The sequence below is a fragment of the Anoxybacillus sp. FSL W8-0104 genome, from assembly GCF_038004465.1.
In the GTDB taxonomy this organism is placed as follows: Bacteria; Bacillota; Bacilli; order Bacillales; family Anoxybacillaceae; genus Anoxybacillus; species Anoxybacillus flavithermus_G.
Genome location: NZ_JBBOQU010000001.1, coordinates 275172 through 390514, shown reverse-complemented (window position 1 = coordinate 390514; position 115343 = coordinate 275172). Strand labels below are relative to the sequence as shown.

The following is a 115343-nucleotide window of genomic DNA, read 5'->3' as shown; positions in this document are numbered from 1 at the left end:
GAACCATTTTTAAAAAGTGGCCGCTGCCTGCTTTTCCTGCATATAAATATCCATTTTCTACAGCCGTATCCCGGAAAAGAGGCTCGACAATGCTCCAAGCTTCAGGATCTCCTCCAACCATGTAGCATGCTCCGTTCCGAGCACCTTCCACCCCGCCAGAAGTCCCGGCATCCATAAAACGAATCCCAGCTTCTTTTAGCTCATTATAACGATGAATCGATTCCTTATAGTGAGAATTGCCGCCATCAATCACGATGTCTCCTTTGTTTAAAAATGGGGTAATCTCACGAATAACCGAATCAACAACATTGTGCGGAACCATGAGCCAAACAATTCTTGGATTTTCTAATGATAAAACGAGTTCCTCTAAGCTTGATACACCTTTAGCGCCGTATTTTTTTATTTCTTCAACCGCATTTGCATTTACATCGAACGCCACTACTTCATGTTTATGGTCAATGAGATTTTTACCTAAGTTTAATCCCATTTTCCCTAAACCGATTAACCCGACTTTCATGTTCATTGCCCTCCTCGAACTGTTTTAACCTTTCGACATTATTCACATTTTATACGTATATATGCACAGCTAATCTATAGTTCCATTTAGAAATGATATTTTCTAATGTCAAGGCCGATTATTTTTTCCCCAAAATCGTCGGTTTAAAATTCCCCAGAAGGATCTCATCAATCCTTCCGTTTTTCTTCTTGGAGTCTCTTATCCCGTAATCGGTAGCTTTCCCCCTTTAGGTTGAAAATGATGGAATGATGCAATAATCGATCTAACATCGCTGTCGCCAACACCGAGTCTCCCACGATTTCTCCCCATTCCCCAAAGCTTTTGTTGGAGGTGAGGATAATCGGGGCATGTTCATATCGCCGGGCGATCACTTGAAATAAGTAATGAGCGCTGTTTGGGTCCAGTTTTAAGTATCCCATTTCATCAATAATCAGAATTGTTGGCTTTACAAAGACACGAAGCTTTTTTTCCAACTTTCCTTCCTGGTCGGCTCTTCTTAACTGAGTCACCAAATCATGGGCGGTAATAAAATACGTTTTATACCCTCTTGCGATCGCCTCCATTCCAATCGAAATGGCCAAGTGCGTCTTTCCAATCCCCGGTGGGCCGAGAAAAAGGATATTCTCTTTTCGATCAATAAAGGATAACGTAAGCAACTCTCGAATTCGACGCTCATCCACTGAAGGTAGTGCGGTAAAATCAAACGTATCAATGGTCTTGCGATACGGAAGCTTGGACAGTTTGATGAGCGTTTGGATCGATCGTTCCTGTTTTTCGATGATTTCTGCCTCTAATAAACGGAATAAAAACTCCGAATATGGTATATTATGAGTAGCTGCGTATTCTGCCATGGCGGGCCATCGCTCCGCCATGACAGGCAATTGAAGACGGTGGCAATACTCGTGTATTTGTTCTTTCATGAGCTTTCCCCTCGCAGGAACGCGTCATAAACGGACAATGGGCGAGTAGCCACTTCCACCGAAACAGGCGAAATGGTGGCCGCCATTTTCGTCTGTTTCTTTTTTATTTTTTCCGCGAATGAAATTGCTTTTTTCTGTTGGTCCAAGTAAGAAATCTCCTCCCCTCGATAGAACAAGTGAATATCCCCATTCAATCGCTCTTTCACCAGAATTTCTTTCCCCGCATACTCCACTGATAGGAGCCATTGTTCCCCTTTATAAGAGAAACTGCCATCCCAATGCACTTTTCGATAGGAAAGATAGCTCGTATCGTAATCTTTCACTGGGAGAGGTTTGAGCTGTTCCTCTGCCCAACGTTCTTGCGGGGGAATACCGGTAGTGGCGTTTGGCTTCCGATTCGCCACTTGATCAAGCCAGCGAAGAAGCAGGGAATTGAGCTCTTCCACACTTTCAAATGCGGTTCCCACGTAAAAGTGGTCCATGATATACTGAATGGCTCGTTCCACTTTTCCTTTTGTCTGGGCCCGGTAAGGCCGGCACGCTTTGGGAATAAATCCGTAATAACCCGCAAATTCAGAGAAACGTTGATTCCATTTCACCACTCCTTGTTCCCGTCCGTCCGTAACGGTTTTCATATTGTCAAATAACACCTTCTTCGGAACCCCGCCAAAGTACTTAAAACTTTGAATCAGGCATTCCATTAAGTGCTCCTGATCTTGGCTGGTCGTAAATACCGCGTATTTCATCCGTGAATAGCCTAATGTGGCCACAAATAGCGATAACTTGACTTTTCTCCCTTCGATCACGACCTCCCCGACTTCTTTCCAATCGACTTGCATTTGTTCGCCAGGGAGTGTTTCATAGCGAACGGTGTATTTCTTTTTCGCCGTCTCCCGGAAAGGTTTTATATAGTCCTTTAAAATTGTTTTTCCTCCTGTGTAACCTTGTTGTCGAATTTCGAAAAACAATTTTTCGCTGTTAAACACCCCATCCTCTAACATTCTTTTTTGAAGGTAGTCTTTAAATGGATCTAACTTGCTTTTTCTCTGTTTCCGCTTAGATTTGGAAGGAGGATTGGGGGAGTGAATATATTTTCGAACGGTTTTCCGATCGATCCCCAATTCCCTCGCAATATCGGAAATATTCATTCCCCTTTCATACATCTCTTTGATCATAAAAAATTCCCCTCTCGTGATCATGAACCATAGCTCCTCTCTTTGACACTATGGTTCTATTGTAAGTGGGGAATTTTATTCCGTCTATATTGGGGATTTTATCATCGGCTTTAACACTAATGATGAGAATGAAGTTCGACAAGATCATTCGTAACTACCACCAATTGAATCCGTCCTCTTCCAGTAACCGATGAGAAGCCTCTGGCCCCATTGAACCTGAACGATACGAATGAAGGGGAAGGAGATTTCCCTCAAATGCCTCTAAAACAGGCTGTACCCACTTCCAAGAGAGTTCAACTTCTTTCCAATGAGCAAAGAAAGTCGAATCGCCTCGCAAAGCATCAAAAATTAACAATTCATAGGCTTCAGGTACATTTTTCTCATTAGTTGAAAAATGCATATGAATAGGCTCGATTTTTCCATTGTTTAATATATTTTTACTATTTAACTGTAGATGAGCAAATTCGCTAACATAAATTTACAACCAAACAAAAAAGGAGACATGAACCCGATTCCTTGGTTAAAATAGATGTGCCACAACTATCCACAAGGAGGTTCATGTCTCATGAATAGATTAGCACATCATCAAGGAATCCACAAGTTTTTCATAACGTTAGGGTTGGCGCTTTATTTCTCGAAACCTGTGATGAAGCATCTCGTTCATATCGTGGATGCGATGATTACAAAGGGCTTTTCGGGAACACTGACCGATCTACATCACGGGAGTTTTCATCCGAACCATCGCACGACACTGAGCCATTTTTTCACGAAAAGCCCATGGGAGGAAGAGACGCTGCTTCGCAAACTCCAGCAGTGGGTGCTTCATCGTGTCGAACGCAGCTCGAAACGAGAGAATCAACCCATTTTTGTTTCGATCGATGATACGATTTGCCAAAAAACGAAGCCCTCGTCACGGGCAACACACGCCATTCAAGGGTGTGATTGGCACTATTGTCACGCAGAGAAAAAATCGATTTGGGGACATTCTCTCGTTTGGCTCATGGTTCATACGATGACTCAAGCGTTTCCTTTTGCCTTTCGCCTCTACGACAAGACGGCGGGGAAAAGCAAAGGGGAACTCGCGATCGAGATGCTTTCTTCGTTGGATGTGAGTCGCCCCGTTTATGTGCTCATGGACTCTTGGTATCCATCGAAAACCCTCGTGGGAGCCTGCTTGAAAAAAGGGTTCCACGTCATCGCGATGCTGAAGACGAATCGGATTCTCTATCCAAAAGGGACGGCCATTCAAGCAAAAGAATTTGCCAAATCTATGGAGCCACGGGATACCCGCCTCGTCACGGTGGGAAAAGAGCGTTATCGGGTGTATCGCTACGAAGGCGCTCTGAACGGTCTCAAGGATGCCGTGGTGCTGCTCGCATGGAAAGCCGATCAGCCGATGACGCCGAAACATCTTCATTGCGTCTTGAGCACCGATCGCGAGCTAAGCGATGAAGAGATCTTGCGCTACTATGCTGCACGTTGGTCGATCGAATGTTTTTTCCGTCAAGCGAAAGACCAGCTGAAACTCGATGGATACCGCGTTCGCGGGCGTCGGGCGGTGAAACGGTATTGGATCTTGGTGCAACTTGCGTATATGTACAGCATGTTCGAGTCGAACAGTGATTTTTCGGATGGGCTCGATCTCCTGCGCAAGAGAAAAGGACATAGCCTCGTGGAGTTCATTTACCGTGCAGCGAAACAAAATATTCCCATTGATACCGTGAAAAAACAGCTCCACGTGGCATAAGGGGTACCCTGTTTGTCTCTTTTTAAATGGTAATTATTGTAACGAAAATTGCTCAACTACAGTAATTGATATAAACGCAATCATCACTGGCGCTAAAACAAGTACCCATTTACGTTTTGGCTTTTTTAATTCTAATTTAGCTTTTTGTATTCCCAACTTACTTCTAGTGTGAACTTCCTTCGGGACTTCAATCTTATTTATTTCCTGTGTAATTTTATTGCTCACATACATCATCTCCTTTCCATTCTTTTTGAAGTTTTTTTAACGCTCTATATAAAATTGTTTTTGCTGTTCCTAAAGGAATATCAAGTATGTCCGCAACTTCTTGAATAGTGCAACTATTATAGAATCTTAAGATAATGACATTCTTCTCATCTAATGATAATTTTTCAATCAAATCCTTTATTGTAACAGAATTTGGAATATTGTCATCTATATCTTGTTTACTTACCTGAGATTCGACTACATCGTAATTTTCGATTAACGTAATTTTCTTTTGAGAGCGAATAATATCTAAAGCACATCTTATTGCAATGCTAATTGACCAAGTTTTAAAGTATTTTGGTTCTCTAAGACTGATTATCGATTTGAATGCTCGATATGCAGTTTCTTGAACTACATCCAGTGCATCATCTTTGTTTTTTAGATAAATAAATGCAATTCTATAAATTTCTCCTTCATACGGCTGAAATATTTTCAAAAATGCTTCTCTATCGCCTTTCTGGGCTCTTTTAATCAATCTTATAATTGAAAACACCTCCAATAATTGCTTTATCAATTATTAGACGTAAAGAGTTATAATTTAGCTTTTAGTTTTCGGAAATTTTTTCAACTATATAAAAACAAGGATGTCTCAAAAGCGTTCGTATATTGTTCACTTTTGGGGAATTTTTTTGGCAAAAAAGAAGAAAACCGTTCCTTTTTTGGTATCATAAGGTCACCACAACCCAACCAAGAAAGGACGGTTTTCTAATGTACATTCATTATAACCGAAATCAACTCATTTTGCCAATGAATCTTGATAATGTCCATTCCAGAACATCATCTTTGCCAGATTGTGTATCTAGCCGTAAAATATCGAACAGTGCCAGGCACTGTTCGCCAAATATCTGAAGGTAAAAACAATACCATCAGACTTAAAAATGTTGATTTAGAAAAGATAAGACGAAAAGAATTATTTTCAGAGGCTGCTAAAAATGATTATCAAAACTTATACTTATCTTATTTTGAAGAAAGTGACTTCTATAACAAAGATAAAGGATATGAATATTTTATTATTCCTAGTGATTATGAAGGTTTTATTTATGTGAGTAATACCAATACTAATCTTTACTATATGTATTTATATCCAGAAATGATGGGTCCTACAAGACCTTATTGGATTAAAAACTGTAGATGAGCAAATTTACTAACATAAATTTACAACCAAACAAAAAAGAAGACATGAACCCGATTCCTTGGTTAGAATAGATGTGCCAACAAACCATTCACAAGGAGGTTCATGTCTCATGAATAGATTAGCACATCACCAAGGAATCCACAAGTTTTTGACGATGTTGGGGTTGGCCCTTTATTTCTCGAAACCTGTCATGAAGCATCTCGTTCATATCGTGGATGCGATGATTACAAAGGGCTTTTCGGGAACGCTGACCGATCTACATCATGGGAGTTTTCATCCGAACCATCGCACGACACTGAGCCATTTTTTCACGAAAAGCCCATGGGAGGAAGAGACGCTGCTTCGCAAACTCCAACAGTGGGTGCTTCATCGTGTCGAACGCAGCTCGAAACGAGAGAATCAACCCATTTTTGTTTCGATCGATGATACGATTTGCCAAAAAACGAAGCCCTCGTCACGGGCAACACACGCCATTCAAGGGTGTGATTGGCACTATTCTCACGCAGAGAAAAAGTCGATCTGGGGACATTCTCTCGTTTGGCTCATGGTTCATACGATGACCCAAGCGTTTCCTTTTGCCTTTCGCCTCTACGACAAGACGGTGGGGAAAAGCAAAGGGGAACTCGCGATCGAGATGCTTTCTTCGTTGGATGTGAGTCGACCCGTTTATGTGCTCATGGACTCTTGGTATCCATCGAAAACCCTCGTGGGAGCCTGCTTAAAAAAAGGGTTCCACGTCATCGCGATGCTGAAGACGAATCGGATTCTCTATCCAAAAGGGACGGCCATTCAAGCAAAAGAATTTGCCAAATCTATGGAGCCACGGGATACCCGCCTCGTCACGGTGGGAAAAGAGCGTTATCGGGTGTATCGCTACGAAGGCGCTCTGAACGGTCTCAAGGATGCCGTGGTGCTGCTCGCATGGAAAGCCGATCAGCCGATGACGCCGAAACATCTTCATTGCGTCTTGAGCACCGATCGCGAGCTAAGCGATGAAGAGATCTTGCGCTACTATGCTGCACGTTGGTCGATCGAATGTTTTTTCCGTCAAGCGAAAGACCAGCTGAAACTCGATGGATACCGCGTTCGCGGGCGTCGGGCGGTGAAACGGTATTGGATCTTGGTGCAACTTGCGTATGTGTACAGCATGTTCGAGTCTAACAGTGATTTTTCGGATGGGCTCGATCTCCTGCGCAAGAGAAAAGGACATAGCCTCGTGGAGTTCATTTATCGTGCAGCAAAACAAAATATTCCCATTGATACCGTGAAAAAACAGCTCCACGTGGCATAAGGGGTACCCTGTTTGTCTCTTTTTAAATGGTAATTATTGTAACGAAAATTGCTCAACTACAGTTAAAAAGTTAAATTAAAAACGTTAGATCTCACATTTCGCACCCTCTCGACAAAAATCGGGAGGATTTTTTTATCTTCCTGTCGAATAAAACCTTGGAATACAAGGAAAGCAAAGGAGTTTGCTCATCATGGACGTTCAAATTCGGGCCATTTATGAAAGTTCTTATTTGAATATAATAAGCGCCCTGTTCAAAGATCTTGACCTTCCTCAGTTGATTGATCGTCTCGTTCCCGTGGATCCGCAATGCCAAACTCGAGCCAGCGATATCGTCAAACTAATCGTTCTGGATATCTTGAGCGGCCGGCAAGCGCTCGTTCATTTGGAACAATGGGCGCATGACATCGATTTGCCGAAGCTGATTCGGCCAGGGCTGGAGCCGTCTTGGTTCAACGACGATGCCATCGCGCGTCATTTGGATCGCCTGTATGAGGCGAATATCCATCAAGTCCTTTCGTCTTGCCTCGTGCAGATCTACAAGAAAGAAGGCCTCTCTCTTCGCGTCTTCCACGCCGATACGACGGACAAGACCGTTTATGGCGCGTATGAATCGGCCTCGCCGGATGCCTTGCAGATTACGCATGGCTACAACCGGCATCATCGTTGGCAAAAGCAGATCGGATTTGGGCTGATTGGCAACGAGGATGGCATCCCGTTTTATGGCGATGTACACGACGGCAACCTGCCGGATAAGACGTGGAATCCCGAGGTGTTGTCCCGTGTGCAGAAACAGCTGAAGCAGGCGAAGATCGAAGATGAATGGATTTATGTTGCCGATTCTGCCGCCATGACGAAAGACACACTGGCGCAAACGAAGGCCGCCAACGCCTTTTTGATCACAAGAGGCCCTTCTTCGCTCCGGATCGTCAAAACCGCGCTGGCTAAAGCTGATGCCCAAGACACGCCGTGGAGCGATCCGTTCTCCTTAGCGGAGAAAAACGGAGCCACCTACCGGGTGTGGGAAACGACATCGACGTACGAAGGTCATTCGGTCCGGTTGATCGTCGTTGAATCCAGCGCGCTCGACCAACGAAAAGGAAAGACGCTCGAAAAAGAGCGAAACCAAGAAGCAGAGCTTCTTCGGCAGAAACAAACCCAGTGGGAAAGCCGTCTGTTTTCGTGCCGGGAAGACGCCGAACAAGCCCTAGCGTCTCTAAAGACGTCCCTTCGTCTCCGGTTCCATCGCGTCGAGGCGTCGGTCGAAGCGATCGTGCGTCCGAAAAAACGGCGCGGACGTCCGAAAAAAGGGGCGGAACCGGACATGGAAACGCTGTACGCCCTTCGCTTGAACGTGGAATTCGACCAAGATGCGTGGGAACAGGCGAGACGGAAAGCGTCCCGGTTTGTCCTTGTCACGACAGTTCCGGAGGAATGGAAAGGTCAACCGATGGATGCGAAAGAGATCTTGAAGTTGTATAAAGGCCAAATCTCGGTGGAAATGAACTTCTCTTTCTTGAAAGACCCGTTCTTTACGGATGAGATTTACGTAAAAAAACCGGAACGGGTCGCGGTATTGGGCTATTTGTTTCTGTTGGCCTTGGCGATTTACCGCGTCTTCCAGCGCCGGGTGCGTCAGTTCATCACCCCGGAACACCCATTAAAGGGCGCGGGAGGCCGGAAACTGACCCGACCGACCGGACAAGCGATTTTTCAATTGTTTTGGTATGTCAGAGTCGTCCTGTTGGAACTGCCGGATGGACGAATTCAACGCGCGTTAGGTCAACCGCTCACGTACGAGCAGCGAAGGATTCTGCAAGGATTAGGGATGGACGAGAGCATTTACGTCTAATGGGATAAAGAACGACCAACGATGGTAAAAAAAGGATACCATCGCTTTTGGTGTTGGTTTAAAAGTTATTCTAAAAAACTGAATAAAAAATCCTTTTGTTCCGCCCTACCAAGGTGCGAAATATGAGTTAGATCACTAGTGTTGTATTAATTTAATTTTAATATTAAAAAGACTCACAATCTTCACTTATTTTATTTTGTGAAAAGAAAAAGTCCTTTATAATGGATAAGTCAGGTGGTAACCCGTCCAAATCCACTAAAAAGGACCAAACTCATGGACAAGATTACACGAAAAACTTCATTTGGACAATGGTTTTCGCCAATAAATCTTCAATTATTTGAAGAACAGGTGAAAACGATGAAATTAGATTACTATACGAAAAAATTAACGACAGAGTCATTTCTAAAATTACTGCTTTTTGCGCAATTGGAAGAAATCGAAAGTCTCCATGCGCTAAGCGATTGCCTTTTTGATGACCAGCTTCAAAAAGGGGTCGGCCTTAATTCTATCAGTATTTCACAGTTGTCACGGCGATTAAATGGTATAAACCCAGATCTATTTCAAAAGCTTTTTCTTGATTTAGTCGCAAAAATTCATGCCAAAACACAACACACAAAACGGGTCATGCCTTTAAAAATCATTGATTCAAGCACATTGCCACTTAATTTGACCAACCATAAATGGGCGAAGTTTCGCAAAACAAAGGCGGGTGTAAAGCTACATTTGCGCCTTGTGTTTATGGAAAAGGGGATATCCTATCCTGAAAAAGCTTTGATGACAACGGCAAGAGAACATGACCGTGGACAGCTTGAAATCATGGTGGATGACAAGGAATGCATGTATGTGTTTGACCGTGGCTACCTAGACTATGAGCGCTTTGATCGTATGACGGATGACGGCTACTTCTTTCTTTCCAGACTACGGAAAAACGCTGTTATACGGGAAGTTTATGATTTTAAACTACCCGAAGATACGAGTGTTTTGTCAGATCAAATGGTATTGATTGGAACAACTCAAAACCGTGCTGAAAATTACTTTCGCCTTCTAAAAGTGATGGATTCAAAAGGAAATGAACTCCATTTAATCACAAATCGTTTTGATTTAAGCGCCGAAGAAATTTCCGAGATGTACAAATCACGATGGGCTATTGAACTGTTTTTTAAATGGATCAAACAACATCTCAGCATCAAAAAATTCTATGGTCAAAGTGAATGGGCGATTCAAAATCAAGTATTTATCGCACTTATTGTTTTTTGCCTACATGTTCTGGCACAAACTGAAACAAATAGTACGCGAAAAACCTTACAAATTAGCCGTTATTTAAGGGCTGCATTGTGGAAACCAGCGCATATCTGGCTTCGAAAAATTGAAGGAAAAGCCATCCCTTAATAAGTAAATTGTCGTCGTCGCACAGGTCTAATTGTCAATAAATTTCCAAATGGATGGGGTCACCTTTAATTGGGTATTCACCTTTTTGGCCCTAAACAGGAAAAATAATAAAACTGAAAATTACGACAATATTTATGCAACACTAGTGATTTTCCGTTGGCATCGACTTTTGTTTCTTTTGCCTTTGCTTGAAGTGCTCTGAAATTCATTTTTTCTACTTGGATATGATGACCTAATGCGATGATCCAATTGGCAAGCCGTTGATGATCTTGTTTCCGTTTATCTGCTATTTTTCTTTGTAATTCTGCTAACTGATTTCTCGTTTTGAGATAATTTTTACTCCAAACCCATTTTTCCTTGTTGTCTTTTTTTATTGTCCCATCTTCATTGTATTTGTGCGGATTATTCGCCCGTCTTTGACGATCCAATTTTCGTCGAAGAACTCGCTTTTGCTTTTCTATGTTTTCGATGCTCGGCGCAAGAATGAGCAACTTGACATTATTCATCGAGCAAATAGCGACGGTTTGTGTTCCTATGTCGATACCAACATCGCCTCGCCCTATTGGATGTTTTATTTCTCCTGTTTGGCGGTTTATTTTCTTTGGTGGCACACCTCCAAGAGTGAGTTGAAGAAAATACTTGATTTTTCCTCTAATTCGTCTACGGACGATGCGACAATATTTTATACGGTCTTGTAGAGCCAGATGTGCATATATGTCGTTTGGGTGAATTATAACAGGAATAGATAAACCATTCCAAAGCAAATGTTTGTTTTTGAAACGGATGCCTGTGCTATTTGTTTTTCCTTCTAATGAATCCATATCGTTGTATTTCTTAAAAGACACTTTTTTTGCATTACCAAAGATGAGTTTTTCCATTGCTATCCATGCTCTCGTAGCGATTTTTTGTGCGGTGTGTGAGTCGATGTGTTTCTTGAAATGGTGTTGCATTGGCTTAACAAAATCGTGCATAGCGTATTCATTGATTCCGTACTGACGATATAACTCATTTAGCAAGTTGTTTCTTTCTTTTGATTTTGGTTGTTGGGCTAGATGACGATACTGCTTATCATGTTGTAATTTTTTATGCCGTTTCAGCAATTCGCCCAAACAAGCGTTGTATATTTTTCTGCCAATTTCAAAACGTTTCTCTAATATGTACGCCTGCCATAGTTCTGTTTTGAGTTTCAACGTCAGCACATAACTTTTGGTTTTTGTTTTCGCCAACGACACCACTTCCTTTATACGTTCTTTTGATTTTCGATGTATTGTTTAACCGCTTCTTCTGAAATATAGCCGACAGTACAACAAAAATAACTTCGTGTCCATAGCGACGGTAGTCTGCTTTTTAACGAAGGATATTTCTCCCTTAATATTCGACTGCTTTTCCCTTTAAACGCTTGTATAATTTTGTGCAAATGTTGACGAGGGTCAAAAGAAATGAACAAATGAACATGATCAGGCATAATTTCCATTGCTTTGATTTGTACATCATGTTCTTTGGCAACTTCTTCAAAAATTCTTTTTAAATCTCGTTCAATATCTCCAACTAACACTTTTCTACGGTATTTTGGACAAAACACAATATGATATTGATTGAGATAAACAATCCCTTTTTTATGGGTGTATTTTTCGTTTTCCAAAAACAATCACCTCTATACTAAATATACCATAAACAATAGATAAAATAAACACATCTAATAAATTTATCAAAAAAAATACGCAATTCATCCCCTTGTCTAAAGACAGGGACTTTCTTGCGCCTCCCCCGTAATCGCCATACAAATATTAATATTTACGTTCAAATGCATACTCTTTGATGGTTGCAACAATTTGCTCGAAGGAATATCGATGATTCACTACATCAACAACAAATTCAATGGCATCATCTTGCGGCATCGTAAAATAGTATCCATTGTATTTTAAAAATTGAACAAGTGCTACAAAGGCAGTTCTTTTGTTTGCATTATGAAAACAATGGTTCTTAGCCAAAGACTCAAATAATGCTGCCGCTTTTTCAAAAATAGTAGGATAAGCATCTTTACCAAACACACTTTGTTGTGAACGGTAGACAGCCGATTCTAACAATGCAGGTTCTTTTATCCCTTTCAGCTCATTTGGAGAATATTTTCCAATAATGAAAAAATTAATCGCAACGACTTCTTCTACGGTTAGATATCTCATCGATCAATAAGCCCCTTGATGGTCTCATCATATTCTTCAAGAGTTTCGTTTAATACTTCAAAAAAATCTTGGGAGATTCCTTTTGGCAAATCAACTTTTTTACTTTTCTTTATAACAATTTTATCCTCTTCAAGCTCCATTTGTATTTCATCTCCTTGATGAATACCAAGCTTATTTAGAAACTCCATTGGAAAGGTAACCCCAAGTGAATTGCCAACTTTTAATACTTTTCGTTCTGCGCTTAACATTTATCTCACCTCTTTGTTATAATTGTTATAACTGTTATAACAATTATAACACGAATTAGATTTATAGAACAGTGCCAGGCACTGTTCGCTAATTCCTCAGCTATAGATGCTTTAGATTCTCCTTGAAGGTCCTACTTTTTTTGTTATGGCAAAGCTTTATACATCATTTCGCAATTCAACGTTTGTAACTATACTTGTTGATATATGCTTTTGAGTCTAAAAAATGCATTTTTAATTAATCGATTCAAATGATTGCTTTTGCGACGAGAATAGTATTTGTCGAAAAATCATTGGTATCATTTTTTGCAAATATGTATATACTATGTATATACATATTAGGTTGGGGGTGATATAATGTATTCAAAAGAATATTTAGAAAACAAAATAAACCAGGGTAAAGGGGTTGACTACATGTCTACAGTTATTGTTCAAAAATGGGGAAACAGTTTGGGCATTCGAATCCCAAAAGATGCTGCTGATAAAATAGGGATTAAACAAGGTTCCGAAATAGAATTAAATGTGATTGGAAATGAAGGTATCATCACATTAAAGCCAAAAAGAACACGGAAGAAATACACACTGGAAGAACTAATATCACAGATTACACCTGAAAATCGACACGAGGAAATTGATTTCGGGATAGAAGGGCGTGAATTGATTTAATGCCAGCAGACGTACCAGAGAGAGGCGATTTCGTTGTTTTAAACTTCAATCCACAAACTGGTCATGAGCAGGCTGGGAGAAGGAATGCTATTGTTTTATCGCCTAAAGAATTCAATCAAGCAACAGGATTTATAGCTGTTTGTCCGATTACCAATCAAAAGAAGGGTTACCCTTTCGAAGTGGATTTACCAAAAGAAGGAATATCCCTTGATGGCGATGGCTATCCAATAACAGGGGTAGTTTTAACTGATCAAATTAAATCATTGGATTGGAGAGCTCGTAATCTAAAAATTTTAAAGAAGTATAATCCAGAAGATGCACAAATTGAAGAAATAGATAAAATCATTGATGAATGCCTAGCGAAAATAGAAACATATCTGACTTGACAAGATCCTTTCTCTTTCAGAAAGGGATTATCGAAACTGTTCCTTGGAGAGAAAATTCTCCAATAGCGAACAGTGCCAGGCACTGTTCGCTATGAATCTTATAAAACTTATTTATTATCTCTAAATCCCTGTAAAAGAAAATATATACCACAGAAAAATGGAAATATAGCCAAAAAGTTTCTATCTAAGATTTGAGCTGCTGCAACAAACATAAAAATAACTGCCATTATAAATGAGGCTTTTTTTCCACGAATCATTTATTTAACTCTCCCCTCGTAAAGCAACGTTAGGTTCATGATTTATTTTATTTTTTGTTCTTCTGTCGGTTCTTTCATAATTAAATTTTAAAAATCTTTGTTTGTAAAAATATGTGCTGTTAAAACGTAAGAGACTAAAGTAACACTAATTGCAATAATAGAAAAGGAAATAATCGGTTGATCTATTATGATAGAGATCATGCCCTTAGCCTTATTAGATGATAAAATCTTTCCCACTCCACTTGTCACAAGAAAAAATACTGCAATTCCAATTGGGCTTGCAACACGAAATCCAAACTTGTAATTGAGTGGATAGAAAATAGACATTAAAAGATAGGTAAAACACAATGAAAGCAACAATACTTTCATATCAAGCAATTGATTAAAAGTCATACTGGTATCAACCACATTCATTAAAATAAATATCAAAATATGAGAAGTATATGAAAATAACCACCATACACTAATCATTATGTATTTTGCATTGATAACAGAACGTCTCGTAACGGGTAAACTAAGAATAAGCCTATTTTGATTTATTTCACTTTCTCCTGTATTAAAATTGGTATACATTGCCATAAAATAAGCAATAAATGCAATACATAAGCTGTATATTACGATCGTAATAAAATTTGAACCAGAGATATTTTTACCCATTGAAAGAAAATATGGTAATGATAATAGAGGTGAAAAATAAACAATTTTTTTTGTGTATATAAATCTTTTAAAATTAAACGAAGCAAAGCATTTCCCCTCCTTCTTTCAACCTTTGAAATTATAAATCCAAGAGGAATTCCTATTTATTATTATTATTAGATTTCACTAAATAATACATTATTTCTTCTAAGGAAGGTTTTTTAAAGCTTAAATTATACTTTGAAATTATTTCTGTTGCCCTACTCGTTTCAAAAAATGCCTCAAATCCAAGCGATGTTTCTTTGAATGATATGGGTTGGGAGGCTTGGACTACCTCTTTAAGATTCAATGGCCCCGTTATTATTACATACTGTTTGAGTAATTCTTCCGTTTGTTTACAAAAAAGAATTTTCCCATCAAGTATGAATGTAATGAAATCAGCAATCTGTTCTAAATCGGTTGTAATATGTGTCGAGAAAAAAATCGCCTTATCTTTATCTTTAATAATATCCTTTAAGATATCCAATAATTCTTTTCGGAAAACCGGATCAAGCCCTGTAGTCGGTTCATCCATAATAATTAGTTCTGCATGATGAGAAAGAGCTATGGCTAAGGCAAACTTCATTTTTGTTCCCTTTGACAAATGTTTTACTGGCTTTGTTAAAGGAATGTTAAACTCGTTGGCATATCGGTAAAAAATATCATCATCCCACGTGTTATAGAATAACGAGATAATTTGTAACTATTCAGCCACATCATAAAGTGAGCTGAATATTTTCTTCTTTCCTTGTCTATGATGTGAATATTGATAGACAAGGAGGTGAATCGCATGTTGACGGTACAACAAGCTGTATTTACAGTTGAAAGCTTAATCAGCAAAGTTCAACAACAAAAACAGCTCATTCATCAACTCGTTCAAGAAAATGAACATTTGCGTCACGAAATCAAACAGCTGCGCAAAGAAAATGAACAACTGAAGTATCGCGTTCAAGAGCTGGAAGCACGCACGAAAAAAAACAGCTCCAATAGCCATTTGCCCCCATCTTCTGACCGTTTTGCCAACACACGTTCTTCTCGTCAACCATCTGGCAACAAGCCAGGCGGACAAGAAGGACATCAAGGAACGACGCTCCGTCAAGTGGAACATCCACATCATCGTGTCGTCCACCGTGTGCATACGTGTCAAGGATGTGGGGTTTCTTTGCGTGACGTCAAACCGTTCAAAGTCGATATCCGTCAAGTGTTTGATGTCCCTCCTGTGGCGATCGAGGTGACACAACATGAACGTGAAGTGAAATCGTGTCCGCATTGTCGATGCGTGCAACAAGCCGAATTCCCATCCCATGTCACGAATCATGTGCAATACGGTCCACGCCTTACTGCGCTCGTTGTTTATTTACATCATATCCAATTGATCCCGTACAAGCGTTTAAGTGATACAATCGAAGCGTTATATCAACACTCGATTAGTACAGGAACCCTTGCCAATATGGTGAAACGAGGACGCGAAGCGCTGGAATCAAATATGGACATCATCGAAGACGCCTTACTTGAATCCAACATCCTGCATGTCGATGAAACGAGTTTGCGCATCAATGGGAAACTCGCATGGGTGCATGTCGCGTGTACATCGAGATATACATACTTGGCTTCTCACGCTTCTCGTGGAAAGAAAGCAACGGATGAGATCGGGATTCTTCCACAATACAAAGGGACGATGATGCACGATGGGTTCGGTACGTATCCGAAATACACACATGCCACCCATGCCCTTTGTCATGCCCACCATTTGCGTGAGTTAAAAGGATTCATCGAACAAGGGCATACGTGGGCGATGCGCATGACCACGTTTCTGTTAGCCGCCAAGCAAGCCGTCGAAGCCCATCACGGTGCACTTTCCGAAGAAGAAGCGAGACGGTGGGAACGAGTGTATGATCGCATCCTAGAAAGAGCACAACATCGATTGGAAACGATGACACCTCTTCCGAAAAAAGCACTCGCTTTTGTTCGACGGCTTCAGAAACGAAAGGAAGAAGCGTTGCGTTTCTTACGTGAAGTACATGTTCCCTTTGACAACAACCAAGCCGAACGCGATCTTCGCATGGTTAAAGTCAAAGAGAACATTTCGGGTACGTTTCGCGAAGAAACATTCGCGCAGTCGTTTTGCATCGCAAGAAGCATCGTTTCCACACTGACGAAACACGAAAAAAACGTGTGGGATTCGTTATGTCTTCTGTTGACGGGTGACACGCTCGATCGTGTTCTTTCTACCACTTAGGGCATTTTCTATTACGGGGATGTCCTATTTGTGTTGCGCTTCTTTACATACTACTATCGGGATGAATAGTTACGATAATTTTTTTATTTTTTTCCACACTTAAATCCTCAAAAAAGACATCTTGATCATAGACAAACCCAACGCGCTGCTTTAATGCTTTCAAATTTTTATGATAATCTACACCAAACAGCTTAATATTACCACTGTCAATATGTACGAGATCCATAATACAGCGGATCGTAGTACTTTTCCCAGCACCGTTTGGGCCAATAAATCCCATAATATAGCCCTTTTTGAGAGAAAAACTAACATTTTGTAAAGCAAAGCCATTAAAAACTTTACACACATTGTCCAATTCCAAAATGTTCTCCAATTTTCGTTCCTCCCTTTATTATCAAAAGTGAAAAGGTTATAGAAATTGGTCTGGTTTATCATTTTTTAAGCCATTCCTCTCATTGCCTCATGTTCAATAACACATTCCGTTTTTTCTAAAGAAGGTTTATTGTGTTGTAACTGTATTATTTTATTTATAAATTGTGGCCCTTCCTCCTCATGTGAAATTATTATTAAAATATTACAAAGATCACTTTCTTTGAGTATTTCCAAAATAAGTTTTTTAGTGTCAGCATCCAAATTAGATGTTGCTTCATCTAGAATAATTAAATCTCTTTTTTTAATAATAGCTCGTAGAAAGGCAATTATTTGCGCTTGCCCACCGGAAATCCCCGAACCATTTTGTAAAAGTCTATCAAACACAATTTGATAATTTTGTCGTAATTTGTCGAATATTATTAAATATCAATAAATTTTCAAATTTATAAAAAAACAAAACTCAATATTATGTAAGCGAAAACAACCACTTCCTACTCAATTCTGTATTCCCCTTCCTTGACCCGCTTTTCCCTTCTTTTCCAATTATTCATCATAACGTCTAGAAAATACTTTCACTTATCATCCTATAAATCGAAAACATCAAGATTGTTAGCATCATTAGCTGCTTCTTTGTTGCCGTAGCCATTATTCTGTTTAGAATACTCTCACTACAAGTATAGATACAAATCATTTCAGTTAGAGCGTGTATCTCAGGTGGTGCCAGGCACGCACTCAATGGAACCGACGTATACCGAACGGTACGTACAGTCGTGTGAGGGATCGGGGGTTAGCTACCATAGCCATCAAGTTAAGAATTTGGGCCTTTGTACACCGTTAAAAACATGGTATCCTTTCTAGCGAATACTCTTCGTTAGAAAGGATTTTTTCTATGGAAAATCAAATGCAAGCATGGATGAAAACCATCCGCCAACTTTTCTCGCCTGAGACATTGACTCATCTTGCTCAAGAAACAGGATTTATCCAACGAAAACGAGCATTAACGGCAGAAGCATTTTTGACTCTTTGTGCATGGGGAGATGGCTCACTGGCACAACAATCACTCCAACGGTTATGTACGTCTCTCACGCTCCGCCATGACTGTTCCCTGTCCAGCGAAGGATTGAATCAGCGCTTTACCGAGCGAGCCGTGGCGTTTTTGCGAGAAGTGTTTTTCCTTCTCCTCCAACGACAACGCCCATTGCTTTGGTCCACCATCCAAACCTACCGGACGTGTTTTACTCGCTTGCGGATTTTGGATTCGACCAGTTTTTTGGTTCCTGCCGACTACGGGGAGGACTACCGAGGTTCCGTCTCATCAGGAGCGAAAATTCAGTTTGAATATGACTTGTTGTCTGGTGCCTGTCTTCAACTATGCGTTCAATCGGCCAATGACTCGGACGCCCGTTTTGCCTATCATGCCCAGCACACGATTTTGCCGAATGACCTATGTATTCGGGATTTGGGCTTTTTCTCCGTTGCCGCACTAACCGAGATCGACGCCCGAGGAGCGTATTATATTACTCGGCTCCGTTCCGATATGAAAGTGTATATCAAAGAGAATAGCCAGTGGAAGGAATGGGATTGGGAATCTCTTGGGAATCAATTAAAGGAAGGGGAATCAGTAGAAATGGAACATGTATACATCGGGCATGAGCGTTTGTATATCCCACGCTTGATTTTTCGACGTTTGACGGAAGAAGAATGGCAAAAACGGATGGCGTATGTGCGAAAAAGGGAAAAAAGAAAAGGGAAGGCGCTGACACGCCAAACCCTCGAACAAAAGAAATACCACATCTTACTGACTAATTTACCACAAGAGTCGTTTGATGGGCAACAGGTTTATGAGCTTTATTCTTTGCGGTGGCAAATTGAATTGCTGTTTAAAGCGTGGAAGTCCGTTTTTGATTTGGAGAAAGTGAAAAAGATGAAGAAAGAACGGTTCGAATGCCATGTATATGGGACGTTGATTGCCATTTTGGTGACTCAGACCTTTCTGTTTCAAGCCCGAACGTATTGGCAACAAACAGAAGGGATTCAAATCAGCGAACGGAAAGCACTAGATGTTCTCCAATTCTATTGGCAACAACTGCTTTTGCGCCTATCCAAGGAAGAAATCAGCCTTTCTTCTCTCCTCCTTCTATTGAAAAAACATGGAAGAAAGGATCGAAGGAAAGGAAAAGAAACGGCATCGGATCTCTTGGTTAAATTGGGTATTTATTGATTAGATTCATAAAAACGCCAAATAACCCTCTCCAAGAGGGTTATTTGGCATGCCTAAAACATGTGGTATTCTTTTTCTTCAGCTAATGATCACAAACATTGCGTATGGACACAACGACCCTTAACACTAAACTTGACGGGTATGGGGTTAGCTACTCCCTCCTGTTTTATTTTTCTATTATTGAATTTATTATGAATTTTTTTATTATAAAGTGGAACTAATATCAGGCGTGTTGATTAACCAATAATATCCATAAAAAACATAGAAAAAAGAGCACCTTTCCTGTAGAATGTAAGTAACAACACAAACAAACCTAGGAGGTGCTCTCTATGCACAAGCATACCACACTCCCAAATTTGATGCAAAAAATTGTTTCTGATGAAGATCTCCAGTCGATTACCGAAGCCGTTGGCTACCATGACACTTCGCGGACGTTTACGGTGCGCACGTTGGTTGATTTTTTTCTGCTGGCGGCACTTCACGAATGGAAAAGTTTCCGTCATGGTGCCGATGTGGCGAAAATGTACGGATTGCCGACGTTTCATTACTCGACGGTTTCTAAGAAAGCGAAAGAAGTTCCGTACGAGGTGATGAAGCGCTTATTTGCTTTGGTTGTTTCTAAGTGCAATCGCCAAACCCGCCGTTCGCTTCGCTTTCCAAAAGCATTGCGTATAGTAGACTCCACGACCGTCACCGTGGGGAAAAACCGCCTGACATGGGCACCCTATCATGGGGAACGATCCGGAGTGAAAATGCACGTCGCGTATTCCCCTGAGCAACAAATGCCGAGCGACATCGTAGAAACCGTAGGGTTGCGCCACGATGGACCGGTGGGAGAGCGGCTCACAGACGTACAAACGGTTCTTGTCGAAGATCGAGCGTACTTTAAAATTGAACGCCTCGATCGGTTTGTCGAACAGAAGCAACCGTTTGTGATTCGGATGAAAGACAATGTCGAGATCCATCAAAAAAAGAGCCTAAAGCGCCTTTCTTCCTCCTCTTCTTCTATTGTGGCGGATTTTACTTGCCAGTTAGGAACGAAACAATGTCGTTCCAAAAAGCGCCATCGCGTCGTGATCTTTCAGGATGCGAACGGGCATGAAATCCGTGTGGTCACGAACGTCTTAGAGGCATCGGCGGAAAAGATTGCCGAGATGTATCAAGAACGTTGGACAGTGGAAGTGTTTTTCCGATGGATCAAGCAATATCTAAACGTTCCGACCTTATTTGGCACCAACGAGCATGCGGTATACAACCAACTTTTTGCGGCATTTATCGCTTATGTGTTACTGAGATGGCTATATCATCGAACGGAAAAACGGACAACCTCGTCCCTTACCTTTCTTTCGTTTGTCCGTCGTTTTTTCTCTGGGCAACTTCCTCTCGAATGGAAATCCGAGATGGCAGCTGTCTTATTTGAGTATGCCCGAATATATGGGAGGAGTATGCCTAATTTTGGATAATCAACAGCCGTGAACTAATATTTTAATAGTGATACAATTTTTTATGGGAAGATAATTTCTTAGGAGGGGATTAAATGGCTAGAATTATTAATTCACCAGCAAAATATATACAAGGAAAAGGAGAGCTTCAAAATCTTGGTAAATACATTAACAGTTTAGGGAACTCTTTTTTAGTCATTGCAGATGAATTTGTATTAAGTTTTACTCAGGAAACCATTGAACAAAGTTTTTCCGGTCAAGAAGTCACTTTAATTTTCGAAACATTCCGCGGCGAATGTTCTAAACAAGAAGTAAATCGTCTTCAAACGATTGCCAAGGAAAAGCAAATAGATGTAATCGTTGGAGTCGGCGGCGGAAAGACACTGGATACTGCTAAGGCTGTCGCTTTCTATTCCAAGGTTCCGGTTGTTATAGTTCCAACTATTGCTTCCACAGATGCTCCATGTAGTGCTTTATCCGTTCTTTACACAGAAGATGGAGTTTTTGACGAATATTTAATCTTGCCAAAAAACCCTGATATTGTCCTCGTAGATACACAAATTGTTGCCAATGCACCGGCAAGACTTCTTGCAGCTGGTATTGGTGATGCCCTTGCAACATATGTTGAAGCAAGAGCTTGTTACGAAGCAAATGCCACTCCAATGGCAGGCGGTACAATCACAAAGGCAGCGATCACTCTTGCTGAACTTTGTCAAAAAATCCTTTTTGAAGACGGATTAAAAGCATTCCTTGCTGTTGAACAAAACCTAGTTACGAAAGCTGTCGAAAATATCGTGGAAGCCAACACGTACTTGAGTGGTATCGGTTTTGAAAGTGGCGGCCTCGCAGCGGCTCATGCAATTCACAATGGATTTACAGTCATCGACGACCCTCATCACCTTTATCACGGCGAAAAAGTTGCTTTCGGTACAATTACGCAACTCGTCTTAGAAAATCGAAGCACAGAAGAAATTCAAAAATACATTGCTTTCTGTGCAGAGTTAGGACTGCCAGTTACGCTTGAAGACATGGGAATTACCGAAGATATTGAATCAAAAATCCGAAAAGTTGCTGAAGCTTCTTGTCAAGAAGGTGAAACAATTCACAACATGCCTTTCCCTGTCACTCCTGACGATGTTTACGCAGCAATTCTGGCAGCTGATGAACTTGGAAGAAAATTAAAGTAACCCACAACCAAGGCTGTCTCATAAGGATCTGACCTCACACGAACTTCACAATATATAGTCCATTTATCTAATGTTACACCCTATATATTGTGTTGTTATGGGGTCTGACCCTGTGGCTTTATATTTGATAAATCATCTTTGATTAAATCAAAATAATCTCTCAAATATAACATATCGATCTGGTCGCTAGATAAACCCGCAACTACACGTCCTAAACAATACACTTTATCAGAAATATTTACTTTTCCTAATGTTGCCCTTACAGAAACGATAAGGTCTCCCGAGTTTGATAGTTTTGTTGGTTGTGTAGTATACCGAAGTAACTATTCAGCCACATCATAAAGTGAGCTGAATATTTTCTTCTTTCCTTGTCTATGATGTGAATATTGATAGACAAGGAGGTGAATCGCTTGTTGACGGTACAACAAGCTGTATTTACAGTTGAGAGCTTAATCGGCAAAGTCCAACAACAAAAACAGCTCATTCATCAACTCATTCAAGAAAATGAACATTTGCGTCACGAAAACAAACAGCTACGCAAAGAAAATGAACAACTCAAGCATCGCGTTCAAGAGCTGGAAGCACGCACGAAAAAAAACAGCTCCAATAGCCATTTGCCCCCATCTTCTGACCGTTTTGAGAAAAAGCGTTCCTCCCGCGAGCCGTCTGGCAAAAAGCCTGGTGGGCAAGAGGGACATGAGGGGACGACGCTCCGTCAAGTGGAACATCCACATCATCGTGTCGTCCACCGTGTGCATACGTGTCAAGGATGTGGGTCTTCTTTGCGTGAAGTCAAACCGTTCAAAGTCGATATCCGTCAAGTGTTTGATGTCCCTCCTGTGGCGATCGAGGTGACACAACATGAACGTGAAGTGAAATCGTGTCCGCATTGTCGATGTGTTCAACAAGCCGAATTCCCATCCCATGTCACGAATCATGTGCAATACGGTCCACGGCTCACGGCGCTCGTTGTTTATTTGCATCATATCCATAAAAGGATTCATCGAACAAGGGCATACGTGGGCGATGCGCATGACCACGTTTCTGTTAGCCGCCAAGCAAGCCGTCGAAGCCCATCACGGTGCACTTTCCGAAGAAGAAGCGAAACGATGGGAACGAGTGTATGATCGCATCCTAGAAAGAGCACAACACCGATTGGAAGCGAAGACGCCTCTTCCGAAAAAAGCACTCGCTTTTGTTCGACGCCTTCAAAAACGAAAGGAAGAAGCGCTGCGTTTCTTACATGAAGCTCATGTTCCCTTTGACAACAACCAAGCCGAACGCGATCTTCGCATGGTCAAAGTGAAAGAGAACATCTCGGGTACGTTTCGCGAAGAAACGTTCGCGCAGTCTTTTTGCATCACAAGAAGCATCGTTTCCACACTGACGAAACACGAAAAAAACGTGTGGGATTCGTTATGTCTTCTGTTGACAGGCGAAACGCTCGATCGTGTTCTTTCTACCACTTAGGGCATTTTCTATTACGGGGATGCCCTATTTGTGTTGCGCTTCTTTACATACTACTATCGGAGTGAATAGTTACTCATCATCCACGTCTTCAATAACATCACCTATTCGTAAAAAATAACTTTTAGCTATGACATAAAATTTGTATAAAAATTAGCTTAAAGAGAATTATATTTACATAAAAATTAATTTGGTTGACTTTTCTTAATTAAAAATGTAAAATTGTATCATCTTTAGAATAGAGGTGATACTATGTCCAGTTACTATATTCCAGTGGATAACAATGTTAAACATCAGATTGTTAGTCTGTTATCAGATGCTGTTCAAAACGATGTAAAAGAAATAATGGCAACTCATTATTTGGGGTTCTTTAACAGTGTACATTTTTTAACTTGGGATTTTATATATACGAGAGTCTATAAGCGATTAAATAATGAAAATATTATCTGCATCAAGTGTAGAAGAGGGCCATGGTCTTTCGTTCTTGTCTATGATCTTCAGAGTAAATATTTGTATTCATTTATGAAAGACAAAAGGTTAGATCAACTCATTGAGGAAAGAAAAAATCGGTCCACTATTCACTATCTTGATGCATTAGTCACTTTAAATACAGGCATCAACGAATTAAACTTCAATATGACTAATGTTGAACAGCAACTAGAACTACTACCACTGGAAGAAGATAGTGACTGGTTAAAAGCAGTTGAGAAAATTTTAAGGGACATGTTAGGTATATATTATGGCAAAATTGAAAAGTATGTGACTATAACATTTAATCAGTTTAAAGGTGAAGTTCAGTCAGTTAAGGCAACGTTATTGTCGCCGAATATGGATATTATTTATCAAGAGGACTGGAGCGAATTCATTAATGTTGACTACGACAAATCTGATTATAGCAACTTTAATGATTGGAACTTTGATGACGATGAAAATGAGGAAGACGATCTTGTTAAACTTAAACCTGATGTTGAGGAAGAATTTATTAATAAAGATGGCTCTGAAGAAATAGTTGGCCTAAAAACAGAGGACAAAGAACAACAAGAGAAGGAAGAGGGTTAAACTGAAAACTTCTCTTAGGAGGAGTAAAAATGCTAAAAAATAATAATTTTAATGGAGAGAGATTAAAATTTGCACGTATTTATCGAGGATTAACTATTTCGGAATTGGCAGAGAAAATTGGTGTAAGTAAGCAAATGATTTCAAAATACGAAAATAATAAGTCTGTACCGACATTTGAGACACTATTATGCATAGTCGATGTGCTTGATTTTCCAAAGGATTATTTTTTTGAAGAAGATCTAATAAAACCTAAGGTAGGTAATACTTATTTTAGGTCTCTTTTTTCCACGAGCAAAAAAGATCAGTTGATGCAGACTTATCGGATTAAACTTCTCTTTTCCATTCGACATCTTTTAGAAAAATATGTCGATTTCCCTGAGCTAGATATACCTGAAATTGAGGAATCCCACTTAAACGACATTGAATATGTGAGCAGACAACTGAGGGAATACTGGGGTCTTTCCGATGAACCCATTCCAAATATGGTCAGGTTATTAGAGAAAAAGGGGTTTATTGTTATAACATCAATGACAAACACTCCTGGTATTGATGCTTTTAGTCAAAAACAGGAATTTGATGGTAAAGATTATTATTTCATTATTCTTGGAGACGATAAAGGCTCGGCTGTTAGAAGACAATTTGATGCTGCACATGAATTAGGACATATTATTCTTCATGACCCTTATTTAGATCTTTCAGAAGTGGATAAAGACCATTTTCGTGAGATAGAACGTGAGGCAAATGAGTTTGCAGCAGCATTTTTACTTCCAAAGGATGCATTTGCAAAGGACATTATTGACCATCCGGTTGATTTAGAAAACTACCTATATCTAAAGCGAAAGTGGAAAGTATCTGTTTCAGCTATGACTGTTAGAGCATATAAAATTGGAGCAATAACTCAAAGCCAGTATCAATATCTTCAACGTAAAATCAGTCAACAAAACTGGAGAAAAAAAGAGCCATTAGATGATACAATAAAATCGGCTTCTCCAGTGGCAATGAAAAAAGCGATTGAGTTACTTATTGATAATAATATCCTGTCAGGATATGACATAATTAAAAAACTAAAAAAGGAATATAAGATATCTTTGCAACCTAAAGAAGTAGAAATCTTATTAAACCTTAAACCTGGTTTGTTGGCTCCAGTAAAAGTTGAAACAGATAACATCGTAAATATTAAAGATTATTTAAATAAAGGCTAATTAAAGGGAATCTTATAATTGGAAGTTAAATTTACAGTAAACAAGCGGACTGAGTTAAGCCCGCTTGTTTGCTAATAATTATTGCCATCCACTCGTGAGATACTTTTTCGTTTCAGTATTATCTAAAACGGTTGCACAACTTTCCCAATCGACTTTTCCAATTCCTTTTTCGTAGCGCAGTTCAAACGGATGATGTTTAGGTACCTCATCAATGATACGTTTTGCTTTTTCAATATCATCGAGCGCAACTTGAATCCATACATCTTCCAAAACATCCGGTATTTGTCCGAATAGCGTATGGATATTTTCTAATCGCTCAGAAAGAATAGCGTGAACTTTGTCCTCAACAGAATTTTTATATCTCATATTGTAAATATAAACCTTATCATTTATCTGACCAATCCGTTGAATTCTTCCTTTTCTTTGTTCAAGCCTTGTCGGATTCCAAGGTAAGTCAAGATTAATTAACGTACCAAGTGTTTGCAGGTTTAAACCTTCAGAAGCGGCATCTGTTCCAACCAAGACCTTCAGTTCCCTATTTTTGACCATCAGCTTTAATTGTTCTTTTGTCTTTTTGTAAAAGATGCCATCTAACAAAATACCAGACTTATCTCCACCTGCGTATATTCCAATCATTGTATTTTTTAAATCCTTAGATAAGTTTTCTGCGACCCAAAATGCAGAATCGTAATATTGTGAAAAAATGATACAACCTTTTTCTAACCAATTATTTTCAACTAATAAATCATACGTCAATTGATATTTTGGATCATTTTCTTTATTCGATTGAATTGTTTGTAAAAAATTATGTAAACATTGCCGTTCTTCATCTGTTAAGTTTTTGATACTGTTCTCATCAAATTTCTCTAGTTCTTCGCCTTCCTCGAAATCCTCTAAAATATTTCCCCAGTTCAACATTTTTATTGCCGTTTGTTCTCCTGCATAAATCGTACTACCAACACGTTTTAATAATAATGTTTTAATAAAACCGCCGCCCTTAATACGTTTTCCTAATAGTTTAGAAAACTCTTCCGCATAGTTATATGCTTCTTGTAAATAAGGAGGCAACACTAACGCTTCATCATCTTTCTCTCCTAGCAACTCAACCTCCACTTTTTTTAAGTAAGGCTCACCCGTTTCAGGATTTATAGTGTTTTCTAAAAAATCCCTTGTTCTACGAACGATATGCCGAATAAACGGATTATGGTTTTGCATAAAACCATCCTCTATAATCCTTCCTATTCTCCTTTGATCAGGACGGCTTAATTCATAATATGCTTCCGGTTTAATGACAAATTCATCATCTTTCATTTCTAAACGCTTTCTGATTGAACCAAAGAGTCGCTCATCTTCCCTAGCTGGCGGAAACGGATTACGAATCCAGTCCCAGTTTTCAAAGCTAAAGCTTTCTAATTTTTCCTTTCCCATAATTAAATTTAATGCGCGCTTAGGATATTTCCTCCACATACTAAATTCATTGCCTAATACACTATCATTTTTCTGTGATAAAATGTAAAGAAGATCCCAAGCTTCTATAGGATATAGCTGTACTGGAGTTGCAGTAGCTAACAACATACTTTTAGTCTTTTTTGAAATTTTTAATAAAAAGTCCATTAAATTATTTGGTTGAGGCTTATCATTTTCTTTTCCTTCCCCTAAATTCTTTCTTCTTGCCCTGTGCGCTTCATCCACAATAACACATTCAAATTCCATATTTAACAAATGATCCACAACATCGGAGTTGGCTGTTATTAATCCTTGAGAAATAATGCCGACTCTACGCGGACATTTTTTTATCCCTTTACTCCCGATAGCTGGATGTTTAATACCATTCTCATCTACCCATTCTCTACCTGTCCAAACAGCCGATGGCATGTCTAGTAAAGAATGAATTTCCTCTTGCCATTGCCAAAGTAACGTTTTAGGAGCAATTACTAATATTGGTTTATCCCCGTATAGCGCCATTAATTTAGCTGAGAGGGCCAGTTGTACCGTTTTTCCTAAACCAACCATATCAGCTAAAACATATCGTGCTCCATGTGACTTTTTATGATCATTAAACACTAAATTAACAAAATACTTCTGATGTTCCCAAAGCCCGTACTCTTTGCGATATACAGGTGATTCAATCACAGTCGCTGCCGGTTCGGGGTTTTTTCGCCATTCATTTACATCGTGTATGACTTTTCTATTGGCAATCCGATGAATATCTTCAATAACAAAATCCGATAACGGAACAGCATAAGGGCTATTCCAAAAATAATCGAATTCTTCTTGTACCCAGCGAACAGCTTCTTCAGAGTCGTCTTCCCAAAGGATTTCATAATTCAACTTCCATGCCGAATATGTTTCATTAACACTACCAATAAACGAAGTTTTGCTTCCATCTGCTAAAGTAATGACCCCAGCTTTGCCATGAATTAATCCGAAAACATCATTCGGTACGACTTTAATTTGCATTTTTCCACTTTTAAGCAAACGATACAGCTTATTTAATCTATCAGACGCAAATTGGAAAAATTCCTCTGGATGAGAGTTACACCACTCTTTTCGTTGAGCGTTTTTAGCCGCTGTGGCCGTTAATACATCTTCTTTTTTCATCTCTGAATTACAAATAATTCTAATGTTCCCCTCAATCGTTTCAATTGCTTCACCGGCAATTTCAAGAATAGAGGAGCTAAAATAGCCCGCTATTCGATCATAGGCTTTAGCTCCTACTAGCTTTTTGTTTAAAAAAGATTCATCTAATTTTTTTCTTCTTGAGGAATATCGATATATCATAGTATACACCTCGAAAATTAAATACCATCATTGCTAATCAGCTCTTTTAACATTGAAGCTACATAAGCATCTTCTTTCCAATGCTCCATATTCTCGATATATTGTAGCGATGAAATATAGGATAATATTTCAACAATTGTTGTGCGCACATTCCAATAGTCGACTAACTCTGTTTTTAGCCAGTTTCTTCCCTTCATCGTATCCTCTTCTTTCACGGACAGATAAATGGCTACTAAAACATTGCGTAGAAGAGAAGAACCAAACTTAGAATTATCATTTAATCCGCGCATCGCAAATTCACTAGCTGTTTTTAATCTAGCGTTGTTTGCTCGTGTACTTCCCAGTAAATCTCGATATTCCCGCACGCCAAATCCTCTAGCTAATTCTTGATAGCCAGACAATTGATAGATATTTTGTTTTTCTAATTCCAATCCTTTAATATAGAAACGCTCTTCTTGGGTAAGCATTTTCCAAATATAATGGTCAAAACCTGACGGAATTAAATAATCATGAGCAATTTTTACGGCATCTCGAATAATTTTTTCAATAGGTGATTCCTCATTGGACGTTCTTAGCTTAGCTAATTCATATTTAACATCAATATCTTCAATTTTCTTATAAGATGTTAACACCTTTAGCGAAGCAGCATAAGCGGCCAATAAATAATCGGGGTCACTAAAGTTAGGGTCTTCTTTATCATCTAGTTCTCTCATACTATCAATTTGTGCTTTTACTTCCGCTTCAATATCAGGATACAATTCGTCTAAATAAGCAGTCTCATCAGATGTTTGTTTTCTAAGTGTAAGCAATACTGTCCCTTTCACATAATTCCCTTGTCTAAGTCCATTTGCATCCGTTTCAGTGACAATATTCCATGCTGAAGTAACTTGTAACCCTGCTGACCATAAAATCATGGATAACTCGGCCCAAACTCTGACATCCTGATGCGTAAACATGACGATTTGCATACCATTATCAGGCATATGATTAGCTAAATTAGAATAAATCTCCACCATACTGGTATTAAATGATTCTCCCGTTCCTCGAACAGCTAAAATACGTTTGCTGTCTGTATACCAATCTGGAAAAATGTTAGTGAGCATATTTTTATCCCAAGCCAAAAAAAATTCCGATAACTCATGATAGTTTACAGCATCTGCATATGGTGGGTCTGTAATCCAAAGATCAGAATATTCATTTATATTGCGTGCATCTTTAACTTTAATAGATTGTTTAGAATGCAATTGATAATTATTTATATTAAAGAACCATGTAGTATCTAATGAAAGCATTGTTCTCGAAATGTAGTTATATAGTGTATTAAGTGCTTGATTGCTGAATACTTCTTGCCCTTTTTCGTTTGCACTGTCTGAGTTCCACCTTGATAATTTTGAATTCCAATTACAAAGTTTATTTACTCCTAATAACCCTATTACCTTTTCTTGTTTGGTTACTGCTATTTTATCAATTGTTTGTAAGAATAATCCTTGAATCAATAATTGCCTTGGATTAAATAACTGATGCCAATAAGCCCAACCTCTTTCCCTTTGAAGTCTTGTTGTTTCATCTCCTTCTTCAGTCATAGAACTAGGTATAAATCCCCTATTTTGCCATTCAGTAAATCGTTCTTGAAGAAGTTCAACTACTTTTTTCTCCCTTTCTAAATCTTCTTTTGATGGGGCTACATAATATCGTTTCGTTTTTAGATTTCCATTTTCATCAAAGTATTCATGCACATAGCGAATGCAATATAGTCTTTCTTGAAATACATCATTTTCTTGAGGGATAAACTCTTCTTTCTTCCATTTTCTTAATCCATATTGGATGCTACCGTCTTCATTTCTTCTATCGCCCCTAATAGTAGTAATTGGAGTGGAATTTTTACAATGTGGACAATAAAGGCTATTGTTTTTGATAGTAGCGAAGGATTCCGCATATTTCATTTCTTCGCTTGTAGCGTTTGACTTAATTTCAATATCAAACCCTTTTCGTCCATTATCCTTTAGTAATGCAATTGTTTTTGTTCCTTTACCGATTACCCAAGAAGGGGATAATGGTACTCTATAATGACATTCCGGGCAAATAACTTCATGGCAGTATAAATAAGCATCAGCTCTGTCCCCAGCTTCGTTTGTTTCAATTCCCCACTCTTGCACTTGTTTATTTACTTCATCATAAACTTTTTGTTGAAATTGTCTTAACAATTCTATTTCTTCATCGCTAGCTCCTGCTATATTTAACCCCGCCCATGTTAACAACATAGCAATTGGATTTAAATCGGAAGCATACACATCACATCCCATTCTAGCCGCTTCAAACGGAATGCTTCCACCGCCACTAAAACAATCACCAACTACCGGTGTTCTGCCAAATTTTCTTTCTCCAAGTTGCTGGATTAATTCCTCTAAACTATAGGCATTCGTATTTAAATGTTCATTAATAATGTCCCACTCTTTTTTATCAACTAGTTTGACTTCTTCTGGACGTTTGCAATATTTTAACTTTTCGTCATAACTCAACCGATTAAACACTAATTGCTGTAAGTTCTCTTTATCTTTTTTTGAAACCCCTGCTCGATACTTAATTTTTCCACCACTATCTTCAATAAAATATTTTTCCTTTTCATGAGGTGTCAAATACTCATACAACGTTTTTTGTGGTATAGATTTATCTTTCCGTAGCCATAACCCGTTTTCATCCATTGTTAATATCTTTAGAAAAATCTCTCTATCTTTTTTCGGATTATCACTTGCAGGCATAAGTAATCCTAAAATAGCTGCTCTAACTAAAATAAGTGGCTTTCTTCCCCACCACTTACCTAGTCCTGTTAAGGTTTGACCTAAATTCGCCTTTCTTTCTTTGTAACTTTCTTTTGATACCTTTGAAACAGGAAATTGTACTTCAATAAAAGATTTATCGTATTGCATATAATCCCCTCTTATATTTCTTCATTTTTTTTCTCGAATAAAAGCTCAAATAAGTCTCGTTGTTGGTCTTTTTCTTCAATAGGATTTTCTGTAAGGGCATAACGAATTGCTTTTCGCCAACCTCTTTTATCATGAAGTCCTCCAGTGGAGGCGTTGGTCATGGTAAACAACCACCAACGCTCCTCTGGAGATAATCCCAACCAATTCCGAATAGCGATTGGTATAACTGAAGGATCACAATCTTCAATCGCCCAAACTAGAAGCAACATTTCCTTTCCCAATAATCGTTCTACCGGAACTTGTCCTTGTTTCCATTTCCCTACTGTGATATCTTGCTTTTTTAATCGTTCATTGAATTCCTTTTTTAATGTCTCCTCAATTTCTTTCCATTTATATTTGGATATTTGAGCTTTTGCCTTATCGACTGTCTCATCAATTGTTTGTATTTCAGTATTTTCTTGCCACGTAAATCGTTCATAAATTAGCACATCATCATTCTTATTTTTGGGAATTAACACCAAAAAATGATGTTGGCTTTGTTCTGGTATAAACCCAAAACCCAACGCTGCTTTTTTTTGACTCATTGCTGTCGAATCTCCTGTTCGCTAATATCAGATAAGCTTAGCTGTTTCTCCATCGCCCAGTCCAAGAAATGCTGTCCTGTTTTAAAGCGGACAATGTTATATTCCAAGTTAATACTTACCCTTCCATCATTCATAAATGAATTTCGTAAATGATCAATGGTTTGCTCTAGCTTATCTGTATCTACTATTGTAGACGAATCCATTGATAAATCAATCCATCCACTGCTACCTGAGTCAGTTTTGAATAAAGTAAGTTGGATATCAGAAATTGTAGCTTGATGTTTTTTCAATAACGCAAGTTCACTATACGTATCATTTGTATCATTCGTTTTAAAGCGTTTCATCAACTCTAGCTTGGCTTCCTTATTAATAACAGAAGCTAAATCCTTTGTCTTTTCGACTTTAATCGTTTGATAATCGAAGTACTCTCCGTTATACTCTGCAACAACTTGAATAAAAGTTGTATTATCAGGCAATAAGAACTCGTCGTGATAAATTCCACCATGTTCTTTTGGATCGGATCCATCGGTTGTGTATTTAATTTTTACACTAGGATGAGATTGAAAGCGAACAAGCTTACCTTGTGGTGTATCTTGAATTTTGTATCTAATTTTAATATCATTTGTCCATTCCACAGGCTCACCTGTTCCGTGCTCACCACTTGTATCTACGCATAAAAACGATAATTTTAATTCATTTGTTTTGAAATTATTTAAGTTTTCTACTTCTAATGAAGCTTCTGTTGCCGTTCCACCTATTTCGTAAAATACCTTATCTCCGTATTGCGGGGTAAGTTTTAATGTTACTTCCCCAGTTTCTTCGTCTCTGTCTATCACCTGAATTAAAACAGTGGTTTTTTCTTTTTCAAACGGTCCTTTTTCAATATATCCACCATGCTCCCGCCAAATATCTTTCTTTAAACATTCATCGCGCAATGCATTTAACGCGCTAGGTATATGCCATTGCCACGCTGTATTTGTCGCTGCTCTCTCTTTAATATCCGTCCAACGCATTTCTTTTTGGGTAAATAGCCTATCTTCACATTTTTTTCTAAATGTGTCCCCTGTAACATCTTCAATAAACTTTTGTTTACTCATTAAAGCTTTTTTTACTTGTTCTTCTCCATTATAGTCATTTCCTACAAACTCCATTAAGAAATCCGTAGAAGCTATTCCATTTTTATTTGGAAAATACAGAGTTACAAATGTTTCCCTTGCGATTTGCAACACAGCAAGCGTTTTCTTTGCTTTAGTTTCCAAGGCTATTTGATATTGCTGATTGGATTCAGGTACTCTTTCACTAATCATGTTATTAATGATTGTATCAATAGCCTTTAATTCTTTTGCGGCTGTATATAAACGATTCATTGTATCTCTTTGCCCTGATAAGAACATAACCCTATTTTTATAAGAAATATTGTCATAGAACTTCTTTAGTTCAGGGTGTAATCCTCCGCCCGGATAAGGCTCAAAGAGTACAAGTGTGACTTTATCAACTGATACATTGATTTCATCAACAGCCGGGAAAACTTGTACATTTTGGTAGCAATTTCCCTCTTTTGGCTTAAATTTTTCTTCTAAAAATGTTTTTAAGTCTTTCTTTGCTTGTTCATTGCTGTATGAATCTACTAACGAATGCATTTCAGCAATTAAATTTTTTGTGTTTTTAAAGAATAACCTTCCATCTTTATCTTGATCTAAATACCATGCTCTTAATTTTAAATCTTCTAATGCTTTTCTCACATTTGAGATGTTTTTATTTGGTTCACACAAATAGCCAATTGTCTCAGACATAGATAATCCAAGTAGTGCATGCGGAACATCCGCAAGTGATGATACAAGAATGAGTTTGCTTACATCTTGAACAAGGGTGCCACCATATGTTCTATCTAATTCTTCGGCAACTGATTTTCCGTTAGAAGCAATATCGTGGCTGATTGCATTTGTTAATGATTGTTTAATTTGCGTTACAGTAGTGAGCATGACACGATCATTCAAGTCAAAGTCAAAGACATTGATAAGATATTTCGATTTAGCCTTGCATTGATCACCTGTGTATAACTGTCTTACAACTTGGCGCATTAAGCGAATTAACCCGCGAGTTTGTTGGAAGCCAGGATTTTCTTTGAACCTTGCATATAAATCTTTCATTGATGGATGGAATGGATATGAATCTTTAATTCCAACAAAGATTTGTTCTGGAGAAATATTAGTTAGCCCCATTTGTTTTGCTTCATTTACTGCGTTTTTGTATCCAAGTGCAACTTCATTGATACTCTTATCATCTGGTAATTCCTCAAACAACCGTTTTTTCAAAATATGATAAACTTCATCTGAAGAACTTCCAACTGGCTCGATATTCAACGCAGAGCGGTTAACTTCATTTTCTAATTCTCTAAACGCAGATTGAATCAACTCACTACCACTTTCATAAGTAGCCCGTAAATCAGAGATAACTAAACATACATTGGACAATTGTTCTTTTCCTAGAGCGGAAAATAAGTTTGATAGGGCCGTTGTTGTTACAACAGATAAATCTGTATTTCCAATCATTTTAGACTTTGCGTTTTCTAAGTATGGTGGTAGCTCATCTAATAAAATAAGCAGCGGCTCACCTTGAAGCAATCTAATCCATGCGTTTTCTCCTGGCGCAGATAAAGGAGAATAGTAATCTTTAAACATTTCTTTTTTCCCTAATTGTTCAGCGAGCGCTCCCCATATCCCTAACGGAGCATCGCTCTCACGTCCAGAAAAAGCAATAACTTTAATCTTCCCTAAATAGTCATCTTTATATGTATCACCTAAAACTTTTGGTCTGAATTCAGGATACATTGCTAAAAGCCCAAGGGCTAACATATTATGCGTTTTACCGCCCCCCATTGCCTGGGTAAGCTTAATTACTCCTGTTGAACTTTGGCGTTTAAATCGCTTGAACGCTGTCTCAAAAAGAATATTCATTCCTTGGGTAATATAGTTTTCTGAGAAGAATTCATATGGATTAATTCTATTTTCAATTAAATCAGATAAATTGAGAACGTCTTCACGTTTCGTTTCATCAAAGACACTATCTCTAGGTTTACATAATTCAAACAGAGTTTTCATCCTAGTCCCCTCCGTGAAGGCTAAATTCTAAATAGATTAAAATATAATTTATTATAGCATTTAATCATATTCTTTTATAATATTTCCAATTTACACCTTTGCGAAGAATTACTGTTTTCAGTACCGTCAAGAATTTTGTGTAATGCAAGATGGATAGGGTATCTCTGAAATGGATTTGGAATGGATAGGGAACCGATTTCCTCCACACAAGAGACTGAATATTCAGTCTCTTGTGTGGAAAGGGAGAATCCCCTTATCTCATTTATTTACATTATTTGGTTAATTGTAACGTTCTTCAAACATTCGTTGAAGGGCTTCATGAGCTTCGGAAAATCCTCGTAACTTTCGTCCTGCCCATCTCTCATTAAAATCTTGGATCGTCAAATACACGACTTTTTCAGCTGCTTCTAAACTACTCAAACTGTTCATCGGCTTGAGACGTTTCCGAATCTCCTTGATCGTTCGTTCAATGGCATTCGTCGTATAAATCACACTTCGAATACGGCTTGGATCATCCATAAATGTAAGGAGGACATCCAACTCATTGGCCCAAGATTGAACTTCTCTTCGATACTTGCTTGACCATTTCGACTCAAACTGTTGAAACATCTGTAACGCCATCTCCTTATTCGGTGCACGATAAATCAGTTTGAGATCTTCTGTCACTTCCAATTGATCTTTTTTCCGAACACGGCTGAGGGTGTTGGGGACTTTGTGCACGACATAGCGCTGCACATCGGCTTTCGGATAGACTGCCTTAAAGGCTTCCTCCAGCCAGCCGGTGTGGCGTTGATAAGGGGCAAACAACTGCGTTTGAAATTCTCCGTTTCGGTCTCTTGGCACCAAAAACCCTTCAATTCGGCCATATTGTGTATCTAGATTTCGTTGATAGTAGCCGTTTCTCATATTGGATGTGTCCGCCTGTTCGATTTCGAGGAAATGTTTGATTTCTTCCCGCATAGTCAGCTCTAATTTTTCCTTCACAAACTGACGAACGACACTTTCCAGTTGATTTGCCCAGTCTACATTCGGTACACTTTTAGACATAGGTAGGGTTCTCCTTTCTCTAAGATTTTTGGTCCAATCAGAGAATACCCTACCTTTTTTTCTTTTGTTCTAGTAAAATGCTTTACACAAAATTTTATACATCATCGAAATATTTGTACTCTATTTTACAAAAACATCAAAAAAGCCGTCCATCGTTTTCTACTGCAATACTAAGTTTTTTTGTACATAAGAAAATAGAGTTATATTAGCCCCCCTTCTGTTTTAAATGCGATAACAAGTTATAGCCCAGGAGAACAGTGACAGGCACTGTTTGCCAATAAAGCAAATTTTTCTTTATCTTAAATGCTCAAGAATTTGCAGCACCCTTAAAAATGGATTCCCTAAGTCATTTGTATTTTTCGCTGCGAATTTTCTCATTTCTTCAATACAGTGAGTATAATCTTTATTAATCACTAATTGAAGCGTCTCGATCTTTCCCAACTCTGTAGTGATATATCCCTCTGGCACATAAGGTGACCAAAACATGTAAATACGATTAGGAAAGTCTTTTAATAATAATTCGGCGTATTCTTTTTGCACTTCGTGTTTTTGCTTTATCTTTTCAACGGTCGTTTGATTATTGCCATAAAGCAACCCACGTATGTGTGTCGTCACTTCACATAAATACGCTGTTTTTGTTTTAAAATCTAATCCGACAACATCGAGTTCACTCAATCCTTTTAGCCCGCCGCCTGGCATACGAACGTTATAATCGACAAAGTCACATTGTTTGATGACTTTTAAATACCCACCTACTATGTATTCGCCTATGTCTGTTTTCATTATCTATCCTCTCCTACATGAACGGCTAAGTAATGAAATTCTCCATGCTTTTCATTGCTAACGGTTGAATAATGTTGCCATTGTAGTTTATAAGTTTCTTTAATAACGATCGGATTTTCACGGTCTTTTATCATTCCGGCCGAAGCATGTTCCAGCCATTTCAATCACGCGAAACTTTTCTTGAAGCTGATGTTTGAATGAATTTTTAAAAGCTTCTTTTGAAGAAAAGAACAAGTGTTTTTCTGATAACTTTTTCATTTCCTGATCAATAGAAAACATGTTTATTCCTTCTAAACGATCCCAATCTCATACTACAAACCACTTAACCGAGTTCCTTCCATTGCGTCTTCTTTGACTTGATTCACATCGTGTTTTGAAACCGTCTTCCGCAACGTTGTAATCACACCCCATTTTCATCGATAAAAATGCACGTAACCATGTTCGGTTATGTGCTTTTTTACGATGGATGCTTCTCCAAAACAATTTTTCGTAGCTTATGCTTATCAATTCGATGGCGACATCGTTTTCATTGATTACTTCCTCACCAACTTCGCGACACTCTCGACATGCGCCGTATGTGGAAAAAGGTCGAACGGTTGAATGTATTCGATGTGATAGTGCTTTGCAAGGGTGTCGATGTCGCGTGCGAGGCTGGATGGGTTGCAGGAAACGTATACGACTGTTTTCGGTTTCACTTGTAACATCGTTTTTAATAAAGCGTTGTCGCAGCCTGTTCGTGGAGGGTCGACAACGATGACGTCTGGCTTCCACCCTTCTTTCACCCATTTTGGCAACAATACTTCCGCTTTTCCAACCGCATAAGTGATGTTGGTGAAGCCGTGACGTTCGGCATTTTGGCGCGCATCGTCAATCGCTTCGGGGATCGTATCCATACCGCGCACTTCTTTTGCCTCGCGAGCGAGCCAAAGCCCGATTGTGCCGACGCCGCAATATGCGTCGACGACGCGTTCGTTTTTCGTTAGTGCTGCTGCTTTTTTTACTTCGTCGTATAGCTTGATCGTTTGAATCGGATTAAGCTGGAAAAAAGCGCGGGCGGATAGTTCAAATGAAAAATCGCCAAGCACTTCTTGAATGTACGGCTCGCCTGCGAGAACGATCGTTTCATCGCCAAAAATAAGCGACGTTTTTTGCCCGTTAATGTTTTGCGCGATCGATTTCACTTCTGGCAAACGGCGTTTCACTTCCGCTACAAACAGCTCTTTACGCGGCAGTTCTTTCGTCGCTGTCACAATGACTAATTGTACATCACCTGTAAAAAATCCGACCCGGGCGACAATCGTGCGCACAACACCTGTTTTCTTTCGTTCGTGATAAACCGGAATGCGCAAATCTTGTAAAATCGCTTTTACGACCGTTGTGACGCGATTAGTCGCGTCATGTTGAATCAAGCAGCGGTCAATGTCAACAAGCTCGTGCGAGTTCATGCTGTAAAGTCCAGCGATGACGCGTCCCTTTTTTACTCCGACTTGAAATTGGCTTTTATTGCGATAATGCCACGGGTCTTCCATTCCGATCGTCGGACGAATATGAAGTGCTTCTATATTTAATCGGCTATGGCGTTCCAGTGCTTGAATGACGATATCACGTTTTACCTCTAATTGCGCGTGATAGTCAAGATGTTGCAGTTGACATCCACCGCACCGTTCATATACTGGACAAGGCGGTTTAACACGATGAGGGGATCGTTTTCGTATGCGCACCATTTTTCCTTCTGTATATGTTGGGTACACATTCGTCGCTTGAACGACGACTTCTTCTCCTGGAAGCGCTCCTGGAACGAACACCACTTGTTTTTTAAAATAGCCGACCCCTTCTCCGTTAATGCCTAATCGTTTAATCGTTAATGGAAATTGCTGTCCTTGTTGTAGCATTGCTTATCTCCCCTATTCTATACTTCTCCACAAATACAAAGCGGCATAGCTTGCATATGGTTCCCACATTCGTTGAAATGCGTCCATTTCTTTCATCGTCGGGCGATAATCGAGCTGAAATGTTCGTTCAATCGCCCGTTGCAAACCGACGTCTCCTTTCGGGAATACATTTGGACGCCCCAGACCAAACAGTGAATCATTACCATCTCTCCCCTTTCCCATTGTATCAAAACAAATCCCTTTGCACATCGTCAAAGGGAGAAAATCCAAGTAGGAACATTGATTTTTTGCAACATGAAATCGTCTAAGCTTTTAAAAACATATCCTTCTTTTCGCAAATCGTCAATAATTTTAGCAAGCGCATCGGCATTGTCTTTGGATACTGTATGCAGCAATATAATCGCACCCGGATGAATTTGTTTCATGACGTTATTGTAGGCATACAACCAACCTTTTTGATCGTGCACGTGCCAATCGACGAACGCTAACGACCAAAAAACATGATAATAGCCGAGTTCGCGCGCAATACGCATCGTACGCTCATCAAAAATGCCGCGTGGAGGACGCATGTAGCGCATATGCTTCTGACCCGTCAACAGTTCTGTTTTCTTTCTAACCATCTCTAGCTCCTCACGCAACTTTTCATCGCTGACGGTCGTCAAATCGGGGTGGTGCCATGAGTGGTTACCTACAATATGCCCTTCATTGACCATGCGTTTGACTAAATCAGGGGCAGATTGTAAATAATGACCAGTTACAAAAAACGTCGCAGGAACGTTTTTTTCTTTAAGCACGTCTAAAATTTGCGCTGTATAGCCATTTTCATATCCGTTATCAAACGTTAAGTAAATATGTTTTTTCGTCGGATCGCCTAAATAAAAAGCATCGTATTTGGCGAGTAGTTCGTCTAACTGTTTCCCAGCAGAAGGAGGAAGATGATTTTCGCTTCGCTTAAACCCCCATGACATCGCATCAACTTGACTAAGCGGAAAACATAAAAAGAAAAAAAGCAACATGATCGTTTTTTTCACTGCTTGCACCTCCGTATTCATTTCAATAATAGGTTGTGCAAAAAGAGATATAAAAAATCCGCCTAGCTCATCACTAGACGGATTTCCATTAAAATACACGTTCTTTAAACTGGGCTAATTTTTCAAGCGATGATTTTTCGACGTCTTCGTGCAAGCTGTTTCCGTGCGAATCCATCGTGACGACGGCGGTAAAGTCTTTTACACGCAAATGCCACATCGCTTCTGGAATGCCAAATTCTAAAAAATCGACGCCTTCAACGGATTGAATGCAATCCGCATAATATTGCGCTGCACCACCGATGGCATTTAAATACACGCCCCCATGTTCTTTTAACGCCGCCAACGTTTTCGCCCCCATGCCACCTTTTCCGATGACAGCACGAATACCAAATTTTTTCATAATTTCCCCTTGATAAGGCTCTTCGCGAATGCTTGTCGTTGGACCAGCTGCTTTCACGTGCCATTTGCCATTTTCATCTTTTAACATCACCGGCCCACAGTGATAAATGATTTGACCGTTTAAATCCACAGGGGCATCATGATCCATTAAATATTTATGAATCGCATCTCGTCCTGTGTAAATCATGCCGTTAATGCGAACGACATCACCTACTTTTAACGAACGAATTTGTTCTTCTGTAATTGGCGCTTCAAGCACCACTTCACGCCCTTCGCCCACAACTTCGGTTTTTTCTTGTTGGAAGTCGACGTCGTCCCCCTCTTGATATAGCCATTCTTGAATGTCCCCTGTACGCGGATCAATGATGACGCCTAAGCGACGAAACGCCCAACAGTTGTATGCGACAGAAACGAAAAAGCTTGCAGGGATGCGATGCATGACACCGATTTTACAGCCAAGCAACGTCGTTTCACCACCAAAGCCCATCGTGCCGATCCCGAGTTTATTGGCTGCTTCCATAATGTATTCTTCTAATTTGCGCAAGTCTTCATTCGGGTTCACATCGTCAACAGAACGGAATAACTGTTCCTTTGCTAAATCGTATCCAGAGGAACGATCACCGCCAATGCCGACGCCAATAAATCCAGCGCTACAGCCTTGTCCTTGTGCTTGATATACCGCATGTAAAATACATTTGCGAATGCCATCTAAGTCACGACCGGCACGACCGAGCCCTTCTAACTCACACGGTAAGCTATATTGAATGTTTTTATTTTCACAGCCGCCACCTTTTAAAATTAAACGAACATCAATGTAATCTTTTTCCCATTGCTCGAATTTGATGACAGGTAGCCCGATCCCTAAATTATCACCGCTATTTTCGCCTGTTAGCGAATCAACGGAGTTTGGACGCAATTTTCCGTCTTTCGTTGCTTGAGCGATCGCTCGACGAATCGCTTCTTTCATCTCCATTTGATTGACGCCTACAGGGACTTTAATTTTAAATGTCGGCAATCCGGTATCTTGACAAATCGGCGATACATTTTCATCTGCCATTTGAATGTTTTGTACGATCGTCGCAAGCGACATCGCCGCCCTCGTTCCAGCATTTTCACGCATCTTCGCCTTAGCGATGGCGCGGCGTACATCTTTCGGCAATTTTGTTGACGTCTCAACGATTAGCTTGTACATACTCTCTTGAAACTTTTCCATCCTATAACCCTTCCCCTTTGTTCAATATGTAACAATTTTTCGAATTCTCCACTTGTATTATACATCTTTTTTAAACGCAAAAAAAAGCCGCTTAGCGACTTTTTTCCCAATCTTTTTTAAACCGCTCGTATTTCATTTCTAAATCATCAATCATTTGAATAAGACGGTCAATATCTTCTAACTCCGTCGTTTCTGGGTCAATGGCTTCAAGCACTTCAAGAAACATATTTAAGCGCGTTTTTAAATAGGATAGTTGTAGATTTTGATCTGATACTGCGTTGCCCAACGTCGTCACCTCGCTTTTTCTTTATCGTACACAATCGCAACATCGTTGACAATCGTTCCATTTCGTTTGCATAATTATCGTTAGGTCTATTTTAATTAAAAGGAGCTTGATTATGGGAACATTATTGCGTCAAGCGATTACCCCTACATTTGACCCATGGGAAGCATATATGGATGTCGAACAGTACGGCAGCATGCAGTTGACAAATATCGAGTTTACAACAACGACGCTCTGTAATATGCGTTGTGAGCATTGTGCAGTCGGTTACACATTGCGTACGAAAGATCCTGAGGCGCTGCCGCTTGATCTCCTTCTTCGCCGCCTCGATGAAATTCCACATTTGCGCTCGTTAAGCATTACAGGCGGCGAGCCGATGCTTTCGATGAAATCTGTTGAGCAATACGTCGTGCCGCTGTTAAAATACGCACATGAGCGGGGGGTGCGCACACAAATTAACTCAAATTTAACGCTCGACTTAGAACGGTACGAAAAAATCATCCCTTACTTAGATGTTTTGCACATTTCGCATAACTGGGGCACGATCGATGATTTTGTCGAAGGCGGTTTTGCGATGATGGAGAAAAAGCCAACCGTCGCACAGCGTGAACGTTATTTTATACGCATGATCGAAAATGCACGTGCCATTTCGAAAACGGGCGTCATCGTATCCGCGGAAACGATGTTAAATAAACGGACACGTCCACATTTAGAAACGATTCATCGCCAAATTGTAAACGACATGGGCTGTAAACGACATGAAGTGCATCCGATGTATCCGAGTGACTTTGCGAGCAACTTGGAAACGTTAACGCTCGATGAACTGCGCGAAACGATTCATCATTTGCTCGATATACGGGATGAAAACGTTTGGATGTTGTTTGGCACGTTGCCGTTTTATCCGTGCAGCGACAACGAAGAAGATTTAGCGTTGTTAAAACGTTTATATGCAAGTAAAAATGTTACAGTACGAAACGATCCAGATGGACGTTCACGGTTAAACGTCAACATCTTTACAGGCGACATTATTGTGACTGATTTCGGTGATGAACCGACGCTCGGAAACATTCAAACCGACTCGCTTCTTTCTGCTTATGACAAATGGATGGCATCTCATTTAGCAAAATCACTAAACTGCCACTGCCCTGCGGTGAAATGTTTAGGACCGAACGTGCTCGTGAAAAACCGTTATTACCCAGACGTTGATTTTACGACGCGAAAAGCAAAAATTGAACGATAAAAAGCTTGTCGAACGCTCGACAAGCTTTTTCTTGTCATCGTGGTACGTCGCTAGCAACAAATGCGAATGATAGACGGTCTTGCACAGGAATCCAAGCACCGATACCTTGCGATGTTACGTTTTTCACGACAATGCTTTTTTTCTTTCCTTTTAAGACGATATATACTTCGCCATACGTCACTTTTCCTTTTTCATTGACCGCCGGGGCGTAAGCATATAAATAGCCTAACTTTTTCGGCGGAACGTTATACGCTTGTTCCTTTTTCGTTCCCATGCCGATCCATGTGCTGAAAGAGAGCGGTAAATTTGTTTTTTTCATCGCTGTTAAAAGCATCATTTTTTTCACATCTTCTTCGTTCGGTATGCTTGCCGTTAGGCCTCCGCGCACTTGTTTTTGCATCTCTTGGCGATACATCAATCGAACAGCCGTTTTCCCACCACGATTGTCAATAAAGTTTGTATTTACTTTTTGATACTCCCAGTTCGTTGATGTTTCTATCGATTCGTAATTCAACGGCCATTGCCCTAAATAAATCGTCGCTTCGTAACCAATCGCAAAAGGCGTGCTTGAAATCGACGATTCGTTTAAAAGACGAATTAATTCCGGATTTTCAATTTTAACATTCGCGGACTGAAGCAGTTGTTTCGCTAGTTCGCTCGGTTGTAAATACGGCAAATTTTGTGTCGGATTCGGATACGTATTTTCTTTTGAAATGTCAATGACCGATGAAGGAAGTTTGACAGTTGCTTCACTAATCGTTGGCATACAGAAGAAAATAAACATCATGCTGAAAGCAAACCATCTCTTCATACGTAAGCCCCTTTCCTTTTTACGTTGTTCATCGTTATTTTTTTCAAAAGTAAACAATTTATCCTCTTCACAAAAAAAATCCGTCAGCAACCGCTAACGGATTACAACAAATAAAATCCGATTCCCATAATCATATACGCTCCAAGCAATGTCGCTCCTTCAAACCAGTTTGTATCTCCATCGTTCGAAAGCACAATTGTCAACAATACCGCTGTCACCATTGCAACAAGTTCTGGAAGCGTAAAGACGAGCGCCATTTTCGTCGGAAATGCAAGCGATACAAGCACTAATACAGGCGCAACAAACATCGCAATTTGAAGCGTTGAACCAACGGCAATTTCAACAGCGACGTTCATTTTATTTTTATATGCCATAATAATGGCGGAAGCATGCTCAGCGGCATTTCCGACAATCGCGACAATAATGACACCGATAAACAGTTCGCTCCAGCCAAACGAATGGGCGACGACTTCAAACGTATGAACTAAGCTTTCTGATACATATGCTACAGCCGCAGTAGCAAGCGCTAAAATGAGCATCGCTTTTCCTTTTGACCATTCTGGCTCTTCATGTTCTTCCTCACCTTCTTTATGTTGATATACACCGCGATGAGTGACGAGTTTAAAATATAGTGCAGCTAAATAGAGCGCAATCATAATGACTGAAATGCCTACGCTTAACGACAGCGTCTTTTGTTCATTCACCGTCATCGAAAACACTTCTGGAATAACAAAGGCAACTAAAATGGCAAACGTTAATAGACCTGAGTTATGGCGCGCATCATATACGTTAAATGATTGCCGTTTATATTTTAAACCGCCGACAAAAAACGATAAGCCTGCCACAAGCAGTAAGTTACCAAGCACAGAGCCGGTTAAAGATGCAAGCACGACACCAACTAATCCAGCTTTTAGCGCAAAAATCGAAATGATGAGTTCTACCGCATTGCCAAATGTCGCATTTAACAAACCGCCAATGCGCGGCCCTGCCACAATTGCCAAGCTTTCTGTCGCTCGCCCCATATAACTAGCAAGTGCAATAATGGTAACACAGTAAACGACAAACATCGGTGCTGCGGGCCAATGAAGCAAACTTCCTGCAACAGAAAGCGGCACACCAATCGCCGTCAATAAAAAAAAGATGCGTTCCATCGAATCGTCCCCTTTTTCATTTATGGAATATCAACCATATTTTACACAAATTCATTTCCGTTTTCATCTGTCTTTTTTGTTGCTTCTTCGCATAAAACATTTTAACATCGAACATAGTGAACACGTTACAGGAGGGCACTATGCGACAACGTCATTTTTTCATTTTAATTAGCAGCGTCATGATTTCTGGTCTTGCGCAAGGGCTATTACTACCGCTTATTTCTGTCATTTTTGAACAAAATGGCGTTCATTCATCGCTTAGCGGCATGCATGCCACAGCCATGTACATCGGCGTCCTAATTGTATCGCCACTTTTAGAACGTCCGCTTCGCCGTTACGGCTTTAAACGTTTAACTATTATTGGCGGAGCGATCGTTATCGTTTCGTTGGCTATTTTTCCAATTTGGTCATCTTTGCTGTTTTGGTTTATGCTTCGTTTGTTGATTGGAATTGGCGACCACATTTTTCATTTTGGCACACAAACGTGGATTACATACGCATCTCCTGCGCATCGACGCGGGCGCAACATCTCACTATACGGCTTATCGTTTGGCGTTGGTTTTATGATCGGACCGCTTCTCGTTCCGCTCGTTCACGTTCATGAGACGTTGCCGTTTATCGTCTCATCATTGATTAGCTTATGTGGGTGGGTGTTATTATTTTTTCTCCCACATGCCTATCCTGAAACAGAGCAAGCTGAAAAAATTGGCACGCTACGCTTTTTTCATGCTTGGAAACAAGCGTGGCCCGCATTGTTATTGCCGTTTGGCTACGGATTTTTAGAAGCTTCACTCCATAGCATGTTTCCGATTTACGCCTTGCGAAATGGACTACATGTTGAGACGGTCGCGATAATGCTTCCGGCGTTTGCGCTTGGCGGAATCGCTTTTCAACTCCCGCTTGGCGTATTAAGTGATCGCTTCTCGCGAAAAGCGATGATCACCGTTTCGTTAACCGTCGGATCGATCTGCTTTATCATTGCACAATGGTTCATTTCTCCTGTGCCGTTGACAGTCACCTTTTTTGTCGCAGGTATGTTTGTCGGTTCACTTTTTTCGCTCGGCATGGCGTATATGACCGATTTGTTGCCAAAATCACTTCTTCCTGTCGGCAACATATTGTGCGGGATGTTATATAGCATCGGCAGCATATGTGGGCCTGCGATTGGGGGCATTGTATTACAACAGCAAGAAAGGCTATTTTTCTTTAGCGTGAGTTCGCTACTGTTTCTTTTATTACTTGCCCAGCGTCCGCTCACGAAATTTTCAAAATATTTTTCAAAAAAAACAAGAAAAAAACATTGACGCTTTTTAAGCCTCTGTTATATAATACAATTAAACAAAACAAACTGTTTTAAAACAGAGGGGAGAGCGATGATGATGAGTAGAGAAGAAAGAAAAAATATGATTGAGTTTATTACAAAATTACGGAGCTTTAATCAAGAACAACTCGTTTATATGACTGATGAAGAAATCGAACATATTTACAACCAAACATACTATCATTACGAAGAAATCGCAGAATAAAGAGGGATGCGTGCCGCATCCCTCTTCTCTTTAGTGATATCCGTTTTGTCCATTCGCACTGCTACTCGTTTTATGTTTCGGGCGGTTTTTTCCTTTTTGCTTTGTTCCGCCGTCTTTTTTCGTCTTTTTCGTCATCGTCAATCCCCCTTCATCACTATTTTCGCTTTTAAGCGCCCTTTTTATAAGAGGGAATAACTACCGTATGCGCATATTTCCTTCTCGTTTGCAACAAAGAATAGCGTTTAGCTCCCCACCTAATACAATCATCATGCCAGATAAATAAAACCAAACCATTAACGCAATAATTCCGCCTAAGCTGCCATACATCGCAGAATAGTTACCGAATTGGTTTACATAGGTAGAAAAAGCAAGTGAGACGCCCATCCAACCTACAGTCGCAAATAACGCTCCTATCCATACGTCGCGAAACCGGACATGTTTGCTTGGGGCAAAAACGTATAACACAGAAAAAACAAAAAATAAAATGACAAAGCTAACAAACCAACGAATCGTTTCCCATACGTGTAAAAACACATCAGAAAGACCAAACGCTGAAAAAAGAAATGTACCGATCATTTTTCCGAATACAGGGAAGACGAGCGCGACAATAATGACAAAAATCATCGCAAAAGTAAGCAAAATCGAAACTCCACGAGCAACGAGAAAAGAGCGTGTTTCTTTCACATCGTATGCTCGATTTAATGCCCGAATAATGGCCGACATACCGTTCGATGCAGCCCACACCGTAGCAAGCACGCTAAAAGATAACCACTTTCCACTTTGCGCTGCTATAAGTTGTTTAATGTTTGTCTCAATTAAATGCGCCGTTTCGCTTGGCGCATATTGACTGAAAAAGGCGATCACATCTTCGTGCGGGATAGGCAAATACGATAAAAACGTTAACAAAAACAGTAAAAATGGAAATAGCGACAGCAAAAAGAAATATGCTAACTCAGCGGATAAATCAAAAATTTCATCTTCTTCAAACCGTTTCATTAGCTCACGAACAACAGAAAAGCTAACAATCATCTCCCACCCCACCTCGCTTCCACGAGGAACGTTTACGAATCAGCTCCTCTATCCACTCCATCACTTGCGGTGTTGTTTCTTTTACTTCACTTAGTTTATTCACAATAAACTGCAAATCATTCATCATCTCGTCTACATGTTGTCTCGTTTGATGAACAGTCTCCTTTACTTGTTCTACGCTATCCATCCACTCACGACACGTTTCTTTAATGACTTGTCTTGTTTTGTTATTCGCTAACAACAAAGCTATCCCTGCTAATGCAATCCATTTCCCCTTTCCCATCGTCTTCTCCCCCTTACAACGAATGATCTCGTTTTATTCGCTCTAATATATGTTTACATCCTTCTTCGACTAATTCGTACACTTCTTCAAAATTTCCTGTAAAGTACGGATCAGGGACATCGTCTACGCGACGGTTTGGCACAAAATCCATAAAACGAGCAATGACAGCGTGCGACGAATCGCCAACAAGGCGACGAAGATGAGCGATATTATCGCTATCCATTCCGATAATATAATCGAATGTATGAAAATCTTCTTTTGAAATTTGACGTGCTTTTAACCCTGTAAAGTCAATTTGTTTTTCCGTTAAAATACGCTGAGTCCCGTGATGTGGTGGTTTCCCCACATGCCAATTGCCCGTTCCTGCCGAGTCAACAGAAATGACATGATCCAATCCTTCTTGCTTCACAAGATGCCGGAATACAGCTTCTGCCATTGGAGAACGACATATGTTTCCTAAACAAACAAATAACACCCGAATCATTGCTTTTCACCTCATAACGTAGAATAAGTAGAATGAACAGTCAAACCATGGTACAATGAACACAATCATATACGAAAGGATGACGACGATGCATTTATCCGTTGAACAAATGATCGAACAAATAAAAGAAAAGTTAAAAGTATTAAATTTTGATGCCATTAAACCGGACCATTTCGATGAACAGCTATACGATGAATTAAAAGATATATACGATATGGTGATGAAAAAGCAAACATTTAGTCCAAGCGAAATGCAAGCAATCGCTGAAGAGCTTGGAAACTTGCGAAAAAAACTATAAAATTGCCTGTCCGGCAATGAGGAGCGACGGATGATCAACAAGCGAAATTTCCTCATGTGTATCCATATATCGGACATATGGACGTTGCATATGCTCAACAATTTTTGTCACGATTGCGTTTCTTCCGTCGCTCATTTTCACCATCGTTCCTGGTAAATACGCAGGGATCGTATCAACAAACAACCGCACAAGTTGTTGGCTATAGCGAATGCCACTCCGCGCCATAATAATTTCAAGCGCTTCATGCGGCGGTACAAATTCCGTTGAAATTAAGTTTTCATATTCATTCGCAATCGCACATATTTGAGCGTACAAATGAATGTTCGTTTCTTTTAATCCGCGCGGTGCACCAGAACCATCTGCATGCTCATGATGTTGATACGCCATATGTGCGCATAACAAACTCACATAAAATGAGTCGCAAACATCTCCACCCCCTTCAACATCTCCCATACAAACAGTATAATCATGTTTTTTTTCATTTGCCATGACGTTTTAAAAAAATAAATTCCGATAGAAAAACTATGATTGACATTCGGATGAATTGTGTTAAAATTTAAAACAATCAAATAGTAAGGGGGATGAAGCATGATTACGTATGAAACGTGGGATGATGTCCAAAAACCTACTTTTCCAATAGATAATAATGAAAAAGGGGCACTACATGTGCTGTCATGGGCGTACGATCATTATGGTGATGATCTTTTGTATGCTTGCAGTTTCGGCATTGAAGGGATTGTGCTCATTGACCTTATTTCGCAAGTACGTGACGATGCGGAAATTGTTTTTCTCGATACGCATTTACATTTTTCTGAAACGTATGAAACGATTGAACGCGTTAAGCAAGCGTATCCTCGCTTGCGCATTCATTTGCAGTCCCCATCTTTATCGCTTGCAGAGCAAGAACAACAATTCGGGGCTGAGCTTTGGAAAAGAGATCCGAACAAATGCTGTGAACTAAGAAAAATTATTCCCCTTCGGCAAGCGATGACAGGAAAAAAAGCATGGATTTCCGGACTGCGCCGCGAGCAATCACCAACACGGCAACATGTCGAATTTATTAATCTTGATAAAAAGTTTAAAAACATTAAAATTTGTCCACTCATTCATTGGACATGGAAAGACGTATGGCGCTACGTGCATCGCCACAATCTTTCCTATAACCCGCTTCATGATCGTGGATATCCGAGCATCGGTTGTGCACCATGTACAGCCCCTGCTTATACGGAAGAAGATTTGCGTTCTGGACGGTGGGCTGGGCTAGGAAAAACAGAATGCGGCTTGCACGAGTCGTAAAGGGGGAAACGCGTTGGTTACAGTTGCTTTTATTATCGCTTTTTTCTTTGCGATGAACATCGGGGGAAGCGGTGCTGCCGCAACGATGGGTGCTGCTTATGGGTCAGGCACATTGTCAAATAAGCGCATCGCTTTATTCATATGCGCTGTTGCTATTTTTCTCGGCAGCTTAAGCGGAGGAGAAGTCGTCAAAACGATCGGTTCTGGCATCGTCCCTACATCTATTTTGCAAACGGATCTTGTCGTCATCGTCTTAGCAGCCGCTACCATTTCATTATTTGCCGCAAACATGCTCGGCATTCCGTTATCCACAAGCGAAATTACAGTTGGGGCGGTCGTTGGAGCTGGCATTGCATATCAAAGTTTATACGTCAGCAAGCTTATGTGGATCGTTTCGTTTTGGATCATTACACCGTTCGCTGCTTTTTTTCTCGCTTTTTTCATTAGCAAGTGGATAAAAGGAAAAACATTGAAACAAAACAAATGGGTTGGCTTGTTGCTCATTATCGCTGGATTTTTCGAGGCATTTTCTGCAGGAATGAACAATGTCGCAAATGCTGTTGGTCCCCTTGTTGGAGCAGGTTTATTATCTGTCCAGCACGGCATCATTTTTGGTGGATTGTTCGTTGCACTAGGGGCGCTTTTGCTTGGCAGCCGCGTGCTAGAGACGAACGGGAAAAAAATTACGACCTTCTCTCAACTTGAAGGGTGCATTATTTCAGGAATCGGCGCAACACTCGTTATCGTTTCGTCTCTTTTTGGCCTTCCCGTTCCGCTCACACAAATTACGACATCAGCCATCATCGGCATCGGCACAACAAAAAGTGGCTTTTCGATTTGGCAAAAGCAAATTGTCATTCAAGTGCTAAAAGTATGGATTGTCTCGCCTATTTTTTCACTAGCTGTCTCATATAGCTTAATTAAATTGTTCCTTCATAGCGATATTTATACAGCAATCGCCATTGTTAGTGTTTGTTTTGCTACACTCGGAACGATTAGCTTAAAAAAGACGATCACCGAGGAACGTCGTTCGTTTCACGAGCACGGTGGCGGTATTTAATCCTAGTTATTTTATAAGAATAATAAGTTTAGGAGGCATAAAAAATGAAACAAATTGTATTAAGTAAGGCAGAATTAAGTGACCTTGAATTGCTTGCGATTGGCGGCTATGCACCACTCACTGGATTTCTAGGGGAAGATGACTATCATTCCGTCGTCGAAACGATGCGACTAACGAATGGAGCAGTATGGAGCATCCCCATCACACTTGCGGTAACCGAACAACAAGCAAAACAACTATCGCTCGGCGATGAAGTCGAGCTCGTTTATGAACAAACCGTATACGGCACAATGGAAGTACAACATATATATCGCCCAGATAAGCGAAAAGAAGCTCTTCTTGTATACCAAACAGAAGACTTAGCACACCCTGGCGTTAAAAAATTATTTGAAAAACCAGATGTATATATTGGAGGCCCTGTCCAACTTGTACGCCAAACAGACAAAGGAATTTTTACACCGTTCTTTTTTACACCAAAAGAAACAAAACAACGATTTGCGGAACTTGGTTGGAAAACGGTCGTCGGGTTTCAAACGCGCAATCCGGTTCACCGTGCTCATGAATATATTCAAAAATGTGCACTTGAAATTGTCGACGGTCTTTATTTAAATCCGCTCGTTGGCGAAACGAAAGAAGATGACATCCCAGCAGACATTCGCCTAAAAAGCTACCAAGTATTGCTTGAGCATTATTATCCAAAAGATCGTGTTTTCCTTGGCGTATTTACGGCCGCGATGCGCTATGCAGGTCCACGTGAAGCCATTTTCCACGCGCTCGTACGCAAAAATTTCGGCTGCACGCACTTCATTGTCGGACGTGACCATGCGGGAGTTGGCAACTATTACGGCACGTATGATGCACAAAAAATTTTCTTACAGTTTACAAATGAAGAACTCGGCATTACTCCGCTCTTTTTCGAGCATAGCTTTTATTGCACAAAATGCGAAGCGATGGCGTCAACAAAAACATGCCCGCACGATGCAACAGCCCACGTCGTTCTTTCCGGCACAAAAGTAAGGGAAATGTTGCGAGCTGGTGAGATGCCACCGAGTACATTCAGCCGTCCCGAAGTGGTTCGCGTGCTGATGGATGGATTGCAAACAGTCGGAGGTGGACGGTCATGAATATCGTTTGGCATAAAGAAAGTGTGACAAAAGAAGATCGCCGAAAAAAAAATAACCATCACAGCTTCGTTCTTTGGTTTACTGGGTTATCAGGATCAGGGAAATCCACGTTAGCGAACGCTGTCGCGAAAACGTTGTTTGAACAAAACGTTCAATGTTACGTGCTTGATGGTGATAACGTGCGTCACGGTTTAAATAGCGACTTAGGTTTTTCTGCTGAAGATCGCACCGAAAATATTCGTCGCATTGGTGAAGTCGCGAAATTGTTTGTAGACAGCGGCCAAATCGTGCTCACGGCCTTTATTTCTCCTTTCCGCCAAGATCGCCAACTCGTTCGCAATAAACTAGAACAAGATGAGTTTGTAGAAGTTTACGTCCGCTGTCCGCTTGAAACGTGCGAACAACGTGATCCAAAAGGGTTGTACAAAAAGGCGCGCAATGGCGAAATTCGCGATTTCACCGGCATTGATTCGCCATATGAACCACCGCTTTCACCAGAACTTGTTGTCGATACAGAACAATATTCGATTGAACAATGCGTGCAACAAATTATTTCTTACTTAAAAAATAAACAATGGATTTAGGTGGAGACAATGGGGAAAGTATATTTAGTCGGCGCAGGTCCTGGGGATCCCGAACTCATTACCGTGAAAGGATTAAAATGCATTCAACAAGCAGACGTCATTTTATACGATCGCCTGATTAACGAACAGCTACTATCGTATGCCAAACGTGACGCAGATTTGATTTATTGCGGAAAGCTACCAAATTACCATACAATGAAACAAGAAACGATTAATCATTTTTTAGTGAAACATGCGAAAAAAGGGAAAACAGTCACGAGATTAAAAGGTGGCGATCCATTTATGTTTGGACGCGGTGGCGAGGAAGCGCAAGCACTTATGAAACACCGCATTCCTTTTGAAATCGTTCCAGGCATTACATCCGGCATCGCTGTTCCAGCATATGCGGGTATCCCTGTAACTCATCGCGACTTTAGCGCAAGTGTTGCGTTCGTTACAGGCCATCGCCGATGTGATGCCACAGATGCAGTACAGTGGGAACATTTAGCGAAAGGAGTCGATACGCTCGTCATTTATATGGGCGTAAAACAACTCCCTTTCATTTGCAAACAACTAAAGTTATATGGCAAACGGCCGCAAACTCCTGTTGCGATCATCCAATGGGGAACGCTTCCCGAACAAAAAACGATCGTAGCGACATTAGATACGGTTGTGGACGTTGTAAAAAAACATCCGATCTCTAATCCTAGCATCATTATTGTTGGAGAAGTCGTTCGGCTACATGAACAGCTGCAATGGTTTGAAATGATGATGGATGAAAAAATGGCACATGGAATGAGGTAGCGTATGAAGGCTGTTTTATATATTTGTCACGGAAGTCGTTCAGCAGAAGGACAAAAAGAGGCGGTCGCTTTCGTCGAACGTCTCTCTTCTTCTATTTTCATACCGATTCAACATATATGCTTTTTAGAATTATGTGAACCGAATATTGTCACAGGAGTGGAACGTTGTGTTCGTGAGGGAGCAAAAATGATCTATGCTATTCCCCTTTTACTATTGTCAGCTAATCACGCTAAACACGACATCCCGCTTGAACTAGAAAAAGCAAAAGGGATGTTTCCTTCTGTGACGATTACATACGGAAAGCCGTTCGGTGTGCAACATGATATCGTTTCCGCTATATCCGATACAATTCAACAAACTGACGCCATTATGCTCGTTGGCCGCGGAAGTAGCGATACGGAAGCACAAGCGGATTTTCAGCAGATCGCTCATTTATTGCAAAACGAAACAAACATACCCGTATATCCATGTTATTTAGCGGCTGCTTCTCCTTCTTTTTCTGACGTTGTTGCTTCGCTTGCACATACAGGTTGTCATAAACAAGTTGCGGTTGTACCATACATTTTATTTTTCGGGCAGCTGCTTGACTACATTCATCAGACGTTGCAAGCACAACAAACAAGCGAGGTGTCATTTACGTTGTATCCTCCCATTCGAACATACGACGTTTTGGATCGTCTCGTTGAAAAACAATTGAATGAATGGGAGGAAAAGGTATGATCCCTCTTTTCGTGCGAATGACAGGAAAAAAAGTTGTCATTGCTGGCGGAGGGCAAATTGCTTATCGCCGCTTGCTTCCCCTGCTTCATGAAGGAGCCCACATTACCGTCATTAGCCCAGAAGTGATCGATGAGATTGTTCATTTAGCACAACAACAACAAATTACATGGCATGCGCGCGAAATCGAACCGAACGATTATGCCGATGCTTTTTTGATTATTGCAGCGACAAACGATCCGAATGTCAATGAACAAATCGCTACATATGCAGCGCCAAACCAACTTGTCAACGTAGCTAGCCATCATCTTCTCGGCAACGTTCATGTTCCTGCATTTTTTTCGCGCGGAAAATTACAAATCGCCATTACGACAGGTGGTGCAAGCCCGACTCTTGCCAAGCAAATCAAAAAACAACTTGAACAAATATTTGATGAATCGATTGCTGAATATATCGACGAGCTATATGAGCAACGGCAACAACGAAAAGAGCCTTGATCCTTTCGATCAAAGCTCTTTTTTTTACGACTCTAATACTAACACCTCTAATGAAGGAGTGCGGGATACGCAACCGACGGCAACGACCGTATAAGACTTATTTGGTTGGAAGCGCACATTGGGAATCGATAAAACGACTTGATTCGTCCCTGCCACACGTACATCGACATGCAATTTTTCATTGACTGGTGCGTCAATATAGTCTGTTACCTTTCCAAATGAAGCATGACGAAATAGCACATCACCATTGCGTAAAGCAATATCTACCGCTGGAGCATCTGGTGAAAAGTGAGCAAATCGCACCTTTGCTTTCCCGTACGGAGCATACGGATGGTCAAGAATAGGAAGAAGTTGCAAGCGATGCACATCACCGATCACCGCAAGCGTATACGTCATTTTCGGCAGTATTTGAATGGTTTGACTAAGAACCGGAGACGTCGTGTGTCCTGCTGGATACACATCGATACGATGTTCTCCTTTTGGCACTTTCATATACTGACTTAGCTGTTTATATTTCATATGGCGTAATATTTTTTGACCATTGATATATATGTCAACTGCAGGAGCATTTGGCGATGCATGGAATAAACGAACACGTCCAGCATCATCATCTCGCCCTTCTTCGCGTGACTTCACTATTTTTTCTACATACTCTATATGTTTTCGCATATACTTTTCATACTGTTCCCAATCTTTATATTGATAATAACGCGCCAACAAATCATACATAACCGCTTTTTGAATGTAGCGATCCATTTCGTTCACAGCTGTTCCTCCCTCGTAAATCTTTTTACGTATTCAACGTATGCAATGCGAGGTAGGCTGTTGTATGATTTTTATAGAAAATTTTTAGCGAAGGAGATAAACATATGATCGTTCGTTATTCCATTGTTGCGCACGGTCGCGTACAAGGTGTAGGGTTTCGCTACTTCGCCCAATATGAAGCAAGAAGACGGGGGCTGACTGGTTGGGTAAAAAATTGTGATGTCGACCATTTAATCGAAATAGAAGTGCAAGGAGAAGTTGAACGTGTGGAGGCGTTTGTTGATGAAATAAAAAAAGGGCCGCCATTTGCGCGTGTGGAACGAATAGAACAATACGCCATTCCTACAGTTCCTCACGAAACTACTTTTCGCATTATATATTGAAAAAAGCTGACTGATGTCAGCTTTTTTCATGACAACTTGTGCCGCACGATCCTTTGACAGAGCAAGCCGCACATGTTCCACGCTTACTTTTTTGAATGAAACGAAAAATCGTCCATGCTGCGTATCCAAAAATGACTGATCCGATAACAATATTCACAACCATATATATCCCTTCCTTTAGAAGCCAAGCAAGCTTCCGCCTTGGTAAATCACAAATGAAACAATATACGCCAGTACGAGCGCATATCCAATGGAAAACATCGTCCATTTTCGTGAACCTGTTTCTTTGTAAATCGTTGCAACAGTTGCTAAACATGGAACATATAGTAACACAAATACCATAAAACTAAACGCAGATAAAGCTGTAAAATGCGAGGCCATGAGCCCTTGAAGCGACTCAACATCAGGCACATGATAAATAATGTTCATCGTCGACACAACGACTTCTTTAGCTAAAAATCCGGTCAACAGTGCTGCTCCAGCTTGCCACGTTCCAAATCCAAGCGGTGCAAGTAACGGAGCAAGTACACCACCAATCATCGCCAAAAAGCTATCGTCCATGTTTACATTGATACCATGCGGTCCAACGTAAGATAATAGCCAGATGGCAACAGAACCGCCAAAAATGAACGTCCCTGCTTTTTTCACAAATCCTTTTCCTTTATCCCACGTGCTACGCCATAGCGCTTGCCATTGCGGCATACGGTATGGTGGCAATTCCACGACAAACACCGATGCTTCTTCTTTTAAAATCGTTAACGAAAAAAGTTTTGCAAGTATAAGTGCGAGTGAAACACCAAGAACGTATAAAGAAAGAACGACAAGTGCCTGATTTGCCGCAAAAAACGCACCGACAAACAAAGCATATACAGGCAAACGTGCCGAACAAGACATAAGCGGTGTTAACAACATCGTCACGAGCCGCTCCCGTGGTTGCTCAATCGTCCGTGCCGCCATGACGCCCGGAACATTGCAACCAAACCCAATAATGAGCGGGATAAACGCTTTTCCATTTAATCCGACCGACTCCATTAATCGATCCATGACAAGCGCTACACGTGCCATATACCCTGAATCTTCTAAAAACGAAATAAAGAAAAATAAAATAAAAATTTGCGGAACGAACACAAGCACGCCGCCTACCCCTGCGATAATGCCATCAACAACGAGCGCACGGATAAATTCAGAAGCACCGATCGCTTCTAGCATCGCCGTCACCGAATCGGTTAACGGACCTGCAAAAAACGCATCAAGCAAATCGGAGAGCGGTGCCCCGAGCCAATCAAATGTGAGTTGAAATAATATATACATCGCTAGTAGAAAAATCGGAATGCCGACATATTTATTTGTGACTACCGCATCGATGCGGTCTGTCACCGTCACACGCGCAATTTTTTGGCGTTGCACTGACTGTTCAATCACTTCTCTTACAAAGGAGCGACGACGTTCGTAAATGAGCTGATCAAGCGGTGTTTGCTCGGCTTGTTGCACTTCTTTTTCGGCTTGTTCATATAATGAACGCCACGTTGTTTCCGGCAATTTTTCTGCTACATAATCGCGGACGTAGCTATTTCCTTCATAAAATTGAATGGCGAGCCAACGGGCAGGGAATTTCTCCTCCGCTCCCCACGTCTCAACAAAACGTGCAATCGCTCGTTCCAACGCGATTCCGTAATATATGTGGAGCGGTTTCACTTCTTGAGACACTTTTCCCATTAACATGCGCTCCACTTGATCGCACCCTTTTCCCGTTCGGGCAACGACTGAAACGATAGGTACATGCAACGCTTCCGCTAATTTTTTTTGATCGATGGATATCCCCCTTCTTTCTGCCACATCGACCATATTTAAAGCAATCGCCAATGGCTTACCAAATTCCAATAACTGTACAGTCAACAATAAATTTCGTTCTAATTGTGACGCATCGACGATATTTAAAATTTCATCGAACGGCTCCGTCAATAAAAATTGCGTCACAACCCGCTCATCACGGGACATCGGGTGAAGCGAATATACGCCGGGCAAATCAATTATTTTCGCTTTTTTACTGCGCAAAACGCCCACCTTTTTTTCAACCGTCACACCGCTCCAGTTTCCAACATACTCATACGTCCCTGTGAGCTGATTAAACAATGATGTTTTCCCTGTATTTGGGTTACCTACGAGTGCAACATGCATCATAACGGCTTCACCTGAATGTTTTTCGCTTCATTGCGACGGATGCCGACACATTGTCCATAATTCTCAATCATAAACGGCCCGCCAAGCGGCATCGTACATTTTAAACAAATTTCTGACCCCTCTGTTACACCCATATCTAGCAATCTTCTTTTTACTAAGTTGCTTACTTGTGATAAATCAACAATTTTTGCACGTTCCCCAACTCGTAATTGCGTCATCGCAACCATACGTAATCCCCCAATTAATAATGATAACCTTTATCAATACACATTATAATACCATAAAAAGAAAAAATCTATCTTTTTTCACCATGTTCACAAAATGTTAAGAAATGTTAAGACGCCGATGATATCGAGATATGTTTGAAACATGCACGTATAATCGCTTCATTTGCTTTTTCGTTTTTCGCACAAAATGAAACGTCTTCACCACATATATCAACACCGAGCACGTGCTTGTAGCGATAAAGATGGTCGATATACGTCACGAGCGTCTGTAATGGCATCGTCCCTTGATCCCAATTTGTTTGGGCATCTTGTGGGCGAAGCACATCTTTGTCAATGCTAATGTATATATGTTTTGTCGGAATGGCGCGCACAATCGTCATTGGCGCGTACATCATATCGCTTTTTGGAAAGATAGTTACACATGAAGAGACGTGCGAAGTTGCTGAACCGATGATGACAATGTGTTTTAATGCTGGAACGTGTTTTTGAGCGTATGATACCCATGAGCCACATGAAAGAAGTGGAAACAACGTTTGCTCATTCATATCTGTATGATGGTCAAACAATACGAGCGTAAACGGCTCATGAAGCTGCTTAAGTAATGCATATGAAACATAATGATAGTTGCCGCTTCCGATAAACGTTATCCCTCTTGTATGGCGGCATGCAAGTCGTTTTTCAATTTCTTGCATCGCATCGTCATCGCAATATAAATTCGTTCCGTTTATGTCATACATATCGATCCATTCATGAGGAAAACGAAGAAGATTTCGCTGCCACGTATACGTATCGTCGAAGTTTAAAAACGTTACACTTGGATGCATATTTCTTCCCACCCTTGTGCAAGTTTTCTCTTCAACAAAATTATACAAACATCTTATCAATACATACAACGACGTTTTTGGAGAAAGTATTAACATATTCGTCACAAATAAATACTAGTACTCCTTTATCTATTTAGTTACTTGTGATACAATTCACAACATGAATTAATCAAAAACGGGGCGTGTTTTGTGGATGTGCGTGAAGAAGTCGAACGCGATATGGGCTTCATTCCGGACTCAATTAACATCCCACTCGGACAATTGCGCAAGCGACTTCATCATCTTTGGCGAGGAGACCCCGACTTCTAAGCGAGAGCGAAAGTCGAGGAGGAATCGCCCTTCCTCCTTTCTTTTGTATATGATAGAATAAGAATGTGGAGAAAACCGTTGAATCAAGGCACTCCAATCCCCGTTACTCGATGTAGGGAGTTGGTTGCAGGAAACGTTGCAACCGTAAAACATCGAGCGTACATCCGTCTGTTGTGCGTGGAAGTCAAGTACTGCCTACAGACATGCCGAGCCACTCGGTAGCGATATAGGCATGACCTATGTCGTTGGGTAGTCGTCAACCTGCCCCTGATGCAACCCCAAGTCAAGGAAGGAGGACGAAGTCCGTTCGCACTTCTGGGGAGTTGCAAGCCCCCGCTTCAAGCGTTAGCTAAGTGGGGGTAGTTGACGACCTCCCGTTATCAAAAATGAACATGGCAGGCATGGGACCGAAAATGATTCAATATGTCATGGAAAAGAAACATGTAGACGATGTCGAAACGTTAATGAAAAACGCGATGGCTGCAGGCGTCAAACTTGTCGCTTGCTCGATGTCGATGGACATTATGGGCATTAAAAAGAAGAATTAATTGACGGAATCGAAATTGGTGGCGTCGCAACATATTTAGGCGATGCAGAAGAAGCAGGATTAAACTTGTTTATTTAAAAAAATCGGGCTATCTCGTCGTGGAGATAGCCCTTTCAAGTATATTCACAGGGGGATCGGGGGAATACACTTAGCATTATCCATTATGACCGTTATTTTTGATTTTATACGTGCATGCATGAAATTTTTTATGCTATTTTTCGCTTATCGATCTTTTTATTTTTCACATAGCCCGCTAGTAAAATCAATGCGGTGACAACAATAAGAAATACGAGCGATTGCGAACCATGTGAAACAGCGATCCATTTTTGTAACTGTTCATCCTTTAATAACATTTCCCCTGCTGTCCATGCTAAAATACCTGAGCCAACGTACGGAATCCACTTATATTTTTCCATCGCCAACACAATGGCCTTTGATCCGAAAATCATAATCGGAATGCTGATCGCGACACCAAAAGCAATCATGCCAATATGCCCACCAGATGCACCAGCAATCGCAACGACGTTATCTAAACTCATGATAGCATCGGCAACGATAATGGTCCAAACGGCTTTCCATAACCGATCTGCCGCTTGTACATTTGCTTCCTCTTCCTCGTTAATTAACACTTTATATGCAATCCAAAGCAACAATAATCCCCCGGCAAGATGGACGAACGGAATTTGTAATAACAATACAATGACTGCGGCAAATAATACGCGTAAAATAACCGCTCCAGCTGTACCAAATAAAATGGCTCGATTGCGTTGTTTTTCTGGCAACCGACGTGTAGCCATCGCAATCACAATGGCGTTATCCCCAGATAAAATAATATCGATCGCAATAATTTTTAACAAAGCGACAATCGCTTCTGACGAAATGATCCAATCACCCATTACAGTTCCCCTTTTTCAATGTACTTCTCCCCTATCTTATCGCGAAGCTCGTCTACATTCAACTTTTGTATTCCGACATATATGTTAAATTCTCTCTCTATTTTTACAAAAACTGATCGTTGTAATGTATTTGTAACATAATTTAATGGCTATGTAACAATTTTTCGACATCTTTTTTGCTATAATGTACTCGTCCATGGAACAAGTCTTTTGGAGGTTCAAGCAATGAAAAAAGTTCTGGTCACTACCGCTCTCTTCATGTTGCTATGTTTCACGTTTTTTGCAAACCCTTTCAAAACAGAAGCTGCCTTCTCAGCTAAAACGCTTATCGCTGAAGCACATAAAGTTATTGGCACACCGTATCGTACAGGAGGAACGACACCGAAAGGATTTGACTGCTCTGGTTTTGTTAGCTATACATATAAAAAATAGGTGTATCGCTTCCACGTTCTTCTGGCGCGATGTATACGAAAGGGCGTCCTGTTTCTCTGAACCAATTAGCACCGGGAGACTTACTATTTTTCAAAACATCGAAACATAAAGGAATCTCACACGTTGCCATTTATATTGGAAAAAATCGTATGATTCATGCTACGTCCAAAGGAGTTAAAGTAGACTCGATTCACCAATCTTACTGGAAACAACGTTTTGTTGGCGCTAAACGATTATAATGCGAAGGCGAGCACTTCATGCCGAACGTCTTTTCGACGCGGAGTGCTTGCTCTCGACAGTAAAGCAGGGAATGTTCCCTGCTTTTTTTCATGATTTTTTCATTTTCCCCCCGCATTTTTTCGATATATAATGTATGTAACATGGGGATGATGGAGGTGCTTTTTGTTTACATCATTTGTTGTTGAATGGCCGCGGCACGATGGGCTGTTTCTGTTACATACGCTGCCATTTGTTCATTCGCATCTTTTAAATGTTCTACTGTTGCACTCACCTCTTCAAGCGAAGCGCTTGATTGTTGAATGAAAACTGAAAAATCGCTGATGGAACGGTCCATTTTTTCTCCTTGTTTCTCTAACTTTTCGCTAATGATAAAAAAGTGTGATAGCTGCTCTTGTAAGTAAGTTAGCGATTGATATAGCTTTTCGAAGTAAGCGTTGACTTCACTTGTCAACGTCTCATTTTTTGTCAGTTGTTCGCTCGTTTCATCCATCCGCTCCAGCAACTCATTATTGCTTTCATTCACTTCTGACAAATTGTGAACGATTTGTTGTGTCGTCTCCTCCGTCAACACAGCTAGCTTGCGAATTTCTTCAGCGACAACCGCAAATCCTTTTCCATATTCCCCTGCGCGTGCTGCCTCGATTGTCGCATTTAATGCCAATAAGTTCGTCTGATTTGTAATTTGATTAATTTTTTTTGTTAACTCATTTGTACTCGCAATTTTGCTCGTTAACGCATTTAATGTTGCCCTTGTGGCATGAATGACTTCGCGAAACTTTTCTGTATGCATCAATAACAAATGCATTTTTTGTATGCCCGCTTGCGCCATCTCGCTCGATTGCGAGGAATGCTCCTTTAATTGTTTAGACGTTTCATAAATTTGCTCACCCATCGCTTTCGCTTCCGCTACTTCATTGTGTATATCGATGACTTGCTCGCTCTGCGCCTGACCCGCTACCGCAGCTTGACGAATCGCTTCTTTCATTTCTTCTTGCGCTTGCACATTTTGAAGTACTTTTTGGTGAATATGTTCGACGTTTTCAATAATATGCTTTACTTGTTGTTCGAGCTCATGTCTTCTTGCTGTTTGTTTTTCTTTTTCCTCGTGCGCCTGCCCAACGTGTTCAACAAGTTGATGAAATTGCTTACGGCTTAGATATAGCAGCACAGAAAGCGCGATACCGATCACCACATAAACAATAAAAACCGTATGTCCTGTCTTTTGAAATACTTGCTGAAAAGAAGATGGAACAAGTGCACCGACAACTAAAATGATAATGCCAAGCAGAAGTCCTGTTACAAACAACGTGCGATTCAAATGCAATACAGATAACACAACTAAACAAAAAGCGAGTGCGATCGTTCCTAAACTTCCCCCTGTCGTAAATAAACTACCTAATGTCGCAGAAAATAATATAAAAATAATAAAATATGGATAGATGTGTTCGTACTTTTTCATCTTTTTTAACGCCATATACACGAGGGCATTTAGAACAAGACTGCCACCATAAAAGGCAATCTTCTCAACTTTCTCTCCAATCAAAATAGGCCCGACTACACCTGTTACTGCACTAAGCGTGTAAATAAGAAACAAGAAAAAATTTTTCTTCCTCAGTTCTTCCATTTTGAGTTGCTCGATGAAATCCACACAACCTTCCCCCTTCTTCTTTTTTCTATAAATATATCAAAAAAATAAGAATATAGTAAGTATTATTCTGAAAATTAGGAATATATCCATATAAAAAAACATCGCATCAATGACGGTGCCTTTCATAAGGACGTTCTTGGTAAAAATAATTCGGTTTTACAATTGTATTATCATAATATTGGTGAAAAATGTGCGTCGTCGCTGGGGATAGTGGTGGAATAAGCCAAGTCCAACTGCCCGTTACTTTCCTTCCTGCTTCTTGCTCTTGCTGTTCAAAACGTTTAAACTGCTGAGCCGCTGTATGATGATCGACAATACTTACCCCTGCTTTTTTATATGAGTATAGAACAGCGATATTTAACTCGACAAGCGCTTGATCTTTCCATAATGTACTATTTCTTGACGTATCAAGCCCCATGCATGAAGCAATTTTCGGAAGCATGTTGTATCGGTAATCGTCAGCGAAATTGCGCGCACCAATTTCTGTTCCCATATACCATCCGTTAAATGGAGCCGCTGTATAACGGATGCCGCCAATCTCCAAACACATATCTGAAATAATCGGCACAGCATACCATTTAAGCTGTAAATCACGAAACCACGAAAACGTCGGATGCTCAATCGGCACTTCCAGCACAATATCCTTTGGAATCGGAAATAACTTCGGCTCGCGACCATCGACTTGGATGACAAGCGGTAAAATATCAAAGTGCGTTCGATCCCCTCTCCATCCTAGCTGTTCACACGCTTTCGTGAATGAAATGGACGATGAATCACCGATCATTCCATGCTCTGTTTCGTAACCAGCATAGCGAATTAACTGATGATTCCAAATGCGCACTCGCTCAGGACGAAAAATCGTAATGGTCGGACGGATTTTCCCACCGTTTGTCGCAAATTCGATGTGATAAAACAGCCGCTCAACAACATCCTCTTCCCGCTCAATCGTACGCGCATCAAACACGTGAAGCGTTTGCCAAAATAGACGCCCGATACAACGATTGCTATTGCGCCATGCCATACGCGCTCCGTGCTCAAGTTCTTCGTACGTATGTTCATACGTCCCTGTTTGTTCAATTTCTCGCTTCACTTGTTGCAACCGCTCATATATTTCATCATCGTTTTTTCCTAGTTCTGTATAACATAACGTAATAAATTGTTCCGCCTCTTTCCATAACATATGCCATCACTCCATGTTCGTATCTTCTTATACAATACACCATGTATGAAGAAAATGAAAAGAAGGAGCATGTCGTTTCCTGTTTCGCTCTTCATTCTTATCATTTATAATAGTACTGGGGAACGGTCTTTATCTGTACTGCCACATCAAATAAAGCCTCTCTTCGACACACGACATGCCACACAGCTGTTTCCCTTTCTAATTTCCCACAAGAAAGGAGGAAAACGATGGAGCAAATGCTACAACGCATTTTGGACAAGCTTGAAAACATAGAAGCAGAACTCGCAGAAGTTAAAGCGAACATGGCAACAAAGCAAGACTTAGCGCTTGTCCAACAAGCAGTAATTGAAACAAATGAAATCGTTAAAAAAATAGAAAGTAGAAGCGACAACCATGAGAAACTATTGACTTTTCTTTCGCATCGCTCTCTTGAACATGAGGCGGCTATTTGTAGCAGTCGTTCCATTTTAACGAAATAAACGAGGGAAGCTCCCTCGTCTATTCAATATGATTTAAAACATATTCATCTCCTTTTCGAACGATAACGACATAAAAAGGAACTTCCGGTGCAGAGAAATATATATTCCTCTGCATCCGAATGTCCCTTCCATTCATTAAGGAACCATCCATGAAAGTACATTTGACTGTAAGAACGTTAAAATGCCAATTAAAATGATTAAGAAAATACTATGCTTCACAGTAAAGCGGAATAGATCGGATTCTTTGCCAGCTAATCCTACCGCAGCACAGGCAACTGCAATTGATTGTGGAGAAATCATTTTTCCGACAACCCCACCAGATGAGTTCGCTGCTACCGCAAGCACTGGATCCATGCCGAGCGACGTCGCTGTTACTTTTTGCAAGTTTCCAAACAACAAGTTTGATGATGTATCTGAGCCGGTAATAAATACACCAAGCCAACCTAAAAACGGCGAGAAGAAAGCAAAGAGAGAGCCTGTTTTCGCCAATGTCATCCCGAGTGTTGTGCTCATGCCAGAGGCGTTTGTCACATAGGCAAAGCCGACAACCGAAGCAATAGTGACAATCGGGAATCTTAATTCATTAAGCGTTTCACCAAACGTCGCAAACCATTCACGCCAAGAAATACGAACGATAAATTTCGTAACAATCGCTGCAAATAAAATTGCTGTTCCTGCTGCTCCAAGCAACTCTAGTTTATAAACAGCTAAAATCGGTTGGCCGCTCGCGTTCACAATTTTATTGCTTAATCCAGGCACTTCCGGCATAAATGTTAACGAAGAACCTAATGTATTAAGCGCTTTCAATAACGCGTTCGTTCCTTCGTAATGTCCTGTTAGCGCCGCTTTTACTTGTGGAATTCCCCAGATAGAGATAAACGCTGTTAATACTAAAAATGGAGACCACGCCTTAAATACTTCACCACTTGTATGTTTTGTTGATGTGGCGAATGTAGCACGCGTTTCACTCTCAAAACGATACACGCTTTTTGGCTTCCAAACTTTTAAAAACACAGCTAAGGCAACTAGTGAAACAAGTGCCGATAAAATATCTGGTAATTCTGGCCCTAAAAAGTTTGAGCTTGCATATTGAGTAAGCGCAAACGAGATACCAGATACTAAAACAGCTGGCAATACTTCGACTGTCTTTTTCCATCCAGCCATAATTAATACGAGATAAAACGGAATAAATAACGACAAAAATGGCAACTGGCGACCGACCATTTTCGAGATTTCCATCGCTGGAATGCCCGTCGGACCAGCAACAGCAGTAATCGGAATTCCAATGGCTCCAAACGCAACTGGCGCTGTATTAGCAATTAAACAAATACCAGCTGCATATAAGGGATTAAACCCTAATCCGACAAGCAATGCCGCAGAAATCGCGACCGGTGCCCCAAATCCAGCAGCTCCTTCCAAAAATGCCCCAAACGAAAAAGCAATCAACAACGCTTGCAATCGACGATCTTCCGTAATCGACAAGACCGAGTCGCGAATCGTATCAAACTGTCCTGTTTTCACAGTCAGTTTATATAAAAAGACAGATGTAATAATAATCCAACCGATTGGCAATAACCCGTATACTGCTCCTTGCGTTGCCGACATCACTGCCATACTAACCGGCATTTTGTAAGCGATTACAGCAATGACCAAAGCAACGGCTAGCGTCGTCACTCCCGCTATATGTCCTTTCATTCGCTTCACTGCCAACGCCCAAAAGAAATATAAAATCGGAATGAGCGCAACAACCGCTGACAGTGCCAATTGATCAGCAACCGGCGTAAAATCTTGCTTCCACATAAAAAACCTCCCCTTTCTGTTTTCACCGATTTCTCCCATGATAAAACTGATTACTTAGTCGTCTGATGACCATATGACTGCTGTTGATTCAAATTATAGAAGCAACGCCTAAAAAAAACAAGACAAAAAAGAAAATTTTTCGAAATTTCTTTTAGCGAACAGTGCCAGGCACTATTCGCATCTCAAAAAAAGGGTGTCCCGCTGCATCCGGGACACCGTCGACTCCAACCAATCAACCTGTTACAATGCCTTCTCTTTCTTTTCTTCCCATCTCTTATATCCATTTTCCCAGAATTTCGCGTTCTTGATTCCGTATTTCGACGCGTTGAACTCCGGATCTTTCCCTTGCTTCAGCTGTTCTTCATAATCTTTCAAGGCCATATAAGCCGGTTTAAACAACAACAAGATCGCAATCAAGTTGAGCCACACCATGATGCCAAGCCCGATGTCGCCCATCGCCCACGCCGTCGTCGCCGTTTTGACCGCTCCATAGAACGTGGCCGCCAAAAAGACGAGCTTCAAGGCAAAGAAGGCCGTTCCCCTCTTTTCACTGCGCACCAAATAGGCGAGGTTCGTCTCGGCAATATAGTAATACGCGTACATCGTCGTAAACGCGAAGAAGAACAGAGCGATCGCAATAAAGGCCGACCCGAATCCCGGGAAGAGCATGTCCACCGCCGCCTGCGTATACCCTGCGCCCGGTTCCACCCCTTTCAAATGCTCGACAATCGTCTCTCCCGTTTTTTCATTGATCACATTGTATTGACCTGTAAACAAAATCATCAGCGCCGTCGCCGTCACGATCAAGAACACGTCCAAATAGATCGAAAATGCCTGCACAAGCCCCTGCTTCGCCGGGTGGGACACTTCCGCCGCCGCTGCCGGGTGGGCGCCCGTCCCTTGCCCCGCTTCATTCGCATAAAGGCCGCGTTTGACTCCCCACATCACCGCCGAACCAAGAATGCCGCCAAACACTTGATCAGCGCCAAACGCGCTTTTGAAAATCAAACCAAACACATCCGGGACTTTTTCAATATTGGCCGCAATAATGGCAATCGCGACCAACAAATAGACAACTGCCATAAACGGCACGACAATTTCCGCCGTTTTCGCGATCCGCTTCACTCCGCCAAAAATCGTAAAGCCAAGAACGGCAATCACGAAAATTCCCGTCACCAATTTCGGGATGCCAAACGCATTCGAAAAGCTGTCGGCAATCGAGTTTGCTTGAATTCCCGGCATCAGCACCGCCATCGAGAGAATAATCGCCGCAGCGATCACCACCGCAAACCATTTCCAGCCAAGGCCTTTTTCAATGTAGAACGCCGGACCGCCGCGGTATTGTCCGTCTTGTTCCTCTTTATAAATTTGCGCCAGCGTCGACTCGACATACGCGGTCGCCGCCCCGATAAAGGTGATCACCCACATCCAAAAGACCGCGCCCGGCCCCCCGTACGCAATCCCCGTCGCCGTCCCGGCCACGTTTCCGACGCCGATGCGGCCGGACAACGACATCGTCAACGCCTGGAAAGAAGACACCCCGGCCTCAGAGCTTTTCCCCATCGTCACAAGCCGGACCATCTCTTTCACATGGCGGATTTGCAGAAAACGGGTGCGAATGCTAAAATACAAACCGCAACAAACAATGAATGCAATCAAAAAAGGACTCCATAGCCACCCGTTCACCGTTTCTACAAGCTTTTCAATCAACCCAACCCCTCCTATGCAAGCTGATTATTTTTGTTGTACAACACACAACTTGAATAATATTATAAATATTACACATTTCAGCTTCAATAATTTTTTCATATATCATTCTTTTTTGCATTTTCTTTATATTTCCTGCGCTTGTCCTCGTATAGAAAAATGAACGACTTTCTTCGCTTTTTTTAAAAATAACTTTGAAGCCCAAAAATGATAGATGAGGCAAGACAGAGAAATCCGCCTCGAACGGTCCCCTAATGCCAGTCCTTGAGGCCTTGAGCGCGAGCCCCATCTCCCCCAATGATCCCCATCTGAATCGCCGCAAACGCAAAGCCGAACATACAGAACAGCGTGTTCGTCTTTGGCTGTTGTTACATATAGCCGATGAGAAACACGACAAAACCCGCTAATCCGACCGATGCGACGAAGAGGCCAAAGGCGATCCGTTTCGCGGCTTTGCTCTTTTGGACAACACCATACACGAACAACACGATCGACATGACCAACAAAAGCAAAATGAGAGACGAAATGCTCACGTTCAACGCTCCTTATCGTGCACTGCCCCTAGGAAAGACAGCGTTTTTCCATCCGTGCCATCATGGCCGTGATTCATCCATCCCCAACAGAACCACTTCTCGGTTGATGACATCCACCACTCACGCCCCCACAATATCTTCCGAATTCCGGTTAATCTCATCGATAATACTAATAATCTTCCGCGCGTCATCCATGTTGTCTTTAAAGAGTTCAACAATGCTGCCGACGGTTTTAAACGGTTCTTCCTGCAGCACCCGCTTGTCCATGACTCCATTTTTCACAAAGTAATCGACAATCAATTTGACAAAACGGCTTTGTTGGATGTTCAACCGCTCGCTTGATAAAAATTCAGAAAACGCTTCGTTGGCTGCCTGCGGGTCAAGGCCGACGATTTGGCGGACGAGCTTTGTAATCGGTGTGTCTCCGAATTCTCTTTTATAATCTTCCTGTGTGCCAAGCTCATTCCAAAGAATATGCTCCAGCGTTTTTAAGTCTTGGACGGTTAGCTTTTTATTATTTCGCAACTTGTAAATGGCCATCTGATCGCGGTGTTCGTGCAGATAATGTTCAACCTTTTTCCGATAATTTTTCAGATCATTGACATTAAACATCGGGCCGTTTTCTTTGACCTCTAAGACTTGATCTTTAAAGTTCGTATAGTAAATTTTTTGCGTTTCTTTTTCAAGGAATTTCACTAAATCACGCAACGCTTCGCGAACGGCTTCCAATTCGAAAATATCGGCTTCGCTCCAAAACTCTTCCGTCTGTACCTTTTCGATGATATATTTTTGTTCCACCACTTGAGGAATCGAACCGAGCTTAGATAACGCCTCTGCGGTGCGAATCACACTCCGAATCGGCTTCGTCGCATTTTTCGTTTGCAGCTTCGCCAATTCGATCGTGTACATGAGCAAATCAAAACGTTTCGCAAATTCATCATCATTCAACGGAACAATCAGCGGTGAAATATGTTCTTTGATTTCATTAACATCTATCGCTGTTAAGGAGTCCCATTTCGTCCGGTTTTTAAACTTGTGTACGTATTGAATATGTTGGCGTACGCGGAAGTTTTCTTCGTTTAACTTATTGATTTCCGCTAGCACCTCGTCAATCAATTCATTGCGATAGGCAATATACTCTTCTTCTTGGTACTGCAAATGCTGCAGTTCTTTAATGATTTCGGTTTTGGCATTAAATAGACGCTCCGTTAAGCTTTCCACCGCTTTTCCTTCGATTCCTTTTGGATTTTCGCGGAAAAACTCAAAGTTGCCGCAATAGTCAAAAATAAGAAAATGCGTTTTATCTTGTCCAACTCCGAATAAGTCTTTGCATAAACGGGTTCCGCGTCCGATCATTTGCCAAAACTTTGATTTGGAGCGTACTTTTTTAAAGAACACAAGGTTGACGACTTCCGGAATATCTACTCCTGTATCGAGCATATCGACCGATACCGCAATTTGCGGCCATTTGTTGCGGTCGGAAAAATCATCGATTAATGTTTGGTAGTAGTTCACGCTGTAATCAATGACCCGTGCAAAGCCGCCCTTGTATTCAGGGAACAATTGATCAAAGCGCTCCACGATTCGTTCCGCATGGCGATGGTTTTTCGCAAAAATAATCGTTTTGCCGAGTTTGTCTCCGCCTTCTACGCGAATTCCTTTTTCCATTAAATCTCTGAGTACCGTATCAATCGTATCGTCATTAAACAGCCATTCGTTTAGCGCGGCACTGTCAATATCCTCGCCCACTTCCTCATCAAATGTTTCTTCATATCGTTCTTTTTCTTCATCCGATAACTCATCGTAATGAATGCCTTCTTCGAGAAACTTTAATTTTGTTTCAATCGTCCGATAATCGACTAAATAGCCGTCCTGAACGGCTTGATCTAACTCATAGGCATAGGTCGGCACGCCATTTTCCAGATCAAACACTTCATACGTATTGCGGTCAATTTCATCTTTTGGTGTGGCGGTAAGGCCAAGCAATATCGCGTCAAAATAGTCAAAAATCGCCCGATATTTCTTATAAATACTGCGGTGGGATTCATCGACGATAATTAAATCAAAATGCCCGACGGTAAAGAGGCGTTTGCCGTCTTTTCGCTTCGCTTCGTCAATCGCGTTCATCATCGTCGGGTACGTCGAAAACACCATGCGGCTTTCCTCTGGATTGTCTTTGTTATCGAGCAAATTGCAAAGCGTCAAGTTTGGAAGCAAATGGCTAAAGCTATTTTTCGCTTGCGTTACAAGCGTTTTGCGGTCCGCTAAAAACAGAATATTTTTTACCCAATTATGACGGGTAAGAACATCGACAATCGAAATCGCCGTCCGGGTTTTGCCGCTCCCTGTTGCCATGACAAGCAACGCTTTGCGCCGTTTGTTCTCAAGCGCGTCACAGACTGCTAAAACCGCTTCTTTTTGGTAATAGCGATTCGTTATGTTGTCATTGATTTGCACATTTTTTAGCGGCTTCTTCATCGTCCGACGATCAATAAGCAAGCTTAATTCTTCCTTATTGTAAAAGCCGGAAACTCTCCGCGCCGGATAGTTAAGGTCGTCCCAAATATACGTTTCAAAACCGTTTGTGTAAAAAATGATTGGACGCTGGCCGTGCATTTTTTCAATGCAGTCGGCGTACAATTTCGCCTGCTGCTTTCCTTTGTTCGGATCAGCGGTTGTCCGTTTCGCTTCGATGACCGCCAGCGGCTTTCCGTTGTCGCCAAACAGAACGTAATCGACATAGCCGACTCCTTCCTGATTCGGCATGCCAACCACAGGATATTCCACAACAACATCCTTTTTAAATTCCCAACCAGCAAGCTTCAAATCTAAATCAATATATTTCTTTCTTGTTTCCCATTCGCTCAGTTCATCGACTTGGAAGTGGTACTCTTTTGTATTCGCTTCCCGTTTGGCGGTGAGAAGAGCGCGGAGCTGTTCATTTTCTTTCATCATTTCCTCAAGACGCTTGTCTTTGGAGCTTAACCGTTCGTATAAATCTTTTAATTCTTCCGGACGCTCGCGCTTTTCCTCGCCAATTGGCAATAACGATTCATCAAAGTCCGTAGCGGTGTATTCGTCAGAATAACAATAATCAATCCAAGACACAAACTGATGAAGATGGTGCAGGGAAAGAATCGCTTCTTCCCTCGTAATCATCGAGTTCGTATGAACCGCGACATTTCCCAGTTTGACAATGTAACGCAACAACGGCAACAAGTCTTCATCAATAATGGACAAAAAGACGTTGTCATGAATCAAACTGGAAAGATTATCTTGATACGGAACTTTCAAAGCGCTGTCAAAGCTGTACACCCACTTAACGGCAAGCTCCAGCGCACGGCGCGTTAAAATCGCGCACGTCGCCGGACTCACGACTAAACTTTTCTCTGCCTCTAAACACGCATTCGTAAAACTCTCATAATGAGGTTTGCCTATTAAAAAATGAAAGTTGGATAACAACAAACACCCCTCCCCCCTGACCAAACCGATATGAATTTCCTTTACATGCATTTATCGTTGAATAATTCTCCCTTAAATGCCCGTTGCATGAGGGAATTAAAGTTATCATTAAGCAATGATAAGCTATTCTGGAGTTTTTGTTTTTCATATTCTATTTTTGTAACTATTCAGCCACATCATAAAGTGAGCTGAATATTTTTTGCTTTTCCTGTCTATGATGTGAATATTGATAGACAAGGAGGTGAATCGCATGTTGACGGTACAACAAGCTGTATTTACAGTTGAAAGCTTAATCAGCAAAGTCCAACAACAAAAGCAGCTCATTACTCACCAACAACAAGTCATTGAGCAACTGTTGAAAGAAAACAAACAGCTACGCAAAGAAAATGAACAACTGAAGTACCGTGTTCAAGAGCTGGAAGCACGCACGAAAAAAAACAGCTCCAATAGCCATTTGCCCCCATCTTCTGACCGTTTTGCCAACACACGTTCTTCTCGTCAACCATCTGGCAACAAGCCAGGCGGACAAGAAGGACATCAAGGAACGACGCTCCGTCAAGTGGAACATCCACATCATCGTGTCGTCCACCGTGTGCATACGTGTCAAGGATGTGGGGTTTCTTTGCGTGACGTCAAACCGTTCAAAGTCGATATCCGTCAAGTGTTTGATGTCCCTCCTGTGGCGATCGAGGTGACACAACATGAACGTGAAGTGAAATCGTGTCCGCATTGTCGATGCGTGCAACAAGCCGAATTCCCATCCCATGTCACGAATCATGTGCAATACGGTCCACGCCTTACTGCGCTCGTTGTTTATTTACATCATATCCAATTGATCCCGTACAAGCGTTTAAGTGATACAATCGAAGCGTTATATCAACACTCGATTAGTACAGGAACCCTTGCCAATATGGTGAAACGAGGACGCGAAGCGCTGGAATCAAATATGGACATCATCGAAGACGCCTTACTTGAATCCAACATCCTGCATGTCGATGAAACGAGTTTGCGCATCAATGGGAAACTCGCATGGGTGCATGTCGCGTGTACATCGAGATATACATACTTGGCTTCTCACGCTTCTCGTGGAAAGAAAGCAACGGATGAGATCGGGATTCTTCCACAATACAAAGGGACGATGATGCACGATGGGTTCGGTACGTATCCGAAATACACACATGCCACCCATGCCCTTTGTCATGCCCACCATTTGCGTGAGTTAAAAGGATTCATCGAACAAGGGCATACGTGGGCGATGCGCATGACCACGTTTCTGTTAGCCGCCAAGCAAGCCGTCGAAGCCCATCACGGTGCACTTTCCGAAGAAGAAGCGAGACGGTGGGAACGAGTGTATGATCGCATCCTAGAAAGAGCACAACATCGATTGGAAACGATGACACCTCTTCCGAAAAAAGCACTCGCTTTTGTTCGACGGCTTCAGAAACGAAAGGAAGAAGCGTTGCGTTTCTTACGTGAAGTACATGTTCCCTTTGACAACAACCAAGCCGAACGCGATCTTCGCATGGTTAAAGTCAAAGAGAACATTTCGGGTACGTTTCGCGTAGAAACATTCGCCCAGTCTTTTTGTATCACAAGAAGCATCGTTTCCACACTGACGAAACACGAAAAAAACGTGTGGGATTCGTTATGTCTTCTGTTGACGGGTGACACGCTTGATCGCGTTCTTTCTACCACTTAGGGCATTTTCTATTACGGGGATGCCCTATTTGTGTTGCGCTTCTTTACATACTACTATCGGAGTGAATAGTTACCTATTTTTTTTAGTATTTGAAGAAATTGATTTTGTATTTGTACTGGTGGAACAATGATACTACATTCCATTATTCCAGACTGACTAATAGTAGTCATAGTGGAAGTCTTTGAATGCTTAATTATCTGATTCCTAAAAAATTTTGTCTCACTTAATACCTGAAAGAATTCCGGTAAAACCTCGTCTGAAAGAGTGATTTTTATAATATGACATTCAAATATAATATTTTCGTCTTTAGGAAATTCAGGAACATAAGCTGCTTTTCCTATTCCGTCAACATTTAGAGAAGAGCGACAAAAAAGTATATCACCGTATTTTACTTGATATTTTTTTATGTCCTCTTCCGTAGCAACTACTTTTTTTAGTCCATGTATGTTAGCTGAACGTTTGTTAATGAAATCACTTATCCAAATTATCTTAGCATTCCCTTTATCAGAATACTGCTCATTCTTTGCAAAAAAGCCGTTAATAGGTTTATTTTTTATCACCTCTTTTATCTTTTTTACCCTCCATTTTTTAGGATTTATCCAAGGATCCCCAAACATCTCCAAAAACACACTTTGCGTTAACTGGTCTAACGCTTCAATTTGAGCTTTTCGTTTATCGATGAGTTCTTGGGCTTTTTCAAGTACTTTTACAATTTTATTTTGCTTTTCAATATTCGGTAACGGAATTTTAGCGTCAGTCAAGTAATTTAATTTAATGTATTTTATAACCCCACCTATTGACATTTGTCTTAATTTTGACACGTACAACTGCATAAAGTAATAAAGGTACTTTACATTTAAAATATTTTTATCAATCGACTCTATAATATAAGTTCTTTGGTAAGCATCAAATTTACCATTGTAATATTTAACGTTTAAATCACCATTACCAGCAACTAAAACGCATTCACAGTCATAAGAATAAGTATCAATTTTTAATGTTTCTCTCGAGCAAGTAAAAAATGGATACTTACCTTCCGGATTGCTAGCATTTGCATCTAATTTTCCTGTCCTAATATTAACAAGTGAACCTAGGGATACTTTTCTCACTTTATTAAGTCCTCCAGTTCTCCTAAACCTTTCAATATATCATTTTCTAATTCTTTTATTCTTTTAATTATTACACTTGGCGCTTCATACTCCACTTCTTCATACTCAATCTCTTTATATTTGTTAATCGAAAGGTCATAGTCGTTTTCACGAATTTCTTCCACCGGTACAAAGAACGATTGCTCTGTCCGTTTCCGTTCTTTTTCTGCTTCACGGTTATGGAAGCGCGCAATCATGTCCGGGATATCGTTTTCTTCAATCGGGGTGCGCTTGTCGTCCAATGAATAGCCATCGGCTTTCATATCATAGAACCATACTTGATCCGTACCGCCGACTCCCGTTTTCGTAAAAATCATAATCGCTGTCGATACGCCCGCGTATGGTTTAAACACACCGCTCGGCATGGAAATAATTGCTTCTAATTTATGATTTTCCACAATCTCTTTGCGGATATCTTTATGCGCTTTCGAACTTCCGAATAATACCCCGTCCGGCACGATGCACGCGCAACGTCCGCCTGTTTTTAAAATGCGTAAGAATAACGCCAAAAATAAAAGCTCGGTTTTCTTTGTCTTTGTAATTTTTAACAGGTCGCTTGAAACGGCTTCGTAATCCAAGGAGCCTTTAAACGGCGGATTGGCAAGGACAAGAGTGTATTTGTCCTTATCTTTGTTTTGTTCCGACAAGGAGTCGCGATATTCGATATTCGGATTTTCAATGCCGTGAAGCATCATGTTCATCGCGCCAATCCGCAGCATCGTGCGGTCCATATCAAAGCCATAGAACATATGGTTATTAAAATGTTCTTTTAAACTTTGCACTAAAAATAAGTCACTGCGTAACTATTCAGCCACATCATAAAGTGAGCTGAATATTTTTTGCTTTTCCTGTCTATGATGTGAATATTGATAGACAAGGAGGTGAATCGCATGTTGACGGTACAACAAGCTGTATTTACAGTTGAAAGCTTAATCAGCAAAGTCCAACAACAAAAGCAGCTCATTACTCACCAACAACAAGTCATTGAGCAACTGTTGAAAGAAAACAAACAGCTACGCAAAGAAAATGAACAACTGAAGTACCGTGTTCAAGAGCTGGAAGCACGCACGAAAAAAAACAGCTCCAATAGCCATTTGCCCCCATCTTCTGACCGTTTTGCCAACACACGTTCTTCTCGTCAACCATCTGGCAACAAGCCAGGCGGACAAGAAGGACATCAAGGAACGACGCTCCGTCAAGTGGAACATCCACATCATCGTGTCGTCCACCGTGTGCATACGTGTCAAGGATGTGGGGTTTCTTTGCGTGACGTCAAACCGTTCAAAGTCGATATCCGTCAAGTGTTTGATGTCCCTCCTGTGGCGATCGAGGTGACACAACATGAACGTGAAGTGAAATCGTGTCCGCATTGTCGATGCGTGCAACAAGCCGAATTCCCATCCCATGTCACGAATCATGTGCAATACGGTCCACGCCTTACTGCGCTCGTTGTTTATTTACATCATATCCAATTGATCCCGTACAAGCGTTTAAGTGATACAATCGAAGCGTTATATCAACACTCGATTAGTACAGGAACCCTTGCCAATATGGTGAAACGAGGACGCGAAGCGCTGGAATCAAATATGGACATCATCGAAGACGCCTTACTTGAATCCAACATCCTGCATGTCGATGAAACGAGTTTGCGCATCAATGGGAAACTCGCATGGGTGCATGTCGCGTGTACATCGAGATATACATACTTGGCTTCTCACGCTTCTCGTGGAAAGAAAGCAACGGATGAGATCGGGATTCTTCCACAATACAAAGGGACGATGATGCACGATGGGTTCGGTACGTATCCGAAATACACACATGCCACCCATGCCCTTTGTCATGCCCACCATTTGCGTGAGTTAAAAGGATTCATCGAACAAGGGCATACGTGGGCGATGCGCATGACCACGTTTCTGTTAGCCGCCAAGCAAGCCGTCGAAGCCCATCACGGTGCACTTTCCGAAGAAGAAGCGAGACGGTGGGAACGAGTGTATGATCGCATCCTAGAAAGAGCACAACATCGATTGGAAACGATGACACCTCTTCCGAAAAAAGCACTCGCTTTTGTTCGACGGCTTCAGAAACGAAAGGAAGAAGCGTTGCGTTTCTTACGTGAAGTACATGTTCCCTTTGACAACAACCAAGCCGAACGCGATCTTCGCATGGTTAAAGTCAAAGAGAACATTTCGGGTACGTTTCGCGTAGAAACATTCGCCCAGTCTTTTTGTATCACAAGAAGCATCGTTTCCACACTGACGAAACACGAAAAAAACGTGTGGGATTCGTTATGTCTTCTGTTGACGGGTGACACGCTTGATCGCGTTCTTTCTACCACTTAGGGCATTTTCTATTACGGGGATGCCCTATTTGTGTTGCGCTTCTTTACATACTACTATCGGAGTGAATAGTTACGTCACTGCGATATTTGCGCAAATATTCTCCTGCCGCTACTAAAAACCCCGCGGAACCTGCGGCCGGGTCGACAATAATATCTTCCGGTGTTGGTTTTACTAACTCTACCATCATGTCGATGATATGACGAGGTGTGCGGAATTGGCCGTTTGTGCCTGCCGTCGCGATTTTTGATAATAAATATTCGTATAAATCCCCTTTTGTATCGCGATCTTTCATCGGGATATTATCGATACCATCCACAATTTTTGTGAGCATTTGCGGCGTAGGAATCATAAAAATCGCATCGCCCATATATTTGGCGTAGGCAGAATCTTTATTGTCATGAAGATTTTTAATAAATGGGAATACTTCATTAGAAACGATTTCGTACATTTGAGTAGCTTCTAAGTTTTTAAACTTGCTCCAGCGCAAGTGCTGCTTATCTTCAGGAAAGATTCGTTCAAAATCAATACCTAACAGAGCAGCCTCTTGTTCATTTTTCGTTTCCACTTCATCAAGACCTTTAATAAACAAAAGGTATGTAAACTGCTCAATAACCGTCAGCGGGTTCGTAATTCCGCCTGTCCAAAACGTTTCCCATATTTTATCGACTTTGTTCTTTAATTCTCCTGTAATCATATATCTGCCTCCTTATTATTTCCAAACTTAATTATACATAGTTTTATCGGAGTTAGAAACTTTGATTTCTCTGGATTCAATCAACTGTTAAAAAAGGGAAAATCTCTTTGTATGAAGGGTTATCCTTGTTTTCCTCACAATCACATGCCAAACCCGCCTCTTGATAGGCTTTCATCAGTATTTTGGATTGTTTCGATGTACGGCATGCCCTTTCAGCCCAATCCTTGTCTCTCGTTCTCTGCTACTCCCGCTCCCATTCTCCCTTACAATCAGGACATTGCCATCGAATGACCCGGTCTGCCTCCAGACCGGATATGCCGATTTTTCTGCTAGCCGCCAAGCAAGCCGTTGAAGCCCATCACGGTGCACTTTCCGAGGAAGAAGCGAGACGGTTGGAACGTGCGTATGATCGTATTCTAGAAAGAGCACAACACCGATTGGAAGCGAAGACGCCTCTTCCGAAAAAAGCACTCGCTTTTGTTCGACGCCTTCAAAAACGAAAGGAAGAAGCGCTGCGTTTCTTACGTGAAGTACATGTTCCCTTTGACAACAACCAAGCCGAACGCGATCTTCGCATGGTTAAAGTCAAATGGAACATCTCGGGTACATTTCGCGAAGAAACATTCGCCCAGTCTTTTTGTATCACAAGGAGCATCGTTTTCACACTGACGAAGCACGAAAAAAATGTGTGGGATTCGTTATGTCTTCTGTTGACGGGTGACACACTCGATCGTGTTCTTTCTACCACTTAGGGCATTTTCTATCACGGGAATGCCCTATTTATGTTGCGATTCTTTACATACTACTATCGGGGTGAATAGTTACTCGGATTTTATGGTGGAAAGTCATTCTATAATTCTATTTTAGAATGTCTCTGTTAAATTTTATTGTTTGTTGATTTAGGAACATGAAGATAAGCTACTGTATTCAGAACTGTTTTTGGCAATTAAAAAATGTATGAAATGGCAAATAAGGATATTCAATAATTTGTATAAAATTGCATACCTTTTGTCGCTTGACATGGAGCCTCTGCAGGCATGCTTTCTGGCAAAGAGGGCAAGCCACAGGACTATGCCGAGCATACAAGCCTATCATACCCGCCACTCCATGTAAAGCGGAGGATATGCAATAATTTATGCATACGCTTAACTGCCAAACACTACAATTCTTAATTGCCATTAACATTCAGAACAGAGCCTCTTCTTTGTTTGTCACCTCGACAAGAAATGGTACGGCCAATACGACTAAGAGAGCATAAACAATTAATGTGATAACAGAGATTGTTGTTGGAATCTGGAATGAAATCAAAATCACAAACAAGATAGGTACACTTGCCGTTACGAGAAACAATTTCTTTTTCGATTTAGCGGTAAAAAATAGTTGTTGCTTGCAATTTGGGCATCGCAACGGGTCTCTCTTGACAAGCATCGTCTGCTTAAATACCTCTATCCACAAAAGTTTGCGGTTACAATTTACACATGAAGGCATATTTCATCCCCCTCCTACAAAAGATTTTTACATCTATATTTACAAATACCATTTTTATTAATAATTACATGTTACATTACTTTTTTCCTTCTTTAATTAAACTGTTCATTAGTGAAAAAAAGTTTTGGCTTAAAAACAATTATAAATATATGTCCACCACATAATCCGAAGAGCCAAGAGTATTGCGCAACAGATGGATCTGGATGGCCTTATCGACCGAGTGATAAAGCAGCTAGAATCTGATACAAAAAATAATACAAACCGTTTAAGCCAAGTTGAGCAAAATATTGAAAAGCTCAAAAAGCAGAAAGTGCAGTTAACCTCATTGCTTGCAGATAACAGTATTGATATTGAAGAATACCGCTTAACAATTGAAGAAATCAATAAAAAAATTAATGATTTGATGTCCGATGAAAAAACTAAAAAATGAATTAAAAGAATATATACATTTCAATAAATTAACCCCTGAGATGCTTCACCGTTTGGTTGATCGAATCGAAATAAAAGAAGATGGTTCACCGAAAATTTATTATCGGTTTGCAAATGATTTTTTAAATGAATAAAGGATATAGGAAAAGCCCGTTTCATTGATTTTTAGAAACGAGCTTTTCCAAATATTTATTTTTTTATAAGCAACGCGCAACACTCCACATGATTCGTATGCGGAAACATGTCGACCGGCTGCACTTCGAGTGTCTTATACCCGCCGTCTTCGAGGATGCGCAAGTCACGAGCGAGTGTGGCCGGGTTGCAGGATACGTACACCACCCGCTTTGGCTTCATGGCGATAATCGTTTGCAATAACGATTCGTCGCAGCCTTTGCGCGGCGGGTCAACGACGATGCAGTCAGCTTCGATGCCTTGTTCGTACCATTTCGGAATGACGACTTCCGCTTCACCGACGGCAAATTCGGCGTTGTCGATGCCGTTCAGCTTCGCGTTGCGTTTAGCGTCCTCAATCGCTTCTGGAACGACTTCGACACCGTACACTTTTTTTGCTTTTTTCGCCAGGAAAAGAGAAATTGTTCCAATGCCGCAGTAAGCGTCAATGACGGTTTCTTCACCTGTTAACTCCGCATATTCGAGCGCCTTTTCATACAGCACTTTCGTCTGTTCCGGGTTCACTTGATAGAAGGAACGGGCCGAGATCGCGAATTGAATGTCACCGATGTAATCGTAAATGTATTCAGCTCCCCACAGTACTTTCGTCTCGTCACCCATAATGACATTTGTCCGTTTCGGATTGATGTTTTGAATAATGGACTTCACATTTGGTACCGTTTCAATAATTTCTTGAACGATTTTCTTTTTATGCGGCAACTCCTCGGTGCGTGTAATCAAAACGACCATCACTTCTTTCGTCGTTGCCCCGTAGCGAGCCATTATGTGACGGAGAGTACCTTTATGCGTTTGTTCGTTGTAGGCTGGGATGTTATACTTCTCACAAATTTGTTTGACCGTTTGCACGACGATATCGTTCATTTCTTGCTGGATCAAACAGGTGTCCATATCGATAATGTCGTGGCTTCTTTCTTTGTAAAAACCTGCGACAAGTCCGCCTTCGCGCTCACCGACGGGCACTTGCGCCTTATTGCGATAGCGCCACGGATTGCTCATGCCAAGCACAGGATGAACAATGACATCTTCAATTTTCCCGATGCGAGCAAGCACTTCTTTTACATGTTTATGTTTCGCTTTCAATTGCCCTTCATAGCTAAGGTGCTGCAGCTGGCAGCCCCCGCATTGCTTATAAACCGCACACGGTGCCTCTACGCGATCTGCGCTTGGCTCATATAATTCAATTAAACGACCGTAGCCGTAGCCTTTTTTTACTTTAATGACTTTAATTTTCGCTTTCTCTCCTGGGAGCCCGTTCGCGACAAAAATCGGAAAGCCATCGATTTTTGCCACGCCTGCACCGTCGTGTGTTAAGTCTTCAAATACGACATCGTAATATTCGTTTTTTGCCACTGGTGCTTCCATGTTTCTTTCTCCTTCCGCAAAATGCTGTCAAGATTTTAGCATAATCGAACAAAAAAGAACAGGATTACTCCCCTGCTCTCATTTGTTCTGCTTTTTCCTTTGGTACAAATACTTCAACGCCAAGCAACACTAAGAGAAACGGCCACCAGCTCGCAAAAATGTCTGCAGCTCCCATTCCTTCCCATTGAGAAATAAACAACACGATGCCAAGCAAAATAAGAGAGGCTCCCATTGACACCGTCCCAACGCGCCATTTTCTCATTTCGTCCCCTCCTTCTTCTCTTTACTGCCTAAAAGCAGCTTGAAGCCGCCACCAATTAACAAAATGCAAACGATCGTTGTTTGGAAAAATTGATTGTACCAGTAATAAATATCGATTTGTAATAGCTTTGATAGATGCGAAGCAAATGCTGGAAGCAGGATGCTGTCAAGCAAATAATAAAGACCTAACAACAATAATCCGAATCCAACCCATCTTTGATGATTGATAAAGTAGGAAACGATCGGCTGATCCTCAAGCTCTTCTTTGCCATACTTCGACGCCTTCTGCAATGCGTCAAAAAAGCTGTAAAACCAAATGAGCGGAATAAGGAAGAAAAAGGCAGACAGTCTTAACACATCCATCACATAAATCGCCAGCAAAAAGGCGGCCATTAACTGCAAGCCTCTGCGCTGTAATCCTAGGTACATATGACCCGCACCCGGAAAAATCGAAAGGAGAGTCGCAAGTGTTTTGCTTTTCCTTCCATCCTCGCGTTTCGCTTCAAAATCTTCGAAAATCGTTCGATCGACCAGTGACTCGCCGTTTTGTTTTCGATTGAGCTGTTGAACAACATCAAACATGTTGTAAATCCAAACGATCGGCAAAATTCCTAAAAAAACTAAGAAACTGCCTTCATGCAGCAATACCGTTACAAAAAATATCATGATCATAAGCCCAAAGAAGCTGATTAATAACGTTAACCCTCGGTTCATCAAGCCGAGCCGGAAATGCCCGAGCCCGGGAATGAAGGAAAGAAGAATCGTGTAAAACTTCTCGTTGTCCTGATTTGCCTGTAAAACCTCTCCTTGGACAAGTGTATGCTCCGGCTGTCTTTTGATGAGTGTAAGAATCATATCTAAAATACTGACCAACCAAATCAATAAAGAAAAGAGGACGATCGCCAGCGGTTCACTATTATGTGTCAAAAAGACAAGACCGACCGCGAGCACAATCGGCGCAAAAAAGGAAAAGCTATAAAACACTCCCCTTGCTTTTTTATTTAAATAAAAATGCCCAACACCAGGGATAAATGATAAAAAGAACGCAACTAACGAATTTTTGTTCATCGATTATTCACTTCCTCCTTTTGATTTACCTTTAGCCAATCGAGAAATGATAATGTTTTATCCATCCATTGTTCCGTATAGGCCGGCCTGTTTTCTGATAAATCTGTTCCAACAACGCCGACATTTGTGACTAATTGAAAAATTCCCGAAGACATAAACCCAATCGTAATCGCAGCGGCAATTCCGTAATGAAGCAATTTTTGCTTCGTCTGTGTCTGCTTCGTACGCTTTGGCTTTTTATATTGTTCAACTTGTGCAAGGATGACATCGGCTGAAACAGCTTCATCGGAAGGATTCGGCAAGTCGGAAGCATTTTCTTCAATGAGCTCCATATATACCGCTAAGCATTGATCACAACTATAAAGGTGGCTCTCCATTTCCTCTCTTTTTTCCTCTGGCAGTACATCACAAATGAACTGCCGCCATTCTTCGTTCGTGTAATGACTCATTGAAAATCCTCCTCCCTCCAATGCTTTCTTAGCCAGCTGCGTGCTCTGTAAAGCTTTGTCTCGACCGTTTTCACTTCGACATTTTGTTCTTTCGCAATTTGTTGATACGATTTTTCATCTATGTAATAGGCGTAAATAACATCTCGATAGTTAAGCGGAATTTCCTCAAGACGTTGGCGGATTCGCTCTCGCTCCTCTTTTTTCATAACCGAAACCTCAACCCTTTCATCGGCTTCGGCCTCAATGGATTCCATTACTTCTTCAAGCTGCCGCTGCATTTTCCGCTTGACATCAATCGCGTAGTTCACAGCAATGCGCGTCATCCATGTTTTAAAGCCTTGTGACTGATATCGGGGGAGTGAAAGATAAATCCGCACAAATACTTCCTGCGTAACATCCTCGGCATCTTTTTCGTTGCGAATAATCGAGTACACCGTTTTAAATAAATAATTGCGGTATTTCTCGATTAACAGGCGAAATGCATGCTCGTCTCCTTTCCTTGCTTTCGCGATTAATGCTTCGTCCTGAATCTCACTCTCCCCCTTTCTATCTGTCTTCACTTATATAGACGAAATCATTAGCCGTTTGCCCTACACTTTTTTGTAATTTTTTTCGTGTCAATTTTTGTGAAATAAAAAAACGCCTAGGAAACAGGCGCTCCATCTTTTTCTCCTTAAATCTTCAAAAGTGACGTCATAATATTCGTTTTTTGCCACTGGTGCTTCCATGTTTCTTTCTCCTTCCGCAAAATGCTGTCAAGATTGTAGCATAATCGAACAAAAAAGAACAGGATTACTCCCCTGTTCTCATTTGTTCAGCTTTTTCTTTCGGAACAAATACATTCATATGGCGATATAAGTTAACAAATTCGCCCGGAAGCATGCCGCCATACTCGCCGTCTAAATTGAGTTGCATATTTTCTTCCGTGTACACTTTGACGCGGTTTGCTTTCGTATAAATGATGTGCGGATCGTGAATATGCTCACCGCGTAGAGCCAGCGTCGCAATTTTAATAAATTCAGCTAAGTTCGTTTCTTTTAAAATAATTAAATCAAACATGCCATCATTTAATGATGAATCAGGTGCTAGTTTTTCAAAACCACCGACCGAGTTCGTCAGCGAAACGAGGAACAGCATGACAGCCCCTTCAAACATTTTTCCATCGTACTCGATTTTGACATGGACAGGGGGCAAGGAAGGAAGCATTTCAATTCCTTTTAAATAATAGGCCAGTTGACCAAGCATTGTTTTTAATTTGCTTGGCACTTCGTACGTTAACTCCGTCAAACGTCCGCCACCAGCAATGTTAACAAAATAATGCGTCTTTCCTTCGTTCGTTACCGCTCCAATATCAATCGGCACCGCTTCTCCGTGAATGATCACATCACACGCGCCTTCAATCGAGCGCGGTACACCGATCGCGCGGGCGAAGTCGTTCGTCGTTCCGACTGGAATAATGCCAAGGTTCGGGCGATATGACGCATCCGCTAACCCGTTGACGACTTCGTTAATCGTGCCATCTCCACCAGCAGCAATAACAAGATCAAATTCGCGTTCGACCGCTTTTCTCGCTGCCTCTGTCGCATCCCCTGCCCCTGTTGTCGCATGACATGACGTTTCATATCCTGCTTGTTCTAACCGAATCAGTACATCAGGCAAATGCTTTTTAAATACTTCCCTTCCCGACGTCGGATTATAAATAATACGTGCTCGTTTCATCCCCATCATCCTATTTATTTTATTTTTCCACCATTTAACATCATACCAAATTTTCACAACCATTGCAACGAACAAAAGAAAGCCGACTCAACGGAGCCAGCTTACTTGAACATTTCATACCAAATTTTTATCACAGTCGCTACGATTAATACAAGCAAAATGTATTCGAGCACTTTCGTATTTAAGTTTGTAGAAAATAATGACTCCTCGCTTTTCCTAATCACTTCTATTTTTCTATTTTCACTCATTTTTCATCAACATTTGATATCATGAAAGAAAAAAGGTGATGAGGATGAAAGTGTTGCTTGCTGAAGACGATATATATTTAGGTGAACTCATTGTCCATTTATTGAAGAAAAAAGGAGTCGAACATATTGACTGGGTGCAAGAAGGAGAGGACGCTTACGATTATGCCCTCGCTTCGTTTTATGATGTGATCATTTTAGATTGGATGTTGCCAAATAGCGATGGGGTGAGCGTATGTCAACGTTTAAGAAAACATGGTTATCACGGAGCGATTTTAATGTTAACCGCAAAAGATGCGGTTCAAGATCGCGTGGAAGGACTGGAAGCCGGAGCGGACGATTATTTAGTGAAACCGTTCGAAATCGACGAGCTTATGGCGCGGCTGAAAGCATTGTCTCGGCGCACGTTCGCACCGATTCAAGAAGAAATTGTTCGCTGGGGAGCGTTTGAGGTCAATCGTACAAGCCATACACTGTTGAAAGATGGTGAACAAATTATATTAACCCCACGTGAATTTCAACTACTTGATTTATTATTACAAAATAGAGGACGCGTTCTAACACGCGACATTATTCTTGATCGCATTTGGGGATACGATGCGGACGTATCGATGAAAACGATTGACGCAACCGTTAAGCTATTGCGTAAAAAAATTGGCGATGAACAACAACAACTCATTAAAACGGTACGCGGGGTGGGATATACCATTGAAAAATAGTATACGATCTTTGTTTCATCATTCCGATATGTTTCGCCGCACACAATGGCGATTAACTGCCACATATAGCGGTATTCTTATCGCTTTTTTAGCCATTTTTATCGCGGTTGTTTCTTTTCTTATTCATACCGTTATTACAAATGACCAAGAGCGACGCATTCGAACGCTCGCCGAACAAGAAGGCCAAACGATTGAAAACATGCTAAAAGAGCAATCGTTTATCGGGTGGTCTAGCGATCAAAACGTCATATTTTTAAGTGAAGATCAACTATTTTTTTACGTCATTGATACACGTGGACGATTGATGATGGGAGATGAAGTGAATAAAGGATTGCGACCGCTGCTCCTTTCGACGCTTCAACCGTGGACGCCGGAAAAAAACGAATTGAGATATGTCGAAGTCACGATCCCCCGTCATCGCTATGAGTTAAAACGATTTCGTGCGGATGAATTAAAAATATTAACGGCTGCCCGACCAGTAATTGTTGACCGACAACTTATCGGCATTTTATACGTTGGGATGGATGCGACAAGCATGTTTCGCTTGCTCAAATGGTCGACATTTATTTTGTTTAGTCTAGGCGTCTTATTTATCGCTGTCGCTATTGCCTTTAGCTATTTCATGTCAAAACGATCGCTCATCCCCATTCAAGATGCCTACAATCGGCAACGTCAATTTGTGGCGGACGCTTCCCATGAACTAAGAACCCCACTTAGCGTCATTTATTCATCTGTGGAAGCGTTGAAAATGGATGAGTCATTAACGTCCGATCCATTCAGCCAAAAAACAATTGAACGTCTAGGAGACGAAACGAAACGAATGACAAAGCTCATTAATAACCTTCTCACCCTTGCGCGTACAGACGATGCAAAGCTACAAATTGAAAGAAAACCGTTTGAACTACGTGCATGTGCAGAACGTACGTTACAGTCGTTACAAGAGCTTGCAAATAAAAAGAACATTACGCTTCAGTTTCATGCGTCTGAACAAATTGAATTTGTTGGAGACGAGGACAAATGTACACAACTGTTGTACATTTTGCTTGATAACGCCATCAAATATACACCTGAAGGCGGAACAGTTTCCCTATCGTTAGCTCAACACGTAATAAAACAACGAAAAGTAGTAACCATCTCTGTGGCTGATACAGGTATTGGAATTGCTCCTGAGCATCTTCCCCGCATTTTTGACCGATTTTATCGTGCAGACAAGGCGCGGACACGACAAATTGGCGGACACGGACTTGGGCTTTCCATCGCAAAATGGATTGTCGAAGCACATGAAGGAAACATTCAAGTACAGAGCGAAGTTGGCAAAGGAACGACATTCACGATCACTTTTCCAAATGATAAACGTGCATAAATATGTTGCACGTTTTTTTCTTTTTCACCTAATTTTCTCTTTTCTCTTGTACAATTCAAACTGTAAATAACGAAGGAGGTGATAGATGTGAAAAAACGAACGGTTTTCTTCTTGATCGGTGGACTAGTTGTCATCGCCGTATTCGCGCACATCGCTACTTATTTCATGCACATCGGTTGGAGCGGACGAATGCCAGCAGAACACATAATGGGAATGGGTAAACATCATCGCGCGTTCGGTCATCACGGTCCACAAATGATGCGACCACACGGTATGCCAATGTTCGGATGGATTCCTTTCCTTCTTCAGCTGGCATTAGTCATCATCGGATGGATCGTTTGGAAAACGACGCGCGGTGGTGGGAAGTGGATTGGCGGTGCGCTGATGGCAATTGGGCTCATTGCGCTTTTACCAAAAACGTTGCTCGCCGTCTTAGCGATCATTGCAGCGTACGTTTTACTAAAAAACAAAACAAAGCCGACACCTGAATTTGCACCATTTGTCTCACCTATTCAAAACGATAGCTTTTTAGATGAATGGGAAAAAACAATCCAAAAGGAGGAAAAGTAATATGGGCATTTTTAAACGCGTAAAACATGTCGTTCTTGCCGACATACATGACATCATTGACAAATGCGAAGATCCGATTCGCATGACGAAACAGTACATTCGTGAACTAGAAGAACAACTTGAACAAGCACAACAAGCATTGGCACAACAGTTTGTGCTAGAACAAAAATATGAGCGTCTCATCGCAGATGCAGAAGAAATGATCGCAAAGCGGGCTCGCCAAGCAAAATTAGCTGTAGAAAAAAATGAAGAGCCGATCGCAAAAATGGCTCTTCAAGAAAAAATCGCCTATGAAAAAAAATTAGAGCTATATACGCAACAATACAGCACATTAAAAGAAAAAACAACCGTTTTAACGGAAAAAGTGAAACAATTGTACGAAACGTACGAGCAATTAAAATTGAAACAAATGCAATTAATGACGCGCTTTTATGTCGCTGAAACGATGAAACAAATGGATGAGGCGATCACATCTTTCCGTTACGATCATATCGTAAAAGGCTTCGCACGTATGGAAGAAAAAGTAATGTTACTTGAAGCAGAAGCAAAAGCTCGCTCAGCCATTCAAACGTTGCCCCCTCAATCATTTGATATAGAAGTCGAACAACAACTGAAACAATTAAAAGGTGAGTAATACAAAAGGTGTCCCTATCCGGACACCTTTTGTATATGTTATGTCGTCCATTCGTCATGAATGATGCCGACAAGTTTCCATTGACCGTTTTCTTGTTCAAAAACAAGACGTAAAATGAATTGACTTGTTTTGCTTCGCTTTTTAATTGCTCAGCATCTAACTCACTCTTTCTTGTTTTCTTTCTTGCAAAAATGATGAAAATGCGGGAAGTACACATGTATATACATGTTTACAGGTATAAAAAACAACCGGCATATGACCGGTTGTTTTTAATGCCCCGCATGACCAGATGTTAACACCCAAATGGATCCTGCGACAATGACGATCGCAACAAACGCTGAATATGCCATATTAATAACGTTCGTTTTTCTGTCTTCGCCTTCCGTTACGTGCATAAACATAAATAGTTGCAGTCCGGCTTGAATGACCGCGAGTGAGCCAATGATCCACATCACAATTGTATATGATACGTTCATTTTCAACGCAACAAATACGGCGACAAACGTTAAAACTAACGAAAGCAAAAATCCAACAACGTGACTAACGGGATATTTACTTTTATGTTCCATTTACGCCACCATCCCTTTTAAATAGACGAACGTAAAAATAAAGATCCAAACGACATCAAGGAAATGCCAATATAAGCTAATAATAAACATTTTTCTCGCCGTAACTGGCGTCAATCCGCGTTGGAGCAACTGGATGATAAGCATGATTGCCCAAATGATCCCGAATGTAACGTGCGCTCCGTGTGTGCCAAGCAAAACGAAAAAGCTTGATAAGAACGCGCTCGTTTGCATCGTTGCTCCTTCGTGCACGTAACGAATAAACTCACGAATTTCCATAAATAAAAATCCTGCCCCTAATAAAAGGGTAATGACGAACCAAGTAAGCAGTTTTTTCATATCGCGTTGTCGCATGAAAAAGACTGCCAAACCGCATGTAAAACTACTCGTTAACAACAACAACGTTTGAATCAGCACATCGTTTAGCTTAAAAATATCGCTCGGCGTCGGGCCACCGGCATAGCGGTTACCTAACACACCATATACAGCAAACAACGTCGCAAATAATACAATTTCTGCGCCAAGGAAAATCCAAAATCCTAAAATGTTGAGACGGTTTTGTTCCGTCTGATATTCGAGCGGAAGCGAATGATTGACGTTAGCCGACATGGTTTTCCGTCCCCCCTTCTACATTTCTCCACGTGCGCTCTGTTTGTTTAATTTCATCGACGCTTACATAATAACCGTCATTGTAATCGAACGAACGGATAATAAGCCCAATAACAATCCCAATTGCCGCAACAGCTGCCGCGATATGCGCCTCAAAGACGAGGAAGAAACCTGTAATTCCAAACACAACCCCCATATAAAACGGCAATCCGGAGTTGCTCGGCATATGAATTTTCTTTATGTCGCTTTCTTTTAATGTGAGCGTTTCACCGCGCTTTTTCATATGCCAAAACGCGTCTAACTGTTTCACCTCTGGGACGACCGCAAAGTTATAAAACTGCACTGGTGATGCTGTCATCCACTCGAGCGTACGCGCATCCCACGGATCGTGGGAAACATTTCGTTTCGCATAACGGAAGCTCCAATAAATGTTATAACAAAATACCGCAAAACCGATCGCTAAAATGATTGAACCGATCGCAGATACGAGGAAAAGCGGCGCAAAGCCTGATTCTGCTGAATACGTATACGCACGACGAACCGCCCCTTTTAAACCAAGGAAAAACATCGGCATAAATGTGACGTTAAATCCGATCGTAAACAACCAGAAATGATATTTTCCAAGTTTCTCGTTTAACATAAAACCAAACATTTTTGGCCACCAATAATACAATCCTGCAAACACCGCAAACACGACACCTGGAATTAACACGTAATGGAAGTGTGCGACTAAAAACAATGTGTTGTGATACTGATAGTCTGCAGCTGCCATCGCCAACATGACCCCCGTCACGCCACCGATGACGAAGTTTGGCACAAAGGCAAGCGCCCATAACATCGCTGTTGTAAATTGAATGCGTCCTTTTCGCATCGTAAATAGCCAGTTGAAAATTTTCACTCCGGTTGGAACAGCAATTAACATCGTTGTAATCGAGAAGAACGAGTTTACCGCAGGACCTGCATCCATCGTGTAAAAATGGTGTACCCATACGAGCATACTTAAAAACGCAATACCAACGATCGAAATGACCATCGACGTATATCCGTACAACGTTTTTCGTGAAAATGTCGCAATGACTTCAGAGAAAATACCAAAAGCAGGCAAAATAACAATATATACTTCTGGATGACCCCAAAGCCAGAATAAGTTTGCCCAAAGCATATCACTTCCGCCTGAAGAAAGTGTAAAGAAATGTGTTCCATACAAGCGGTCAAACGTCATTAATGCTAAAGCGACTGTGAAAATTGGAAAAGCCGCTACGATAATGATTGACGTAATCAACGTCGTCCACGTAAACATCGGCATTTTCATTAACGTCATGCCCGGTGCACGCATTTTTAAAATCGTGACGATAAAATTAATACCAGTCATTAACGTCCCAAGACCTGCAATTTGTAACGCAATCGCATAGTAGTTATTCCCGATGCCTGGGCTAAATTCTTTTCCTGCAAGTGGGAAGTATGATGTCCACCCTGCATCTGGTGACCCTCCAACAACGAACGAAATGTTAAATAACATCGCCCCGCTAAAAAACAACCAAAAGCTAAGTGCGTTCAATTGTGGAAAGGCAACATCGCGCGCACCGATTTGCAACGGAACGACGACGTTCATTAAACCGATCAAAAACGGCATCGCCATAAACAAAATCATAATGACGCCATGGGTTGTAAAAATTTCATTGTAATGTTGGGCATCTAAAAAGTTCATTTCCGGCCGAGCCGTTTGCGCCTTCATTAACAACCCGTCCATGCCACCACGGAAAAACATCAATACACCTGATAAAATGTACATAATCCCGATCTTTTTATGGTCGACGGTCGTTAACCATTCACGCCATAACCAACCCCATTTTTTAAAGTACGTTAAGCCAACGACAATCGCAACGACAGTCAGTACAATCGCAATTTGTGAACCAACAAGAAGCGGGTCTCCCCCAACAAATATTTCATTCCACTTAATGCCCATGATGTTCACCTCCGCTATGGCTTTCAGAAGCTTGTTGCTCATCATCTGTCACATTTGATGTATGTCGATCATTTTCGTCAAAAATTTTTCCTTGGTATCCATGCCCACGATATAATTCTGGATTTGTGTACGTCTTTGAATGCGGATCAGCATGGTTTACCCATTGTAAATGTGTATCAACAAACGTCAATCGTCCTAAATGGGTTGGCAATAACAGCTCTTCATATTTTTCTTTCGTTAATTTCGGTGCCGTTTGTTTTACTTCTTGTACCCATTTGTCAAACTCTTTTGGCGTTTGCGCTAAAACTTCAAATTGCATATGCGCATACCCACGTCCATTAAAGTTTGTATTTCTTCCTTCGTACGAACCAGGACGTTCCGCAACAACGTACAATTCTGTCTCCATTTTGTTCATCGTATATTTTTGTCCCGCTAACGCAGGCACCCAAAATGACTGCATAGTCGATGCGGAAGTCATTTTAAATAGCACGAGACGATTGACAGGAATATTGACGTAGTTCACTGTTTCAATATTTTGCTCTGGGTAGCTAAAAATCCATTTCCAATCCGCTGATGTCACGTGAATAACAAGCGGATCTTGATCTTCGTACCCCTTCGGAGGCTTTTCTAAATCATATAATGTTCTCACAGTTGGGATCGTTAACGCAACAACGATTAAAATCGGAATTACCGTCCATACAATTTCAAGCACCGTACTTCCGTGTTCTTCAGGCGGCTCCTCCCCTTGACGCTCAGGTCGATCTCGATATTTCCACACAATATAAGCAAACAAAGCAAAGACAACGACAACAACAAGAAGCATCCACCAAATCGACCAGTTAATCAACTCCGTAATGCTTCGTGCCGCTGGTCCTTGCGGTTGAAACACAACCATCTCACAGCCTGCAAGAAGCGGAAGCAATCCGACTACCAGTAAGGAAAACAAGCGCTTCATCATTTTTCACCTCAACAAAATTGTGATTCATTGAACAAGTAAGTAAATACATAACGAACGAATTTAAATAACTTTGTGGTATTAGCACTATCAAAATGATTTTAACATGTATTGTAGAAATAATTGTGACGAAAAAAGTAAGGAAGAAACTGCATTGAGGGGAAAACAAAAAGAAAAATCATTGACAAAAAGAAAAATACTTTTCTCGACATCAAAAATCGTGCGAGAAAAGCGCTATCTTTTATATAATACATGGAAATAAAAAAAGAAATAGGTTGTCCATTTGAAATTTTGTCACATTTTCGTTAAATTTTTTTCGAAATTTGTTCAAAAATAAAAAATAACTAATTTATAGAATTTTATGTTGAATTTTTCAATAAAATCCTCTATTATTTATACAAGATCGTACCACAGCAACGATCTCAGGGTTACTATGATAAGGGCTTCTACTTTCAGGGAGTAGATGACCCGTGGCGTTGGGGATCGCCTATAGCCCTTTAAGGGCACTCCCCATTCTATCACAAACTCAGACCTCGGCAGAACGCTGAGGTCTTTTTTATTAAACAAGGAGGGAAAACGTATGAGATATAAAATAGGATTAGACATCGGTGTTACTTCAGTGGGTTGGGCTATTATTAACCTCGATGAAACCAGAATTGAAGATCTAGGGGTACGTATTTTTGATAAAGCCGAGCAACCGAAGGGCGACCCTCTTTCCCTACCACGACGAATCGCACGATCTACACGAAGAAGATTACGCCGCAGAAAACATCGATTAGAACGTATTCGCCGTCTTTTAGTACGTGAAGGTGTTTTAACGAAAAACGAAATGGACAACCTATTCAAAAAACATCATTTAGTTGATGTATGGCAGTTGCGTGTTGATGCGCTGGAACGGAAATTAAATAACGACGAGCTTGCTCGTGTGCTCTTGCACCTTGCTAAACGTCGTGGATTTAAGTCTAATCGGAAAAGCGATCTTAACACAAACGAGAATAGTATTATTTTAAAAAAAGTTGAAGAGAATCAGTCTATTTTAAGCCGATATCGAACTGTAGCTGATATGATTGTCCATGATGAAAAATTTAAATTCCATAAACGTAATAAATCAGAAGACTACTCAAACATGATCGCTCGCGATAGCTTAGAGCAAGAGATTCAATATATTTTCAGTAAACAACGTGAATTCCATAATCCTGTTTGCACTGAGCAATTCGAGAAAAAATATTTGCATATTTGGTCATCACAAAGACCCTTTGCCTCAAAAGATGATATTGAAAAGAAAGTCGGTTTTTGTACGTTTGAATCAAAAGAAAAACGTGCTCCAAAAGCCACTTATACGTTTCAATCATTTGTTGCATGGGAACATATCAACAAGCTAAGATTAGTTTCCCAAGAAGGAATAAGGACGCTAACAGATGAAGAAAGACATTTAGTTTACAAACAAGCTTTTTCGAAAAATAAGGTAACATATTATGACATCCGTAAATTACTCGATTTGCAAGATGACGTAAAATTTAAAGGTCTCATGTACGATGCTAATCAACCATTAAAAAAGACAGAAAATATTCGTTTCCTCGAGCTGGATGCTTATCATAAAATTCGCAAATGTCTTGAGCAAGTTTATGGGAAAGAAGCATTAACAATGTTTTCAGACGATGATTTTGACACGTTCGGCTATGCTCTTACAATTTTCAAAAGCGACGAAGATATTTATTCATACTTACAGAATGGGTATATACGTGCTGACGGAAAGAGAACTTGTAATTTAACTAATAAAGTCTATGATGCGACTCTAATTGAGCAATTGCTTCATCTATCGTTTTCGAAGTTTGGTCATTTGTCGCTAAAAGCAATCCGAAACATACTACCTTATATGAAAGATGGAGAAATATATTCCAGAGCGTGTGAGCTTGCAGGATATAACTTTACTGGTCCAAAAAGAAAGGAAAAAACAGTTTTATTACCTAATATTCCCAACATCGCAAATCCAGTTGTTATGAGAGCTTTAACACAAACACGTAAAATCGTTAACGCAATTATCAAAAAATATGGATCACCTGTATCTATCCACATTGAATTAGCTAGAGAGTTATCACATTCGAGCGACGAAAGGCAAAAAATACAAAAAGCTCAAGAAAAGAATCGGAAGAAAAATGAAATAGCTATTAAGCAATTAGTAGAGTATGGTCTAACGAAAAATCCAACCGGCTTGGATATTGTGAAATTTAAGCTATGGAGTGAACAAAATGGTCAATGTATGTACTCCTTAGAAAGCATTGAGTTAGATCGCCTGCTTGAAAATGGTTATGTTGAAATTGACCATATTTTACCTTATAGCCGTAGTTTAGATGATAGCTATGCCAACAAAGCGCTCGTGTTAACAAGAGAAAACCGTCAAAAAGGTAACCGCACACCAGCTGAGTATTTAGGATTCGGAACAGCTCGTTGGCAAAAGTTCGAGAACTTTGTTTTGACGAACAAGCAGTTTTCAAAAGCAAAAAAAAGAAATTTGCTTCGCTTACATTATCAAGAAGCGGAAGAACAAGAATTCAAAGAGCGAAATTTAAATGACACAAGATATATTTCACGCTTTTTCGCTAATTTCGTAAAAGAACACTTGAAGTTTGCCGATGAAGACAAAAAACAAAAAGTATATACCGTCAATGGAAAAATTACCGCCCATCTTCGTAGTCGATGGGATTTCAACAAAAATCGTGAACAATCTAACTTACATCATGCAGCGGACGCAGTCATCGTTGCTTGCGCTTCCCCCTCAATGATCGAAAAAATTACTAACTTTTATAAAGATCGCGAGCAACATAAAGAACTCGCTAAGAAAAAGGAACCGTTCTTCCCACAACCTTGGCCGTTTTTTTCTGATGAGTTAAAAGCAAGGTTGTCAAAATTTCCAATGGAAAGTATAAAAGCTTTAAATCTTGGAAATTATGATAGTAACAAACTCGAATCGTTAAAACCGGTTTTTGTTTCGCGCATGCCAAGAAGGAGCGTGACAGGACCTGCTCACGAAGAAACTTTGAGACGTTACGTAGGTGTCAACGAAAAAAGCGGAAAAATTCAAACAGTAGTGAAGACAAAACTTACAGATATTAAACTAGATGCCGATGGTCACTTTCCGATGTACGGAAAAGAAAGCGATCCACGGACGTATGAGGCAATCCGCCAACGTCTTCTTGAACATGAAAACGATCCAAAGAAAGCATTTCAACAACCGTTATATAAACCAAAGAAAAATGGAGAACCTGGTCCAATTATTCGTACTGTGAAAATTGTTGATATCAGAAATCTAGTTGTTCATTTAGACGAAGGAAAAACAGTCGCCTACAATAGCAATATCGTTCGCACCGATGTTTTTGAAAAAGACGGGAAGTTTTATTATGTTCCAGTTTACACCATGGACATTTTGAAAGGAGTTCTACCGAATAAGGCGATCGAGGCAAACAAGCCATATTCTGAGTGGAAAGAAATGACCGCGGAATACTCCTTCCAATTTAGCCTTTATCCTAATGATCTTGTGCGAATCGAATTACCGAAAGAGAAAACCATTAAAGATTCGTTAGGAAAAGAAATAAAGATTAAGGATGTTTTCGCATACTTCAAAACAATTGATTCTGCAACCGGTGGGTTAGATTTAATTAGCCATGATCAAAGCTTTTCCTTACGCGGTGTCGGTTCAAAAACCCTCAAACGATTCGAGAAATACCAAGTAGATGTATTAGGAAACATCTACAAAGTGAAAGGAGAAAAGAGGGTTGGGTTGGCGTCACGTCATGATCAGAAAGCCGAGCAAGTTGTCCATTCGTTACAATCAATTAGTCATTGAGCAAGAAGATACAGTTTCCATTCCTTTAGAAGACTTATGTTCCATAATCATCGAGGAACATGCCGTAACAATTACTGCTGCAACATTGAGCAAAATGGCCGAATGTAATATTGCTTTATTTACATGTGATCAAAAACGACTTCCAAACGGACTATTAAACACATTTCAAAAGCATTCTCGGCAACTAAGCGTGCTGCAAATGCAGTACACTTACACTAAACCGTTTAAGAAAAGAATATGGCAACAAATTGTTACACAGAAGTTAACGAATCAAGGAAAATGTTTAGAGTTTTTAAGTAAAGATGGTGCTGACGATCTGTATCGTATAAGTAAAACGGTTGATTCTGGGGACACAAATAATCGTGAAGCATATGGAGCAAAAAAATACTTTCGTTACTTGTTCGGGGAGGGTTTTAATCGACGAAACGATAACACAATTAATATTGCGTTAAACTACGGATATGCCATTATGAGAGGAATTGTCGCTAGATCATTAGTCAATTACGGTTTTTTTCCATGTATAGGAATTTATCATGACAATGAATTAAATAAGTTTAATTTGGCAGATGATTTTATGGAAGTTCTTCGCCCACTTGTTGATTTACACGTAGCACAACATATTCAAGAAGATGACGAATTTTCATCTTCCATTCGAGCCGACTTATATAATTTAGTAAATGCGGATATACTAATGGATAAGGAGAAACTAACAGTCACCAACGCTGTTGAAGAGATGGTGAAGAGCTTCGTAACAGCTAGTCGAAACGAAAAACCTTCGTTTTTAAAATTGCCGGAACTTCTTCCTATTCAAATACACACCTATGAGTAAGTTTATGAGATTACTTGTGTTTTTTGACTTACCTGTCGTCACTAATCGGGAGAAACGGCACTACAGACAATTTCGTACATTTTTATTGAACGAAGGATATGATATGTTACAGTTTTCCGTATATAGTCGGATTTGCAATGGGCATGAATCTGCTGATAAACATCTTAATAGGCTGAAAAGAAACTTGCCACCGAAAGGATCAGTGCGGGCGATGATCGTAACGGAAAAACAATATGCAAAAATGCAATTTCTCTTAGGAGAACCTACTACCAAGGAAAAAACAATTACAACAACGCAACTGTCACTTTTTTAAAAAAACGGATGAAGGATAACTCTTCTCCCCTTCTCACGTTTTTTTTAAAACGATCAAAAAGCCTGTAATCGTTCATATTACAGGCTTTTTGATGCACGTATCATACCACAGCAATAACCTCAGGGGAACTATGACAACAAAAATACATAGAAGAACGCATGAACAATCATACCACAGCAATAACCTCAGGGGAACTATGACTGTTGTCATGATTAACACTCTCCTTATATAATCATACCACAGCAATAACCTCAGGGGAACTATGACCTAAAGCGAATAATACTTTTGTTTCTTGAATCATACCACAGCAATAACCTCAGGGGAACTATGACTCTTACATTGTTTTCTATCGTATTGAATTCATCATACCACAGCAATAACCTCAGGGGAACTATGACCGCACGGAGTTGCAACTGCGTGACGAACACATCATACCACAGCAATAACCTCAGGGGAACTATGACTCCGCCTGCTCCATACTTTTATTAAGGATTATCATACCACAGCAATAACCTCAGGGGAACTATGACTCGAAATGCGTTGACTTGTAACGATAACGTATCATACCACAGCAATAACCTCAGGGGAACTATGACTAAAACATTTATATCAACGATTAGTTGACAATCATACCACAGCAATAACCTCAGGGGAACTATGACAACCTCAACAGCAATAATTTTCATTTTATAATCATACCACAGCAATAACCTCAGGGGAACTATGACCGCTCCTCCAGCTCCTGCATACGCGCGCAATCATACCACAGCAATAACCTCAGGGGAACTATGACTTGGTGAAACATAATCTTTACTTCCGTTTTATCATACCACAGCAATAACCTCAGGGGAACTATGACTGATTGACGAGATAGTAGAATTTTATTCTATCATACCACAGCAATAACCTCAGGGGAACTATGACTTTTCAATGTCGCCATGATCAAACGCTAATATCATACCACAGCAATAACCTCAGGGGAACTATGACACCCCTTCATCGATGTAAAACCGATAGTCGATCATACCACAGCAATAACCTCAGGGGAACTATGACTTGCATCTGGTCATGCACTCGCCTATTTTTATCATACCACAGCAATAACCTCAGGGGAACTATGACCATGATGAAAAAGTATATTGACTGGGCAATATCATACCACAGCAATAACCTCAGGGGAACTATGACAATTAGTTTGAATAAATTAACAATATCAATATCATACCACAGCAATAACCTCAGGGGAACTATGACTGACGTAATAATTTATTTTGTATTTCTAATATCATACCACAGCAATAACCTCAGGGGAACTATGACCAATTACTAGTGTTTTCTCCATTTATCATGATCATACCACAGCAATAACCTCAGGGGAACTATGACTGACAATATGACAATTTTAAAAGTTGATCTATCATACCACAGCAATAACCTCAGGGGAACTATGACTTTCGTTCCGTTGAAGAATACGACGGATACATCATACCACAGCAATAACCTCAGGGGAACTATGACCTTAGGTGTCTTATTCAAGGATAAATTGATAATTTACATTTGGTCATAAAAACCCCTTCCAGGTAGACTCTTAAGAACACCATAACAAATGTCCACTTTTTTGTTGGCTACCTGTAGGGGATAATACAAATCCGTACTTTGGATCAGCCTTTTTTCATCTCAATAACTTCCGCACCCATTTGAGCGCATGTGGAAAGTTTGGGTAACGCAACGGGATATCAAATTTCGTCGTCTGTTTGAGCACGCTTTTGTAATGAGTAAATGCATCAAAGCTTGCTTTTCCATGGTATGTACCGATGCCGCTTTGTCCAACACCACCGAAGGGCAAATGAGGATTGGCAACGTGTACAACCGTATCGTTTATACAACCACCGCCGAAACGAACTTGTTGTAATACTTGTTGTTGCACATCGCGATCTTCTGAAAACAAATAAAGCGCAAGCGGCTTTTCGTAATCGTTGATCATTTGAATCGCTTCATCAATCGTCCCAAACGTAAGAATCGGCAATATCGGCCCAAAAATTTCTTCTTGCATAATGTCATCGTCCCACGTCACATCGTCTAGCAACGTCGGCTCGATCCAACGTTGTTCAATGTCATACGTTCCACCATGTACAACGATACCATTTGTTAAAAAACGCACGAGCCGTTCAGCATGACGAACAGTAACAATACGACCGTACGCATCTTTATCACCGTATAATTGCTCTATATACTGCTTCATTCGCTCAATCAACAAAGATTTCACCGAAATATGAACGAGCACATAATCAGGTGCAATACACGTTTGCCCAGCATTCAAAAATTTTCCCCATACGATTCGTTTGGCAGCTAAATCAATATGCGCGGAGGCGTCGACGACCGCTGGACTTTTTCCGCCGAGTTCTAATGTAACAGGCGTCAAATGCTTTGCCGCAGCTGCCATGACGATTTTTCCGACCGGCACGCTTCCTGTGAAAAAAATATGATCAAAACGTAAATCTAACAGCTGTTGGCTAACGTCTACTCCTCCCTCTACAACAGCAACATACTCCTCTGGAAACGCTTCTGAAATGATTGTTTTCAGCAATGCCGACATTTCTGGCGTATATTCAGACGGCTTCACTACCGCACAATTTCCTGCCGCAATCGCGCCGATAAGTGGACTGATCGCAAGCTGAAACGGATAGTTCCACGGCGCAATGATTAGGCTTACTCCATATGGCTCTGGATATATGTAACTTTTTGACCCGAAGTGCGTCAACGGTGTCGGCACACGTTGTGGTTTTACCCAATCGCCCAGTCGCTTCGTGATAAAGCGAATCTCTTCATAAACGATACCGATTTCTGTTGTATACGCTTCAAACGGTGATTTATGCAACTCCTTTTTTAACGTATCAGTAATCGTCTGTTCATATTTTTGTATCGTTTCTTTTAATCGTGTTAACTGTTTTAAACGAAAATCAAGAGAAAGCGTTTCTCCTGTATGGAAATAACGTTTTTGTTTCTTGAGCAACTCGTTCATTTATTTCACCCTCGTCACACCCGATCTTGAACCTTTCTGACAATATTCGTGACATAAAACGAACACTAAATGCAAGGAGTTTATTCGCCATCCCCGGAATAATGACGGTTTTATTGTTCATTACCCCTTTGTACCCAGCCTCCACCACTTGTTTAACATCCATCACGAAACTTACGCAAGGAAGCCCCTGCCTTTAGGCACGGGGAGGAATTGCACCTTACGCAAGTTCCGCCACCCCCTTTCCATAAGCATATCCGTCAAATCGCTGAATGACTTGGACATATCTATAATTTATTCCTTGTGCGATACGCTTTCCGTCCTTGCCTTTAATATCGAAACTTCCAGTCTTTCTACATGCGACTTCGCCAAACCAAACGCCTTGATATTTCCCTCTTGGGACAACAGCCTTAACCATGTCCCCTGTTTGAAAACCAAAGAAGAATTTTTGTCTTGCAAGATAACCTCTTGGGAAGCCATATCTATCTAGGTTTGTACGAGAGCGACTACCACGCCCTTTTGCCTTGATAAATAACACTTCTTTTGTTTTGAAATATAAGTGATTTGTTGTGCTTTCGCCTACACAACAAGCGTCAAAATAATGTGTTTTCGGCAAGTCTAAACGAATACGATTCATTTTTGTTCGTGCACCTGTTCCACACTCGACATCTAATCCTGTCTGCTTTAACACTTCATACGCTTTCCATCTTGTCGAGTTGATAGCACTTGCATCCTTTAATGATTCTTTGACTTGCTTTTGAATGTGCGGATACCCGAATTCTTCTGCTGTCTTACTTCCTTTGCGCTGATTACAGTCATGACAGGCAAGACATAGGTTATCCACTCGGTCTGTTCCACCTCTCGATTTTGGAATGATATGCTCCACTTCAAGTGGAACATTTTCTTTTCCGCAATAACAACACTTCCGCCCAAACTTTTCAAGCAAATACTCCCGTACTTCATATCCTTGTAGCGTGCCTTGTTGATACTCTACACCATTGATTTCAGGATTTCGCATGAGTTGCGTGTCGAATTTGGCATTTTCGTATGATATATACCCAATGGGGCATAACTTCTTTAGGCGGTTAACCCATGTTTGGATATTTTGCACACGACTCTCTAGTGATGACGGCAACCACCCCTCCTTTCGCTTGCGGTTCAGAAAGCGTGGTTTTCTGTATCTTGTTTTTCGATTTCGTCTTGCTCGACGAAAAGCACGCCTTTTATCTATTCTTTCCTTGATGTCTGTGCGATGGTCAAGTTGCCCTAACCATACCACTTCTTGTCCTCGCAAAATCGCTAATCCTGTATGCCTGCTTCCATAGTCGATTTTTAGCCGATATGTTGCTTTAATTTCTGATTCGTCTACTGATTTTTTCAAGATGATGGTAAATGGAAATCGCCTGTAAATCGCCGCCTTCCCTTGTTTCAACAGCTTTCTTGCAACTGCTTCGTGACAAGGAGCAAGCGGACGTTTGTTTGTGTCTAACACAAAAACCATAGGGTTCTCCCCTTTCCTCTGCATAAAGCAGGTCATATTCTCCTCGACCATGTTATAGATGCTTGTTATGTGCAAGACACTAGCGCTACCCACCACGCTTGTTTAACCTTGCACGACAGAGGAACGGGCTGGAGAAGCACCCGAACGTGTCATGACATCTATAACGTAGGCTCTGTTTCAAGCCTTGGTCTGGTCAACATGGGGCTTACAAGCCCATGACTTTAGTCATTGGGTTGTTGACAGTGATATTCGTGTGTCGCAACTCGTTACTTAACGCTTCTGAAAAAGATAACACATACGCTTTCGTCGCATAATGTACAGCCATTAATGGTCCTGGTTGGAAAGCAGCCGTTGATGCAACGTTTAAAATTTTCCCTTCGTTTCTTTTTACCATATCTACGACGACTAGTTTCGTCAAATGAGTGAGTGTTTTTATATTTAGATCAATCATATTTAAATAGATCCTTTACCTTCCCTTCACCTCCCTCCTCAACTGTTCCACAAGCGCCTCTTGGTATCCTGCTTTTTTCCGCCGCAATATTTCTTGTTTTACTGGCTGCAAGTCATGAAGCGTCACCGATTGCAGTTTCGCCAAACGTTCATCGGATAGCGGGACGGTCGGTTTGGTCGCCAAATAATCAGAACAGTCGTAATGCCAAAGCCGAACAGATGAACCGTACCGCTCGACAAGGCGCTGCGCCATTTTTAGTCCTTCCGGGTCAAAATCGCCCGAATAATAAAAGGTAACCCCTTCTTTTACGAGTAAATCAAACAGCCACCTCGTCGCTAAATTCAATTGACCGTTTGTGCTAATGAGCGGTACGTTCGCATCTAACAGCGTCGAAAACACACCAGCATTTTCGACGACAAAGACGTTGTTTCCTACAGACGGATACGCCCGCACTAGCGGCATCACTTCCCGTAACGGCACATTTAGCGCCGTATTCGTTGCACATGCGGCAGCGAAAACAGGATGGCGGCCTTTCTCTGTTTCTGCCATCACGCCAGCGCATGTCACAAAGTTTAATACATCTTCCCGCAACAGCCGATACGACTGCAATAGTTCGTTCACGTCTTCGACCGCCGAAAGGTCGTACTCGGTGTCCGTATAAAATTCGAGCGCCGAAAGCAATAGCTTCCCTGCAAGTGTATGCAAATCAAACATATGCGGATCGTTCGCTACTTTTTGCGCAAAAACGGGCAAGCGAACGTAGGTGGACGGAAGCTGTTCGAGCGCGCGGCAAACAGCAGAAAGCGCCGCCTCTAACGCGTGATGATTTTGTTGATACGCTAATTGCACAAACCGCTGCTTTTCTACCGCCATCAACCAATCGCGCTGTGCTCGATACGTATTCATAAGCCGGGTAAAATAGGCTTCCTTTTCCCGCTCTATTTCTTGTTGTTGCTCTTTTTTCGTTACGAGCGGCTCGCCAAAATAGCATGACAGCAACTCCACGAGAGAAATGCCGGCAAACCTTGTATTCGCAAGCTGTTGTTCAAACGCCGCGAGCGACACGCGGCTCATTTCTTTGCCAAAAAACGACGCGATCGCTTCCTTTTCCTCCGCCGAAAAAGACGAAACGGAAATTGTGCCCCCTATGCGACCAAGCGATTCGTATTTCTTTTTCATTTCGCAAAAAAGGCGGTGAAACGAACGTTCACCGCGAAAAAATTGCACCGCTTCCTCTACCCGATTCAATGCGATCCCCCTCTCATCATTGCCGCTAACTTTTCATCCGTAACAAGCTGCTTTATTTTTCCGTTCCAATAATAGCGAATGACCGTCACGAACGAAGCATTTTTCGGACGAACGAGTTCGCAAATCGATAGCGCCGGAACGGTATCATAATCGCCCCAGAGCGCTTGCGAGTTCATCACATAGTTAAACCCAAGCTGCTCGACAAGCCCGAACATATTGCGAATATTATTTTCGTCTACCCCCGCGAACGCTTCATCCAACGAAATAATGTACGGCGCATCGTCTGCTGCTTCTTGATAACGCGAATACGTCGCGGCAAACAACGGAATATACATCGCCATCGCTTTCTCCCCACCGCTAAATTGATAGAACCGTTGGTTCGTCAACTCTCGTTTCGGTTCATTCGTTTTTTGGTAATAAAGGGTAAATGAAAACCATTTCCGATAGTCTAATACTTCTTTAATAATTTGGTGGAGCGTATTTCCTTGGCCGCGCTCTTCTAGCAATTCGCGCGCTCGATGAATTTTCGAGCGGAAATGTTTCGTCACTCGCTGCAAATCTTCCTCTTTTAATAGCCGCGAGTTCATCCGCAACAACTCGACAAGCTCTTTCGTATCCATCTCTTCTTCCGTTTCCGCGGTGCGCGGCTTCCATTGAATAAACAACACCAACCCAGAAGACGTGTCGAGCTGTTGCATTAGTTCGTTCATATCTTTTACCCAACGCTCCGCCCGTTGAATGCGGCTGCGCAAAATTCGACCGATCGTTTTTAAAATAATTTCTTCATACAATTCGCGGTCTTGCTCTTTCATATATTCCCGCTGCAAGAAAATGTCGTGCTCGATTTCACGCAATACATAAAATGGTGATACGCGCTGCCCTTTATAATCAAGCAAAAGGACGATGCGGTCTTGCTTTTCTCTCCATCCGGATACTTTTAATTCCATTTCTTCATCTAGCTCGATATCCGTAAACAAATTGTCCTCCTCAGCTGCGACAGGCTCTTGGCTGAGCCGGTATTCCGTTAAATTCGCCGACTCTTGGAAAAAGACGCTATTTAATCGGTTCACAAGCGACGTTCGAGCTTCTTTCGCTAGCACCCCGTATTGCTGCATCGCTTCTTTTGCTTTTTCCAACCAATCAGAACCGTGAAGCTCTACAAGCTCAAGGGAAAGCTCTCGCGCAAACGACCGCTTCCACGCCTCCGCTAGCCGCTTTGCGAACGTTTCTTTCACCGAAAGCTGTTCGCATTTTTCACGAATGGCTTTCAGCTCATGCTCTAGCGCAATGCGCTCGTTCATTTTCGCTGGCATTTCTCGCTGCAAAAATGCCAACCGGTCGCGGACGCGCTGAATTTCCGCTTGAACTTCTTCTGCGCCCATTAGTTGCAGCGTCCGCTCGATTTCTTGTCGCTTCAGTTCGAGTTTTTGCTGCTCTTTTGCGAGCATATGCCGTTCGCCTTTCGTTTCATCGATTTCTTGTTGCAACGTTTCTAACTGCTCTGTCCGATGATGAATCATGTCGAGCAAATGGAGAAACTCCCGATGGGTCATTTGCAATTCATGAAGCCCACGCATATACGATTTCATAAAAACAAGCGCCTGTTCATAGCCGTCCTTGGAAAACTCTAAATCGAGCCCCTCGGTTTGCTCGCGCAACGTTTGTTTTGCTTGTTGCCAATCGCGGGCAAGCTGGGCTAACTTTTCGTTTTTCTTTTCCCATTCGCGTTGTTTGCTTATTATCATTCGCTTCGTTTTTTCTCGTTCTTCAAAGGCTGCGCGCATGTCGCGGTCGGTTGGAAAGGCACGAAACCAGCGGGTTATTTGCGCAATCGTCTGCTCGAGCTGTTTTAGCATGTCGGTTCCCTCATGAAGCTGGGTGCGAAGTTCGTGGAGTTCTGCTTCGAGTGCGGCGATCTTTTCTAGCCGCCAACGCTTGCGGGCAGTGCGTCCGATAAACAACGCTTTTTCCCGCGCCGGGGCATGCCCTTTGATTAAGCCGAGCGTATAACGCCCTTCTTCATGAAGCATAAACGTTCCGTCCATTTCTCTATCGGCAAGAACGATGCTTTGAAGTACTTCGTTAATGCGCGTTTTGGACACTTTGCATCCTTCATCTACATCTGGCTGCAAATAGTCTGCTAATGTATGCGCCAATTCGACAGGACGTGGAACAATCACTCGGTCACACGTTACTTCGACATCGGTTTCTGTAATTAACGCATCAAGTAGCCCTGCATGATACAATGCCGATTCAATCCGCTCCCGAAGCGGTTCTGGTACATGGTCTTGAAATTCCACCCCTGCATAAAACGGGACAAAAGCAATCCCTTTTTCGTCTAACTCCGCCCGCGCTGCGATCGTTTGTTCATCGCGCATGAGCTCGGGGTCTTTTTGCGTTTTCCATTGGTTCCATTCGGCTTCTTTTGAGGCGATTTTTTCCTCTAATAACGTGCACGTATGCTTTTGCTTCATTTTTTCTTCGTTTTTTCGATTGAGTGCTTCGTAATACGCTTCCGTAAACGGTTGCTTCATCTCATCGACGTGATACGTTTCGTATAGTTCGTGAAGACGCTGTAAAAATAGTTGGACAGAGGGTTCCGGTACGGAAACGTCTTGGCATTGTTCGAGCCAGCGAAATACTTCTTGTTGGAAACGCGCTTTTTCGTTTTCTAACAGTTCGAGCCATTTCGCTTCTTCATGGCGCAATTCGTCTACTTCCCGCTGCAGCTCCCCTGCCTCTTTACTCGTTTCTTCATAGCGCGCCTTCATTTCATCATGGCGGCGCCAAAGCGCAATCGTTTGTTCTAGTTTTTCAACGTATTCTTGTCCTTCTCGCTTCCAGACGGTAAAATCAAATTTCGTTTGGCGCTGTCGAGCAAAGTCCGCTTCGTTAAGAGCATGGGAAGAGAAGGAACTTTCCATCGCATCATGCCGTAAGTCTTCTACTTGCTGCGTGAGTTGCTTTTCTATCTGATACCGCCGGTCTTCGTCTTCTTCTAACTGGCGCTTATAGCGGCGTTCGAGCTGCTCTTTTTCATCGATTTGCCGCAATAGTTTTTGTTGCTTGTCATGAATGTCGCGTATTTCTTGTTGGACTCGCTCATATTCTTTCGCCGCTTGAAACACTTCGTGGCTCGCTAATTCTAATTCTCGTTGATGCAATACGTCCTGTTCGTTTGCAAGCGTTTGAATGTATTCGCTCAAAGCGACAAGGTGCGCTTGCTTTTCCTGTTCCTCCGCAAGCCATTGCTTTTCTTCTTCTGCTAGCCGCTTCACTTGTTTGTCAGCCTTTATCCATTCGCTTGCTTTTTCCGCAATCATATACTCGTTATACGCTCGATATTGCGCACAAAGCCGTTTTAGTGATTGCTCATCGCGCTCTAGCTGCTCTAGCTGCTGTTTCGTTTGGTCCATATTTTCAATCGTTTCCGATAAATGGCGCAACTCATCGTCTGTCAACGCGGGGAGCGAGCTTTCTAAAATCTCGTAAATGACCGTTGGCTTGAAATCCTTCGATAGCTTCGGGCTACGCAATTGAATCAATAGCTCAATTAATTCTTGAAACGCCTCCATCGATTCAAATCGGAAGACGTGCTTATTGACGAGCTCCATATATTCTTTTTGTGAATCCACGACCGTTCCGCCGTTGCCAAGTACATTCGCCAGTTCGCGTTTGGTGAGCGGGATTTTTTCCGTTCCATCCGCTGATTTTTCCGTTTTATATAAAAATAAATCGCGACCGATGCGGCGGTTATCAAAAATGACGAACCCCCAAAAATCCATATTTTTTTGTCGCTTTGCCCGCAACCCGATTCCCGTTGTCACATATTGGTCCGTCTGCTTTCGTTTATATTCTAAAAACAAATAACCTGTCCGCTCATCGCGATCGACAATTTCCTTTTCGCCAAGCAAGTAATCTTCCATTTTTCGTGCCCGTGAACCGAACGGGTCAAGCCGGTCGGGCGTTTTTTTCCCGTCCAATAAGACAGGAAGCAAGCTTTGCATCGTTACTGACTTCCCAGAGCCGTTCGTCCCGCGCAACAACAACTTCCCGTCAGCAAATTCGAAATATTGCTCGTCGTAATACCAAAAATTTATCAATCCCGCGCGATGAAGCACCCATTTATTCGTCATCATCGTCTCTTCCTTTCGTTGTAAAGTCGTCTGGATATCGACCAACAAGCCGTCCAAGCAGCGGATAAAGAGTCACCATGCCCGTTTCCTGTTCATATTCTGCCATCTTCCATTCTTTTAAAGCAGAGAGCAGTTCAGATGAAAGTTGTGCCAATGTCATTTCTCGATACGTTTTGCTCCAGCCTTCGCCATACTGCTCGCTGCACCGGTGAAGCAACTGCCGAAAATCGGACATCGTCACGTGGATTTGCCCGTATTCATCCGGTGGATAGTTGTCCAAATGAGCGCGAACGACAGAGGCAAAATGAAGGATAATATCCGACGTTCCCTTTTGATCTGGAAATAACGTATACACATGTTGCCGTTCTGGAATCGTCAGCAAGGCTGCATTTTTATATAGTTCGTAGCGAAAATCGGTATGCGCCTCGATGTCATCGCGCAGTCGATGGCGGAAGTTGCGCAAATAATAAAAGTTTGGGTCGTCTTTTTGCCGACGATATACAACAGGAGATAAAAAGAGCTGCCGATAAATAAAGTGGCGGCGGTAGTCGTCGGGTGACACTTTCCACTCTTCCTCCAACAGTTGCTCGATCGTTTCATATTGAATGAAGTCTTTCGGATAGGATCGCATAAAATAGCGGGACAGTACAGGAACTTCATACAACGCTTCTTCGTCTTCTTGATTGGCAAACGCCTCAACTTCCCCGTCGACGTGATGTATAATCCCGATTTGCTCGGCTGTTTTTAAGACGCGAATTAACGCGCGACGATGTTGGTAGTTCGTCCAATCGAGCGCCGTTTCGCCTGGATACATCGCTTTTATTTCTTCGCATACATCAGACAATAAAAATTTTTCTTCGACTGCTTTTCCTTCTAAATATGCTAACAAGCAACAAAATAACGCGTAGTCGAGCGGTTCTTGAAACGACTCCATTCCCATCCACGCTTCTGGTTCGGCTGGTATTTTTTCGAGCTTAGCAAAATAGCGGTGGACAATGAGCCGATAGCCGAATTTCTCTTGCACATACCGCTTTAGCACTTTTTCACGTTCTCGTATTTTTTGAAAAAGTTCCGGCTCTTTTTCCCGAACAATCCAAAACTGTTCAAACAGCGCCGTTAACGCTTCTTTCGCTTTCTCATCGAACTCTTTTTCCATTCTCTCTTCTCCTAGTCTAGCAAATGGATTTCGTAATTTGGCATCATTAACGTACCATCTTCTGCTTTCAGTATAATCGTCCCTTCACGTTGGACTACTTTCACTTTCCATCCGTTTTCCGTTTGCACCGTCCGGTCTTCTCGCCCCATCGCTTTTGCAATCCACCCGAGCAGCGTTTTGCGAATATGCGGAGCAACGACCGGTAGCTCCTGAAGTACAATTTTTCCGTCGTTTATAAGCTGTGTGAGTTCTTCTTCCTCCTGTTGTTTCGCTGCTAAGTAGGCGGCCATCGTTTCCTCTTTTTCTTTCCGCCGATCAATCATTGCTTCTGGCTTTTTCTTTTCTCGGTAGTGGCGAACGCGCGGTTTTACGAGCCATTCTGCCGGCTGTTCCTCCCAAATATCGCGGTACATATTTTCCGTTGCATCGTTTTCGGCGACGATGTGCTTTGTATGAAAACAGCCGAACACAACCGCCGATAATTTATGCGCTTCTTCTATCGTTTCTAATGAAGAAAACCATTTCGCTAAATGCAAGTAATCTTTTTTTCGGCTGCGGAAGTGGTGATGACGTTCCCCTAAGCGCTGAACGACGCGCGTCATTCGCCGAATCGCTTCGTTTGTCTGCTTTTGTAAAAACGACAGTTCGCTTTCATGCCCGTTTCGTCCTAAAAACCATTCGCTTAAACTGCGCCACGTGTCTAATTTCTCTTCTACTAGCTGTTCACGCGAAAGAATCGCCCCTTCAAAGCGTGGAATGGCAAGCTGGTAAGCGACCACTTCCTCAATAAAACGGCGAACACCGTCCTCAGGCAAGTCTTCGAGCAGTTTTTCAATTTGCATCGACGTTTTTTGCAATGCGACGATAAAATCGCGCAAATAAGCGGTAAACTGTTCTTTATAGACGAGAAATGAATCAGACATCATCCGTTCTTCCATGTTTTCTCCGTTTAAATAGGCAATATAGTCGGCAGAATTTTGGATGATTTTTTTAAAATAATCAAACGTTTCTTCCCACACTTGATTCATTTCTTCCCTTTTTTCGGCAAATCCATCGTGGATAATCGATTCCATTCGGACAAGCGACGCATACAAGCGGTCAAACCGCGTTTTTTCGAGCGATCCACCGAACGTATCCCCTAGCTGCTCAAGCGTACGAATCATTCGTTCGATTTCAACCGTATATGGGCTGCATTGATAGCGAAACCGTTTCTTTTTAAATTCCTCAATCGTCCGAATATGACCCGTTTCTTGTCTAGCGATTAAGTTTCTCCATTTGACGAGCTGCTCTAGGTCTTGTTGCAGCTCTTCTTCTGTGTAATCTTGAAATTCATCGAATTGTTTTAAAAAAGCGTACACTTCTTCTGGAAACAAATATTGCCGCATTCGTTCGTGTTGCGTATAAAAATAGCGTAAAATCGCGCGGTACCGGTACGCGTTATCCACTACTAAATATTTCGCCTCCGTAATCGGCTTTAGCCACGACGTATCCATCTTTCGCTCCCCTTCTATCATTCATCTACTATCATTGTAATCGATTCGCTATTCGTTCTCTACTAAAACGTCGTTGGGAAAATGTGCTCCTCAAGTAGCTTGCCTAAAAAATGAACATGTTCGCTAGTCATCCGCTGTCGATTCGTGTAAAATGGAAACGAAAAGGAGGTGAACGAAATGGTGGAACAGTTGCTTTATGAAATTCTTCATGAAGTCAAAGCAACCCGCGAAAAAGTCGAATCGCTAGAAAAACGAGTGGATGTGCTAGAAAAAGAAGTGTCTTCCTTACGCCAACAAGTACAAGCACTGGACGAGAAAGTTCAAGCGCTGGATGAGAAAGTTCAAACGCTCGATGGCAAAGTCCTAGCACTTGACGAAAAAGTGCAACTACTCGACGAAAGAACGCTCGAAACGAAGGCGATTTGTGAAGCGGTTCGTCATGGTCAAGAGGTGCTCGCCGCAAAATACGATGCACTCGCACTCGATGTCCACAACATGCAAGGAAACATCACCCGCTTAACTAACATACTCGAAGAGAAAGTACTCCCTGCCCTCACCGACCACGAATCGAGCATCCAAGTATTAAACAACCGTGTATTTAAAGTCGAAAGCACTTTACAAAAGCTTGTACACCTATAAAAATAAAGCGGCATTGTCCGATGGCAATGCCGCTTTGTTTTTCGAACAGTGCCAGGCACTGTTCGCCCACAACATCCCCCTTGACCATTCTGTTTCCTCACCACGTGTGACATCAGCTTAACCGCTCAAATTCATCGATATTTCCAATCATTTTCATTCACTGGTCAATGAAGAGCGCTGATCACGGCAACAGCAAACGATAAACCAAGGTACGAAGCCCAATCTGTAAAAAACATCATCCATGTGCTCATTTTCTTATAAAAACATTACATTGAACCATTAATATGAAACACAGCACGGATATCGCCATCGCTCCTTTCGCTAATGCCAGCTAAAAGCAACATCACCACCCAATTTTCTATATATAGGAGGAGAATGAACATGGGAGAGTATATGTTAGAGACCCATCATGTAAGCAAAGCGTTTGGGAAACAACTCGTCGTAGATGATGTATCCATTAAAGTCAAGAAACAGACGGTTTATGGATTGCTCGGACCAAATGGAGCCGGAAAGTCAACCCTTTTAAAAATGCTGACAGGGCTTTTGCGTCCTACGAAAGGGGAAATCATGATCAACGGCCATCCTTGGAGCAGAAAAGACTTAAAACTGTAGTTGAGCAATTTTCGTTACAATAATTACCATTTAAAAAGAGACAAACAGGGTACCCCTTATGCCACGTGGAGCTGTTTTTTCACGGTATCAATGGGAATATTTTGTTTCGCTGCACGGTAAATGAACTCCACGAGGCTATGTCCTTTTCTCTTGCGCAGGAGATCGAGCCCATCCGAAAAATCACTGTTCGACTCGAACATGCTGTACATATACGCAAGTTGCACCAAGATCCAATACCGTTTCACCGCCCGACGCCCGCGAACGCGGTATCCATCGAGTTTCAGCTGGTCTTTCGCTTGACGGAAAAAACATTCGATCGACCAACGTGCAGCATAGTAGCGCAAGATCTCTTCATCGCTTAGCTCGCGATCGGTGCTCAAGACGCAATGAAGATGTTTCGGCGTCATCGGCTGATCGGCTTTCCATGCGAGCAGCACCACGGCATCCTTGAGACCGTTCAGAGCGCCTTCGTAGCGATACACCCGATAACGCTCTTTTCCCACCGTGACGAGGCGGGTATCCCGTGGCTCCATAGATTTGGCAAATTCTTTTGCTTGAATGGCCGTCCCTTTTGGATAGAGAATCCGATTCGTCTTCAGCATCGCGATGACGTGGAACCCTTTTTTCAAGCAGGCTCCCACGAGGGTTTTCGATGGATACCAAGAGTCCATGAGCACATAAACGGGGCGACTCACATCCAACGAAGAAAGCATCTCGATCGCGAGTTCCCCTTTGCTTTTCCCCGCCGTCTTGTCGTAGAGGCGAAAGGCAAAAGGAAACGCTTGAGTCATCGTATGAACCATGAGCCAAACGAGAGAATGTCCCCAAATCGATTTTTTCTCTGCGTGACAATAGTGCCAATCACACCCTTGAATGGCGTGTGTTGCCCGTGACGAGGGCTTCGTTTTTTGGCAAATCGTATCATCGATCGAAACAAAAATGGGTTGATTCTCTCGTTTCGAGCTGCGTTCGACACGATGAAGCACCCACTGCTGGAGTTTGCGAAGCAGCGTCTCTTCCTCCCATGGGCTTTTCGTGAAAAAATGGCTCAGTGTCGTGCGATGGTTCGGATGAAAACTCCCGTGATGTAGATCGGTCAGTGTTCCCGAAAAGCCCTTTGTAATCATCGCATCCACGATATGAACGAGATGCTTCATCACAGGTTTCGAGAAATAAAGCGCCAACCCTAACGTTATGAAAAACTTGTGGATTCCTTGATGATGTGCTAATCTATTCATGAGACATGAACCTCCTTGTGGATAGTTGTGGCACATCTATTTTAACCAAGGAATCGGGTTCATGTCTCCTTTTTTGTTTGGTTGTAAATTTATGTTAGCGAATTTGCTCATCTACAGTTAAAAGATATCGGTGTGCTGATCGAATCCCCTGCTCTTTACGGCAATCTAACGGCTCATGAAAACTTGCTTGTTCACGCTAAATTGCTTCGTTTGCCTGAGTCGCGGATCCAAGAAGTTTTGAACATCGTCGGCTTAGAAAATACAGGGAAAAAGAAAGCATCTCAATTTTCCCTCGGAATGAAACAGCGATTAGGAATTGCCAAAGCTCTTTTAAACCATCCAAAGCTGCTCATTCTCGACGAACCAACAAACGGCTTGGACCCATTAGGCATACAGGACTTGCGAAAACTCATTCAATCGTTTACCGAAAACGGGATCACCGTCATTCTATCGAGCCATATTTTGTCCGAAGTTAAGCAATTAGCCGATTATATTGGCATTATCCAAAACGGAAAACTCAGGTACGAAGGGAAAATGGACGAAAGCCAAGATCTCGAAAAACTCTTTGTCGATGTAGTGAACGAGTAATGAAGGAGGATAGAAATCATGCTCAATATGTTCGAGTCAGAACGTTTAAAATATAAGCGGACGTTTGCGAAAAAACTTGTATTCATCGCTCCGCTTTTCTTTGTCCTGTACACCATCATCACCATGCCAACTATAAATTCCACACACAATTATTTTGAATATGCCGTATTTAATTGGTGGCCATTGATTTTTGTTCCGATTGGAACAGCCTTGATCGCTTCCTTGTCAACGGTAAGGGAGAAAAAGTCAGGAAACGATAAAGTGTTGCGTTGTCACGACATTAGCATCGTGCGTCTATGGTGGAGCAAAATCACCGTCATCGCCTATTATATGTTGCTCTCAACAATAGAGCTGATCATCTTACTTGTTTTATTGAAATGGCTTTTTCCCAACAGCCTCTCATCAGCTACGGTCGCCGTATTCGCCAGCTTGGTCATTTGGTTGACCTCTTTAGCCTATATCCCGATCGGATTATTTGTGGCCGAGCGGTTCGGGATGGTAGTCTCGATCATTGTCAGTGTCATTGGCCTCGCCTTAGGGGTAGTCATGGCCGCACAACCGTATTGGCTGTTCATCCCATGGAGCTGGGGAATGAGGATGATGTGCCCGATCGTCGGGGTTCATCCGAACGGTGTTCCTTTGGAAAAAGGGAGTCCGCTATTGGATCCTTCTGTCATTCCAATAGGCCTGGCGATCGCCCTTGTCATGTTTCTATTGTTATCTTTTTTAACCGCCGTTTGGTTTGCGCGAAAGGAAGTGTATTGACATGTCGTTTCTTCGCCTTCTGTCATCCGAATGGATAAAAACAAAACGCACAGCGATTCGGATGATGGTCATCATCACGCCAATCATTTATTCTCTCTTTATGGTATGGTATTTTTCGCACTACCGTACTTCTACGTTTTGGCAGATGAAAATCTATCAAGGATTTTTTGAAGTAATGGCCGTTTCCTTACCGATCATTATCTCCCTACTGACTGGGCTGATGTCCTATCAAGAAGAAAAAGCAGGAAGTTTCATGAACATCTTGACCGGTCCTGTATCCAAAGTTCAATGGTATGTTGGCAAACTCACGCTGCTCATCTTTATTGCATGCGCGGACATCTTGCTAGCGACGATTCTCATGCTCTTTGGAATGAAATACGTACTCAAAGTGGCGCACATTCATTATCAGTTATTTTTGCAAGGAGCCATGCTCTCCATCGTGGGCTCACTCATCCTTTTTTCTTTGCATCTGTTCATCAGCTTTGCCTTTGGAATGGGAGCCTCGATCGCAGTAGGAAGCGGCGGATTTCTCATTTCTGCCCTGATTGGCGCAACTTCCTTAGGTGATCACGTATGGAGCTATATTCCTTGGGCTTGGGCTGTTCGTCTCT

At 41.4% G+C, this 115343-nt stretch carries 104 protein-coding genes, 11 pseudogenes and 1 CRISPR repeat array (2 of these 116 cut by a window edge); of the genes and pseudogenes, 48 read left to right on the top strand and 67 right to left on the bottom strand.

Annotated features, from left to right (window positions below; translation table 11 throughout):
* The 4 genes and pseudogenes from gnd to NST18_RS02115 all read right to left on the bottom strand — a co-directional run.
* Nucleotides 1-517, bottom strand: the 5' portion of a protein-coding gene (gnd, locus tag NST18_RS02130; protein WP_020961355.1) for a phosphogluconate dehydrogenase (NAD(+)-dependent, decarboxylating). The gene continues 386 nt to the left of window position 1, outside the view; only the first 517 of its 903 coding nucleotides appear in the window; it begins with the start codon at nucleotides 515-517; the stop codon falls past the left edge of the window.
* 167 nt (nucleotides 518-684) lie between these two features.
* On the bottom strand, nucleotides 685-1437 hold the full coding sequence (gene istB / locus NST18_RS02125) for an IS21-like element IS5376 family helper ATPase IstB (RefSeq protein ID WP_088223613.1): 753 nt from the start codon (nucleotides 1435-1437) through the stop codon (nucleotides 685-687).
* Nucleotides 1434-2636, bottom strand: a complete 1203-nt coding sequence (gene istA / locus NST18_RS02120; protein WP_088223614.1) for an IS21 family transposase — start codon at nucleotides 2634-2636, stop codon at nucleotides 1434-1436. Before istA ends, istB begins: the two co-directional genes overlap by 4 nt.
* 130 nt (nucleotides 2637-2766) lie before the next feature.
* Nucleotides 2767-3081: pseudogene (locus tag NST18_RS02115) on the bottom strand (glucose-6-phosphate dehydrogenase); the annotation flags it as partial.
* Between the two features lie 96 nt (nucleotides 3082-3177).
* On the opposite strand from NST18_RS02115, the gene NST18_RS02110 reads away from it, so the two are divergent.
* The gene (locus NST18_RS02110) at nucleotides 3178-4359 is read left to right on the top strand and encodes an IS701 family transposase (protein ID WP_088223288.1); all 1182 of its coding nucleotides are present in this window, start codon (nucleotides 3178-3180) and stop codon (nucleotides 4357-4359) included.
* A 33-nt stretch (nucleotides 4360-4392) separates the two neighbouring features.
* On the opposite strand, the gene NST18_RS02105 is transcribed toward NST18_RS02110, so the two are convergent.
* Together NST18_RS02105 and NST18_RS02100 are read right to left on the bottom strand one after the other, a co-directional pair.
* Nucleotides 4393-4584 carry a hypothetical protein gene (locus NST18_RS02105; RefSeq protein WP_340721191.1) on the bottom strand — a complete coding sequence of 64 codons (192 nt, stop codon included), beginning with the start codon at nucleotides 4582-4584 and terminating at the stop codon, nucleotides 4393-4395.
* Nucleotides 4574-5098, bottom strand: a complete 525-nt coding sequence (locus tag NST18_RS02100) for a sigma-70 family RNA polymerase sigma factor (RefSeq protein ID WP_331202016.1) — start codon at nucleotides 5096-5098, stop codon at nucleotides 4574-4576. Before NST18_RS02100 ends, NST18_RS02105 begins: the two co-directional genes overlap by 11 nt.
* 285 nt (nucleotides 5099-5383) lie before the next feature.
* On the opposite strand from NST18_RS02100, the gene NST18_RS02095 reads away from it, so the two are divergent.
* The 4 genes from NST18_RS02095 (at nucleotide 5384) to NST18_RS02080 (ending at nucleotide 10287) form a co-directional block, all read left to right on the top strand.
* Nucleotides 5384-5758 (top strand): hypothetical protein, encoded by a 375-nt coding sequence (locus NST18_RS02095; RefSeq protein ID WP_340721190.1) that lies wholly within the window; start codon nucleotides 5384-5386, stop codon nucleotides 5756-5758.
* Nucleotides 5759-5867: 109 nt separating this feature from the next.
* Nucleotides 5868-7049, top strand: a complete 1182-nt coding sequence (locus tag NST18_RS02090; protein ID WP_088223189.1) for an IS701 family transposase — start codon at nucleotides 5868-5870, stop codon at nucleotides 7047-7049.
* Between the two features lie 190 nt (nucleotides 7050-7239).
* A complete protein-coding gene (locus NST18_RS02085) occupies nucleotides 7240-8898 on the top strand; it encodes an IS1634 family transposase (RefSeq protein WP_340721135.1) in 1659 nt (552 codons plus the stop codon).
* A gap of 273 nt (nucleotides 8899-9171) precedes the next feature.
* A complete protein-coding gene (locus tag NST18_RS02080; protein WP_004889399.1) occupies nucleotides 9172-10287 on the top strand; it encodes an IS4 family transposase in 1116 nt (371 codons plus the stop codon).
* Between the two features lie 77 nt (nucleotides 10288-10364).
* Here NST18_RS02080 and NST18_RS02075 read toward each other — a convergent pair whose 3' ends face one another.
* The 4 genes from NST18_RS02075 to NST18_RS02060 form a co-directional block, all read right to left on the bottom strand.
* A complete protein-coding gene (locus NST18_RS02075) occupies nucleotides 10365-11513 on the bottom strand; it encodes a transposase (RefSeq protein WP_340721187.1) in 1149 nt (382 codons plus the stop codon).
* Between the two features lie 14 nt (nucleotides 11514-11527).
* Nucleotides 11528-11929 (bottom strand): IS200/IS605 family transposase, encoded by a 402-nt coding sequence (gene tnpA, locus NST18_RS02070; RefSeq protein WP_064214348.1) that lies wholly within the window; start codon nucleotides 11927-11929, stop codon nucleotides 11528-11530.
* 145 nt (nucleotides 11930-12074) lie between these two features.
* Nucleotides 12075-12470 carry a type II toxin-antitoxin system death-on-curing family toxin gene (locus NST18_RS02065; RefSeq protein WP_004888889.1) on the bottom strand — a complete coding sequence of 132 codons (396 nt, stop codon included), beginning with the start codon at nucleotides 12468-12470 and terminating at the stop codon, nucleotides 12075-12077.
* On the bottom strand, nucleotides 12467-12718 hold the full coding sequence (locus tag NST18_RS02060) for an AbrB/MazE/SpoVT family DNA-binding domain-containing protein (protein WP_004888888.1): 252 nt from the start codon (nucleotides 12716-12718) through the stop codon (nucleotides 12467-12469). The genes NST18_RS02065 and NST18_RS02060 overlap by 4 nt, the downstream gene beginning before the upstream one ends.
* A gap of 354 nt (nucleotides 12719-13072) precedes the next feature.
* On the opposite strand from NST18_RS02060, the gene NST18_RS02055 reads away from it, so the two are divergent.
* Together NST18_RS02055 and NST18_RS02050 are read left to right on the top strand one after the other, a co-directional pair.
* A complete protein-coding gene (locus NST18_RS02055) occupies nucleotides 13073-13381 on the top strand; it encodes an AbrB/MazE/SpoVT family DNA-binding domain-containing protein (RefSeq protein WP_064214546.1) in 309 nt (102 codons plus the stop codon).
* Nucleotides 13381-13767 carry a type II toxin-antitoxin system PemK/MazF family toxin gene (locus NST18_RS02050; RefSeq protein ID WP_035018420.1) on the top strand — a complete coding sequence of 129 codons (387 nt, stop codon included), beginning with the start codon at nucleotides 13381-13383 and terminating at the stop codon, nucleotides 13765-13767. Before NST18_RS02055 ends, NST18_RS02050 begins: the two co-directional genes overlap by 1 nt.
* A 107-nt stretch (nucleotides 13768-13874) precedes the next feature.
* Here the strand turns inward: NST18_RS02050 and NST18_RS02045 are convergent, their stop codons facing one another.
* From NST18_RS02045 to NST18_RS02035, 3 genes are all read right to left on the bottom strand, one after another.
* Nucleotides 13875-14024, bottom strand: coding sequence for a hypothetical protein (locus NST18_RS02045; RefSeq protein WP_163151105.1), 150 nt, complete (start codon nucleotides 14022-14024; stop codon nucleotides 13875-13877).
* 87 nt (nucleotides 14025-14111) lie between these two features.
* Nucleotides 14112-14726 (bottom strand): ABC-2 transporter permease, encoded by a 615-nt coding sequence (locus NST18_RS02040; protein WP_338135796.1) that lies wholly within the window; start codon nucleotides 14724-14726, stop codon nucleotides 14112-14114.
* Nucleotides 14727-14820: 94 nt separating this feature from the next.
* Entirely contained in the window at nucleotides 14821-15360 is a 540-nt protein-coding gene (locus NST18_RS02035) for an AAA family ATPase (RefSeq protein WP_445290568.1), read from the bottom strand.
* A 129-nt stretch (nucleotides 15361-15489) separates the two neighbouring features.
* Here NST18_RS02035 and tnpC (NST18_RS02030) point away from each other — a divergent pair, with 129 nt between their 5' ends.
* A complete protein-coding gene (gene tnpC, locus NST18_RS02030) occupies nucleotides 15490-16938 on the top strand; it encodes an IS66 family transposase (protein ID WP_340721183.1) in 1449 nt (482 codons plus the stop codon).
* A gap of 43 nt (nucleotides 16939-16981) precedes the next feature.
* Here tnpC (NST18_RS02030) and NST18_RS02025 read toward each other — a convergent pair whose 3' ends face one another.
* A complete protein-coding gene (locus NST18_RS02025) occupies nucleotides 16982-17311 on the bottom strand; it encodes an ATP-binding cassette domain-containing protein (RefSeq protein WP_340721181.1) in 330 nt (109 codons plus the stop codon).
* A gap of 65 nt (nucleotides 17312-17376) precedes the next feature.
* Nucleotides 17377-17697 carry an ATP-binding cassette domain-containing protein gene (locus NST18_RS02020; protein ID WP_445290567.1) on the bottom strand — a complete coding sequence of 107 codons (321 nt, stop codon included), beginning with the start codon at nucleotides 17695-17697 and terminating at the stop codon, nucleotides 17377-17379.
* A 502-nt stretch (nucleotides 17698-18199) separates the two neighbouring features.
* On the opposite strand from NST18_RS02020, the gene NST18_RS02015 reads away from it, so the two are divergent.
* The 7 genes and pseudogenes from NST18_RS02015 to NST18_RS01985 all read left to right on the top strand — a co-directional run bounded on the left by NST18_RS02015 (nucleotide 18200) and on the right by NST18_RS01985 (nucleotide 25888).
* A complete protein-coding gene (locus NST18_RS02015; protein WP_340721179.1) occupies nucleotides 18200-19531 on the top strand; it encodes an IS4 family transposase in 1332 nt (443 codons plus the stop codon).
* Between the two features lie 329 nt (nucleotides 19532-19860).
* Nucleotides 19861-20994 carry an IS4 family transposase gene (locus NST18_RS02010; protein WP_088223289.1) on the top strand — a complete coding sequence of 378 codons (1134 nt, stop codon included), beginning with the start codon at nucleotides 19861-19863 and terminating at the stop codon, nucleotides 20992-20994.
* A 74-nt stretch (nucleotides 20995-21068) separates the two neighbouring features.
* Complete coding sequence (locus NST18_RS02005; RefSeq protein ID WP_192951085.1) at nucleotides 21069-22160, top strand: glycerol dehydrogenase; 1092 nt, start codon at nucleotides 21069-21071, stop codon at nucleotides 22158-22160.
* 401 nt (nucleotides 22161-22561) lie between these two features.
* Nucleotides 22562-22993: pseudogene (locus tag NST18_RS02000) on the top strand (DUF6444 domain-containing protein); the annotation flags it as partial.
* Nucleotides 22994-23084: 91 nt separating this feature from the next.
* Entirely contained in the window at nucleotides 23085-23630 is a 546-nt protein-coding gene (locus NST18_RS01995) for an IS66 family transposase (protein WP_340721176.1), read from the top strand.
* A gap of 249 nt (nucleotides 23631-23879) precedes the next feature.
* Nucleotides 23880-24686, top strand: a complete 807-nt coding sequence (locus tag NST18_RS01990) for a DUF5986 family protein (RefSeq protein ID WP_340721174.1) — start codon at nucleotides 23880-23882, stop codon at nucleotides 24684-24686.
* 29 nt (nucleotides 24687-24715) lie between these two features.
* A complete protein-coding gene (locus NST18_RS01985) occupies nucleotides 24716-25888 on the top strand; it encodes a helix-turn-helix domain-containing protein (protein WP_192951083.1) in 1173 nt (390 codons plus the stop codon).
* Nucleotides 25889-25966: 78 nt separating this feature from the next.
* On the opposite strand, the gene NST18_RS01980 is transcribed toward NST18_RS01985, so the two are convergent.
* The 12 genes and pseudogenes from NST18_RS01980 to NST18_RS01925 all read right to left on the bottom strand — a co-directional run bounded on the left by NST18_RS01980 (nucleotide 25967) and on the right by NST18_RS01925 (nucleotide 41932).
* Nucleotides 25967-28669, bottom strand: coding sequence for a phospholipase D-like domain-containing anti-phage protein (locus NST18_RS01980; RefSeq protein WP_192951082.1), 2703 nt, complete (start codon nucleotides 28667-28669; stop codon nucleotides 25967-25969).
* 17 nt (nucleotides 28670-28686) lie between these two features.
* The gene (locus NST18_RS01975; protein WP_192951081.1) at nucleotides 28687-31596 is read right to left on the bottom strand and encodes an anti-phage-associated DUF1156 domain-containing protein; all 2910 of its coding nucleotides are present in this window, start codon (nucleotides 31594-31596) and stop codon (nucleotides 28687-28689) included.
* An 11-nt stretch (nucleotides 31597-31607) separates the two neighbouring features.
* Nucleotides 31608-32180, bottom strand: coding sequence for a DUF3780 domain-containing protein (locus NST18_RS01970; protein WP_192951080.1), 573 nt, complete (start codon nucleotides 32178-32180; stop codon nucleotides 31608-31610).
* Complete coding sequence (locus NST18_RS01965) at nucleotides 32177-35281, bottom strand: DUF499 domain-containing protein (RefSeq protein WP_340721171.1); 3105 nt, start codon at nucleotides 35279-35281, stop codon at nucleotides 32177-32179. Before NST18_RS01965 ends, NST18_RS01970 begins: the two co-directional genes overlap by 4 nt.
* A gap of 279 nt (nucleotides 35282-35560) precedes the next feature.
* Entirely contained in the window at nucleotides 35561-36328 is a 768-nt protein-coding gene (locus tag NST18_RS01960) for a transposase (protein ID WP_192951013.1), read from the bottom strand.
* A gap of 294 nt (nucleotides 36329-36622) precedes the next feature.
* Nucleotides 36623-37111: a hypothetical protein gene (locus NST18_RS01955; RefSeq protein ID WP_163151121.1), complete on the bottom strand. Its 489-nt coding sequence runs from the start codon at nucleotides 37109-37111 to the stop codon at nucleotides 36623-36625.
* 117 nt (nucleotides 37112-37228) lie between these two features.
* Entirely contained in the window at nucleotides 37229-37390 is a 162-nt protein-coding gene (locus tag NST18_RS01950) for a hypothetical protein (RefSeq protein WP_241736750.1), read from the bottom strand.
* Between the two features lie 254 nt (nucleotides 37391-37644).
* Nucleotides 37645-39003, bottom strand: coding sequence for a 23S rRNA (uracil(1939)-C(5))-methyltransferase RlmD (rlmD, locus tag NST18_RS01945; protein ID WP_004888872.1), 1359 nt, complete (start codon nucleotides 39001-39003; stop codon nucleotides 37645-37647).
* Between the two features lie 12 nt (nucleotides 39004-39015).
* Nucleotides 39016-39204 (bottom strand): annotated as a pseudogene (locus tag NST18_RS01940) (DNA-3-methyladenine glycosylase 2 family protein); the annotation flags it as partial.
* A gap of 50 nt (nucleotides 39205-39254) precedes the next feature.
* Nucleotides 39255-40019: a delta-lactam-biosynthetic de-N-acetylase gene (gene pdaA / locus NST18_RS01935; protein WP_051035135.1), complete on the bottom strand. Its 765-nt coding sequence runs from the start codon at nucleotides 40017-40019 to the stop codon at nucleotides 39255-39257.
* Between the two features lie 103 nt (nucleotides 40020-40122).
* Nucleotides 40123-41646 carry a fumarate hydratase gene (locus NST18_RS01930; RefSeq protein WP_004888869.1) on the bottom strand — a complete coding sequence of 508 codons (1524 nt, stop codon included), beginning with the start codon at nucleotides 41644-41646 and terminating at the stop codon, nucleotides 40123-40125.
* Between the two features lie 91 nt (nucleotides 41647-41737).
* On the bottom strand, nucleotides 41738-41932 hold the full coding sequence (locus NST18_RS01925; RefSeq protein WP_004888868.1) for an SE1561 family protein: 195 nt from the start codon (nucleotides 41930-41932) through the stop codon (nucleotides 41738-41740).
* A 112-nt stretch (nucleotides 41933-42044) separates the two neighbouring features.
* Between NST18_RS01925 and yfkAB the strand changes: the two genes are divergently transcribed.
* Nucleotides 42045-43169 carry a radical SAM/CxCxxxxC motif protein YfkAB gene (yfkAB, locus tag NST18_RS01920; RefSeq protein ID WP_004888867.1) on the top strand — a complete coding sequence of 375 codons (1125 nt, stop codon included), beginning with the start codon at nucleotides 42045-42047 and terminating at the stop codon, nucleotides 43167-43169.
* A gap of 34 nt (nucleotides 43170-43203) precedes the next feature.
* Here yfkAB and NST18_RS01915 read toward each other — a convergent pair whose 3' ends face one another.
* Together NST18_RS01915 and cax are read right to left on the bottom strand one after the other, a co-directional pair.
* Nucleotides 43204-43956: a YfkD famly protein gene (locus NST18_RS01915; RefSeq protein WP_230456243.1), complete on the bottom strand. Its 753-nt coding sequence runs from the start codon at nucleotides 43954-43956 to the stop codon at nucleotides 43204-43206.
* 125 nt (nucleotides 43957-44081) lie between these two features.
* A complete protein-coding gene (cax, locus tag NST18_RS01910) occupies nucleotides 44082-45131 on the bottom strand; it encodes a calcium/proton exchanger (protein WP_004888865.1) in 1050 nt (349 codons plus the stop codon).
* A gap of 140 nt (nucleotides 45132-45271) precedes the next feature.
* Between cax and NST18_RS01905 the strand changes: the two genes are divergently transcribed.
* A complete protein-coding gene (locus NST18_RS01905) occupies nucleotides 45272-46435 on the top strand; it encodes an MFS transporter (protein WP_004888863.1) in 1164 nt (387 codons plus the stop codon).
* A 75-nt stretch (nucleotides 46436-46510) separates the two neighbouring features.
* Complete coding sequence (locus NST18_RS01900; protein ID WP_004888862.1) at nucleotides 46511-46657, top strand: BH0509 family protein; 147 nt, start codon at nucleotides 46511-46513, stop codon at nucleotides 46655-46657.
* 195 nt (nucleotides 46658-46852) lie between these two features.
* Here NST18_RS01900 and NST18_RS01895 read toward each other — a convergent pair whose 3' ends face one another.
* Genes NST18_RS01895 through NST18_RS01885 form a run of 3 tightly spaced genes read right to left on the bottom strand, consistent with a single transcriptional unit; the run spans nucleotide 46853 to nucleotide 48453 of the window.
* Nucleotides 46853-47686: a YihY/virulence factor BrkB family protein gene (locus tag NST18_RS01895; RefSeq protein WP_004888861.1), complete on the bottom strand. Its 834-nt coding sequence runs from the start codon at nucleotides 47684-47686 to the stop codon at nucleotides 46853-46855.
* Nucleotides 47676-47969 carry a hypothetical protein gene (locus NST18_RS01890; RefSeq protein ID WP_004888860.1) on the bottom strand — a complete coding sequence of 98 codons (294 nt, stop codon included), beginning with the start codon at nucleotides 47967-47969 and terminating at the stop codon, nucleotides 47676-47678. Before NST18_RS01890 ends, NST18_RS01895 begins: the two co-directional genes overlap by 11 nt.
* A gap of 13 nt (nucleotides 47970-47982) precedes the next feature.
* Nucleotides 47983-48453, bottom strand: a complete 471-nt coding sequence (locus tag NST18_RS01885; protein WP_004888859.1) for a low molecular weight protein-tyrosine-phosphatase — start codon at nucleotides 48451-48453, stop codon at nucleotides 47983-47985.
* A gap of 79 nt (nucleotides 48454-48532) precedes the next feature.
* Here NST18_RS01885 and NST18_RS01880 point away from each other — a divergent pair, with 79 nt between their 5' ends.
* A complete protein-coding gene (locus NST18_RS01880; RefSeq protein ID WP_004888858.1) occupies nucleotides 48533-48751 on the top strand; it encodes a DUF1128 domain-containing protein in 219 nt (72 codons plus the stop codon).
* On the opposite strand, the gene NST18_RS01875 is transcribed toward NST18_RS01880, so the two are convergent.
* Nucleotides 48746-49240: an HD-GYP domain-containing protein gene (locus NST18_RS01875; protein ID WP_340721169.1), complete on the bottom strand. Its 495-nt coding sequence runs from the start codon at nucleotides 49238-49240 to the stop codon at nucleotides 48746-48748. The two genes, NST18_RS01880 and NST18_RS01875, sit on opposite strands and share 6 nt — an antisense overlap.
* A 99-nt stretch (nucleotides 49241-49339) precedes the next feature.
* Here NST18_RS01875 and NST18_RS01870 point away from each other — a divergent pair, with 99 nt between their 5' ends.
* The 7 genes from NST18_RS01870 to NST18_RS01840 are packed head-to-tail and all read left to right on the top strand — an operon-like array spanning nucleotide 49340 to nucleotide 54812.
* Nucleotides 49340-50047: a phosphoadenylyl-sulfate reductase gene (locus NST18_RS01870; protein WP_340721168.1), complete on the top strand. Its 708-nt coding sequence runs from the start codon at nucleotides 49340-49342 to the stop codon at nucleotides 50045-50047.
* 13 nt (nucleotides 50048-50060) lie between these two features.
* A complete protein-coding gene (locus tag NST18_RS01865; RefSeq protein ID WP_004888854.1) occupies nucleotides 50061-51107 on the top strand; it encodes an inorganic phosphate transporter in 1047 nt (348 codons plus the stop codon).
* Nucleotides 51108-51151: 44 nt separating this feature from the next.
* Nucleotides 51152-52231 (top strand): sulfate adenylyltransferase, encoded by a 1080-nt coding sequence (gene sat, locus NST18_RS01860; protein ID WP_004888853.1) that lies wholly within the window; start codon nucleotides 51152-51154, stop codon nucleotides 52229-52231.
* A complete protein-coding gene (gene cysC, locus NST18_RS01855) occupies nucleotides 52228-52815 on the top strand; it encodes an adenylyl-sulfate kinase (protein ID WP_064221364.1) in 588 nt (195 codons plus the stop codon). Before sat ends, cysC begins: the two co-directional genes overlap by 4 nt.
* A gap of 9 nt (nucleotides 52816-52824) precedes the next feature.
* Nucleotides 52825-53598 (top strand): uroporphyrinogen-III C-methyltransferase, encoded by a 774-nt coding sequence (gene cobA, locus NST18_RS01850; protein WP_004888851.1) that lies wholly within the window; start codon nucleotides 52825-52827, stop codon nucleotides 53596-53598.
* A gap of 3 nt (nucleotides 53599-53601) precedes the next feature.
* Nucleotides 53602-54318 carry a sirohydrochlorin chelatase gene (locus tag NST18_RS01845; RefSeq protein WP_340721167.1) on the top strand — a complete coding sequence of 239 codons (717 nt, stop codon included), beginning with the start codon at nucleotides 53602-53604 and terminating at the stop codon, nucleotides 54316-54318.
* Entirely contained in the window at nucleotides 54315-54812 is a 498-nt protein-coding gene (locus tag NST18_RS01840; RefSeq protein WP_004888849.1) for an NAD(P)-dependent oxidoreductase, read from the top strand. The genes NST18_RS01845 and NST18_RS01840 overlap by 4 nt, the downstream gene beginning before the upstream one ends.
* A gap of 24 nt (nucleotides 54813-54836) precedes the next feature.
* On the opposite strand, the gene NST18_RS01835 is transcribed toward NST18_RS01840, so the two are convergent.
* Nucleotides 54837-55568, bottom strand: a complete 732-nt coding sequence (locus NST18_RS01835) for a DUF4397 domain-containing protein (RefSeq protein ID WP_339174228.1) — start codon at nucleotides 55566-55568, stop codon at nucleotides 54837-54839.
* Between the two features lie 113 nt (nucleotides 55569-55681).
* Between NST18_RS01835 and NST18_RS01830 the strand changes: the two genes are divergently transcribed.
* Nucleotides 55682-55960, top strand: a complete 279-nt coding sequence (locus NST18_RS01830; protein ID WP_004888848.1) for an acylphosphatase — start codon at nucleotides 55682-55684, stop codon at nucleotides 55958-55960.
* A gap of 16 nt (nucleotides 55961-55976) precedes the next feature.
* Here NST18_RS01830 and NST18_RS01825 read toward each other — a convergent pair whose 3' ends face one another.
* From NST18_RS01825 to NST18_RS01810, 4 genes are all read right to left on the bottom strand, one after another.
* On the bottom strand, nucleotides 55977-56123 hold the full coding sequence (locus NST18_RS01825; RefSeq protein ID WP_004888847.1) for a FeoB-associated Cys-rich membrane protein: 147 nt from the start codon (nucleotides 56121-56123) through the stop codon (nucleotides 55977-55979).
* A 14-nt stretch (nucleotides 56124-56137) separates the two neighbouring features.
* Nucleotides 56138-58141, bottom strand: coding sequence for a ferrous iron transport protein B (feoB, locus tag NST18_RS01820; protein WP_340721166.1), 2004 nt, complete (start codon nucleotides 58139-58141; stop codon nucleotides 56138-56140).
* Nucleotides 58138-58368, bottom strand: a complete 231-nt coding sequence (locus NST18_RS01815; protein ID WP_339172593.1) for a FeoA family protein — start codon at nucleotides 58366-58368, stop codon at nucleotides 58138-58140. The genes feoB and NST18_RS01815 overlap by 4 nt, the downstream gene beginning before the upstream one ends.
* A gap of 107 nt (nucleotides 58369-58475) precedes the next feature.
* Complete coding sequence (locus NST18_RS01810) at nucleotides 58476-59192, bottom strand: arginase family protein (protein WP_004888844.1); 717 nt, start codon at nucleotides 59190-59192, stop codon at nucleotides 58476-58478.
* Between the two features lie 189 nt (nucleotides 59193-59381).
* On the opposite strand from NST18_RS01810, the gene NST18_RS01805 reads away from it, so the two are divergent.
* Complete coding sequence (locus tag NST18_RS01805) at nucleotides 59382-59501, top strand: rhodanese-like domain-containing protein (RefSeq protein WP_231106944.1); 120 nt, start codon at nucleotides 59382-59384, stop codon at nucleotides 59499-59501.
* A gap of 368 nt (nucleotides 59502-59869) precedes the next feature.
* A pseudogene (locus tag NST18_RS01800) lies at nucleotides 59870-60126 on the top strand (DsrE/DsrF/DrsH-like family protein); the annotation flags it as partial.
* Between the two features lie 128 nt (nucleotides 60127-60254).
* On the opposite strand, the gene NST18_RS01795 reads toward NST18_RS01800, so the two are convergent.
* Complete coding sequence (locus NST18_RS01795; protein WP_004888842.1) at nucleotides 60255-60944, bottom strand: TerC family protein; 690 nt, start codon at nucleotides 60942-60944, stop codon at nucleotides 60255-60257.
* Nucleotides 60945-61169: 225 nt separating this feature from the next.
* On the opposite strand from NST18_RS01795, the pseudogene NST18_RS01790 reads away from it, so the two are divergent.
* Nucleotides 61170-61615, top strand: a pseudogene (locus NST18_RS01790) (C40 family peptidase).
* Nucleotides 61616-61782: 167 nt separating this feature from the next.
* Here NST18_RS01790 and NST18_RS01785 read toward each other — a convergent pair.
* Nucleotides 61783-63264 carry a methyl-accepting chemotaxis protein gene (locus NST18_RS01785; RefSeq protein ID WP_340720599.1) on the bottom strand — a complete coding sequence of 494 codons (1482 nt, stop codon included), beginning with the start codon at nucleotides 63262-63264 and terminating at the stop codon, nucleotides 61783-61785.
* 106 nt (nucleotides 63265-63370) lie between these two features.
* Nucleotides 63371-64444 (bottom strand): nitric oxide synthase oxygenase, encoded by a 1074-nt coding sequence (locus tag NST18_RS01780; protein WP_004888840.1) that lies wholly within the window; start codon nucleotides 64442-64444, stop codon nucleotides 63371-63373.
* A gap of 227 nt (nucleotides 64445-64671) precedes the next feature.
* On the opposite strand from NST18_RS01780, the gene NST18_RS01775 reads away from it, so the two are divergent.
* Nucleotides 64672-64923, top strand: a complete 252-nt coding sequence (locus tag NST18_RS01775) for a hypothetical protein (protein ID WP_128356909.1) — start codon at nucleotides 64672-64674, stop codon at nucleotides 64921-64923.
* Nucleotides 64924-65058: 135 nt separating this feature from the next.
* On the opposite strand, the gene NST18_RS01770 is transcribed toward NST18_RS01775, so the two are convergent.
* The 4 genes from NST18_RS01770 to NST18_RS01755 form a co-directional block, all read right to left on the bottom strand.
* Nucleotides 65059-66723: an L-lactate permease gene (locus tag NST18_RS01770; RefSeq protein WP_004888838.1), complete on the bottom strand. Its 1665-nt coding sequence runs from the start codon at nucleotides 66721-66723 to the stop codon at nucleotides 65059-65061.
* Between the two features lie 240 nt (nucleotides 66724-66963).
* Nucleotides 66964-68433: an alanine/glycine:cation symporter family protein gene (locus NST18_RS01765; RefSeq protein ID WP_340721165.1), complete on the bottom strand. Its 1470-nt coding sequence runs from the start codon at nucleotides 68431-68433 to the stop codon at nucleotides 66964-66966.
* Nucleotides 68434-68798: 365 nt separating this feature from the next.
* A complete protein-coding gene (locus NST18_RS01760; RefSeq protein ID WP_015373875.1) occupies nucleotides 68799-68963 on the bottom strand; it encodes a hypothetical protein in 165 nt (54 codons plus the stop codon).
* 120 nt (nucleotides 68964-69083) lie between these two features.
* The gene (locus NST18_RS01755) at nucleotides 69084-72425 is read right to left on the bottom strand and encodes a DEAD/DEAH box helicase family protein (protein ID WP_035018409.1); all 3342 of its coding nucleotides are present in this window, start codon (nucleotides 72423-72425) and stop codon (nucleotides 69084-69086) included.
* Between the two features lie 250 nt (nucleotides 72426-72675).
* On the opposite strand from NST18_RS01755, the gene tnpC (NST18_RS01750) reads away from it, so the two are divergent.
* Nucleotides 72676-74124 carry an IS66 family transposase gene (gene tnpC / locus NST18_RS01750; protein WP_088223283.1) on the top strand — a complete coding sequence of 483 codons (1449 nt, stop codon included), beginning with the start codon at nucleotides 72676-72678 and terminating at the stop codon, nucleotides 74122-74124.
* 53 nt (nucleotides 74125-74177) lie between these two features.
* On the opposite strand, the gene NST18_RS01745 is transcribed toward tnpC (NST18_RS01750), so the two are convergent.
* On the bottom strand, nucleotides 74178-75233 hold the full coding sequence (locus NST18_RS01745; RefSeq protein ID WP_340721163.1) for a restriction endonuclease subunit S: 1056 nt from the start codon (nucleotides 75231-75233) through the stop codon (nucleotides 74178-74180).
* A pseudogene (locus NST18_RS01740) lies at nucleotides 75230-76072 on the bottom strand (HsdM family class I SAM-dependent methyltransferase); the annotation flags it as partial. The gene NST18_RS01745 and the pseudogene NST18_RS01740, both read right to left, overlap by 4 nt.
* Before the next feature lie 90 nt (nucleotides 76073-76162).
* Between NST18_RS01740 and tnpC (NST18_RS01735) the strand changes: the two are divergent.
* A complete protein-coding gene (gene tnpC / locus NST18_RS01735; protein ID WP_088223283.1) occupies nucleotides 76163-77611 on the top strand; it encodes an IS66 family transposase in 1449 nt (482 codons plus the stop codon).
* 70 nt (nucleotides 77612-77681) lie between these two features.
* Here tnpC (NST18_RS01735) and NST18_RS01730 read toward each other — a convergent pair.
* Nucleotides 77682-78305: pseudogene (locus NST18_RS01730) on the bottom strand (type I restriction-modification system subunit M); the annotation flags it as partial.
* Nucleotides 78306-78619: 314 nt separating this feature from the next.
* On the opposite strand from NST18_RS01730, the pseudogene NST18_RS01725 reads away from it, so the two are divergent.
* Nucleotides 78620-79057: pseudogene (locus NST18_RS01725) on the top strand (IS66 family transposase); the annotation flags it as partial.
* A gap of 433 nt (nucleotides 79058-79490) precedes the next feature.
* Here NST18_RS01725 and NST18_RS01720 read toward each other — a convergent pair.
* On the bottom strand, nucleotides 79491-79793 hold the full coding sequence (locus tag NST18_RS01720) for a TIGR04104 family putative zinc finger protein (protein ID WP_035018407.1): 303 nt from the start codon (nucleotides 79791-79793) through the stop codon (nucleotides 79491-79493).
* 193 nt (nucleotides 79794-79986) lie between these two features.
* Here NST18_RS01720 and NST18_RS01715 point away from each other — a divergent pair, with 193 nt between their 5' ends.
* Together NST18_RS01715 and NST18_RS01710 are read left to right on the top strand one after the other, a co-directional pair.
* Nucleotides 79987-80223 (top strand): hypothetical protein, encoded by a 237-nt coding sequence (locus NST18_RS01715; RefSeq protein ID WP_035018406.1) that lies wholly within the window; start codon nucleotides 79987-79989, stop codon nucleotides 80221-80223.
* On the top strand, nucleotides 80204-80356 hold the full coding sequence (locus tag NST18_RS01710; protein ID WP_080601115.1) for a DUF4368 domain-containing protein: 153 nt from the start codon (nucleotides 80204-80206) through the stop codon (nucleotides 80354-80356). The genes NST18_RS01715 and NST18_RS01710 overlap by 20 nt, the downstream gene beginning before the upstream one ends.
* 55 nt (nucleotides 80357-80411) lie before the next feature.
* Here NST18_RS01710 and rlmD (NST18_RS01705) read toward each other — a convergent pair whose 3' ends face one another.
* From rlmD (NST18_RS01705) to NST18_RS01680, 6 genes are all read right to left on the bottom strand, one after another.
* Complete coding sequence (rlmD, locus tag NST18_RS01705; protein WP_004888831.1) at nucleotides 80412-81776, bottom strand: 23S rRNA (uracil(1939)-C(5))-methyltransferase RlmD; 1365 nt, start codon at nucleotides 81774-81776, stop codon at nucleotides 80412-80414.
* 64 nt (nucleotides 81777-81840) lie between these two features.
* Nucleotides 81841-82038, bottom strand: a complete 198-nt coding sequence (locus tag NST18_RS01700) for a LiaF transmembrane domain-containing protein (RefSeq protein ID WP_035018405.1) — start codon at nucleotides 82036-82038, stop codon at nucleotides 81841-81843.
* On the bottom strand, nucleotides 82035-83105 hold the full coding sequence (locus NST18_RS01695; RefSeq protein ID WP_064214460.1) for a hypothetical protein: 1071 nt from the start codon (nucleotides 83103-83105) through the stop codon (nucleotides 82035-82037). Before NST18_RS01695 ends, NST18_RS01700 begins: the two co-directional genes overlap by 4 nt.
* Nucleotides 83102-83554, bottom strand: a complete 453-nt coding sequence (locus NST18_RS01690) for a hypothetical protein (protein WP_064214461.1) — start codon at nucleotides 83552-83554, stop codon at nucleotides 83102-83104. The genes NST18_RS01695 and NST18_RS01690 overlap by 4 nt, the downstream gene beginning before the upstream one ends.
* Nucleotides 83551-84114 (bottom strand): sigma-70 family RNA polymerase sigma factor, encoded by a 564-nt coding sequence (locus NST18_RS01685; protein ID WP_064214462.1) that lies wholly within the window; start codon nucleotides 84112-84114, stop codon nucleotides 83551-83553. Before NST18_RS01685 ends, NST18_RS01690 begins: the two co-directional genes overlap by 4 nt.
* Nucleotides 84115-84346: 232 nt before the next feature.
* Nucleotides 84347-85273, bottom strand: a complete 927-nt coding sequence (locus NST18_RS01680) for a diacylglycerol kinase (protein ID WP_064214463.1) — start codon at nucleotides 85271-85273, stop codon at nucleotides 84347-84349.
* A gap of 292 nt (nucleotides 85274-85565) precedes the next feature.
* Between NST18_RS01680 and NST18_RS01675 the strand changes: the two genes are divergently transcribed.
* The 4 genes from NST18_RS01675 to NST18_RS01660 all read left to right on the top strand — a co-directional run bounded on the left by NST18_RS01675 (nucleotide 85566) and on the right by NST18_RS01660 (nucleotide 88804).
* Nucleotides 85566-86237 carry a response regulator transcription factor gene (locus tag NST18_RS01675; protein ID WP_064214464.1) on the top strand — a complete coding sequence of 224 codons (672 nt, stop codon included), beginning with the start codon at nucleotides 85566-85568 and terminating at the stop codon, nucleotides 86235-86237.
* Nucleotides 86227-87600, top strand: coding sequence for a sensor histidine kinase (locus NST18_RS01670; RefSeq protein ID WP_340721161.1), 1374 nt, complete (start codon nucleotides 86227-86229; stop codon nucleotides 87598-87600). The genes NST18_RS01675 and NST18_RS01670 overlap by 11 nt, the downstream gene beginning before the upstream one ends.
* Before the next feature lie 87 nt (nucleotides 87601-87687).
* On the top strand, nucleotides 87688-88170 hold the full coding sequence (locus NST18_RS01665) for a hypothetical protein (protein WP_004888825.1): 483 nt from the start codon (nucleotides 87688-87690) through the stop codon (nucleotides 88168-88170).
* A 1-nt stretch (nucleotide 88171) separates the two neighbouring features.
* Nucleotides 88172-88804: a PspA/IM30 family protein gene (locus tag NST18_RS01660; RefSeq protein WP_340721160.1), complete on the top strand. Its 633-nt coding sequence runs from the start codon at nucleotides 88172-88174 to the stop codon at nucleotides 88802-88804.
* 269 nt (nucleotides 88805-89073) lie between these two features.
* Here the strand turns inward: NST18_RS01660 and qoxD are convergent, their stop codons facing one another.
* Genes qoxD through qoxA form a run of 4 tightly spaced genes read right to left on the bottom strand, consistent with a single transcriptional unit; the run spans nucleotide 89074 to nucleotide 92903 of the window.
* Nucleotides 89074-89373 carry a cytochrome aa3 quinol oxidase subunit IV gene (gene qoxD, locus NST18_RS01655; RefSeq protein ID WP_004888823.1) on the bottom strand — a complete coding sequence of 100 codons (300 nt, stop codon included), beginning with the start codon at nucleotides 89371-89373 and terminating at the stop codon, nucleotides 89074-89076.
* Nucleotides 89374-89979, bottom strand: coding sequence for a cytochrome aa3 quinol oxidase subunit III (gene qoxC / locus NST18_RS01650; RefSeq protein WP_004888822.1), 606 nt, complete (start codon nucleotides 89977-89979; stop codon nucleotides 89374-89376).
* Nucleotides 89969-91945 (bottom strand): cytochrome aa3 quinol oxidase subunit I, encoded by a 1977-nt coding sequence (gene qoxB, locus NST18_RS01645; protein ID WP_004888821.1) that lies wholly within the window; start codon nucleotides 91943-91945, stop codon nucleotides 89969-89971. The genes qoxC and qoxB overlap by 11 nt, the downstream gene beginning before the upstream one ends.
* Nucleotides 91935-92903: a cytochrome aa3 quinol oxidase subunit II gene (gene qoxA / locus NST18_RS01640; RefSeq protein ID WP_004888820.1), complete on the bottom strand. Its 969-nt coding sequence runs from the start codon at nucleotides 92901-92903 to the stop codon at nucleotides 91935-91937. Before qoxA ends, qoxB begins: the two co-directional genes overlap by 11 nt.
* Before the next feature lie 577 nt (nucleotides 92904-93480).
* On the opposite strand from qoxA, the gene cas9 reads away from it, so the two are divergent.
* Genes cas9 through cas2 form a run of 3 tightly spaced genes read left to right on the top strand, consistent with a single transcriptional unit; the run spans nucleotide 93481 to nucleotide 97886 of the window.
* A complete protein-coding gene (cas9, locus tag NST18_RS01635; RefSeq protein ID WP_128356753.1) occupies nucleotides 93481-96744 on the top strand; it encodes a type II CRISPR RNA-guided endonuclease Cas9 in 3264 nt (1087 codons plus the stop codon).
* Entirely contained in the window at nucleotides 96674-97573 is a 900-nt protein-coding gene (cas1, locus tag NST18_RS01630; RefSeq protein WP_128356755.1) for a type II CRISPR-associated endonuclease Cas1, read from the top strand. Before cas9 ends, cas1 begins: the two co-directional genes overlap by 71 nt.
* A 4-nt stretch (nucleotides 97574-97577) precedes the next feature.
* On the top strand, nucleotides 97578-97886 hold the full coding sequence (gene cas2 / locus NST18_RS01625) for a CRISPR-associated endonuclease Cas2 (protein ID WP_128356757.1): 309 nt from the start codon (nucleotides 97578-97580) through the stop codon (nucleotides 97884-97886).
* 99 nt (nucleotides 97887-97985) lie between these two features.
* Nucleotides 97986-99404: a CRISPR direct-repeat array (repeat unit 36 nt; unit sequence ATCATACCACAGCAATAACCTCAGGGGAACTATGAC).
* Between the two features lie 154 nt (nucleotides 99405-99558).
* Here cas2 and NST18_RS01620 read toward each other — a convergent pair.
* The 7 genes and pseudogenes from NST18_RS01620 to NST18_RS01590 all read right to left on the bottom strand — a co-directional run bounded on the left by NST18_RS01620 (nucleotide 99559) and on the right by NST18_RS01590 (nucleotide 110890).
* Nucleotides 99559-100908 (bottom strand): aldehyde dehydrogenase, encoded by a 1350-nt coding sequence (locus NST18_RS01620; RefSeq protein ID WP_192951605.1) that lies wholly within the window; start codon nucleotides 100906-100908, stop codon nucleotides 99559-99561.
* A gap of 217 nt (nucleotides 100909-101125) precedes the next feature.
* Nucleotides 101126-102406 carry an RNA-guided endonuclease IscB gene (gene iscB, locus NST18_RS01615; RefSeq protein WP_006321416.1) on the bottom strand — a complete coding sequence of 427 codons (1281 nt, stop codon included), beginning with the start codon at nucleotides 102404-102406 and terminating at the stop codon, nucleotides 101126-101128.
* Between the two features lie 235 nt (nucleotides 102407-102641).
* Nucleotides 102642-102863, bottom strand: a pseudogene (locus NST18_RS01610) (SDR family NAD(P)-dependent oxidoreductase); the annotation flags it as partial.
* Between the two features lie 9 nt (nucleotides 102864-102872).
* Nucleotides 102873-104105: a TIGR02679 family protein gene (locus tag NST18_RS01605; RefSeq protein ID WP_192951503.1), complete on the bottom strand. Its 1233-nt coding sequence runs from the start codon at nucleotides 104103-104105 to the stop codon at nucleotides 102873-102875.
* Nucleotides 104102-108241 carry a TIGR02680 family protein gene (locus tag NST18_RS01600; protein WP_004888817.1) on the bottom strand — a complete coding sequence of 1380 codons (4140 nt, stop codon included), beginning with the start codon at nucleotides 108239-108241 and terminating at the stop codon, nucleotides 104102-104104. Before NST18_RS01600 ends, NST18_RS01605 begins: the two co-directional genes overlap by 4 nt.
* Nucleotides 108231-109397: a TIGR02678 family protein gene (locus tag NST18_RS01595; protein ID WP_064221317.1), complete on the bottom strand. Its 1167-nt coding sequence runs from the start codon at nucleotides 109395-109397 to the stop codon at nucleotides 108231-108233. Before NST18_RS01595 ends, NST18_RS01600 begins: the two co-directional genes overlap by 11 nt.
* A gap of 11 nt (nucleotides 109398-109408) precedes the next feature.
* Nucleotides 109409-110890, bottom strand: coding sequence for a TIGR02677 family protein (locus NST18_RS01590; RefSeq protein ID WP_192952500.1), 1482 nt, complete (start codon nucleotides 110888-110890; stop codon nucleotides 109409-109411).
* Between the two features lie 177 nt (nucleotides 110891-111067).
* Between NST18_RS01590 and NST18_RS01585 the strand changes: the two genes are divergently transcribed.
* On the top strand, nucleotides 111068-111529 hold the full coding sequence (locus NST18_RS01585) for a hypothetical protein (RefSeq protein ID WP_004888814.1): 462 nt from the start codon (nucleotides 111068-111070) through the stop codon (nucleotides 111527-111529).
* 381 nt (nucleotides 111530-111910) lie between these two features.
* Nucleotides 111911-112135, top strand: a pseudogene (locus NST18_RS01580) (ATP-binding cassette domain-containing protein); the annotation flags it as partial.
* Between the two features lie 62 nt (nucleotides 112136-112197).
* Here NST18_RS01580 and NST18_RS01575 read toward each other — a convergent pair.
* Nucleotides 112198-113379 carry an IS701 family transposase gene (locus NST18_RS01575; RefSeq protein ID WP_088223288.1) on the bottom strand — a complete coding sequence of 394 codons (1182 nt, stop codon included), beginning with the start codon at nucleotides 113377-113379 and terminating at the stop codon, nucleotides 112198-112200.
* Nucleotides 113380-113496: 117 nt separating this feature from the next.
* Between NST18_RS01575 and NST18_RS01570 the strand changes: the two are divergent.
* The 3 genes and pseudogenes from NST18_RS01570 to NST18_RS01560 all read left to right on the top strand — a co-directional run.
* Nucleotides 113497-113967, top strand: a pseudogene (locus tag NST18_RS01570) (ATP-binding cassette domain-containing protein); the annotation flags it as partial.
* 18 nt (nucleotides 113968-113985) lie between these two features.
* On the top strand, nucleotides 113986-114732 hold the full coding sequence (locus NST18_RS01565) for a lantibiotic immunity ABC transporter MutE/EpiE family permease subunit (RefSeq protein WP_004888812.1): 747 nt from the start codon (nucleotides 113986-113988) through the stop codon (nucleotides 114730-114732).
* 1 nt (nucleotide 114733) lies between these two features.
* On the top strand, nucleotides 114734-115343 hold the 5' portion of the coding sequence (locus NST18_RS01560) for a lantibiotic immunity ABC transporter MutG family permease subunit (RefSeq protein ID WP_004888811.1). 179 nt of this gene lie beyond the right edge of the window; the window shows 610 of its 789 coding nt (coding positions 1-610); its start codon is at nucleotides 114734-114736; its stop codon lies beyond the right edge, outside the window.

Excerpts from the sequence above, each read along its gene's own strand:
- istB (WP_088223613.1), bottom strand. The coding sequence starts at position 1,437 with ATGAAAGAACAAATACACGAGTATTGCCACCGTCTTCAATTGCCTGTC.
- istA (WP_088223614.1), bottom strand. The coding sequence starts at position 2,636 with ATGATCACGAGAGGGGAATTTTTTATGATCAAAGAGATGTATGAAAGG.
- NST18_RS02110 (WP_088223288.1), top strand. The coding sequence starts at position 3,178 with ATGAATAGATTAGCACATCATCAAGGAATCCACAAGTTTTTCATAACG.
- NST18_RS02095 (WP_340721190.1), top strand. The coding sequence starts at position 5,384 with ATGTCCATTCCAGAACATCATCTTTGCCAGATTGTGTATCTAGCCGTA.
- NST18_RS02090 (WP_088223189.1), top strand. The coding sequence starts at position 5,868 with ATGAATAGATTAGCACATCACCAAGGAATCCACAAGTTTTTGACGATG.
- NST18_RS02085 (WP_340721135.1), top strand. The coding sequence starts at position 7,240 with ATGGACGTTCAAATTCGGGCCATTTATGAAAGTTCTTATTTGAATATA.
- NST18_RS02080 (WP_004889399.1), top strand. The coding sequence starts at position 9,172 with ATGGACAAGATTACACGAAAAACTTCATTTGGACAATGGTTTTCGCCA.
- NST18_RS02065 (WP_004888889.1), bottom strand. The coding sequence starts at position 12,470 with ATGAGATATCTAACCGTAGAAGAAGTCGTTGCGATTAATTTTTTCATT.
- NST18_RS02060 (WP_004888888.1), bottom strand. The coding sequence starts at position 12,718 with ATGTTAAGCGCAGAACGAAAAGTATTAAAAGTTGGCAATTCACTTGGG.
- NST18_RS02055 (WP_064214546.1), top strand. The coding sequence starts at position 13,073 with ATGTATTCAAAAGAATATTTAGAAAACAAAATAAACCAGGGTAAAGGG.
- NST18_RS02050 (WP_035018420.1), top strand. The coding sequence starts at position 13,381 with ATGCCAGCAGACGTACCAGAGAGAGGCGATTTCGTTGTTTTAAACTTC.
- NST18_RS02045 (WP_163151105.1), bottom strand. The coding sequence starts at position 14,024 with ATGATTCGTGGAAAAAAAGCCTCATTTATAATGGCAGTTATTTTTATG.
- tnpC (WP_340721183.1), top strand. The coding sequence starts at position 15,490 with ATGTTGACGGTACAACAAGCTGTATTTACAGTTGAAAGCTTAATCAGC.
- NST18_RS02015 (WP_340721179.1), top strand. The coding sequence starts at position 18,200 with ATGGAAAATCAAATGCAAGCATGGATGAAAACCATCCGCCAACTTTTC.
- NST18_RS02010 (WP_088223289.1), top strand. The coding sequence starts at position 19,861 with ATGCACAAGCATACCACACTCCCAAATTTGATGCAAAAAATTGTTTCT.
- NST18_RS02005 (WP_192951085.1), top strand. The coding sequence starts at position 21,069 with ATGGCTAGAATTATTAATTCACCAGCAAAATATATACAAGGAAAAGGA.
- NST18_RS01995 (WP_340721176.1), top strand. The coding sequence starts at position 23,085 with ATGTCACGAATCATGTGCAATACGGTCCACGGCTCACGGCGCTCGTTG.
- NST18_RS01990 (WP_340721174.1), top strand. The coding sequence starts at position 23,880 with ATGTCCAGTTACTATATTCCAGTGGATAACAATGTTAAACATCAGATT.
- NST18_RS01985 (WP_192951083.1), top strand. The coding sequence starts at position 24,716 with ATGCTAAAAAATAATAATTTTAATGGAGAGAGATTAAAATTTGCACGT.
- NST18_RS01980 (WP_192951082.1), bottom strand. The coding sequence starts at position 28,669 with ATGATATATCGATATTCCTCAAGAAGAAAAAAATTAGATGAATCTTTT.
- NST18_RS01975 (WP_192951081.1), bottom strand. The coding sequence starts at position 31,596 with ATGCAATACGATAAATCTTTTATTGAAGTACAATTTCCTGTTTCAAAG.
- NST18_RS01970 (WP_192951080.1), bottom strand. The coding sequence starts at position 32,180 with ATGAGTCAAAAAAAAGCAGCGTTGGGTTTTGGGTTTATACCAGAACAA.
- NST18_RS01965 (WP_340721171.1), bottom strand. The coding sequence starts at position 35,281 with ATGAAAACTCTGTTTGAATTATGTAAACCTAGAGATAGTGTCTTTGAT.
- NST18_RS01960 (WP_192951013.1), bottom strand. The coding sequence starts at position 36,328 with ATGTCTAAAAGTGTACCGAATGTAGACTGGGCAAATCAACTGGAAAGT.
- NST18_RS01955 (WP_163151121.1), bottom strand. The coding sequence starts at position 37,111 with ATGAAAACAGACATAGGCGAATACATAGTAGGTGGGTATTTAAAAGTC.
- NST18_RS01950 (WP_241736750.1), bottom strand. The coding sequence starts at position 37,390 with ATGTTTTCTATTGATCAGGAAATGAAAAAGTTATCAGAAAAACACTTG.
- rlmD (WP_004888872.1), bottom strand. The coding sequence starts at position 39,003 with ATGCTACAACAAGGACAGCAATTTCCATTAACGATTAAACGATTAGGC.
- pdaA (WP_051035135.1), bottom strand. The coding sequence starts at position 40,019 with ATGTTGCTTTTTTTCTTTTTATGTTTTCCGCTTAGTCAAGTTGATGCG.
- NST18_RS01930 (WP_004888869.1), bottom strand. The coding sequence starts at position 41,646 with ATGGAAAAGTTTCAAGAGAGTATGTACAAGCTAATCGTTGAGACGTCA.
- yfkAB (WP_004888867.1), top strand. The coding sequence starts at position 42,045 with ATGGGAACATTATTGCGTCAAGCGATTACCCCTACATTTGACCCATGG.
- NST18_RS01915 (WP_230456243.1), bottom strand. The coding sequence starts at position 43,956 with ATGATGTTTATTTTCTTCTGTATGCCAACGATTAGTGAAGCAACTGTC.
- cax (WP_004888865.1), bottom strand. The coding sequence starts at position 45,131 with ATGGAACGCATCTTTTTTTTATTGACGGCGATTGGTGTGCCGCTTTCT.
- NST18_RS01905 (WP_004888863.1), top strand. The coding sequence starts at position 45,272 with ATGCGACAACGTCATTTTTTCATTTTAATTAGCAGCGTCATGATTTCT.
- NST18_RS01900 (WP_004888862.1), top strand. The coding sequence starts at position 46,511 with ATGAGTAGAGAAGAAAGAAAAAATATGATTGAGTTTATTACAAAATTA.
- NST18_RS01895 (WP_004888861.1), bottom strand. The coding sequence starts at position 47,686 with ATGATTGTTAGCTTTTCTGTTGTTCGTGAGCTAATGAAACGGTTTGAA.
- NST18_RS01890 (WP_004888860.1), bottom strand. The coding sequence starts at position 47,969 with ATGGGAAAGGGGAAATGGATTGCATTAGCAGGGATAGCTTTGTTGTTA.
- NST18_RS01885 (WP_004888859.1), bottom strand. The coding sequence starts at position 48,453 with ATGATTCGGGTGTTATTTGTTTGTTTAGGAAACATATGTCGTTCTCCA.
- NST18_RS01880 (WP_004888858.1), top strand. The coding sequence starts at position 48,533 with ATGACGACGATGCATTTATCCGTTGAACAAATGATCGAACAAATAAAA.
- NST18_RS01875 (WP_340721169.1), bottom strand. The coding sequence starts at position 49,240 with ATGGCAAATGAAAAAAAACATGATTATACTGTTTGTATGGGAGATGTT.
- NST18_RS01870 (WP_340721168.1), top strand. The coding sequence starts at position 49,340 with ATGATTACGTATGAAACGTGGGATGATGTCCAAAAACCTACTTTTCCA.
- sat (WP_004888853.1), top strand. The coding sequence starts at position 51,152 with ATGAAACAAATTGTATTAAGTAAGGCAGAATTAAGTGACCTTGAATTG.
- cysC (WP_064221364.1), top strand. The coding sequence starts at position 52,228 with ATGAATATCGTTTGGCATAAAGAAAGTGTGACAAAAGAAGATCGCCGA.
- cobA (WP_004888851.1), top strand. The coding sequence starts at position 52,825 with ATGGGGAAAGTATATTTAGTCGGCGCAGGTCCTGGGGATCCCGAACTC.
- NST18_RS01845 (WP_340721167.1), top strand. The coding sequence starts at position 53,602 with ATGAAGGCTGTTTTATATATTTGTCACGGAAGTCGTTCAGCAGAAGGA.
- NST18_RS01840 (WP_004888849.1), top strand. The coding sequence starts at position 54,315 with ATGATCCCTCTTTTCGTGCGAATGACAGGAAAAAAAGTTGTCATTGCT.
- NST18_RS01835 (WP_339174228.1), bottom strand. The coding sequence starts at position 55,568 with ATGGATCGCTACATTCAAAAAGCGGTTATGTATGATTTGTTGGCGCGT.
- NST18_RS01830 (WP_004888848.1), top strand. The coding sequence starts at position 55,682 with ATGATCGTTCGTTATTCCATTGTTGCGCACGGTCGCGTACAAGGTGTA.
- NST18_RS01825 (WP_004888847.1), bottom strand. The coding sequence starts at position 56,123 with ATGGTTGTGAATATTGTTATCGGATCAGTCATTTTTGGATACGCAGCA.
- feoB (WP_340721166.1), bottom strand. The coding sequence starts at position 58,141 with ATGATGCATGTTGCACTCGTAGGTAACCCAAATACAGGGAAAACATCA.
- NST18_RS01815 (WP_339172593.1), bottom strand. The coding sequence starts at position 58,368 with ATGGTTGCGATGACGCAATTACGAGTTGGGGAACGTGCAAAAATTGTT.
- NST18_RS01810 (WP_004888844.1), bottom strand. The coding sequence starts at position 59,192 with ATGCATCCAAGTGTAACGTTTTTAAACTTCGACGATACGTATACGTGG.
- NST18_RS01795 (WP_004888842.1), bottom strand. The coding sequence starts at position 60,944 with ATGGGTGATTGGATCATTTCGTCAGAAGCGATTGTCGCTTTGTTAAAA.
- NST18_RS01780 (WP_004888840.1), bottom strand. The coding sequence starts at position 64,444 with ATGTTATGGAAAGAGGCGGAACAATTTATTACGTTATGTTATACAGAA.
- NST18_RS01775 (WP_128356909.1), top strand. The coding sequence starts at position 64,672 with ATGGAGCAAATGCTACAACGCATTTTGGACAAGCTTGAAAACATAGAA.
- NST18_RS01770 (WP_004888838.1), bottom strand. The coding sequence starts at position 66,723 with ATGTGGAAGCAAGATTTTACGCCGGTTGCTGATCAATTGGCACTGTCA.
- tnpC (WP_088223283.1), top strand. The coding sequence starts at position 72,676 with ATGTTGACGGTACAACAAGCTGTATTTACAGTTGAAAGCTTAATCAGC.
- tnpC (WP_088223283.1), top strand. The coding sequence starts at position 76,163 with ATGTTGACGGTACAACAAGCTGTATTTACAGTTGAAAGCTTAATCAGC.
- NST18_RS01720 (WP_035018407.1), bottom strand. The coding sequence starts at position 79,793 with ATGCCTTCATGTGTAAATTGTAACCGCAAACTTTTGTGGATAGAGGTA.
- NST18_RS01715 (WP_035018406.1), top strand. The coding sequence starts at position 79,987 with ATGGATCTGGATGGCCTTATCGACCGAGTGATAAAGCAGCTAGAATCT.
- NST18_RS01710 (WP_080601115.1), top strand. The coding sequence starts at position 80,204 with ATGAAAAAACTAAAAAATGAATTAAAAGAATATATACATTTCAATAAA.
- rlmD (WP_004888831.1), bottom strand. The coding sequence starts at position 81,776 with ATGGAAGCACCAGTGGCAAAAAACGAATATTACGATGTCGTATTTGAA.
- NST18_RS01700 (WP_035018405.1), bottom strand. The coding sequence starts at position 82,038 with ATGAGAAAATGGCGCGTTGGGACGGTGTCAATGGGAGCCTCTCTTATT.
- NST18_RS01695 (WP_064214460.1), bottom strand. The coding sequence starts at position 83,105 with ATGAACAAAAATTCGTTAGTTGCGTTCTTTTTATCATTTATCCCTGGT.
- NST18_RS01690 (WP_064214461.1), bottom strand. The coding sequence starts at position 83,554 with ATGAGTCATTACACGAACGAAGAATGGCGGCAGTTCATTTGTGATGTA.
- NST18_RS01680 (WP_064214463.1), bottom strand. The coding sequence starts at position 85,273 with ATGAAACGAGCACGTATTATTTATAATCCGACGTCGGGAAGGGAAGTA.
- NST18_RS01675 (WP_064214464.1), top strand. The coding sequence starts at position 85,566 with ATGAAAGTGTTGCTTGCTGAAGACGATATATATTTAGGTGAACTCATT.
- NST18_RS01660 (WP_340721160.1), top strand. The coding sequence starts at position 88,172 with ATGGGCATTTTTAAACGCGTAAAACATGTCGTTCTTGCCGACATACAT.
- qoxD (WP_004888823.1), bottom strand. The coding sequence starts at position 89,373 with ATGGAACATAAAAGTAAATATCCCGTTAGTCACGTTGTTGGATTTTTG.
- qoxC (WP_004888822.1), bottom strand. The coding sequence starts at position 89,979 with ATGTCGGCTAACGTCAATCATTCGCTTCCGCTCGAATATCAGACGGAA.
- qoxB (WP_004888821.1), bottom strand. The coding sequence starts at position 91,945 with ATGGGCATTAAGTGGAATGAAATATTTGTTGGGGGAGACCCGCTTCTT.
- qoxA (WP_004888820.1), bottom strand. The coding sequence starts at position 92,903 with ATGATGAAGCGCTTGTTTTCCTTACTGGTAGTCGGATTGCTTCCGCTT.
- cas9 (WP_128356753.1), top strand. The coding sequence starts at position 93,481 with ATGAGATATAAAATAGGATTAGACATCGGTGTTACTTCAGTGGGTTGG.
- cas2 (WP_128356757.1), top strand. The coding sequence starts at position 97,578 with ATGAGATTACTTGTGTTTTTTGACTTACCTGTCGTCACTAATCGGGAG.
- NST18_RS01620 (WP_192951605.1), bottom strand. The coding sequence starts at position 100,908 with ATGAACGAGTTGCTCAAGAAACAAAAACGTTATTTCCATACAGGAGAA.
- iscB (WP_006321416.1), bottom strand. The coding sequence starts at position 102,406 with ATGGTTTTTGTGTTAGACACAAACAAACGTCCGCTTGCTCCTTGTCAC.
- NST18_RS01600 (WP_004888817.1), bottom strand. The coding sequence starts at position 108,241 with ATGACGAATAAATGGGTGCTTCATCGCGCGGGATTGATAAATTTTTGG.
- NST18_RS01595 (WP_064221317.1), bottom strand. The coding sequence starts at position 109,397 with ATGGAAAAAGAGTTCGATGAGAAAGCGAAAGAAGCGTTAACGGCGCTG.
- NST18_RS01590 (WP_192952500.1), bottom strand. The coding sequence starts at position 110,890 with ATGGATACGTCGTGGCTAAAGCCGATTACGGAGGCGAAATATTTAGTA.
- NST18_RS01585 (WP_004888814.1), top strand. The coding sequence starts at position 111,068 with ATGGTGGAACAGTTGCTTTATGAAATTCTTCATGAAGTCAAAGCAACC.
- NST18_RS01575 (WP_088223288.1), bottom strand. The coding sequence starts at position 113,379 with ATGAATAGATTAGCACATCATCAAGGAATCCACAAGTTTTTCATAACG.
- NST18_RS01565 (WP_004888812.1), top strand. The coding sequence starts at position 113,986 with ATGCTCAATATGTTCGAGTCAGAACGTTTAAAATATAAGCGGACGTTT.